The 112,934-nt window shown below is 72.2% G+C and carries 99 protein-coding genes, 2 tRNA genes and 2 pseudogenes; 62 read left to right on the top strand and 41 right to left on the bottom strand.

Translation table 11 applies throughout. From position 1 onward, the window contains the following. Nucleotides 1-77: 77 nt before the first annotated feature. The 3 genes from ABZ454_RS30700 to ABZ454_RS30710 all read right to left on the bottom strand — a co-directional run bounded on the left by ABZ454_RS30700 (nt 78) and on the right by ABZ454_RS30710 (nt 3,088). On the bottom strand, nt 78-1,019 hold the full coding sequence (locus tag ABZ454_RS30700) for a 3-oxoacyl-ACP reductase (protein ID WP_359542791.1): 942 nt from the start codon (nt 1,017-1,019) through the stop codon (nt 78-80). A 44-nt stretch (nt 1,020-1,063) separates the two neighbouring features. Next, complete coding sequence (locus tag ABZ454_RS30705) at nt 1,064-2,140, bottom strand: Zn-dependent alcohol dehydrogenase (RefSeq protein ID WP_359542792.1); 1,077 nt, start codon at nt 2,138-2,140, stop codon at nt 1,064-1,066. 75 nt (nt 2,141-2,215) lie between these two features. Continuing rightward, entirely contained in the window at nt 2,216-3,088 is an 873-nt protein-coding gene (locus ABZ454_RS30710) for a MaoC/PaaZ C-terminal domain-containing protein (protein ID WP_359542794.1), read from the bottom strand. Nucleotides 3,089-3,371: 283 nt separating this feature from the next. On the opposite strand from ABZ454_RS30710, the gene ABZ454_RS30715 reads away from it, so the two are divergent. From ABZ454_RS30715 to ABZ454_RS30730, 4 genes are read left to right on the top strand one after another with little or no spacing between them, the layout of a single operon-like run. Beyond that, on the top strand, nt 3,372-4,325 hold the full coding sequence (locus ABZ454_RS30715; RefSeq protein ID WP_359542797.1) for an ABC transporter ATP-binding protein: 954 nt from the start codon (nt 3,372-3,374) through the stop codon (nt 4,323-4,325). Continuing rightward, the gene (locus tag ABZ454_RS30720; RefSeq protein ID WP_359542799.1) at nt 4,325-5,047 is read left to right on the top strand and encodes an ABC transporter permease; all 723 of its coding nucleotides are present in this window, start codon (nt 4,325-4,327) and stop codon (nt 5,045-5,047) included. The genes ABZ454_RS30715 and ABZ454_RS30720 overlap by 1 nt, the downstream gene beginning before the upstream one ends. Nucleotides 5,048-5,058: 11 nt before the next feature. Continuing rightward, nucleotides 5,059-6,261 (top strand): sensor histidine kinase, encoded by a 1,203-nt coding sequence (locus ABZ454_RS30725; protein WP_359542802.1) that lies wholly within the window; start codon nt 5,059-5,061, stop codon nt 6,259-6,261. Between the two features lie 5 nt (nt 6,262-6,266). Next, a complete protein-coding gene (locus tag ABZ454_RS30730) occupies nt 6,267-6,899 on the top strand; it encodes a response regulator transcription factor (RefSeq protein ID WP_359542922.1) in 633 nt (210 codons plus the stop codon). Between the two features lie 27 nt (nt 6,900-6,926). Here the strand turns inward: ABZ454_RS30730 and ABZ454_RS30735 are convergent, their stop codons facing one another. From ABZ454_RS30735 to ABZ454_RS30745, 3 genes are all read right to left on the bottom strand, one after another. Continuing rightward, complete coding sequence (locus ABZ454_RS30735; protein WP_359542804.1) at nt 6,927-8,357, bottom strand: MFS transporter; 1,431 nt, start codon at nt 8,355-8,357, stop codon at nt 6,927-6,929. A gap of 83 nt (nt 8,358-8,440) precedes the next feature. Beyond that, a complete protein-coding gene (locus ABZ454_RS30740) occupies nt 8,441-9,637 on the bottom strand; it encodes a lipid-transfer protein (RefSeq protein WP_359542807.1) in 1,197 nt (398 codons plus the stop codon). 12 nt (nt 9,638-9,649) lie between these two features. Continuing rightward, on the bottom strand, nt 9,650-11,824 hold the full coding sequence (locus tag ABZ454_RS30745; RefSeq protein ID WP_359542809.1) for an acyl-CoA dehydrogenase: 2,175 nt from the start codon (nt 11,822-11,824) through the stop codon (nt 9,650-9,652). Between the two features lie 247 nt (nt 11,825-12,071). Here ABZ454_RS30745 and ABZ454_RS30750 point away from each other — a divergent pair, with 247 nt between their 5' ends. From ABZ454_RS30750 to ABZ454_RS30775, 6 genes are all read left to right on the top strand, one after another. Continuing rightward, nucleotides 12,072-13,889, top strand: a complete 1,818-nt coding sequence (locus tag ABZ454_RS30750) for an MFS transporter (protein ID WP_359542810.1) — start codon at nt 12,072-12,074, stop codon at nt 13,887-13,889. A gap of 152 nt (nt 13,890-14,041) precedes the next feature. After that, a complete protein-coding gene (locus ABZ454_RS30755; RefSeq protein WP_359542813.1) occupies nt 14,042-14,686 on the top strand; it encodes a class I SAM-dependent methyltransferase in 645 nt (214 codons plus the stop codon). A 41-nt stretch (nt 14,687-14,727) separates the two neighbouring features. Continuing rightward, nucleotides 14,728-15,654: an N-acetylmuramoyl-L-alanine amidase gene (locus ABZ454_RS30760; protein WP_356316224.1), complete on the top strand. Its 927-nt coding sequence runs from the start codon at nt 14,728-14,730 to the stop codon at nt 15,652-15,654. A gap of 219 nt (nt 15,655-15,873) precedes the next feature. Further along, entirely contained in the window at nt 15,874-16,650 is a 777-nt protein-coding gene (locus ABZ454_RS30765) for a hypothetical protein (RefSeq protein WP_356316222.1), read from the top strand. A gap of 122 nt (nt 16,651-16,772) precedes the next feature. Beyond that, on the top strand, nt 16,773-17,780 hold the full coding sequence (locus ABZ454_RS30770) for an LLM class F420-dependent oxidoreductase (protein WP_359542815.1): 1,008 nt from the start codon (nt 16,773-16,775) through the stop codon (nt 17,778-17,780). Nucleotides 17,781-18,025: 245 nt separating this feature from the next. After that, nucleotides 18,026-19,591, top strand: a complete 1,566-nt coding sequence (locus tag ABZ454_RS30775) for an MFS transporter (protein WP_359542817.1) — start codon at nt 18,026-18,028, stop codon at nt 19,589-19,591. A 67-nt stretch (nt 19,592-19,658) separates the two neighbouring features. Here the strand turns inward: ABZ454_RS30775 and ABZ454_RS30780 are convergent, their stop codons facing one another. Beyond that, nucleotides 19,659-20,591 carry a LysR family transcriptional regulator gene (locus ABZ454_RS30780; RefSeq protein ID WP_359542819.1) on the bottom strand — a complete coding sequence of 311 codons (933 nt, stop codon included), beginning with the start codon at nt 20,589-20,591 and terminating at the stop codon, nt 19,659-19,661. A 100-nt stretch (nt 20,592-20,691) separates the two neighbouring features. Here ABZ454_RS30780 and ABZ454_RS30785 point away from each other — a divergent pair, with 100 nt between their 5' ends. Continuing rightward, entirely contained in the window at nt 20,692-21,057 is a 366-nt protein-coding gene (locus ABZ454_RS30785) for a nuclear transport factor 2 family protein (protein WP_356316214.1), read from the top strand. Nucleotides 21,058-21,101: 44 nt separating this feature from the next. On the opposite strand, the gene ABZ454_RS30790 is transcribed toward ABZ454_RS30785, so the two are convergent. From ABZ454_RS30790 to ABZ454_RS30800, 3 genes are all read right to left on the bottom strand, one after another. Next, nucleotides 21,102-22,139, bottom strand: coding sequence for a PHP domain-containing protein (locus tag ABZ454_RS30790; RefSeq protein ID WP_359542822.1), 1,038 nt, complete (start codon nt 22,137-22,139; stop codon nt 21,102-21,104). 98 nt (nt 22,140-22,237) lie between these two features. Further along, complete coding sequence (locus ABZ454_RS30795; RefSeq protein ID WP_359542824.1) at nt 22,238-23,017, bottom strand: maleylpyruvate isomerase family mycothiol-dependent enzyme; 780 nt, start codon at nt 23,015-23,017, stop codon at nt 22,238-22,240. Between the two features lie 39 nt (nt 23,018-23,056). Further along, nucleotides 23,057-23,608: a hypothetical protein gene (locus ABZ454_RS30800; RefSeq protein ID WP_359542826.1), complete on the bottom strand. Its 552-nt coding sequence runs from the start codon at nt 23,606-23,608 to the stop codon at nt 23,057-23,059. A 140-nt stretch (nt 23,609-23,748) separates the two neighbouring features. On the opposite strand from ABZ454_RS30800, the gene ABZ454_RS30805 reads away from it, so the two are divergent. Further along, nucleotides 23,749-24,039 carry a hypothetical protein gene (locus ABZ454_RS30805; RefSeq protein ID WP_356316206.1) on the top strand — a complete coding sequence of 97 codons (291 nt, stop codon included), beginning with the start codon at nt 23,749-23,751 and terminating at the stop codon, nt 24,037-24,039. Between the two features lie 26 nt (nt 24,040-24,065). On the opposite strand, the gene ABZ454_RS30810 is transcribed toward ABZ454_RS30805, so the two are convergent. From ABZ454_RS30810 to ABZ454_RS30820, 3 genes are all read right to left on the bottom strand, one after another. After that, nucleotides 24,066-25,139 carry a prenyltransferase gene (locus tag ABZ454_RS30810; protein ID WP_359542829.1) on the bottom strand — a complete coding sequence of 358 codons (1,074 nt, stop codon included), beginning with the start codon at nt 25,137-25,139 and terminating at the stop codon, nt 24,066-24,068. Continuing rightward, nucleotides 25,136-25,912 (bottom strand): class I SAM-dependent methyltransferase, encoded by a 777-nt coding sequence (locus tag ABZ454_RS30815; protein ID WP_359542831.1) that lies wholly within the window; start codon nt 25,910-25,912, stop codon nt 25,136-25,138. Before ABZ454_RS30815 ends, ABZ454_RS30810 begins: the two co-directional genes overlap by 4 nt. A gap of 73 nt (nt 25,913-25,985) precedes the next feature. Beyond that, on the bottom strand, nt 25,986-27,329 hold the full coding sequence (locus ABZ454_RS30820; protein ID WP_356316199.1) for a glycosyltransferase family 4 protein: 1,344 nt from the start codon (nt 27,327-27,329) through the stop codon (nt 25,986-25,988). Nucleotides 27,330-27,557: 228 nt separating this feature from the next. Between ABZ454_RS30820 and ABZ454_RS30825 the strand changes: the two genes are divergently transcribed. The 7 genes from ABZ454_RS30825 to ABZ454_RS30855 all read left to right on the top strand — a co-directional run bounded on the left by ABZ454_RS30825 (nt 27,558) and on the right by ABZ454_RS30855 (nt 33,988). Continuing rightward, nucleotides 27,558-28,169 (top strand): TetR family transcriptional regulator, encoded by a 612-nt coding sequence (locus ABZ454_RS30825; RefSeq protein ID WP_359542834.1) that lies wholly within the window; start codon nt 27,558-27,560, stop codon nt 28,167-28,169. Between the two features lie 144 nt (nt 28,170-28,313). Further along, nucleotides 28,314-29,573, top strand: coding sequence for a substrate-binding domain-containing protein (locus tag ABZ454_RS30830; RefSeq protein ID WP_359542835.1), 1,260 nt, complete (start codon nt 28,314-28,316; stop codon nt 29,571-29,573). A gap of 3 nt (nt 29,574-29,576) precedes the next feature. After that, nucleotides 29,577-30,371: an ABC transporter ATP-binding protein gene (locus ABZ454_RS30835; RefSeq protein WP_359542837.1), complete on the top strand. Its 795-nt coding sequence runs from the start codon at nt 29,577-29,579 to the stop codon at nt 30,369-30,371. Next, nucleotides 30,368-31,114: an ABC transporter ATP-binding protein gene (locus ABZ454_RS30840; protein ID WP_359542838.1), complete on the top strand. Its 747-nt coding sequence runs from the start codon at nt 30,368-30,370 to the stop codon at nt 31,112-31,114. The genes ABZ454_RS30835 and ABZ454_RS30840 overlap by 4 nt, the downstream gene beginning before the upstream one ends. Further along, nucleotides 31,114-32,001 carry a branched-chain amino acid ABC transporter permease gene (locus ABZ454_RS30845; RefSeq protein WP_359542840.1) on the top strand — a complete coding sequence of 296 codons (888 nt, stop codon included), beginning with the start codon at nt 31,114-31,116 and terminating at the stop codon, nt 31,999-32,001. The genes ABZ454_RS30840 and ABZ454_RS30845 overlap by 1 nt, the downstream gene beginning before the upstream one ends. Beyond that, nucleotides 31,998-33,107 carry a branched-chain amino acid ABC transporter permease gene (locus ABZ454_RS30850; RefSeq protein ID WP_359542841.1) on the top strand — a complete coding sequence of 370 codons (1,110 nt, stop codon included), beginning with the start codon at nt 31,998-32,000 and terminating at the stop codon, nt 33,105-33,107. Before ABZ454_RS30845 ends, ABZ454_RS30850 begins: the two co-directional genes overlap by 4 nt. Then, on the top strand, nt 33,104-33,988 hold the full coding sequence (locus ABZ454_RS30855; protein ID WP_359542842.1) for an alpha/beta hydrolase: 885 nt from the start codon (nt 33,104-33,106) through the stop codon (nt 33,986-33,988). Before ABZ454_RS30850 ends, ABZ454_RS30855 begins: the two co-directional genes overlap by 4 nt. A 56-nt stretch (nt 33,989-34,044) precedes the next feature. Here ABZ454_RS30855 and ABZ454_RS30860 read toward each other — a convergent pair whose 3' ends face one another. Continuing rightward, on the bottom strand, nt 34,045-35,547 hold the full coding sequence (locus tag ABZ454_RS30860) for a PHB depolymerase family esterase (RefSeq protein ID WP_359542844.1): 1,503 nt from the start codon (nt 35,545-35,547) through the stop codon (nt 34,045-34,047). A 323-nt stretch (nt 35,548-35,870) separates the two neighbouring features. Between ABZ454_RS30860 and ABZ454_RS30865 the strand changes: the two genes are divergently transcribed. Both ABZ454_RS30865 and ABZ454_RS30870 read left to right on the top strand, forming a co-directional pair. Then, on the top strand, nt 35,871-36,686 hold the full coding sequence (locus tag ABZ454_RS30865; RefSeq protein WP_359542847.1) for a 3-hydroxybutyrate dehydrogenase: 816 nt from the start codon (nt 35,871-35,873) through the stop codon (nt 36,684-36,686). A 37-nt stretch (nt 36,687-36,723) separates the two neighbouring features. Further along, entirely contained in the window at nt 36,724-38,703 is a 1,980-nt protein-coding gene (locus ABZ454_RS30870) for a GAF domain-containing protein (RefSeq protein ID WP_359542848.1), read from the top strand. Between the two features lie 317 nt (nt 38,704-39,020). Here the strand turns inward: ABZ454_RS30870 and ABZ454_RS30875 are convergent, their stop codons facing one another. Both ABZ454_RS30875 and ABZ454_RS30880 read right to left on the bottom strand, forming a co-directional pair. Beyond that, complete coding sequence (locus ABZ454_RS30875; RefSeq protein ID WP_359542850.1) at nt 39,021-39,254, bottom strand: ferredoxin; 234 nt, start codon at nt 39,252-39,254, stop codon at nt 39,021-39,023. Continuing rightward, complete coding sequence (locus ABZ454_RS30880; RefSeq protein ID WP_359542852.1) at nt 39,254-40,717, bottom strand: aldehyde dehydrogenase; 1,464 nt, start codon at nt 40,715-40,717, stop codon at nt 39,254-39,256. The genes ABZ454_RS30875 and ABZ454_RS30880 overlap by 1 nt, the downstream gene beginning before the upstream one ends. A 355-nt stretch (nt 40,718-41,072) precedes the next feature. Between ABZ454_RS30880 and ABZ454_RS30885 the strand changes: the two genes are divergently transcribed. Further along, complete coding sequence (locus ABZ454_RS30885) at nt 41,073-42,113, top strand: MBL fold metallo-hydrolase (protein WP_356316172.1); 1,041 nt, start codon at nt 41,073-41,075, stop codon at nt 42,111-42,113. A gap of 76 nt (nt 42,114-42,189) precedes the next feature. Here ABZ454_RS30885 and ABZ454_RS30890 read toward each other — a convergent pair whose 3' ends face one another. Continuing rightward, a complete protein-coding gene (locus tag ABZ454_RS30890; protein ID WP_359542855.1) occupies nt 42,190-43,701 on the bottom strand; it encodes a hypothetical protein in 1,512 nt (503 codons plus the stop codon). A gap of 275 nt (nt 43,702-43,976) precedes the next feature. Between ABZ454_RS30890 and ABZ454_RS30895 the strand changes: the two genes are divergently transcribed. From ABZ454_RS30895 to ABZ454_RS30935, 9 genes are all read left to right on the top strand, one after another. Next, on the top strand, nt 43,977-46,199 hold the full coding sequence (locus tag ABZ454_RS30895) for a bifunctional glycosyltransferase family 2 protein/CDP-glycerol:glycerophosphate glycerophosphotransferase (RefSeq protein WP_359542857.1): 2,223 nt from the start codon (nt 43,977-43,979) through the stop codon (nt 46,197-46,199). Nucleotides 46,200-46,354: 155 nt separating this feature from the next. Continuing rightward, nucleotides 46,355-47,491: a winged helix DNA-binding domain-containing protein gene (locus ABZ454_RS30900; protein WP_359542860.1), complete on the top strand. Its 1,137-nt coding sequence runs from the start codon at nt 46,355-46,357 to the stop codon at nt 47,489-47,491. Between the two features lie 381 nt (nt 47,492-47,872). After that, entirely contained in the window at nt 47,873-49,132 is a 1,260-nt protein-coding gene (locus tag ABZ454_RS30905) for a prenyltransferase/squalene oxidase repeat-containing protein (RefSeq protein WP_359542862.1), read from the top strand. Next, nucleotides 49,129-49,818, top strand: coding sequence for an SCO2322 family protein (locus ABZ454_RS30910; RefSeq protein ID WP_359542863.1), 690 nt, complete (start codon nt 49,129-49,131; stop codon nt 49,816-49,818). The genes ABZ454_RS30905 and ABZ454_RS30910 overlap by 4 nt, the downstream gene beginning before the upstream one ends. Continuing rightward, nucleotides 49,815-50,975, top strand: coding sequence for an energy-coupling factor transporter transmembrane protein EcfT (locus tag ABZ454_RS30915; protein ID WP_359542864.1), 1,161 nt, complete (start codon nt 49,815-49,817; stop codon nt 50,973-50,975). The genes ABZ454_RS30910 and ABZ454_RS30915 overlap by 4 nt, the downstream gene beginning before the upstream one ends. After that, nucleotides 50,972-52,687: an ATP-binding cassette domain-containing protein gene (locus ABZ454_RS30920; protein ID WP_356316126.1), complete on the top strand. Its 1,716-nt coding sequence runs from the start codon at nt 50,972-50,974 to the stop codon at nt 52,685-52,687. Before ABZ454_RS30915 ends, ABZ454_RS30920 begins: the two co-directional genes overlap by 4 nt. Continuing rightward, the gene (locus ABZ454_RS30925; RefSeq protein ID WP_359542865.1) at nt 52,684-53,511 is read left to right on the top strand and encodes an ECF transporter S component; all 828 of its coding nucleotides are present in this window, start codon (nt 52,684-52,686) and stop codon (nt 53,509-53,511) included. The genes ABZ454_RS30920 and ABZ454_RS30925 overlap by 4 nt, the downstream gene beginning before the upstream one ends. Before the next feature lie 304 nt (nt 53,512-53,815). Then, on the top strand, nt 53,816-54,241 hold the full coding sequence (locus ABZ454_RS30930) for a transglycosylase SLT domain-containing protein (protein ID WP_356316122.1): 426 nt from the start codon (nt 53,816-53,818) through the stop codon (nt 54,239-54,241). Nucleotides 54,242-54,467: 226 nt separating this feature from the next. Beyond that, nucleotides 54,468-57,581, top strand: coding sequence for an alpha-N-acetylglucosaminidase (locus tag ABZ454_RS30935; protein ID WP_359542866.1), 3,114 nt, complete (start codon nt 54,468-54,470; stop codon nt 57,579-57,581). A gap of 46 nt (nt 57,582-57,627) precedes the next feature. Here the strand turns inward: ABZ454_RS30935 and ABZ454_RS30940 are convergent, their stop codons facing one another. Continuing rightward, on the bottom strand, nt 57,628-58,797 hold the full coding sequence (locus ABZ454_RS30940) for a steroid 3-ketoacyl-CoA thiolase (protein ID WP_356316118.1): 1,170 nt from the start codon (nt 58,795-58,797) through the stop codon (nt 57,628-57,630). Nucleotides 58,798-59,113: 316 nt separating this feature from the next. Between ABZ454_RS30940 and ABZ454_RS30945 the strand changes: the two genes are divergently transcribed. Together ABZ454_RS30945 and ABZ454_RS30950 are read left to right on the top strand one after the other, a co-directional pair. Beyond that, nucleotides 59,114-60,364 (top strand): cytochrome P450, encoded by a 1,251-nt coding sequence (locus tag ABZ454_RS30945; protein WP_359542868.1) that lies wholly within the window; start codon nt 59,114-59,116, stop codon nt 60,362-60,364. Between the two features lie 107 nt (nt 60,365-60,471). Further along, entirely contained in the window at nt 60,472-61,578 is a 1,107-nt protein-coding gene (locus tag ABZ454_RS30950) for an AEC family transporter (protein ID WP_359542924.1), read from the top strand. Between the two features lie 13 nt (nt 61,579-61,591). On the opposite strand, the gene ABZ454_RS30955 is transcribed toward ABZ454_RS30950, so the two are convergent. Next, the gene (locus ABZ454_RS30955) at nt 61,592-62,584 is read right to left on the bottom strand and encodes an aldo/keto reductase (RefSeq protein WP_359542870.1); all 993 of its coding nucleotides are present in this window, start codon (nt 62,582-62,584) and stop codon (nt 61,592-61,594) included. A 124-nt stretch (nt 62,585-62,708) separates the two neighbouring features. On the opposite strand from ABZ454_RS30955, the gene ABZ454_RS30960 reads away from it, so the two are divergent. Continuing rightward, nucleotides 62,709-63,332, top strand: coding sequence for a TetR family transcriptional regulator (locus ABZ454_RS30960; protein WP_356316111.1), 624 nt, complete (start codon nt 62,709-62,711; stop codon nt 63,330-63,332). A 187-nt stretch (nt 63,333-63,519) separates the two neighbouring features. Here ABZ454_RS30960 and ABZ454_RS30965 read toward each other — a convergent pair whose 3' ends face one another. Next, nucleotides 63,520-64,491, bottom strand: coding sequence for an AraC family transcriptional regulator (locus ABZ454_RS30965; protein ID WP_359542872.1), 972 nt, complete (start codon nt 64,489-64,491; stop codon nt 63,520-63,522). A 132-nt stretch (nt 64,492-64,623) separates the two neighbouring features. On the opposite strand from ABZ454_RS30965, the gene ABZ454_RS30970 reads away from it, so the two are divergent. From ABZ454_RS30970 to ABZ454_RS30990, 5 genes and pseudogenes are all read left to right on the top strand, one after another. Continuing rightward, nucleotides 64,624-64,794, top strand: a complete 171-nt coding sequence (locus tag ABZ454_RS30970; RefSeq protein WP_359542874.1) for a hypothetical protein — start codon at nt 64,624-64,626, stop codon at nt 64,792-64,794. Between the two features lie 46 nt (nt 64,795-64,840). Then, a pseudogene (locus ABZ454_RS30975) lies at nt 64,841-65,209 on the top strand (MmcQ/YjbR family DNA-binding protein); the annotation flags it as partial. Nucleotides 65,210-65,248: 39 nt separating this feature from the next. Then, nucleotides 65,249-65,533: an MmcQ/YjbR family DNA-binding protein gene (locus ABZ454_RS30980; RefSeq protein ID WP_359542925.1), complete on the top strand. Its 285-nt coding sequence runs from the start codon at nt 65,249-65,251 to the stop codon at nt 65,531-65,533. A 113-nt stretch (nt 65,534-65,646) separates the two neighbouring features. After that, nucleotides 65,647-67,029 carry a replication-associated recombination protein A gene (locus ABZ454_RS30985; protein ID WP_359542875.1) on the top strand — a complete coding sequence of 461 codons (1,383 nt, stop codon included), beginning with the start codon at nt 65,647-65,649 and terminating at the stop codon, nt 67,027-67,029. 56 nt (nt 67,030-67,085) lie between these two features. Continuing rightward, a complete protein-coding gene (locus ABZ454_RS30990; protein WP_359542876.1) occupies nt 67,086-68,078 on the top strand; it encodes a zinc-binding dehydrogenase in 993 nt (330 codons plus the stop codon). 97 nt (nt 68,079-68,175) lie between these two features. Here the strand turns inward: ABZ454_RS30990 and ABZ454_RS30995 are convergent, their stop codons facing one another. Beyond that, nucleotides 68,176-70,158 (bottom strand): bifunctional glycosyltransferase 87/phosphatase PAP2 family protein, encoded by a 1,983-nt coding sequence (locus ABZ454_RS30995; RefSeq protein WP_359542927.1) that lies wholly within the window; start codon nt 70,156-70,158, stop codon nt 68,176-68,178. Nucleotides 70,159-70,536: 378 nt separating this feature from the next. Between ABZ454_RS30995 and ABZ454_RS31000 the strand changes: the two genes are divergently transcribed. Together ABZ454_RS31000 and ABZ454_RS31005 are read left to right on the top strand one after the other, a co-directional pair. Continuing rightward, on the top strand, nt 70,537-71,631 hold the full coding sequence (locus ABZ454_RS31000) for a DUF2330 domain-containing protein (RefSeq protein ID WP_359542928.1): 1,095 nt from the start codon (nt 70,537-70,539) through the stop codon (nt 71,629-71,631). Nucleotides 71,632-71,825: 194 nt separating this feature from the next. Then, nucleotides 71,826-72,302, top strand: coding sequence for a GNAT family N-acetyltransferase (locus ABZ454_RS31005; protein WP_359542878.1), 477 nt, complete (start codon nt 71,826-71,828; stop codon nt 72,300-72,302). A 27-nt stretch (nt 72,303-72,329) separates the two neighbouring features. On the opposite strand, the gene ABZ454_RS31010 is transcribed toward ABZ454_RS31005, so the two are convergent. Then, the gene (locus tag ABZ454_RS31010) at nt 72,330-74,396 is read right to left on the bottom strand and encodes an MDR family MFS transporter (protein WP_359542880.1); all 2,067 of its coding nucleotides are present in this window, start codon (nt 74,394-74,396) and stop codon (nt 72,330-72,332) included. 135 nt (nt 74,397-74,531) lie between these two features. On the opposite strand from ABZ454_RS31010, the gene ABZ454_RS31015 reads away from it, so the two are divergent. After that, nucleotides 74,532-75,728, top strand: a complete 1,197-nt coding sequence (locus ABZ454_RS31015; RefSeq protein WP_359542882.1) for a peptidoglycan-binding domain-containing protein — start codon at nt 74,532-74,534, stop codon at nt 75,726-75,728. Nucleotides 75,729-75,908: 180 nt separating this feature from the next. Next, a complete protein-coding gene (locus ABZ454_RS31020; protein WP_359542884.1) occupies nt 75,909-76,571 on the top strand; it encodes an HAD-IA family hydrolase in 663 nt (220 codons plus the stop codon). 189 nt (nt 76,572-76,760) lie between these two features. Here the strand turns inward: ABZ454_RS31020 and ABZ454_RS31025 are convergent, their stop codons facing one another. After that, the gene (locus ABZ454_RS31025) at nt 76,761-77,522 is read right to left on the bottom strand and encodes an ABC transporter permease (protein WP_359542886.1); all 762 of its coding nucleotides are present in this window, start codon (nt 77,520-77,522) and stop codon (nt 76,761-76,763) included. Nucleotides 77,523-77,824: 302 nt separating this feature from the next. Here ABZ454_RS31025 and ABZ454_RS31030 point away from each other — a divergent pair, with 302 nt between their 5' ends. From ABZ454_RS31030 to ABZ454_RS31045, 4 genes are all read left to right on the top strand, one after another. After that, nucleotides 77,825-78,469 carry an HNH endonuclease family protein gene (locus ABZ454_RS31030; protein WP_359542887.1) on the top strand — a complete coding sequence of 215 codons (645 nt, stop codon included), beginning with the start codon at nt 77,825-77,827 and terminating at the stop codon, nt 78,467-78,469. A 196-nt stretch (nt 78,470-78,665) separates the two neighbouring features. Continuing rightward, entirely contained in the window at nt 78,666-80,414 is a 1,749-nt protein-coding gene (locus tag ABZ454_RS31035; protein ID WP_359542888.1) for an alkaline phosphatase D family protein, read from the top strand. 83 nt (nt 80,415-80,497) lie between these two features. Then, nucleotides 80,498-80,956, top strand: a complete 459-nt coding sequence (locus ABZ454_RS31040; protein ID WP_359542890.1) for a DoxX family protein — start codon at nt 80,498-80,500, stop codon at nt 80,954-80,956. A gap of 444 nt (nt 80,957-81,400) precedes the next feature. Beyond that, on the top strand, nt 81,401-82,072 hold the full coding sequence (locus ABZ454_RS31045) for a VTT domain-containing protein (RefSeq protein ID WP_359542891.1): 672 nt from the start codon (nt 81,401-81,403) through the stop codon (nt 82,070-82,072). Here the strand turns inward: ABZ454_RS31045 and ABZ454_RS31050 are convergent. Continuing rightward, nucleotides 82,059-82,283, bottom strand: a complete 225-nt coding sequence (locus ABZ454_RS31050) for a DUF2277 domain-containing protein (RefSeq protein ID WP_356316078.1) — start codon at nt 82,281-82,283, stop codon at nt 82,059-82,061. The two genes, ABZ454_RS31045 and ABZ454_RS31050, sit on opposite strands and share 14 nt — an antisense overlap. Before the next feature lie 89 nt (nt 82,284-82,372). Then, on the bottom strand, nt 82,373-82,813 hold the full coding sequence (locus ABZ454_RS31055; RefSeq protein WP_359542892.1) for a hypothetical protein: 441 nt from the start codon (nt 82,811-82,813) through the stop codon (nt 82,373-82,375). Between the two features lie 335 nt (nt 82,814-83,148). Here ABZ454_RS31055 and ABZ454_RS31060 point away from each other — a divergent pair, with 335 nt between their 5' ends. The 4 genes from ABZ454_RS31060 (at nt 83,149) to ABZ454_RS31075 (ending at nt 86,854) form a co-directional block, all read left to right on the top strand. Beyond that, nucleotides 83,149-83,445 (top strand): hypothetical protein, encoded by a 297-nt coding sequence (locus tag ABZ454_RS31060; RefSeq protein WP_359542893.1) that lies wholly within the window; start codon nt 83,149-83,151, stop codon nt 83,443-83,445. 392 nt (nt 83,446-83,837) lie between these two features. Beyond that, nucleotides 83,838-85,277 carry an MFS transporter gene (locus tag ABZ454_RS31065; RefSeq protein WP_359542894.1) on the top strand — a complete coding sequence of 480 codons (1,440 nt, stop codon included), beginning with the start codon at nt 83,838-83,840 and terminating at the stop codon, nt 85,275-85,277. Between the two features lie 466 nt (nt 85,278-85,743). Next, nucleotides 85,744-85,818: transfer RNA gene (locus ABZ454_RS31070), tRNA-Trp, on the top strand. A gap of 268 nt (nt 85,819-86,086) precedes the next feature. Further along, nucleotides 86,087-86,854, top strand: a complete 768-nt coding sequence (locus ABZ454_RS31075) for a hypothetical protein (RefSeq protein ID WP_359542895.1) — start codon at nt 86,087-86,089, stop codon at nt 86,852-86,854. Nucleotides 86,855-87,116: 262 nt separating this feature from the next. On the opposite strand, the gene lepB is transcribed toward ABZ454_RS31075, so the two are convergent. Continuing rightward, complete coding sequence (lepB, locus tag ABZ454_RS31080) at nt 87,117-87,782, bottom strand: signal peptidase I (RefSeq protein WP_359542897.1); 666 nt, start codon at nt 87,780-87,782, stop codon at nt 87,117-87,119. 461 nt (nt 87,783-88,243) lie between these two features. On the opposite strand from lepB, the gene ABZ454_RS31085 reads away from it, so the two are divergent. Further along, nucleotides 88,244-88,888: a hypothetical protein gene (locus tag ABZ454_RS31085; protein ID WP_359542898.1), complete on the top strand. Its 645-nt coding sequence runs from the start codon at nt 88,244-88,246 to the stop codon at nt 88,886-88,888. 27 nt (nt 88,889-88,915) lie between these two features. Here ABZ454_RS31085 and ABZ454_RS31090 read toward each other — a convergent pair. Then, nucleotides 88,916-89,284 (bottom strand): annotated as a pseudogene (locus ABZ454_RS31090) (transposase family protein); the annotation flags it as partial. Between the two features lie 38 nt (nt 89,285-89,322). Between ABZ454_RS31090 and ABZ454_RS31095 the strand changes: the two are divergent. The 3 genes from ABZ454_RS31095 to ABZ454_RS31105 all read left to right on the top strand — a co-directional run bounded on the left by ABZ454_RS31095 (nt 89,323) and on the right by ABZ454_RS31105 (nt 90,796). Beyond that, on the top strand, nt 89,323-89,451 hold the full coding sequence (locus ABZ454_RS31095) for a hypothetical protein (RefSeq protein ID WP_359542899.1): 129 nt from the start codon (nt 89,323-89,325) through the stop codon (nt 89,449-89,451). Nucleotides 89,452-89,531: 80 nt separating this feature from the next. After that, nucleotides 89,532-90,146 (top strand): hypothetical protein, encoded by a 615-nt coding sequence (locus tag ABZ454_RS31100; protein ID WP_359542930.1) that lies wholly within the window; start codon nt 89,532-89,534, stop codon nt 90,144-90,146. Further along, nucleotides 90,143-90,796, top strand: a complete 654-nt coding sequence (locus ABZ454_RS31105; protein WP_359542901.1) for a hypothetical protein — start codon at nt 90,143-90,145, stop codon at nt 90,794-90,796. Before ABZ454_RS31100 ends, ABZ454_RS31105 begins: the two co-directional genes overlap by 4 nt. 184 nt (nt 90,797-90,980) lie before the next feature. Here the strand turns inward: ABZ454_RS31105 and ABZ454_RS31110 are convergent, their stop codons facing one another. Further along, the gene (locus ABZ454_RS31110) at nt 90,981-91,202 is read right to left on the bottom strand and encodes a hypothetical protein (RefSeq protein ID WP_359542902.1); all 222 of its coding nucleotides are present in this window, start codon (nt 91,200-91,202) and stop codon (nt 90,981-90,983) included. Between the two features lie 71 nt (nt 91,203-91,273). Further along, nucleotides 91,274-91,348, bottom strand: a tRNA-Val gene (locus ABZ454_RS31115). Between the two features lie 346 nt (nt 91,349-91,694). On the opposite strand from ABZ454_RS31115, the gene ABZ454_RS31120 reads away from it, so the two are divergent. The 4 genes from ABZ454_RS31120 to ABZ454_RS31135 all read left to right on the top strand — a co-directional run bounded on the left by ABZ454_RS31120 (nt 91,695) and on the right by ABZ454_RS31135 (nt 95,146). Continuing rightward, nucleotides 91,695-92,471, top strand: a complete 777-nt coding sequence (locus tag ABZ454_RS31120) for a DUF4097 family beta strand repeat-containing protein (RefSeq protein WP_359542903.1) — start codon at nt 91,695-91,697, stop codon at nt 92,469-92,471. Nucleotides 92,472-92,659: 188 nt separating this feature from the next. Next, entirely contained in the window at nt 92,660-94,018 is a 1,359-nt protein-coding gene (locus ABZ454_RS31125) for a hypothetical protein (RefSeq protein WP_359542905.1), read from the top strand. A gap of 119 nt (nt 94,019-94,137) precedes the next feature. Beyond that, on the top strand, nt 94,138-94,728 hold the full coding sequence (locus ABZ454_RS31130; protein WP_359542906.1) for a DUF4383 domain-containing protein: 591 nt from the start codon (nt 94,138-94,140) through the stop codon (nt 94,726-94,728). Between the two features lie 193 nt (nt 94,729-94,921). Further along, the gene (locus ABZ454_RS31135) at nt 94,922-95,146 is read left to right on the top strand and encodes a zinc ribbon domain-containing protein (RefSeq protein ID WP_356315948.1); all 225 of its coding nucleotides are present in this window, start codon (nt 94,922-94,924) and stop codon (nt 95,144-95,146) included. Nucleotides 95,147-95,210: 64 nt separating this feature from the next. Here ABZ454_RS31135 and ABZ454_RS31140 read toward each other — a convergent pair whose 3' ends face one another. The 4 genes from ABZ454_RS31140 to ABZ454_RS31155 form a co-directional block, all read right to left on the bottom strand. Further along, on the bottom strand, nt 95,211-95,870 hold the full coding sequence (locus ABZ454_RS31140) for an O-methyltransferase (RefSeq protein ID WP_359542908.1): 660 nt from the start codon (nt 95,868-95,870) through the stop codon (nt 95,211-95,213). 121 nt (nt 95,871-95,991) lie between these two features. Further along, nucleotides 95,992-96,825: an HAD family hydrolase gene (locus ABZ454_RS31145; protein ID WP_359542910.1), complete on the bottom strand. Its 834-nt coding sequence runs from the start codon at nt 96,823-96,825 to the stop codon at nt 95,992-95,994. Then, nucleotides 96,822-99,485: a phosphoribosyltransferase gene (locus ABZ454_RS31150; protein WP_359542912.1), complete on the bottom strand. Its 2,664-nt coding sequence runs from the start codon at nt 99,483-99,485 to the stop codon at nt 96,822-96,824. The genes ABZ454_RS31145 and ABZ454_RS31150 overlap by 4 nt, the downstream gene beginning before the upstream one ends. Nucleotides 99,486-99,716: 231 nt before the next feature. Next, nucleotides 99,717-100,880, bottom strand: coding sequence for an HpcH/HpaI aldolase/citrate lyase family protein (locus ABZ454_RS31155; protein WP_359542914.1), 1,164 nt, complete (start codon nt 100,878-100,880; stop codon nt 99,717-99,719). A gap of 220 nt (nt 100,881-101,100) precedes the next feature. Here ABZ454_RS31155 and ABZ454_RS31160 point away from each other — a divergent pair, with 220 nt between their 5' ends. Next, the gene (locus ABZ454_RS31160) at nt 101,101-101,934 is read left to right on the top strand and encodes a TerD family protein (RefSeq protein WP_356315938.1); all 834 of its coding nucleotides are present in this window, start codon (nt 101,101-101,103) and stop codon (nt 101,932-101,934) included. Nucleotides 101,935-101,950: 16 nt separating this feature from the next. Here the strand turns inward: ABZ454_RS31160 and ABZ454_RS31165 are convergent, their stop codons facing one another. From ABZ454_RS31165 to ABZ454_RS31190, 6 genes are all read right to left on the bottom strand, one after another. Then, nucleotides 101,951-102,685, bottom strand: coding sequence for a Tellurium resistance (locus tag ABZ454_RS31165; RefSeq protein WP_356315936.1), 735 nt, complete (start codon nt 102,683-102,685; stop codon nt 101,951-101,953). Nucleotides 102,686-102,838: 153 nt separating this feature from the next. Continuing rightward, nucleotides 102,839-103,972, bottom strand: a complete 1,134-nt coding sequence (locus ABZ454_RS31170; RefSeq protein ID WP_356315934.1) for a DUF475 domain-containing protein — start codon at nt 103,970-103,972, stop codon at nt 102,839-102,841. A 70-nt stretch (nt 103,973-104,042) separates the two neighbouring features. Beyond that, entirely contained in the window at nt 104,043-104,618 is a 576-nt protein-coding gene (locus ABZ454_RS31175) for a TerD family protein (RefSeq protein WP_311312621.1), read from the bottom strand. 150 nt (nt 104,619-104,768) lie between these two features. Then, entirely contained in the window at nt 104,769-105,344 is a 576-nt protein-coding gene (locus ABZ454_RS31180; protein WP_024491201.1) for a TerD family protein, read from the bottom strand. Between the two features lie 151 nt (nt 105,345-105,495). Beyond that, entirely contained in the window at nt 105,496-105,954 is a 459-nt protein-coding gene (locus ABZ454_RS31185) for a peroxiredoxin (RefSeq protein ID WP_350998881.1), read from the bottom strand. Nucleotides 105,955-106,128: 174 nt separating this feature from the next. Beyond that, entirely contained in the window at nt 106,129-106,566 is a 438-nt protein-coding gene (locus ABZ454_RS31190; protein WP_148017457.1) for a DUF3052 domain-containing protein, read from the bottom strand. A gap of 515 nt (nt 106,567-107,081) precedes the next feature. On the opposite strand from ABZ454_RS31190, the gene aceE reads away from it, so the two are divergent. Further along, the gene (gene aceE / locus ABZ454_RS31195; RefSeq protein ID WP_356319651.1) at nt 107,082-109,823 is read left to right on the top strand and encodes a pyruvate dehydrogenase (acetyl-transferring), homodimeric type; all 2,742 of its coding nucleotides are present in this window, start codon (nt 107,082-107,084) and stop codon (nt 109,821-109,823) included. A 70-nt stretch (nt 109,824-109,893) separates the two neighbouring features. Here the strand turns inward: aceE and ABZ454_RS31200 are convergent, their stop codons facing one another. Further along, nucleotides 109,894-110,256: a peptidase inhibitor family I36 protein gene (locus ABZ454_RS31200; RefSeq protein ID WP_359542919.1), complete on the bottom strand. Its 363-nt coding sequence runs from the start codon at nt 110,254-110,256 to the stop codon at nt 109,894-109,896. Nucleotides 110,257-110,433: 177 nt separating this feature from the next. Continuing rightward, nucleotides 110,434-112,044: an MFS transporter gene (locus ABZ454_RS31205; protein ID WP_359542920.1), complete on the bottom strand. Its 1,611-nt coding sequence runs from the start codon at nt 112,042-112,044 to the stop codon at nt 110,434-110,436. 117 nt (nt 112,045-112,161) lie between these two features. On the opposite strand from ABZ454_RS31205, the gene ABZ454_RS31210 reads away from it, so the two are divergent. Further along, a complete protein-coding gene (locus ABZ454_RS31210; protein ID WP_359542921.1) occupies nt 112,162-112,842 on the top strand; it encodes a TetR family transcriptional regulator in 681 nt (226 codons plus the stop codon). The last annotated feature ends 92 nt before the right edge of the window (nt 112,843-112,934 follow it).

The following is a 112,934-nucleotide window of genomic DNA, read 5'->3' on the forward strand; positions in this document are numbered from 1 at the left end:
CCCGCCCACGCCCCCGCCCCCCCCCCCCGCCCCCCGCCGCGCGCCCCCCCCCTCCTCCGTGTCCGCGAGCGGCCGGGTCAGCCGCGCCTGAGACCGAGCACCTCCGCCGCCGCGAACGTCTCGTCCGGCGGCCGGTCCGCGTAGTACGGGGAGATCAGCTCGTCCAGCTCGTCGAAGGAGAACGTCTCCTTCGACGAGTCGAACTTCGCCGCCACCTTGGGGCGTTCGACGATCGCGACCATCCCGCCGTGCACCACGAGCAGCTGCCCGTTGACCTTGGCGGCGGCCGGGGAGGCCAGATAGCCGACGAGCGGCGACACGTGCTCGGGGGCGAGCGCGTCGAGCCGCCCGTCCTGCGGTTCCTGGAAGCCCGCGAAGACGTCCTCGGTCATCCGGGTCCGGGCGCGCGGGCAGATGGCGTTGGCGGTGACGCCGTACTTGGCCAGCGCCAGCGCGGTGGAGGTGGTCAGCCCGACGATGCCGCCCTTGGCCGCCGCGTAGTTGGGCTGGCCCGCAGAGCCGGCCAGGAAGGCCTCCGACGAGGTGTTGACGATCCGGCCGTAGACCGGGCCGCCGGATTCCTTGGACCTCGACCGCCAGTGGGCGGCGGCGAAGTGCGTGGTGTTGAAGTGCCCCTTGAGGTGCACCCGCACGACCGAGTCCCATTCGTCCTCGGACATCGAGAAGATCATCCGGTCCCGCAGGATGCCCGCGTTGTTGACCAGGATGTCGAGCCGGCCGTACGTCCCGACGGCCAGCGCCACCAGGGAACGGGCCTGCTCGTGGTCGGAGACGTCGCCGAGATGGGCGACCGCGCGGCCGCCGGCGGCGCGTATCTCCTCGGCGACCTCCTCGGCGGGGGCGGCGGAGGCCTCTCCCGAACCGTCGCGGCCGGGCTGCCCGTAGTCGTTGACGACGACGGCCGCGCCGAGCCGCGCCAGTTCCAGCGCTTCGGCCCGTCCGAGGCCGCGGCCCGCACCGGTGACGATCGCGGACAGTCCGTCCAGGGGAAGTGACATCGGTTCTCGGGATCCTCTCGGGAGGGGGCGGGGCGGTGAGGCCGTCAGAGTTCGATGCAGGTACGCAGCGACTCGCCGGTCCGCATCTGGTCGAGGGCGTCGTTGACGCCGTCGAGGCGCACCCGGTGGGTGATCATCGACTCCAGGTCGATGCGGCCCGCCCGCCAGAGCGCGATGGCCCGCTCGTACGACCGGAGCACGTCCCCGCCTCCGTACATGGAGGGCAGGATCCGCTTCTCGTCGAAGAACAGCTCGAACATGTTGACCTGGAAGTTGTCGTCCATGGCGCCCGCGCCGACGATGCAGAGGGTGCCGCCGCGCCGGGTCTGCTCGTACGCCGTGCGGGCCGTGGCGGACTTTCCGACGACCTCGAAGACGTAGTCGAAGCCCTCGCCCGCGGTGATCCGCTGCTTGGCGTCGGCGAACTCGTCGGGCGAGACCGCCTCGGTCGCGCCGAACCGCAGCGCCGCCTCACGCCGGGAGGCCACCGGGTCCACGGCGACGATCTGGGCGGCGCCCTGAACCCGGGCCCCCTGGACGGCGGAGATGCCGACGCCGCCGCAGCCGATCACGGCGACCGACGAACCCGCCTCCACCTGAGCGGTGTTGATGGCGGCGCCGAGACCGGTGGTGACCCCGCAGCCGATCAGCGCGGCGATCTCGAACGGCACGTCGTCGGGGATCGGCACCGCGCAGCCGGCGTCGACGACGACCTCCTCGGTGAAGGTCCCGGTGCCGGCGAAACCGAAGACGTCGCCGCCGGGGCGCTTGAAGTTGGGGGTGCCCGCGTTCATGAAACCGGCGAGGCACAGGTGGGTCTGGCCACGCTTGCAGGCCGCGCAGGTCCCGCAGGCCGGCAGCCAGCAGACCAGCACCCTGTCCCCCACGCTCAGCCCGGTCACGCCGTCACCGATGTCGACGACCTCGCCGGCGCCCTCGTGGCCGGGGATGAAGGGCGCGGGCTGCGGCAGCACCCCGCTCATCGCGGAGACATCGGAATGGCACAGCCCGGTGGCCCGGATGCGGAGCTTCACCTTGCCGGGGCCGAAGCCCACCGCCTCGACGTCGTCGAGTACTTCGAGTTTGTCCTGGCCTATCTCGTGCAGTACGGCTGCGCGCATGGTGCGGCTCCCCTCACGGGCCTGCGGTGCGGTTCGAATCGGTTCGGATACGGGGACCGGGTTCAGGTCCCGGGTTCAGGAGTGCTCGACGAAGGTGTCGCCGAGGACCAGGGCGTTGTCCCTCTCCCTGACCCGCACCTCGACGCGCACCTGGTGATCGGCGGTCCACATCTCGATGCCGAGGGTCTCGCCGGGATGGACGACCCCCGTGAAACGGGTGCGGTAGGAGCGGATACGGGTGACATCGCCGCCGAGGACCGTGTCGGTGACGGCCTTGAGCGTCATGCCGTAGGTGCACAGCCCGTGCAGGATCGGCCGGTCGAAACCGGCCCGCGCGGCGAAGTCGGGGTCGGCGTGGAGCGGGTTCCAGTCCCCGGAGAGGCGGTAGAGCAACGCCTGGTCGGGGCGGACCGGCCGCTCCGCGATGTGGTCGGGGGCGACGGCGGGCCAGGCCACGCGCTCGGACGGCCCCCGCTCGCCGCCGAACCCGCCCTCGCCGCGCACGAAGATCTGGGAGTCGCTGGTCCACAACGGGCCGTCGTCGTCCACCGCTTCGGTACGGAGCACCAGCACGGCCGCCTTGACCTTGTCGTACACCGCGGCGACCTTCGAGGTCGTCACGGCGCTGCCCCTCACCGGGACCGGCCGGTGCACCCGTACGCTCTGCCCGCCGTGCAGGACGGCCGCGAGGTCGACGTCGACACCGGGCGCGGAGAGGCCGCCGGCCATGGCCGTGCCCGCGCCCGCGACCGTGGCGAAGGAGGGCAGCACCTGGAGCCGGGACTCCAGCGTGTAGCGCAGCTCGCCGGGGTCGACGGCGGGGGTGGCCAGGTCGGGGCGGGCGCCCGCGCCGATCCCGAGGTGGTAGAGCTGGACGTCCTTGTGGTCCCAGCTGATCCGGCTGGTCCGGGGTTCGGCAGCGAGAGCTTTTTCGGCATCAATGGGCATGGGGAAGCTGCTCCTCGACGGTGGAAGACCTCGGTGCGGCCGTCCGCACCGTCGGCCGCACCGAGGTCGTGCGGGGACCGGAGACCACGCCGTTCTAGAACGCGTTCTAGCCGGTTGGCCCTATGTATAACGCAGCACCCAGCACTTGGGAAGACTGCTGACAGCCCATCAGATTCCTTTCGGGCAGCCGCTTTCCCGCCGCCGCGAGCGATGACATTTGTCATCGCCGAGTGCGTACATGCGCCTCTGCCGGGGCGCCTCCGGGCTCCGTAGCGTCGTAGACATGACGCAGACGACGGGGAGCGAAGCCGCGGTGGTCTTCACCGGGGCGGTGAAGACCTTCGGCCGATCCGGGCAGCGGGTGCGGGCCGTGGACGGGATCGACCTGACCGTCGAACGGGGCGAGACGGTCGCCCTGCTCGGCCGCAACGGGGCGGGAAAGTCCACCGCGATCAGCCTGCTGCTCGGGCTGAACGAACCGGACGCGGGGAGCGTGCGGGTGCTGGGCCGCTCCCCCGGACAGGCGGTCCGGGCCGGCCTGGTGGGCGCCATGCTCCAGGACGGCCGTCCCATCCAGCGGGTCACCGTCCGCGAGCTGATCAGCTTCGTCGCCTCCACCTACCCGCAGCCGATGCCGGTCGCCGAGGCGCTGGCCCTGGCGGGCGTGGCGGAGTACGCGAACCGGCGGATCGACAAGCTCTCCGGCGGCCAGGTCCAACGGGTGCGGTTCGCCGTCGCCCTGGCCGGGAATCCGGAGCTGATCGTGCTGGACGAGCCGACCGCCGCCCTGGACGTGGAGGGGCGGCGCGCGTTCTGGGAGTCCATGCGGGCCTATGCCCGGCGCGGCAACACGGTGCTCTTCTCCACCCACTACCTGGAAGAAGCCGACGAGAACGCCGACCGGATCGTCGTCATCGACCGCGGCCGGACCGTCGCGGACGGCAGCGGCGAGGCCATCAAGGCCGCGGCCGGCCACAGCCAGGTCTCCTTCGACCTGGCGGGCCGGTCCACCGAGGGCCTGGAACTGCTGCCCGGCGTCGTGACCGTCGAGGTGACCGGCGACCGGGCGCTGCTGCACACCGCCGACTCGGACGCCACGGTCATGGAACTCGCCCGGCTGGGCGCGGTCCGGGGTCTCCAGGTGTCCCTGGCGACGCTGGAGGCCGCCTTCCTCTCCCTGACCGCGCCGGCCGCCGGCGCCTCCCAGCCCTCCCGGCCCGCGAAGGAGTCCGTCTGATGTACCGCTACCTCGTGCTCGAAGTCCGCCGCACCCTGCGCGACAGCACCTTCCTGATCTTCGGCACCGGAATGCCGGTGATGATGTACCTGATCTTCACGAACATCGGCGGCGGTGGTGACGTCGACGGCTGGAAGACCGCCTCGATGGTCGGCATGGCCGCGTACGGAGCACTCGGCTCCGCCATGTCGACCGGGACGGGCGTCGCCTCCGACAAGTCCCTCGGCTGGCTGCAGCAGTTGCGGATCACGCCGCTCTCCCCGACGCGCGCGGTCGTGGGCCGGGCGATCAGCGGTTCGGTGACCGTGCTGCCGACGATCCTGACGGTGCTGCTGGCCGGCGCCCTGGTCAACGGCGTACGGATGGCCGCCTGGCAGTGGGCCGTGCTGGTGCTGCTGCTGTGGGCCGGCGCCCTGCCCTTCACCCTGCTCGGCCTCGGCAACGGATACCGGCTCACGCCGCAGGGCACCGGGGTCGTGAACGTCGCCTGCCTGATGGGCTTCGGCGTCGTCGGCGGGCTGTGGTTCCCGCTGGACCTCCTGCCCGGGTGGCTGCGTTCCCTCGGCCGGTTCACCCCGGCCAACCGGTTCGCCGACCTGGGATGGGCGACCACCGAAGGCCACGCGCCCGGCGCCACGACCCTCGCCGTACTCTCCGCGTGGCTCCTGCTGTTCGGCGCCTACGCCGTGATCTCGTACCGTCGGTCCGCGAGGACCCTGTGACGGGAGTGAACATGCCGGACAGCGCAAGAGCAGCACGGAAGGAACGACGCCGGCTGCGCAAGGAGGGACGCCGCCCCGGCCCGCCCGGGCCGTACGCCCTGCTGCCCTGGCTGCTGATGGGTCTGGGCTCCTTCTCCAACCTCTTCCAGGGCGAGACCCCCAACCCCTGGATCGGCGGCCTGGGGCTGCTCGCCTTCAACTCCCTGTACATCTCCGTGGTGTTCCGGGGCTTCGTCAAGGAGAAGCGCGAGAGCCCGGTGTCGTACGTCCTGCTCGGCGCGATGGCCGTCATCACCTTCGGTCTGGCGATCGGGTACGGCGGCAGCTGGCTGCTCTACTTCCCGCTGCTCTCGCTGGCGTGCGGCACCATCCTCCGCCACCGCATGCTCGCCGCCGGACTGCTCGGCCTGGCCGTGGCGGCCTGCCTGATCGCCGTGTGGCGCGAGGACAGCGGGTCCACGCCCTGGACGCTGGGCTACGGGACGTTCATCTCCGGTGCCGTGACGGCCGCGATCCTCACCCTGTCGGAGACCGTGATGGAACTGCGCGCCACCCGGCAGGAGCTGGCCCGCACCGCCGTTGAGAAGGAGCGGCTGCGCTTCTCCCGCGACCTGCACGACCTGCTGGGCCACACGCTCTCGGTGATCGTCGTCAAGTCGGAGGCCGCGCGCAGGCTCGCGCCGCGCGACATGGACGCGGCGCTGTCCCAGGTCGCCGACATCGAGTCCGTCGGCCGGCAGGCGCTCACCGAGATCCGCGAGGCGGTCACCGGCTACCGCGAGGGCAGCCTGGCCACCGAACTGGACCGGGCGAGGTCCGCGCTGACCGCCGCCGGGATCGAACCGTCCGTCCGCCGCTCCGGTCCGCCGCTCGCCCCGCAGACGGAGGCGTTGCTGGGGTGGGTGGTGCGGGAGGCCGTCACCAATGTCGTCCGCCACTCCACCGCCACCAGCTGCGCGTTCGTCGTCGACGGCACGCCCGGCCGGGTCCGCCTCACGGTCACCGACGACGGCCGGACCCCGGCCGCCCCGCCCACCCCCGGCATCGGCGGCACCGGCCTGAAGGGCCTCACCGAACGCCTCGCCACCGCCGGCGGTTCCCTGGAGGCGGGCCCGGGACCCGCGGGCGGCTTCGTGGTCACGGCGGAACTCCCGGCGGACGCGCCCGGAGGACCGGGCGGCGGCGCCGGTTCGGCCCCTACCCTGGGCCCGTGAACGAGATGCCGCAGGATCACCGGCCGACCAAGTCCGTACGGGTGCTGCTCGCCGAGGACCAGGGGATGATGCGCGGTGCGCTCGCCCTGCTGCTCGGTCTGGAGCCGGACATCGAGGTGGTCGCCCAGGTGGGCGCCGGCGACGAGATCGTGGCTGCCGCCCTGCTGAACCGGCCCGACGTGGCGCTCCTCGACATCGAACTCCCGGGCCGCAGCGGTCTGGACGCGGCCGCCGACCTGCGCGAGGAGGTGCCGGACTGCCGCGTGCTGATCCTCACCACCTTCGGCCGGCCCGGCTATCTGCGGCGCGCGATGGAGGCCGGCGCGGCGGGCTTCCTCGTGAAGGACGGCCCGGTCGAGGAGCTCGCGGCGGCGATCCGCCGGGTGCTGGCCGGGGAGACCGTCATCGACCCGGCCCTGGCCGCCGCCGCGCTGAGCGCGGGCCCCAGCCCGCTGACCGCCCGGGAGCGCGACGCGCTGGTCGCCTCGGTGGACGGGGCGACGGTCGCGGACATCGCGTCGAAGCTGCACCTGTCGGAGTCGACCGTCCGCAACTACCTCTCCGCGGCGATCGGGAAGACGGGCACCCGCAACCGGATGGAGGCGGTCCGGGCGGCGCGGCAGCAGGGGTGGCTCTGAGGTGTGCCCGGCGTCCGGTGCCGGCCCTCAGTGCTTCACCGGCCGGTGGCGCGGCAGCCAGAGCGCCATCAGCAGCAGTCCGCCGAGCAGTACCCAGCCCGCCGTCCGGAAGGCCAGTGCGTAGCCGGCCGTGAGTTCCACCGCGCCGGTGGAGGCCCCGGTGCGGGCCGCGGCGACCGTGGAGAGTATGGCGAGGCCGAGGGCGCCGCCCATCGTGCGGGAGGTGTTGACGAGGCCGGAGACCAGGCCGGATTCGCCGGGGGCCGCGCCCGCCGTGGCCAGGGAGGCGAGCGGGGTGGCCGCGAGGCCGCTGCCGGCCATCATCAGGACACCGGGCAGGCAGACCGCCGTGAGGTACGACCCGCCGGCCGTCATCGTGGACTGCCAGCCGAAGCCGACGGCGGTCATCGCCGTGCCGGTCAGCGCCAGGTTCTTCGCGCCGGTGCGGGCCATCAGGTGCGGGGCGCACTTGGAGCCGGCCACGATGGCCACCGAGGTGGGCATCAGGGCGAGTCCGGCCTCCAGCGCGGAGTAGTGCAGCACGTTCTGTGCGTACAGGGTCATGAAGTACCACATGGAGAACGTGGCCGAGCCGATCACGAACATCGCCACGTTGGCCGACGCCACCGGCCGCGCCCCGAGCACCCGCAGGGGCATCAGCGGCTTCGCCGTCCGGGCTTCCACGAGGACGAACAGGGCGAGCAGCGCCAGTCCGCCCAGCAGGGGCGCCAGGGTCGCGGTGGCGGTCCAGCCCGATTCCTCGGTCTGCACGATGCCGTACGCCGTCGTCGCCAGGCCCGCCGTGACGAGGACCGCGCCCAGGAGGTCGATCCGGCTGCGCTCGCCGGCCCGGCCCTCGGCGAGCCACAGCGCGGCGCCGATCGCCACGAGCACCCCGATGGGCACGTTGATGAGCAGGACCCACCGCCAGGACAGGGTGTCGGTGAGCACCCCGCCGATCAGTCCGCCGGCCGCGCCGCCGCCCGCGCCGACGGCCATCCAGGTGCCGATGGCCCGGGTCCTGGCGGGCCCCTCGGGAACGGCCGCGGTGAGCAGGGTGAGGGTCGCGGGGGCCAGCACGGCGGCGCCGAGTCCCTGGGCGGCCCGGGCTGCGAGCAACTGCCAGCCCTCCTGGGCGAGCCCGCCGGCGAGGGAGGCGGCGGTGAACAGGCCGAGGCCGACGAGGAACATCCGCTTGCGGCCGTAGAGGTCGGCGGCCCGCCCGCCGAGCAGCATGAACCCGGCGAAGGCGATCGAGTACGCGTTGAGCACCCACTGCAGTCCCGCGGCGCTGAGCCCCAGGTCGGTGCGCATGGACGGGAGGGCCACGTTGACGACGGACACGTCGAGCACGACGAGGAACTGACCGACGCAGGCGGCGAGCACCACCGCCCAGGTGCGGGGACGGAGCCGGTCGGTACGGCGTGCGGGCGTCGAGACGTCAACCATGAGCGTCATACTCGCAGCCGCCCCGCACCCCGTACTCCGCTTTTCCGGTCCCCGGGCCTGTCCCGGGGCGTGGGTCGGGCTCCGCCGGGGCCTCAGCGGCGCAGGAGTGTCACCACCGCCGCCCCGCCGAGCCCGATGTTGTGGGCGAGCCCGGTGCGGGCGCCCGGGACCTGGCGGGTTCCGGCCTCGCCCCTGAGCTGCCAGGTGAGCTCGGCGGCCTGGGCGATCCCGGTGGCGCCGAGCGGGTGCCCCTTGGAGATCAGTCCGCCGGACGGGTTGACGACCCAGCGGCCGCCGTGGGTGGTGGCACCGGACTCGACGAGCGCCCCGGACTCGCCCTCGCCGCACAGTCCGAGCGCCTCGTAGGTGAGGAGTTCGTTGATGGAGAAGCAGTCGTGGAGCTCGATGACGTCGAGGTCGGCGGGGCCGACGCCCGCCGTCTCGTACACCTGGCGGGCCGCTTCCCGCGACATGGGCAGTCCGACGGCGTCGATGCAGGTCCCGGAGGCGAAGGAGGCCTCGGTGTCGGTCGTCATGGCCTGGGCGGCGATCTCGACGGCCCGCTCACCGAGCCCGTGCCGCTCGACGAAGCGTTCCGAGACGACGACGGCCGCCGCCGCCCCGTCGGAGGTCGGTGAGCACTGGAGCCGGGTGAGGGGGTGGTGGACGGTCTTGGCGGCGAGGACCTCGTCGACCGTGTACGGGTCCTGGAACTGCGCGTACGGGTTGCCGGCCGAGTGGCGGTGGTTCTTGGCACCCACGGCTGCGAGCTGCGCCTCTGTGGTGCCGTACCGCTCCATGTGCTCCCGGGCGGCGTTGCCGAAGATCTGCGCGGTGGGCGGGGTCATCTCGAAGCCGTGGGCGGCGGCCATGATCCCGTAGTGCCGGGCGACCGGGGATGTCCTGAAGTCGCCCGCGCCGCCGTCGGATCCGCCACCGCCGAGCGATCCGCGCGCCATCTTCTCGAAGCCGAGCGCGAGGACGCAGTCGCTGCCGCCGCCCTCGACGAACTGGCGGGCCATCATCAGGGCGGTGGAGCCCGTGGCGCAGTTGTTGTTGACGTTGTAGACGGGCACGCCGGTCAGCCCGAGTCCGTAGACGGCGCGCTGCCCGGCGGTGGAGGCCTGGAAGCAGTAGCCGACGGCGGCCTGCTGGACGTCCTCGTACGTGACCGAGGCATCGGCGAGCGCCGCGGTCCCGGCCTCCGTGGCCATGTCCCAGTACTGCCAGTCGCGGGTCTCGGGCTTCTCGAACTTCGTCATCCCGACGCCGACGATGTACGACCTCATCATGGATCTCCTTCAGTCCCGCGGCAGGCCGAGGATGCGCTCGGCGACGACATTGAGCTGAACCTGGGTGGTGCCGCCCGCGATGGTGAGGCAGCGGGACATCAGGAAGCCGTGCACCGCCCGCTCCCCCGCCCCTTCGCACACCGCCCCGTCCGGCCCGAGGAGTTCGAGGGCGAGTTCGGCGACCTTCTGCTGGTGGGTGGTCTGGACGAGTTTGCGTACGGAGGCTCCCGCGCCCGGCTCCAGTCCGGAGACCTGCTGGAGCGTGGTGCGCTGTCCGATGCAGGCCAGCGCGTGGGCCTCGGCGGCGAGTGCTCCGATCCGGGCCCGGCAGGCGCCGTCGAGTCCGGCGGCGCGGTCGATGAGCGCTTCCAGGCCGGTGGTGAAGGTCACCTGGTCGGCCATGTGGACGCGTTCGTTGCCCAGGGTGTTGCGGGCGACCTGCCAGCCGCCGCCGGCCTCGCCGACGAGGGCGTCCTCGGGCAGCAGGACGTCGTCGAAGTACACCTCGTTGAAGAGGGAGTCGCCGGTGATCTCCTTCAGCGGGCGGATGTCGATGCCCTCGGTGTTCTTCATGTCCACGAGGAAGTAGCCGAGCCCCTGGTGCTTGGGGGCGTCCGGGTCGGTCCGGGCGAGCAGGATTCCGTGGTCGGCCCACTGGGCGGCGCTCGTCCACACCTTCTGGCCGTTGATCCGCCAGCCCCCGGGGGTCCGTTCGGCCCGGGTGCGCAGCGAGGCGAGGTCGGAGCCGGCTTCGGGTTCGGAGAACAGCTGGCACCACAGGAGGTCGCCGCGCAGGGTGGGCAGGAGGTAGCGGTCCTGTTGTGCGGCGCTCCCGTGCGCGATGAGGGAGGGCACCACCCAGGTGGCGATCCCCAGATCGCTCAGCTTCACGCCCTGCTCGCGCGACTCCTGCTGGACGGCCAGTTGCCGCACGGGGCCGGCGCCCAGTCCGTAGGGCGGGGGCAGGTGCGGGGCGGCGTAGCCGGTGGAGGCGAGTGCGCGACGGGCGGCCTTCGGGTCGAGGCCGCGGGCTGCGGCGAGGGCCTCGCGGGCCTGTGAGCGGTACGCGGTGGCCCGCGCGGGGAGTTCCAGGGTGAGTTCGCGGCGCGTGCCGCCTTCGGCCAGGCGGACGGCCCGCTGCCGGTGCGCGTCCCCGGCGCCCAGCAGCTGCCGCGCCACCAGGGCGCGGCGCAGGTACAGATGGGCGTCGTGCTCCCAGGTGAAGCCGATGCCGCCGAGGATCTGGATGGCGTCCTTGGCGCAGCTGTACGCGGCGTCGAGTGCGGTCGCCGCGGCGAGCGCGGCGACCAGGCCCCGTACCTCCTCGGGCTCCCTGGCCGCTCGGGCGGCGTCCCAGACGAGGGCCCGGGCCTGTTCGACGCGCACGAGCATGTCGGCGCACAGGTGTTTGACGCCCTGGAACCGGCCGATGGGGCGGCCGAACTGTTCGCGGGTCTTGGCGTGTTCGGTGGCGGTGTCCAGCGAGCGGGCGGCGGTGCCGCAGGCGTCGGCGGCGAGGAGGACGGCGGCGAGGTCCTGGACGAGGCCGGAGTCGGTGCGCAGGGCGCGGGCGGCGGGGACGAGGACCCCGTCGGCGCGGACCGCGGCCGTGGGGCGGGTGGGGTCGGCGCTGTGGTGCGGGCGCACGGTGAGGCCCTGCGCGGCGGCGTCGACGGCGAACCAGCGGGTACCGGCCGCCGAGGCGGCCGGCAGCAGGAGCAGGTCGGCCTCGGCGCCGGAGAGGACGGGCGGGGCCTCGCCGTCGAGCAGATGGCCGTCCTCGTGCGCGACGGCGGTGAGTGTGCCGGGGCCGAGTGCGACGGCCCCGACGCGCGTGCCGGCCGCCAGGGCGCGCACCAGTTCCCCGGCGCCCACGGCGTGCAGGACGGCCGAGGCGAGGGCGCTCGCCAGACAGGGGCCGGGCAGTGCGGCGCGGCCCGCCTCTTCGAGGACGACGGCCAGATCGAGGAGGTCGCCGCCGCCGCCTCCGTACGCCTCGGGCAGATGGACGCCGAGCAGGCCCTGCTCCGCGAGTCCGTCCCAGTACGCGGGGCGTGCGCCGGGCACGACGGGGGCGTCCGCGTCGAGCAGGCCGCGGATCTCCGCGGGCGGTACGGCGCGCGCCAGCCATCCGCGCACGGCCTGCGCGAGCTCCCGGTGTTCTTCGGTGATTCCGATGCCCATGCGGATCCTCGCCGGTCGCAGCCACTGGAACGGCGCAAGAGTAGAACACGTTCCAATCTGACGGAAGGTCAGATGACCGACTGCTTGCGGCCGGTCCGGCCGCCGTGTCCTGTTCGTGCCCCGTTCACCGGAATACCGCGGAGGTGCGGAAGGTTCACCCTGCACACACTTGGCGGTCAGCGCTGTCCGTCACGGGGACCGCACACCCGCCCCGCCCTTCCTCTTCCGCCGCCCGGAGGCCGCACGCATGCCACAGACGACGCACGAACAGTCCGCCGCGGAACCTTCCGGTCCGCGGACATCGAAGGCGGGTCGCGGGATCGTTCCCGTACTCGCCTTCGCGGGCATCACCGTCGCGGTGATGCAGACCCTGCTCGTCCCCGTCATCAAGGACCTGCCCGCCCTTCTCGACACCGATCCGTCCAACGCCACCTGGGTGATGACGGCGACGCTGCTCGCGGGGGCCGTGTCCACCCCGATCATGGGGCGGCTCGGAGACCTCAACGGCAAGCGGAAGATGCTGCTGGTCAGCCTCGCCGTCATGGTGGTCGGCTCGCTGATCTGCGCGTTCACCGACGACCTCGTGATCATGATCGTGGGCCGTGCGCTCCAGGGCTTCGCCATGGGCGCCATCCCCCTCGGCATCGGCATCATGCGTGACGAGCTGCCGCGCGAGAAGCTCGGCTCGGCGATGGCCCTGATGAGCTCCTCGATCGGGGTGGGCGGCGGACTCGCGCTGCCCGCCGCCGCCCTCGTCGCCCAGCACACCGACTGGCACACCCTCTTCTTCGGTTCGGCCGGGCTCGGGGTGCTGGCCATGGTGCTGACCGTGCTGGCCGTGCCGGAGACCTCGCTGCGCGCTCCCGGACGGTTCGACGTCACGGGCGCGCTCGGCCTCTCGCTCGGCCTGGTCCTCCTGCTGCTGCCGGTCACCAAGGGCAGCGACTGGGGCTGGACCTCGGGCACCACGCTCGGCCTGATCGCCGCCGCCCTGGTGGTCCTCGTGCTCTGGGGCGTGTTCGAGCTCCGCAGCGACGCGCCGCTGGTCGATCTGCGGACCACGGCCCGGCGCGAGGTGCTGCTCACCAACCTCGCCTCGATCATGGTCGGGGTCGCCTTCTACGCCGTCTCGCTGGTGCTTCCGCAGCTGCTCCAGCTGCCGGTGTCCACCGGTTACGGGCTCGGCCGGTCGATGGTGGTCGCCGGACTGTGCGTGGCCCCGCTCGGCCTGACGATGATGCTCGTCGCCCCGCTGTACGCCCGGATCTCCGCCCGGTACGGCCCCAAGGTGTCGCTGATGCTCGGCATGCTGATCATCGCGATCGGCTACGGGGCCGGGCTCGGCCTGATGAGTGCCGCCTGGCAGACGATCGTGATCGCGGTGCTGCTCGGAGCCGGCATCGGACTCGCGTACTCCTCGCTGCCCGCGCTGATCATCGGCGCCGTCGACGCCTCGGAGACGGGCGCCGCCAACGGGCTGAACACCCTGATGCGCTCGATCGGCACGTCGGTGTCGAGCGCGGTGATCGGCATGGTGCTGGCGAACACCTCGGTGCCGATGGGGCCGGTCGCGGTGCCCAGCATGGAGGGGTTCCGGACCTCGTTCATGATCGCGACGGGTGCGGTGCTGATCGGTCTCGTCCTGGCGGCGTTCCTGCCGTCGCAGCGGAAGGCCGCCGCGCCGGTACTGCTGGCGAGCAGCGCGGCCGACGCGGCCGCGCGCGCCGCCGGCGAACCGCTCCCCGCCGTCCCGCACCCCTTCGCCGGCTCCGACGGCTTCCGCGGCCGGGTGCTGGAGGCGGACGGGACGCCGGTGGCCGGCGCCAACGTGACCCTGATCGACCGGCACGGCCGGCAGGCCGGGCTGACCACGACGGACGCCCAGGGCCGTTACGCGCTCGCCGCCCCCGGCAGCGGCAGTTTCGTCCTGGCCGGATCGGCGAGCGGTTACGCGCCGCGGGCCTGCCCGGCCTCGTACCCGGCGCACGGCCACGGGCCCGAGACCGAGACCGATCTGGTGCTGACACTCAGCGCACCGGAGCGGCGAACCGCGGCACGGTCGTGAGGAGATGAGAGACGCGCGTGCGGGTGCTGTCCGGGCCCGGGCCGCGTAAGGCGGACCGATCCGCGACCGCACACCCCCGCCGACCGCGTCGGCGGGGGTGTGCGGCACGATGGGGCGCCGTCGAAACGACCCGTCCCACCAGGAGGAACACCGTGGCCGCCGAGCCCAAGCCGGAGATTCTCGCCGCGTTCCAGGCCGCCAAGGGCTTCATGCCGGTGGTCGAGGGGCTCGCGCTGTACGCCGCCGCCACCGAGGCGGCCGCGCTCGGTCTGCCGCTGCTGGAGGTGGGCACGTACTGCGGGCGCTCCACGATCCTGCTCGCCGACGCGGCGCGTGCGGCGGGCGTGACGGCCCTCACCGTCGACCACCACCGGGGCAGCGAGGAGCAGCAGCCCGGGTGGGAGTACCACGACCCGACGGTGGTGGACCCCGAGGTGGGCCGGATGGACACGCTGCCCACGTTCCGCCGGACGCTGCACGCGGCCGGCCTGGAGGAGCACGTGGTGGCACTCGTGGGGCGGTCCCCGCAGGTCGCGGCCGTCTGGGGCGGCCGGCTCGGCCTCGTCTTCATCGACGGCGGTCACACCGACGAGCACGCCAACGGCGACTACGAGGGCTGGGCCCCGCATGTCGCGGAGGGCGGTCTGCTGGTGATCCACGACGTGTTCCCGGACCCGGCGCACGGCGGCCAGGCCCCGTACCGGGTGTATCTGCGGGCGCTGGAGTCGGGGGCGTTCACCGAGATCTCCGTCACGGACTCGCTGCGCGTGCTGCGGCGGACCGGGGCCGGGATCTGATCGGCCCGGACACCGCGCGGGCTCCCCGATAGCATCGCCGGGTGCGTCACGACGAGAGTGTTCCGACCGCCCCCCGCCGGCCGTTCCTGCCCGCCGCCGCGACCCTGACCGTGCTGTGTCTGGGCCTGGCCGGCTGCGGCGGTACGGGCGGAGCCGCGCAGGCACGGCCCGGCAGCGGCGGCGCGGCCCCGTCGGCCGCGGCCTCCCCCGCCTCGCCGTCACCGGTGCGCACGAGCCCGTCCCCGTCGAGGAAGCCCGCCTCTCCCCCGCCGTCCACGCCGGACGCCCCCTCCGGGCCGCTGGCCGGGAAGACGGTCGTGATCGACCCGGGGCACAACCCCGACAACCACCTGCACACGGCCGAGATCAACCGCCAGGTGGACATCGGCACCACGCACAAGGAGTGCGACACCACCGGCACCTCCACCAACTCCGGTTACGCCGAAGCCCGGTTCACACTCGACGTGTCGCACCGGCTGCGCACCCTGCTGCGGGCACAGGGCGCGAAGGTGATCCTGACGTACGACGGCGACCGGGCGTTCGGGCCCTGTGTCGACGAGCGGGCCCGGATCGGCAACAAGGCCGGGGCGGATGCCGTCGTCTCGGTGCACGCGGACGGCTCGGCGGCCGGGAACCGCGGCTTCCACGTGATCCTTCCCGCAGCGGTGCGCGGCGGCGCCGCGGACACCTCGACGATCGTGGGCCCCTCGCGCGATCTGGGCACCCGGATCGCCGGACTCTTCGTGCGCGCTACCGGAAGTGCGCCTTCCAATTACATCGGCGGCAATACCGGCTTGGACACCCGCAAGGATCTCGGCGGACTGAATTTGTCGACCGTCCCCAAAGTCTTCATCGAATGCGGCAATATGCGTGATCCGAAGGATGCCGCCCTGCTCACCAGCGCGGGCTGGCGCCAGAAGGCGGCCCAGGGCATCGCGGACGGCATCAGCAGCTACCTCAAGGGGTAGTAAGAGGTGGTTCTGCGATGAATTCGGGAGGATGCCCGCCCAGGGGCCGGGCAGGGACACAACCCGCCCGGGCAGACGATAGATTCATCCGTACGATGGGGGGCCGCTCCCGAGCTTCGCGCCGTACCCGCCGTACCGGTGGCAGCGACGACCGCCCCGACGAGACGACCGACTAAGGACCTTCACGTGAATATCCGCTCCCTCACTCGAGGCGATGGCGTGGTGATCGGAGCAGCGGTCGTGCTGTTCATCGCCTCTTTCCTCGACTACTTCTCCTACGGAAGCTCCGACATCGACGCGCCCAACTCCTGGGAGTCCCTGGGCAACGCGATCGGTGTCTACATGGTCGGAGTGATCGGCGCCGCACTCATCGTGCTGTCCCGTTCGCAGCCCCAGCCGCGCAAGGTCGCCGGCCTCGACCTGGCCCAGTTCGGTGTCGCCGCCACGGTGTTCACCGCGTGGAGCCTCTTCTGGACCATCATCGACCTCGGCCAGATCGACGCCGGCGCCGGCCTGATCCTCGGCCTGATCGCCTCCCTGGCGCTGGCCGCGGCCGCGGTCGCCTCCCCGCTGCTCCCGGCCCTCAAGGCCCCGCTGGCGGGCCCGCCGAGGCCGCAGGCCGTACAGCCGCCGTACGGTGGCCAGCCGGGCCAGGGCTACGGCTACCCGGGTGCGCAGCAGCCGCCGTACGGTGGTCAGCCGCAGGGCCAGGCGCCTTCGTTCGGCGGTCAGCCGCAGCCCGGTCAGCCCGACCCGCAGCAGGGCCAGGCGCCCGCCCAGCAGGCCGCGCCCGCCGGTGACTTCACCCCGTTCTGGTTCGCCGTGCCGGTGGCCCGTCCGCTGTACGGCGAGGACGGTTCGCCGTCCCCGATCGCCGAACTGGCCCCGGGTACCTGGTACCTCGCGGTCGAGCAGCGCGGTCCGGGCCTCATCGCCCAGACGCAGGACGGCCGTCGTGGTGTGCTCCAGGACACCACGGGCATCCAGCGCGGCTGAGCGGCCGACGCCACGGCGCACGCACCACCGACAGCGGCCCCCTGCCCCTTCCGGGCGGGGGGCCGCTGCCGTACCCTCCGGCTACACCTGATGCACCGTCAGAAACACGGGGAGGCAGCGGAATGCGGCTCGGACTCGCTCTCGGCTACTGGGGCCGCGGCCCGAACCCGGCCCATCTGGACCTCGCCCGCCAGGCGGAGGATCTGGGCTACGCGTCGGTGTGGACGGCGGAGGCCTGGGGTTCGGACGCCTTCACCCCGCTGACCTGGATCGCCGCCCACACCTCCCGCATCCGACTGGGCACCGCCATCGCGCAGATGGCCGCCCGCACCCCGACCGCGACCGCGATGCACGCCCTGACCCTGGACCACCTCTCCGGCGGCCGGATGATGCTCGGCCTCGGGCTGTCCGGCCCCCAGGTCGTGGAGGGCTGGTACGGGCGCCCGTTTCCGAGGAGCCCGCTCACCGCGACCCGCGAGTACGTCGACGTGGTGCGTCAGGTGCTCCGCCGCGAGGCGCCCGTCGCCCTGGACGGCCGGTTCCACTCCCATCCGTACAACGGTCCGGACGCCACCGGCCTCGGCAAGCCGCTGAAGCCGATCACACATCCGCTGCGCGCCGGCCTCCCGGTGCTGCTGGGTGCGGAGGGGCCGAAGAACATCGCCCAGACCACCCGGATCGCGGACGGCTGGCTGCCGCTGTACTGGTCGCCGATGCGCACGGACGTGTACGAGGCCTCGCTGAGCGGCCTGCCCGAAGGGTTCATGATCGCGCCGATGGCCCGGGCGCACGTCTGTGACGATGTCGCACAGGGCCTGCTGCCGGTGAAGGCGATGCTCGGCTTCTACATCGGCGGCATGGGCGCCGCGGCCCGCAACTTCCATGCGGACCTGATGGCGCGGATGGGGTTCGAGGAGGACGCGCGGCGGATCCAGCGGCTGTTCCTGGAGGGGCGCAAGGAGGAGGCGGTCCTGGCCGTGCCGGATGCGTTCGCCGACGAGATCTCGCTCGTGGGGCCGAGGCAACGGATAGCGGAGCGGCTGGAGTTGTGGCGGAAGGGCCCGGTGACCGACCTCCTGGTGACCGCTCCGGACCCGCACACCCTGCGGGTGCTGGCGGAGCTCACCTGACGGGCGGGCGGCCGGCGGCTCCCGGGACATCGGGGCGAGCCCCGAGCCCTGATGTCCGAGCCCATAAGCGGAAGTTAGGAACTCCCAAGAAACTAGGTTCTTGGACTTCTGGTTCGGCCCTGCCGAGCATGAACAGCGGACGACGGCGGCCCCGAGAACGGCGCCTCCGCATCCGTCCGCCGGCCGACGGCCCGAGGCGGCGCCCCGGCACCGGCCGCGCCGCTCGACAACCAGAAGGAACGAAGATGCCGAAGAAATGGTGGACGCTGCTGGCGGTGTGCGGCGGGACGTTCATGCTCCTGCTGGACACCACCATCGTCTACGTCGTGCTCCCCGACGTGCAGGCCGATCTGCACGCCGGCTTCGCCGATCTCCAGTGGGTGGTCGACGGATACGCGCTGGCGCTGGCGGCCCTGCTGCTGACCGGCGGGACCCTCGCGGACCGGTTCGGCCGCAAGCGCCTCTACGCGATCGGCGTCGTCCTGTTCACGCTCGCCTCGCTCCTGTGCGGTCTGGCGCAGTCCCCGCTGACGCTGGTAATGGCCCGGATCCTTCAGGGAGTCGGCGGCTCGGTCATGTTCGCGACCGGCCTCGCGCTGCTCGCCGGAAGCTTCCAGGGCAAGGAACGCGGCACGGCGTTCGGTGTCTGGGGCATGGTCACCGGTCTCGCCTCCGCGATCGGCCCGGTGGCCGGGGGGCTGATCTCCAGCGGCATCAGCTGGCGGGGCATCTTCCTGGTCAACGTACCGCTCGGCGTCCTGGTCGCGCTGATCGTCGTCCTGCGGGTGGACGAGGCCAGGTCGCCGTTCGCCCGCCGGCTGGACCGGCCCGGCTTCGTCCTGCTGACCGCGGGGCTGGTCACCCTCGTCTACGGGCTGATCCGCGCCGGCGAGGACGGCTGGGGCGATGCCGGCGCGGTGACGTGCCTCGTCGTCGGCGGTGTCCTGCTGTCGGCCTTCCTCGTCGTCGAAGCACGGGTGGAGCAGCCGATGTTCGAGCTGGGGCTCTTCCGCATCCCGACCTTCGTCGGCGGGTCCGTCGCGGCGTTCGCGATGAACGGTTCGCTGTTCGCGATGTTCCTCTTCCTGGCCATCTACTTCCAGGAAGTGCTCCAGTACTCGTCCCTGGAGACCGGCGTCCGGCTGCTGGCCGCCTCGCTGTCGATGCTGGTGGCCTCGCTCGTCGCGGGCCGTGTGAGCACCAGGATCCCGGCGCGCTTGCTGATCGGCGTCGGGCTGCTCCTCGTCGGCGCCGGCCTGCTGCTCATGGGCGGGGTCGACACGGACACCGGCTGGGAGCACTTCCTGCCCGGTCTGGTGCTCGGCGGCATCGGCGCCGGCCTGGTGAACCCGCCGCTCGCCTCGACGGCCGTGGGCGTCGTGGACTTCTCCCGCTCCGGCATGGCCTCGGGTGTGAACGGCACCTTCCGCCAGCTCGGCGTGAGCACCGGTGTCGCCGTCCTCGGCTCCACCTTCGCGGTGATCATCGGCAACCGTCTCCGTGACGGCCTGGCGGGGGTCCCCGGCGTGGGCGACCGCGGCGACCGGCTCGCCGCCCTCGTGCGGGGAGGCGAGATCGACCAGGCGGTGGCGCTGGTGCCCGAGGCGCAGCGGGAGACCGTGCGGCGGCTCGCCGTGGAGGGGTACGTCGACGGCCTGAACACCCTGCTGACCCTCTCGGCAGGTCTCGCCCTCATGGGCGGTCTGCTGTCGCTGTGGCTGATCCGGGCGGCGGACTTCGAGGCCGCGCGGCAACCGCAGGCACCCGCCCCCGAGGCCCCCGGCCCTTCGGCGGTGGCCGTGGAGAGCTGACTCCGACGGCCCGGACGGCGGACCGCCGGCCCCTGGCGGCGCCGGCGGACCGCGCGGGCCCCGGAGGCTACGGCCCGTCCTGGCCCGCGGCGCCCCGGCCGGCCGGGACCAGCGCCTGGCCGGCCGGCGGCCCGAAGGAATCCCGGCAGTGCACGAGCAGTTCGCGCAGGGCCGGACTCTTGGTGGGCGAGGAGACCAGGCTGAGTACCGCGGCGATGTCGGCATCGGTGACGGGCACGGTCCGCAACCGCGGGTGCTGCGCGAGCATGGACGCGGACAGGACCGCCACGCCCAGTCCGCGCTCCGCCAGCTGGACCACCGCGCCCGGCGCGGCGGCCTGCAGGGCCACGGTGGGCGTGAGGCCGCGGGCGGCCGAGGCCTGGTCCAGTACGGCACGGATGCCGGTGCCCCGGGGCAGGCAGATGACGGGATGGGCGCTCAGCTCGGCGAGCGTGACACCGTCCGCCTCGGCCAGGGGGTGTCCGGGCGGTACCGCCGCGACGATCGCCTCGCTGATCACCTGCTGTCCGTCCAGATCCTCCGGTGCCGGGCCGGCCGTGCCGACCAGCGCCAGGTCGACGGTTCCCTCGCGGACGTCTTCCACCAGCGCGGCGGAATCGCCCTCGACGAGACTGATCTCCACGCCGGGGTGGGCGCGGTGGAAGGCCGACAGCGCTTCGAACAGCGGGGTGATCGTGCACGCCGTCACCATGCCGACCACCAGCCGGCCCCGTACCAGACCGTTCATCTCGTCCAGCGCGTGCCGGAGCGCTTCGGCGGCGGCGAGGACAGCACGCGCGTGGTCGAGAGCCACCTCCCCCACCGCGGTCAGTCCGGCGCTGCGGCCGGACCGGTCGATGAGGGTCGCGCCGAGGTCGTTCTCCAGTTGGCGGATCTGCGCGCTGATCCCCGGCTGGCTGATGTGCACGCGCTCGGCGGCCCGGGTGAAGTTGGCTTCCTCCGCCACGGCCAGAAAGTACTTCAGCTGCCTGAGTTCCATAACCTCTGATTATAGAGGAGATCGGATTGATTGATTGGACTTCTTGTCACGGGACGCTGGACGATGGTGGTGACGCATTCGCCCGCACGGAAGGAACGTTGTGCCCGAGTACGAGAAGGCCCTGGCTCCCGAGGACCTCACCCGCCTCTTCGTGGAGCGCGCCAACGCCGGGGACGCCGCCGGTCTGGCCGCGCTGTACGAGGAGGATGCGGTGATGGCCTACCCGCCCGGCAGTACCACGGTGGGGCGCGAAGCCATTCGTGAACTCTGGGAGAAGGTGCTCGCCCATGCTCCCCACTTCGAGGCGGAGGAACCGCTCCCGACTCTCGTCCGCGGTGACATCGCCCTGACCTCCACCCCGCCGAAGGACGGCTCGGGCGCCCGCGCCCAGGTGGTCCGGCGACAGGCCGACGGGAGCTGGCTACGCGTGATCGACCAGCCCGAGTTCCGCCCGCCGGGCAGCTGACCGCTCCGGTTGCCGGCCGTGCGCGGCCACGGATCGCCCGGGCCTCAGCCCGTGCGGTCCGGGACCGTGCCCTCGCGGGTCCAGCCGAGCAGCTCGTCCGCCGTCCACGTCGTCACGACTCGCTCCGCCGGCACGCCGCACTCCTCGGCGCGGGCGCAGCCGTAGATCTGCCAGTCGAGCTGTCCGGGGGCGTGCGCGTCGGTGTCGACGGCGAACAGGGTGCCCGCGTCCACCGCCTGCCGCAGCAGCCGCCGGGGCGGGTCGAGCCGCTCGGGCCTGCTGTTGATCTCCACCGCCGTGCCCGCCTCGGCGCAGGCGGCGAAGACCTCGTCCGCGTCGAACCGCGACTCGGGGCGGCCCCGGCCGGTGACCAGGCGCCCGGTGCAGTGCCCGAGGATGTCCGCCTGCGGGTGGCTGACGGCGGCGACCAGCCGCCGGGTCATGGGGCCGGGGTCCATCCGCAGCTTGGAGTGGACGGACACCACCACGACGTCCAGCCGTTCCAGCAGCTCCTCCTCCTGGTCGAGGGAGCCGTCGAGGTGGATGTCGCACTCGATGCCGGTCAGCAGCCGGAACGGCGCCCAGCGCTCGTTGAGTTCGGCGACCAGATCGAGCTGTTGCCGCAACCGCTCGGGCGAGAGCCCGTTGGCGACCGTCAGCCGGGGCGAGTGGTCGGTGAGCACCGCCCAGTCGTGGCCGAGCTCCGCCGCCGTACGGCCCATCTCCTCGATGGGGCTGCCGCCGTCCGACCAGTCGGAGTGCAGATGGCAGTCACCGCGCAGCAGCCCGAGCAGCTGTTCACCGCCCTCGGCGAGCGGGCCCTCGCGCACGGCCTCCGTCTCCAGCCGCTCCAGATAGGCCGGGGTCTGCCCGGCGACCGCCTCGCGGACGACCTGGGCGGTGCGGGGGCCGATGCCCTTGACCCGTTCCAGGGAGCCGTTCGCCACCCGCTCCGCGACGTCGCCGTCGGCCATCGCCGCGACCGTGCGGGCGGCGTTGCGGAAGGCCTGGACGCGGTACGTCTCGGCCCGGCCGCGCTCCAGCAGGAAGGCGATCCGCTCCAGGGCCGGGACCGGGTCCATCGAACCTCCTGCCAGGACGGGACGGGCTGCCCGTCCAGCTTGGCCCAGCCCCGCCCGGCCCGCATGCCCGGCAGACCCGCGAGGGCCCGCCCGCCCCGTCAGCCGAAGGAGGACCGGGCCAGCCAGAAGTCCAGCAGTTCCGCGTCGCCCAGCAGCTCGACCCGGTCGCTGTCCGGGGCGAGGCGGCGGTTGAAGACCAGCATCAGGTCGGTCAGCGGCCCCCGCAGCGCCACGGTCGCCCTGGCGTGCGCGTGGCGCCAGGTGAAGCCGTCCTCGCCGAGTTCGATGAGCCACTCGGCGTCCGGCACGTCGGTGGCGTGCAGGTGGAGGGAGCGCCCGGCCCCGCGCAGCTCCGCGGCCTCCGGGTCGCCGTCGGCCTGGGCGCAGGCGACGATCTCCAGCCACTCGTCGATCGTGTCCGCCGCCAGGTCGGGAGAGGCCGCGTACGCCACCTTCGCGGCCAGGGAGGCGTCCGCCCGGTGGACGACCGTCTCGATCGCCATGCGCCGCGCCCAGAAGCCCGCACTCCGGTCCGGGCCGTACCAGGACCAGACTTCCAGACCGGGGCCCGCCTCCCGCAGCGTCTCGGCGGTCCGCGCCGCCCCGTCCGCCAGCCAGGCGTCGAGCACGGCGGGGTCGTCGCCCTCGGGCGTGAAGGCCGGCACCCGTTCGTCCGGGAGCGCCTCACGCGCCCGGGTGCGGACGATCTCCCCGGCCCAGCGGTGGCCGCCGCCGACGTGGACGGCGAGTTCGCGCAGCGTCCAGTCCGGGCAGGTCGGGACGGTCGCATCGAGGTCCGCGCCCCTGACCGCGGCCCTCAACGCGTCGGTGCCCGATACGATTTCGTCGCAGTAGCGCTCGTGCGCGAGAAGACCCATGCGCGCACCTTAGTGCCCTCGCGCCTTGCTCACCCGGGGTTATCCGCCGAGCTGGCCGCTGGACGGCACCTTGTCCTTCACCTCGGCGCCCGCGCTCTTCCCGGCGTCCTTGATGTCGTTGATGACGCTCTCGAACGCGCCGACGTCCCCGTCGCCCGCCTCGCCCTTGCGGAGCTTGGTGGCCATGCCCTTGAGCGACTCGATGCCCGCCGTCAGCGGGGCGACGGCCTTCGACAGCAGCGGGTCGGCCTTGGCGTTGTCCGAGGCGGCCTTGAGCCGGTTGTAGGCGAAGCCGCCCGCGACCCCGGCCTTGACGAGCGCGAAGGTCCGTCCGTCCGCGCCCTTCTTGAACTTCCCCGCCCGGTACGGCTTGACGATCCACTGGTACGTCGCGCCCGCCGCCAGGCCCGCGTTGGCGACGAACCGCGTCTTGGCGAACTTCTGCGCCTGGGCCGACGACGTACCGGTGGGTGATGCCGAACTGCTCGCGCCGCTCGTGTCGTCGCCCCCGCACGCGGTGGTGCCCACCAGCACGGAGCACGACAGCAGCAGCGCCACGAACAGCCGGCGCAGCGGTACGGATCGGGGCACGGCGGGCCTCCCTGAGCGGGGACATCACGAGGGGCGCCGGGTCCGGCTCTCCCCCGTCAGGCTGGCTCCGGCGGGGCGGCCCCGCCATCCCGGGGCCGCCGTCCGTGTTTCACGGGGCCGATAGCGGCAATCCGGATTCCATGTCCTACAGCAGAGGCAAGGGAAGCAGCAGCGCGGCACGGGTCATCGCCCTGGTGGCCGACGTCATGGCCTTCGTCATCGGCCTGTGGATTCTGATGTACCTGCTCGACGCCAACCGGGGCAACGACCTGGTGGAGTTCGTCCGGCACACCGCCCGGTGGCTCGCCGGCTGGTCGTACGACCTGTTCACGTTCGACGAGGCGTGGGCGCGGGTCGTGTGCGGATACGGCCTGGCCGCCGTCGTGTACCTGTTCGTCGGTCACGCGGTGGCAGGCCGCATCCGGCATTGAGCACACCGAAGGAACAGCGCAGCCGTTCAGCCGCAGCAGTCCGGCTCCAGCCCCCTGGGCAGCCGTTCTCCGCTGAACACGGCGGTGGTCGCCTCGTCCCCCCCGAGCGCGGCCACCGCCAGCAGGAGTGAGCCGGCGGTCCACGCCGTGTGCTCCTCGGGCCAGAACGCCCGGTTGCCCTCGAAGACGTACCCCGTCCAGTACATCCCGCCCTCGGCGCGCAGGTGCTGGATCGACTGGAGGATCTCCAGGGCGCGGTCCGACTGGCCCATCACCCAGAGGGCGAGGGCGAGTTCGCAGCTCTCGCCGCCGGTCACCCACGGGTTGGGCAGGACGCAGCGCACGCCCAGGCCCGGGACGACGAAGCGGTCCCAGCCCTCCTGGATCCGCCGCTCGGCCGCCGGTCCGCTGAGCGCGCCGCCGAGGACCGGGTAGTACCAGTCCATCGAGTAGTGGCTCTTGTCGAGGAAGCGCTCCGGGTGGCTGCGGATCGCGTGACCCAGCGCCCCGGTCGCCAACTCCCAGTCGGGCTGCGGCTCTTCGCGGCGCTCGGCGATGGCGAGCGCGCAGCGCAGGGCCTGGTGGATGGAGGAGGAGCCGGTCAGCAGCGCGTCCGTCACCGGGGTGCCGTCGGCCTCCTGCTTCCAGCCGATCTGCCCGCCGGGCTGCTGGAGCCGCAGGACGAACTCGACGGCGGCGAAGACCGTCGGCCACATCCGGTCGACGAACGCGTCGTCGCCGGTGGCCAGGTAGTGGTGCCAGACGCCGACGGCCACGTAGGCGCAGAAGTTGGTCTCCAGGCCGCGGTCGGTCGGCTGCCGCGGGTCGCCGTCGTGGTAGGCCGCGTACCAGGAGCCGTCCTCGTTCTGGTTGCGGGCCAGCCACTCGTACGCGCGTTCCGCGGCGGCGTGCTCGCCGGCGGCGTCCAGGGCCATGGCGGCCTCGGTGTGGTCCCACGGGTCGAGGTGGTGGCCGCGGAACCACGGGATCGCGCCGTCCTCGCACTGCACGGCGAGTACCGCGGCGACGGTCTCGGCGGCCTCCCCGGCGGTGAGCACTCCGGGCAGGACGAGGTGTTCGGTCCGCTCGGGAAGACTCACGCCTCGGCCTTCGCGGAGTCGTCGGCCCCGGCGGGGTTCCCGGCGGTGAGGGTGGCGGGCAGGTGCGGCTTGGTCGCGTACGCCACGAAGCTCTTGCCGACGACCGGGTTGAGGAGCTGCTCGGCGACGCGGGTCGCCATCGGCTTCTTCATGATGTCCCAGACGAGCAGTTTGTGGTACGCCCGCACCGGCAGCGCCTTGTCGTTGTCGACGCCGAAGGCGCACTTGAGCCACCAGTAGGGCGCGTGCAGGGCGTGCGCGTGGTGGGTGCCGTACGGCTTGAGGCCGGCGCCGCGGATCTTGCCGAGCAGTTCGTCGGCCTTGTAGATGCGGATGTGGCCGCCCTCGACCTCGTGGTACGCGTCGGAGAGCGTCCAGCAGACCTTCTCGGGGCCGTACCGCGGCACGGTGATCGCGATGCGGCCGCCGGGCTTCAGGACCCGGACCATCTCGGCGAGCACGCCCTTGTCGTCCGGGATGTGCTCCATGACCTCGGAGATGATCACGACGTCGAAGGAGGCGTCGGGGAACGGCAGGTTGAGGGCGTCGCCCTCCATGGCGGTGGCCGTGGCGCCCTCGGGCGCCTCCCCGGCCTCCTTCATCGCGGCGAACCACTTCGCGACCTCGCGGATCTCCTCGCCGTTCTGGTCGAGGGCCACGACCTGGGCGCCGCGCCGGTAGCACTCGAAGGCGTGGCGTCCGGCGCCGCAGCCCAGGTCGAGCACTCGGTCGCCTGCGGCGAGCGGGAAGCGGGTGAAGTCCACGGTCAGCACGAATGCCTGCTTTCGCGGTCGAGGGAGTCGGGAGGGGAGGACGGAGGTCAGGGGGCGGGGAGTGGGGGCGGTGTCACCGCCGGCCGCCCGGGCCGGTGGCGGCGCGGGCCGCGATCGCCTCCCGGTAGAGCGCGGCGGTGCCGATCGCCGCCTGCTTCCAGGTGAACCGGGCGAGGACCCGTTCGCGGCCCGCGGCCCCGAGCCGCGCGCGCAGGGCGGGGTCGCCGAGCAGCCGGCCGAGCGCGTCGGCCAGGGCCCCGGGGTCGGCGGGCGGGACGGCCAGACAGGTCTCCCCGTCCGGGCCGGCGACCTCGGGGATCGCACCGCCCGTGGTGGCGACGAGCGGGGTGCCGGTGGCCATGGCCTCGGCGGCGGGCAGCGAGAAGCCCTCGTACAGCGAGGGGACGCAGGCGATCTGGGCGCCGCGCACCAGGTCGACGAGTTCGGTGTCGCTGATGCCCTTCACGAACTCGACGGCGTCCCCGAGCCCGTGCCGTTCGATGGCCTGGGCGACCGGCCCGTCCTCGGCGCGGCGGCCGACGACCACGAGGTGGGCGGCGGGGTTCCCGGCGCGGAGCTTGGCGAGCGCCTCGACGAGGTGGACGAGGCCCTTGAGCGGGACGTCGGCGCTGGACGTGGTGACGATCCGGCCGGGCACCTCGGCGACGGCGGGGTCGGGCGACCACAGATCGGTGTCGGCGCCGATGTGCACGACGTGGACGCGGCCGGGGCGGACGCCGAGGTGGTCGACGATCTCCTGCTTGGAGGAGCCGGAGACGGTGAGTACGGACGGCAGCTTGCGCGCGACCCGCTTCTGCATGCGCGTGAAGGCGTACCAGCGGCGTACGGAGGCGCGGCGGCGACGGGTCGGGGCGGCGGCAAGGTCGAGCTGCCGGTCGACGGTGATGGGGTGGTGGATCGTGGTGACGAGCGGGGCGCCGAGGTCGGCGAGGAGCCCGTAGCCGAGTGTCTGGTTGTCGTGGATGACGTCGAACTCGCCGCGCCGGGCCGCGAGATGGCGCCGGGCGCGCAGGCTGAAGGTGAGCGGTTCGGGGAAGCCGCCGGTCCACATGGTGGCGACCTCGGCGGCGTCGATCCAGTCCCGGAACTCGCCCCGCTTCGGGGTGCGGAACGGGTCGGGCTGCCGGTAGAGGTCCAGGCTCGGCAGTTCGGTGAGCGGGACGCCCTCGTCGAGCACGGGGTAGGGCTGGGCGCCGATCACCTCGACGCTGTGGCCGAGCCGGGCGAGCTCCCGGGCGAGGTGGCGTACGTAGACGCCCTGGCCGCCGCAGAAGGGGTTGCCCTTGTAGGTCAGGAGCGCGATGCGCAGGGGCCGGTCACCGGCGGAGCCGCCGGCGCCCGTGTCCGGCGTGGTGGTGCCCGCACGGGGGCCCGACTCTATGGCCTCAGCGGTCACACTCGGCCCCCTTCTCACTGCGTGTCCGCCGGAGCGTAACCGCTCGCGCTAATCTAGAACAAGTTACAGACCGACCGTTCGATGAGCTACGAATCTACCGGCAGGTAGCAACGGCGCAACGGCCGGATCAGGTGATTCGCGCCACGGCACACACCCTGGCATGCTGTGCGCCGCCGGACCGGCCGCCGCAGCCTCGCGGTCGCGGAGAGAAGCCTCGGGATGGGACACATGACAGCGGAAGCCAGACCGGCATCGCCGCCCCTGACGGAACGCCAGGAGGCCCGCCGCCGCCGCATCCTGCACGCCAGCGCCCAGCTCGCCAGCAGGGGCGGCTTCGAGGCCGTCCAGATGCGGGAGGTGGCGGAGGCCGCGGGGGTGGCCCTGGGCACCCTCTACCGCTACTTCCCGTCCAAGGTCCACCTGCTGGTCGCCACCATGCAGGACCAGCTCCAGCACATGCACGGGACGCTCCGCAAACGGCCCCCGGCAGGGAACGACGCGGCGGAACGGGTCGCCGACACCCTGATGCGGGCCTTCCGCGCGATGCAGCGGGAACCGCATCTGGCGGACGCGATGGTGCGCGCGCTGACCTTCGCGGACCGCAGCGTGAGCCCCGAGGTGGACACGGTCTCGCGGCTCACGACGGCGATCATCCTGGACGCGATGGAGCTCGACCACCCGACGGCCGAGCAGCTCTCGGCCGTCCGGGTGATCGAGCACACCTGGCACTCGGCACTGATCACCTGGCTCTCGGGCCGGGCGTCGATCGCACAGGTGAAGATAGACATCGAGACGGTCTGCCGGCTGATCGGCCTGACCGCGGAGGATCCGGCCCGCTGAGCCCCGCCGGCTCCCGGCCCCCGGCCCATGTAGGGCGCCCACATGCCACCCGGGTCAGGTGGGGCGCCCTGCACCATATCGACGACGGCACGCTCTTCATACGGTTCGGCGACATCACAGGAACACGCCGAGGAGCCGGTCACCATGCGTCGCAGAGCCAGCAGATCCCGTACAGGCATCCGCAGCACCGTCCTGCCCAGGCCGCCGGCCGCCGTGGCCGTACTGGCCGCCGCCGGTCTGCTGCTGACCGGCTGCACCGCCGCCGGAACGGCGGGCGGCGACGGGTCCGGGAAGTCCGCCGCCGACGCGCCCGTGAAGGTCGGCCTGGTCTACTCCCGGACCGGCCTCCTCGCGGACTACGGCAAGCAGTACCGCGACGGCTTCATGGCCGGACTGGACTACGCGACGAAGGGCACCGGCAAGGTCGCGGGCCGGCGCGTCGAGGTCACCGAGCAGGACGACGCGGGCGACCCCGGCAAGGCGGTCTCCGCCGCGAAGAACCTCATCGGCAAGGGCTTCAAGGTGCTGGCCGGCACCACCGACTCCGGCGTCGCCCTCCAGATGGCGCCGCTCGCCGCTCAGAACAAGGTGCTGTACGTCAGCGGCCCGGCGGCCACCGACGCGGTGACCGGCGTCAACGACTACACCTTCCGCTCGGGCCGCCAGTCCTACCAGGACATCCTCACGGCGGGCGCGATGCTCGGCGACGCCAAGGGGAAGAAGGTCACGGTCCTCGCCCAGGACTCCACCTTCGGCCAGGCCAACGTCGCCGCCGTCAAGGCGGTGCTCGGCGCGAAGGGCGCGACGGTGGGCTCCGTAATGGCGCCGCCCAGCGCGACGGACCTGACGCCGTTCGCCCGGCAGGTCAAGGCGGGCGGGCCCGACCTGGTCTTCGTCGCCTGGGCCGGTTCCACCGCGCCCGCGCTGTGGACCGCGCTGGACCAGCAGGGCGTGCTGGGCGCGGGCAAGGTCGTCACCGGTCTCGCCGGGACCGCCTCGTACCCGGTCTTCGGGGCGGCCGGGTCCAAGGTGTCGTTCCTGGCGCACTACTTCCCGGGCGCGGGCGGCGGCAACGCCGTGGAGAAGGCGATGCTCGACTCGGTGACGAAGGCGGGCGGCACACCCGACCTGTTCACCCCGGACGGCTTCACCGCGGCCCAGATGATCGTGCACGCCCTTGCCGAGGGCAGCGCCACCGACCCGGCCGCCATGGTGAAGGCCCTGGAGGGCTGGACGTTCGACGGGGCCAAGGGCAAGCAGCGGGTCCGGACCGAGGACCACGCGCTGGTGCAGCCGATGTTCGTGGCCAGGCTGACCGGCAAGGGCGCGGCCGTGAAGCCGGAGCTGCTGGACACCGAGGCGGGGGACGCCGTGGCACCGCCCGTGAAGCCCTCGGCGGGCTGAACCGTGAGCGCACCCCACACCCTCGGGCAGCGGGACGGCGGCCCGCCGGACGCCGCGGCCCCCGTCCTCCGGCTCGACACGATCGGCTGGAGCGTCGGCGGCGCGACCATCGTCCAGGACATCAGCCTGAGCGTCCGCGAGGGCGAGTTCCTCGCCTTCATCGGCCCCAACGGGGCGGGCAAGACCTCCCTGTTCAACCTGATCAGCGGGCTCACGGCGCCCACCGCGGGCACGATCGCGCTGGACGGCGCGGACATGACGGACCGGCCCGCGCACGTCCGGGCCCGGCGCGGCATCGGCCGGACGTTCCAGACGTCCAGCCTCTGGCCCGCGATGACCGTCGCCGACCACGTCCGGCTGGCCGCGCAGGCCGCCCGGGGCGGCTCGTACCGTCTCTGGCGCCGCGCGGACCCGTACACCGCCGAGGTGGCCGGCGTCCTGGAGCGCACCGGCCTCGGTCACCGGGCCGGGGCCACGGCCGCCGAACTCTCGCACGGCGAGAAGCGGAAGCTGGAGCTCGCCGTGCTGCTGGTGGGCGAGCCCCGGCTGATGCTCCTCGACGAGCCGATGGCCGGGGTGAGCGCCGAGGAGGTCCCGGCGCTGACCGAACTGATCCGCGCCCTGCACCGGGAGGAGGGGCGCACGGTCCTGATGGTCGAGCACCACATGGACGTGCTGCTGGGTCTCGCTGACCGGCTGGCCGTGATGCACCACGGCCGGCTGCTCGCCCTGGACACGCCCGAGGCCGTGACCGCCGATCCGACCGTGCAGCAGGCCTACCTCGGGGAGGGACTGTGACCGGGCACCCCCTGCTCGACGTACGGGACCTGCGGGTCCTGATCGGCGGCCGGCACATCCTGCACGGCGTCGGCCTGGAGGTCGCCGGCCACGGCGTGACCGCGCTGCTCGGCCGCAACGGGGCCGGGAAGACCACGACCGTACGGGGCATCCTCGGCCTCGTCCCGCGCGAGGGCAGCGTCCGCCTCGACGGCGAAGAGACCGTGGCGCTGCCCACGCACGCGCTGGTCCGGCGCGGGATCGGCTACGCCCCCGAGGACCGCGGCGTCTTCGCCGGCCTGACCGTCGCGGAGAACCTGCGGCTGGCCGAGCGGCGCGGCGCGGGCGAGCCCGCGTATGCCCTGGTCCATGAGCTGTTCCCCGAACTGAAGCAGCGGGCCCGGCAGTTGGCCGGCACCCTGTCCGGCGGACAGCAGCAGATGGTCGCCATCGGCCGCACCCTGCTCAACGCCAACCGGCTGATCATCGCGGACGAACCCACCAAGGGCCTGGCGCCGAAGGTGGTCACCGAGGTCGCCCAGGTGCTGGAGCGGGCCGCCGAGGCGGTGCCGGTGCTGCTCGTGGAGCAGAACCTCGCCGTCGTCCGGCGGCTGGCCGCGCACTGCGTGGTGCTGGCCGACGGCCGGACCGCCCACCGGGGCCCGGCGGCGGACCTGCTCGGCGACGCGGAGGCGGCCCGCCGGCTGCTCGGGGTGGGACACGGCCCGGTCACCGAAGAACCCGACCTGAAGGCGGATTCCTGATGTCCACCCTCGTCCTGCTCACCCTGACCGGACTCGGTCTGGGTGCCCTCTACTTCCTCATCGCGTCCGGACTCTCGCTGATCTTCGGCCTGATGGACGTCCTCAACTTCGCGCACGGGGCGCTGCTGTCCATCGGCGCGTACGGCACCTGGTGGGCGGCGTCCGGGAACCTGCCCGGCGCGGGGCCCGGCGGCGCCGGCTTCGTCCTCGCGGTCCTGTTCGGTACGGCGGTGGGCGCCGCGGCCGCCGTACTCCTGGAACTCGCCGTCGTCCGCCCGCTCTACACCCGGCCGCGCGAGCAGGTGCTGGCCACCGTCGGGGTGGGGCTCGCCGTCCCGGCGCTGCTGTCGGGCATCTGGGGCTCCGACGCCCGGACCTTCCCGGGGCCCGAGGCGCTGTCCGGCACCTTCGGGCTGCTGGGCGCCGAGGTCCCCGCCAACCGGCTGGTGCTGATCGCGGCGGCCGTCGTCGTCCTGGTGGCGCTGCGGCTGTTCCTCGGCCGGACCCGGCACGGCCTCGTCGTACGGGCGGGCGTCGAGGACCGTGCGATGGTCACCGCGCTCGGCATCGACGTCCGCAGGGCGTTCACGCTCGTCTTCGCGATCGGGGGCTGCGCCGCGGCCCTCGGCGGGGCGCTCGGCGGGCTGTACTTCGGCTCGGTCGACCCCCGGCAGGGCACCTCGCTGCTGATCTTCGCGTTCGTCGTCGTGGTCACCGGCGGCATGGGTTCGGTGACCGGCGCCGCCGTGGCGTCCGTCGTCATCGGCCTGGTCCAGCAGTTCGCCAACTACTACACCGCGGCGGGGCTCGGTGATCTGGCGGTCGTCGTCCTGCTCGCCGCCCTGCTGCTGATCCGCCCGCGCGGACTGACGGGGAGGCTCGCGTGAGCACCGCGACCGAGACACACGACCGCACCGGCGGCCCCGCGGCCGCGCCGTCGCCCGTCGGCCGGGCCCGGCCGCTGCGCTGGTGGCCCGCCGCCGTCCTGCTGGTCCTGGTGTTCGCACCGTTCAGCGCCGTACCGGTGCCGGGCCTGCTGGACGGGCCGCTCGGCAGCGCGGGCAGCCTCCAACTCCTGGCCACCTGCCTGCTGTTCGGCGCCCTGGCCACCGGCTACGACCTGCTGCTCGGGCGCACCGGACTGCTCTCGTTCGGGCACGCCCTGTACTTCGCGGCGGGCAGCTACGCCACCAACGTGTTCCTGCTGGAGGCGGGCCTCCCCTTCGGTCTCGCCGCGCTCCTCGGCCTGCTGTCCGGGATCGCGCTGGCGCTGGTCCTGGGGTCGGTAAGCCTGCGCGTCACCGGGATCGGCTTCTCCATGGTGACCCTCGCCTTCGCCCAGGCGGGCTCGATCCTGGTGTCCCGCGACCCCGGCGGCGTCACCGGCGGCGAGGAGGGCCGGGCGGCTCCGGCCGACCTGCTGCCCTCCTGGCTCGTCGGCATCGACCACACCGCGAACCTCTACTGGATCGCCCTCGCCTACCTCGTCCTCACCCTGGCCGTCGTGACCTGGGCGGTCCGCTCCCCCACGGGGCGCGTCTGGGAGGGCATCAAGGAGAACGAGCGCAGGGTGGAGGTGCTGGGCCTGAAACCGTACGGATTCAAGCTGACCGCCTTCGTCCTCGCGGGCGCGCTCGCCGCGCTCGGCGGCATCGTGCACCTGCTGCTGACCGGTGGTTCCACGCCGCAGACCACCACGTCCGACTTCACGCTGTCGCTGCTGGTGATGGTGGTGCTGGGCGGATCGGGCACCCGTTGGGGGCCGATGGTCGGCGGCATCCTCTACACCTGGGCGGACCACCGGCTCGGTGACCTGGCCGGTTCGGGCGCGGTCGCCGATCTGCCCGCGGTGCTCCGCGTCCCGCTCTCCCAGCCGCTGTTCCTGCTGGGCGTGCTGTTCGTGGCCGTGGTACATCTGCTGCCGGGCGGCCTGGCCCGGCTGCCCTCCCGGCTCAGGGCCGTCCCCCACCGGAAGGAGACCGGACACCAGTGACCGTGTACGAGGAGATCGAAGTCCCCGTGGCAGGCGGCGCGTTGGCCGCGCTGCGCTGGCCGGCCACCGATCCGGGCGCGCCCACGGTGGTGGCGCTGCACGGCATCACGGCCAACGCGCTGTCCTGGGGCCCGGTGGCCCGGCTGCTGGCCGGCCGCGTCACCCTGGTCGCGCCGGATCTGCGGGGCAGGGCGGGGAGTTCCGGCCTCCCCGGCCCGTACGGCATCGCGACGCACACCGACGACATCGCCGCCCTGACCGAGGCCCTTTCCCTGGACCGGGTGGTGCTGGCGGGCCACTCGATGGGCGCGTTCGTGGCGGCGCTGGCCGCGGTGCGGCACCCGGGCCGCTTCGGCCCGCTGCTGCTCGTCGACGGCGGCATCGGCTTCCCGGCGCCCACGCACCTGACGCCCGACGAGCTGATGACGGCGGTGATCGGCCCGGCGATGGACCGCCTGTCCATGACCTTCCCCGACCGCGCCGCCTACCGCGCCTTCTGGCAGGCGCACCCGGCGTTCGCGGGCGCCTGGTCCGACGAGGTGGACGCGTACATCCAGCGCGACCTGACCGGCGAGGAGCCGGCCCTGCGCTCGACGTGCCGGATCGAGGCGATCCGCACGGACGGCGTGGGCCTGTTCGACGCGGAGGTCCTGACGGCGGTGCGGAAGCTGCCCGTCGAGGCGACGCTGCTGTGGGCGGCGCGGGGTCTGATGGACGAGGAGCAGGGGCTGTACGACGAGAGCCGGCTGGCGGCCGCGGACCTGGGCGGGACGCGGGTCGAGCCGGTAGCGGTGAAGGACGTGAACCACTACACGGTGCTCACGGGTGAGCGGGGCGGGCGGGAGATAGCCGACCGTCTGGTGGCGTACGCGCGGGGGTGACGGAGGCGCCGGTACGGGCCCGGCGGTGCGCCGCCGGGCCCGTACCGTCCTGCGCGTCAGGCGGTGCAGCCGCTGTCCGCGAGGACGAAGTAGCCCGCCGGTGACTCCTTCAGGGTGTGGCTGACGAAGACGTTGTACAGGCCCATGTTCTGGTTCGAGCCGTTCGCGTAGACGTATCCGCCGGACGTGTGCGCCCGGCCCGCCGTCACATGGGCGTAGTTGGTGGCGGTGTAGCACGTCGCGGGGGCGCTGCCGCCGGTCGTGGTCGCGGTCACCTGGGCGGAGGCGCTGCCCGCCGTGCCCGATGCGTCGAGGGCGGCCACCGTGTAGCGGTAGGCGGTCCCGGCCGTGAGCCCCGTGTCGGTGTACGTCGTGGCGGTGGGCGAGGCGATCTTCGTGCCGTTGCGGTGGACGGCGTACGAGGTGGCGCCCGCGACCGCGCTCCAGGACAGGGAGACAGTGGTGTCGGTGGTGCCGGTGACGGTCACGCCGGCGGGGGCGGGGAGCCCGTCGTCGCCTCCGCCGCCGGGGCTGCCGCCCCCGTCCAGGCCCCAGAAGACGCCCGTGTAGTACGTCGAGCAGATCGTGTTCAGGAAGTAGGCGGCCGCCGTCCCGCACTGCTGGTCGCCCGACCCGGGGCTGACGGGGAGACCGTGGCCCATACCGGAGACGGAGTACGTCTCCACGGCCGGCCGGCCGGAGGCGTCGGCGTAGACGCTGCGGGTGGTGTTGCCCGGGAGGGTGTCGGTGGATGACGGGGTCTGCCCGATGCCCCAGACGTCCGTCCACTGGTCGCGCAGGGCCGTGGCGTTCGCGGGGTAGACCGTGTAGTCCGAGGTGCCCTGCCAGATCGCCACCCGGGGCCGGGGGCCGCTGTAGCCGGGGTAGGCCGCGCGCACCTTGTCGCCCCACTGCGCGGGCGTCAGCTTCTGCGGGCCCGTCTGGCAGCCCGACGCGGCCGCCTGGCTCGTCGCGCACTGGGCGGGCAGCCCCGAGGCCACCGAGCCGCCCGCGAACACGTCCGGGTAGGCCGCGAGCAGGTCGGCGGTCATGCCGCCGCCGGCCGAGAGGCCGGTGACGTACACCCGGCGGCCGTCCGAACCGTAGTGCTCCTTCGCGTAGTCGACCATCTGCACGACGGACGCCGCCTCGCCCTTGCCCCGGGTGTCCTCGGCCGGGTCGAACCAGCCGAAGCAGGAGAGCGAGTTGTTCGCGGACGTGGTCTGCGGGAAGACGACGGCGAAGCCCCACTTGTCGGCAAACTTCGGCCAGCCGGAGTTGGTGTAGTACGCGTTGGCCGTCTGGGTGCAGCCGTGCAGGGCGACGACGAGCGGCGCGTTCGCGGGGAGATTCGCGGGCGTGTACGCGTACATCTGGAGGTTGCCGGGGTTGGAGCCGAAGCCGGTGACCTGCTGGAGGCCGGCGGCGGCCTGAGCGGCGGCGCCAGGCTGAGCGGCGGCGGCGGTGGCGGCGGTGGTGCTCAGCGTCGCCGCGAGCAGGCCGAGGACGGCCGTGGACGCGACGCGGCGCAGCAGACGTCTCAGGATCGGTGGGCGCACGGGGCTGCCTCCCTGGTCGGTGAGTGGGGGGTGCGGGTTGCTGCCGGAACCTACGAGCGGGGGCCGTCCGCGCCCATGGGACCGGTGGCCACTCCCCGGCCCCGGCTGTGTGCGCCGCCGCCCTTGCGCGGCGGCGGGCGCTCCGGACGGCGGGCCCCGGCGGCCGGCCGGACCCGCCCGGGGAGCGGCGGGCGGTGCCGGGCGCCGCGCGCTGACGGCCCGGGCGGGGACACGCACCATGTACGCCGCCACCACGCCGGGGCGGGAGGGTGTGTGCACCGACGCCGTGTGACACGGGCCGCCGCGTACCTACGGTGACGGCCATGGAGACTTCCCGCAGACCGGATCACGAACCCGCCGCCCCCTCCCCCGGGCCGTCGCAGGTGCCCGCCGCACCCCTGCTGGCCGGGCGCACCGCGCTGGTGACCGGTGCGGCGAGCGGGATCGGGCGGGCCTGCGCCGTCGCGCTGGCCGCGGCGGGCGCCCATGTGCACGTCGTGGACAGGTCGGGCGAGGCCGCGAGGAAACTGGCGCGGGAGATCGGCGGGACGCCGTGGGTGGTGGACCTGTCCGACCCCGCGGTCGTCGACACGCTGCCGGCCGATGTGGACGTCGTGGTCAACAACGCGGGGCTCCAGCATGTCGCCCCCGTCCACGAATTCCCGCCGGACCGCTTCGCGCTGATCCAGCGCGTCATGGTGGAGACCCCGTTCCGCGTCTTGCGCCGGACCCTGCCGGGGATGTACGAACGCGGCTGGGGACGCGTGGTCAACATCTCGTCGGTGCACGGGCTGCGCGCGAGCCCGTACAAATCGGCCTATGTGACGGCCAAGCACGCACTGGAGGGGCTGAGCAAGGTGGTCGCGCTCGAAGCGGCGGAGCACGGGGTGACGAGCAACTGCGTCAGCCCCGGATACGTACGCACGCCCCTGGTCGAGAACCAGATCGCCGACCAGGCGCGGACGCACGGCATCTCGGAGGCGGACGTGGTGGGGCGGGTGATGCTGGAGCGCAGTGCCGTCAAGCGGCTGATCGAGCCGGCGGACGTCGCCGAGGCCGTCCTGTGGCTGTGCGGGCCGCGCACCGGGCACATCACGGGCACCTCGCTCTCCATGGACGGCGGCTGGACCGCCAACTGACCGCTCGGCCGGGCCGACCCTACGAACGCTGGACGCCATGTCTGAACCACGCCCCTCCGCCGCACCCCACCTCCGGCGCCTGTTCGACCTGCTGGCCGACGACGCGCCCGCCGAGGCGCTGGGGGCGGTCTCCTCGCAGGCCCGGGGGGACGGCGTGCCCGCCGAGGAGCTCGCCGAGGTGGAGCGGGCCACGGCCACCGCGCTGCGGATCAGGGGCGCGCTGCGTCAGCACCGGCGCCGCGAGCTCCAGCTCACGGCGCTGTTCGACACGGCGGGCGATCTGGCGGCGTCCCGCGACCTGGACGACGTGCTGAAGGCGATCGTGCGGCGGGCCAGGATGCTGCTCGGCACGGACACGGCGTATCTGACCCTCCCGGACGAGGAGGCCGGCGACACCTACATGCGGGTGACCGACGGGTCGGTGTCCGTGCTGTTCCAGCGCCTGCGGCTGGAACTCGGCGAAGGGCTCGGCGGTCTGGTGGCGCAGACCGCGAGCCCGTACGCGACGCCCAACTACCCCGCCGACGAACGCTTCCACCACACCCGCAACATCAACGCGGGGGTCCTCGACGAGGGCCTGGTCGCCATCCTGGGCGTGCCCCTGCTCCTCGGCTCCAGCCGCGGCGGCACGGGCAAGGTGATCGGGGTCCTGTTCGCGGCCGACCGGGCGCCCCGGGTCTTCAGCCCGGACGAGGTGGCCCTGCTCTGCTCACTCGCCGCGCACGCCGCGATCGCCATCGACACGGCCCGCGCGCTCGCCGACACCACCGCGGCGCTCGCCGGACTCGCGGAGGCGAACGCGGAACTGGCCGAGGCCAACGCCTCCGTACGGGCGCACTCGGCGGCCATGCGGCGGGCCGAGGAGTCGCACGACCGGCTGACGGACCTGGTCCTGCGCGGCCGCGACGTCAAGGACGTCGCGGCGGCGGTCGCCGGGCTGCTCGGCTCCCCGCTGACCATTCACGACCCGGGCGGCCGCCCGCTGGCCGCGGTGCGCCCGGACGGCACGGGTTTCGCCGCCGACAGCATGGACGCCGGGTGGCTGGCGGAGGCGGCCGAGGAGTCCCGTACGGGGGCGCGCGCGGTGCACCGCGAGGGGAGGGTGGTCTGCGCGGTGCTCGCCGGGCAGGAGCTGCTGGCCGGACTGGTGCTGCACCGCGGCCGGCCGCTGGACGACTCCGACCGCCGGCTGTTCGAACGGTCGGCGGTGGTCACCGGGCTGCTCCTGCTGCTGCGGCGCACGGTGGCCGAGACGGAGAACCGGATACGCGGCGAGCTGATCGCCGACCTGCTGACGGACACCGGCCGCGACCCGGCGGGGCTGGCCGAGCGCGGGCGCCGGCTGGGCATCGACCTGGACCGCCCGCACCTACTGCTGGTGGCGGAGTCGGGGGCGCGGGAGCGGCTGGCCCCGGCCGCCATGCGTTATCTGTTCGGCGGGGACATCCACGGCGTGAGCGCCGAACACGCGGGCACGGTCGTGCTGTTGATCGAGGACGACGGCACGGCGGCAGGACGCGCGGCCCGCTCGGCGGCGGCCCAGCTGGGCCAGCTGGCGCAGTCCCCCGTCACCGTCGCCGCCGCCGGCCCCGCCCGGGGCCCCCGGGAGCTGGCCTCGGCCTACGGCGAGGCGGCGCGCTGTCTGCGGGCGATGCGGGTGCTGGGGCGTACGGGCGAGGGCGCGTGCGTGGAGGAACTGGGCTTCCTGGGCGTGGTCCTCGGCAACGCCCAGGACGTCGACGGCTTCGTGACGGCGGCGCTGGGGCCGCTGCTGGAGTACGACGCGCAGCGCGGCACGCATCTGGTGCGGACGCTCAGCGCGTACTTCGGTGCGGGCGGCAGCCTGATCCGGGCCAAGGACGAGCTGCACGTGCACGTGAACACGGTGGTGCAGCGGCTGGACCGGATCCAGGTGCTGCTGGGCCGGGACTGGAACGAGCCGGACCGGGCACTGGAGCTGCAACTGGCTCTGCGGCTGCACCTGTTGTCGGGCGCACGGCCCACAGGCGGCCGCTGACGCAGTCCGTTCGCGGTCGTTGTCCTCCGGGAGGTCGCGGCCGGTATCCGTCAGCCGCTGACCGCGTACGTCGCCGAGCACCCGGGCGACGTACGGCTGATCGAGGACCGGGTCATGGAGATCCGGCAGGCGGTGGGGACGGCCCGGGGCCGGGCCCCCGGGACGGTGCGGTCCCCGCGGGACCTGGCCGGGGAGCTGAAGGCCGACGGATTCATGGCCGGCACGCCGCTCCGCTCGCACCGGCCCGAGATACCGGTCGCCCTGCCCGCCGGACGCACCGGGGCCGCGGCGGGCCGGGAGCCGACCGCCGCGCCCGTTCACTCCTCCGGCGGGAACACCACCTCTCCCGAGTGGGCCAGCGCGATCGTGATGGCCTCGACCGGGCAACCCTCGGCTGCGGCGAGGACGCGTTCGTTGGCGTCGGTCTCCGGGTCGAGCGGGTGGGACTGCCGGGCGGCGTCCAGCCGGAACCCGTCCGGCGCGTGGTTCACGCACATCCCCGACCCGATGCAGACGCCCCGGTCGACCTCGACGCTCCAGCGGTCCCCCATCAGGCCTCGCCCCCGTACCCGGCGGGCAGGTGGATCATCTTGTGCTCGAAGTACTCCCCGTACCCCTCGGGCCCGAACTCGCGGCCCAGGCCGGAGTTCTTGTAGCCGCCGAACGGGCCGAGCATGTCGAGGCTGAAGGTGTTCACGCTGTACGTGCCCGTCCTCACCCGGCGGGCGATGTCGATGCCGCGCTCGGTGTCGGCGGTCCAGACACTGCCGCTGAGGCCGTACTCGGAGTCGTTGGCGATCCGCACGGCCTCGTCCTCGTCGCCGTACGGCAGCAGGCAGATGACCGGGCCGAAGATCTCCTCGCGGGCGATGCGCATGGAGTTGGCGACGTCGCCGAAGAGCGTCGGCTCGACGTACCAGCCGCGCTCCTGCGACGCCGGACGGCCGCCCCCGGTCAGGACCTTCGCCCCCTCCTCCTGCCCGATCCTGATGTAGTCGAGGGAGCGCTGCTGCTGGCGCTGTGCGACGAGCGGGCCGAGTTCGGTGGCGGGGTCGAGGGGGTCGCCGACCTTCAGCGCGCCGGCGGCCGCGGCGAAGGCCTCGGCGGTCTCCGCGTACCGGGACCGCGGCACGAGGATCCGGGTCTGGGCCACGCAGGCCTGGCCGTTGATCATCCAGGCGAAGGGGACGATGCCGGCGACGGCGGCGTCCAGGTCGGCGTCGGGAAGGATCACCGCGGCGGACTTCCCGCCGAGCTCCAGGGTGACGCGGGTGAGACCCCGCGAGGCGACCTCCATGACCCGCCGGCCGGCGGCGACGGACCCGGTGAAGGAGACCTTGTCGACGCCCGGATGCCCGACGAGGTACTCGCTCACCTCACGGTCGGCGGGCAGGATGGAGAGCACGCCCTCGGGCAGCCCGGCCTCGGCGACGATCTCGGCCAGGATGTAGGCGTCCAGCGGCGACTCGGGCGACACCTTGAGGACGGCCGAGCAGCCGGCGAGCAGTGCGGGCGCGAGCTTCGCCGCGGCGGTGAACTGGGGCACGTTCCACGGCACGACGGCCGCGACGACCCCGACCGGCTCCCGCCGCACGAGCAGCGGCCCGAGCGCCCCGTCCCGGCGTTCCTCGTACGGGAAGGTGCGGGCCACGGTGATCGCCGCGTCCCACACCATCATCGCGGCGAGGGCCTGCACCATGACGCTGGAGGTGTACGGGGTGCCGTTCTCCGAGCTGATGACCCGGGCGATCTCCTCGTACCGGACGGCGAAGGCGTCCTTGATCCGCGTGACGACGGCGATGCGCTCGTCCAGCGGCATCCGCGGCCAGGGCCCGTGGTCGAACGCCTGCCGGGCAGCGGCCACGGCCCGGTCCACGTCCCCTTCGGCGGCGTGCGGCACCCGGCCGATGACCTGCTCGGTGTGCGGGGAGATGACGTCGATGACATCCCGTCCGAGCGGATCGACCAACTCCCCGCCGATGAACAGTTTTCCGTGTTCGACAAGCTCGCTCATGGCTGCTGCCTCCCGCGACGCGGCACGTGACCGACCGACTCGATGACTGACCTGCGGGGGACCGCTCCCCGTCCGGCCGCCCCCGCGTCCGGAGCGGAGCCGATCGGCACAGCGCACCTGACTTAGTGTCAGAACTGATACCAGTTCCAGTTCAAGGAGTCCACGGCTGGGACAGCACCGGCTGCGCGCCCCACGCGTACCGGCCGGGACCGCGCACCAGGCAGCCGCGGTGACCGAACAGCCGACACGGAGGGTCGACCGGGGCTACCACTGGAACAAGTTCTCGTTACAGTGGACGCGGCGCGTCGTGGCCGTACCGCGCACGCCGCCGAGGCCGCGGAGAGATGGGGAGTCCATGACGCAGGTGATCAACCACGGTGGAGGCGTCCACAGCATCAAGGTCCCCATCCCGGACAACCCGTTGGGACACACCCTGGTCCATCTCCTCGACACGGACCGCGGCCCGGTCCTGATCGACACCGGCTGGGACGACCCGGAGGCCTGGGACACCCTCACGGCGGGGCTCACCACCGTGGGCGTGGACATCTCCGGAATCCACGGTGTGGTCATCACCCACCACCACCCCGACCACCACGGCCTGTCCGGCCAGGTCCGCGAGGCGTCCGGGGCCTGGATCGCGATGCACGCGGCCGACACGGCGATCGTCCGCCGCACCCGCGCGTCGGAGCCCGGCACCTGGCTGGCCTACCTGGCGACGAAGCTGGCGACGGTCGGCGCCCCCGAGGACCACATCGCCCCGCTGCGGGCCGCCCGCGAGCAGGGCGGCCGCATGCGCACCCTGCCCGGGCTGCGGGCCGCGGTCCCGGACCGCGAGATCGTGCCGGGCGAACTCCTCGACCTGGCGGGCCGCACCCTGCGCGCCATCTGGACACCGGGCCACACCCCGGGCCACGTGTGCCTGCACCTGGAGGAGGACCACCCGGCCAACCTCCCGGGGCGCGGCCGCCTCTTCTCCGGCGACCACCTGCTCCCCGGCATCAGCCCGCACGTCGGCCTCTACGAGGACCCGGACGACGCCACGGCCACCGACCCGCTGGGCGACTACCTGGACTCCCTGGAGCGCATCGGCCGCCTCGGCGTCGCGGAGGTGCTCCCGGCCCACCAGCACGCCTTCGCGGACGCGGCGGGCCGCGTACAGGAACTCCTGGACCACCACGAGGAACGCCTGACGGGCCTCCTCGCCCTGCTCGCCGCACCGCTCACGCCGTGGCAGGTGGCCGAACGGATGGAGTGGAACCGGCCCTGGGAGCAGATCCCTTACGGCTCGCGGAACATCGCCGTCTCGGAGGCCGAGTCGCACCTGCGCCGCCTGGTGAAGCTGGGGCGCGCCGAGGCGGTGGCGGGGAGCGAGCCGGTGACGTACGTGGCGGTCTGAGGCGAAGCGCACGCACGGGCCGGTCCCGGCCGAAGCCCACGTACGGGGCGGTCCGAGGCGGAACAGGGGGCCGGAGTCACACGGCGGCGCCGGCGTCCTCGCGCGGGCCCGCCGGGGTGGCTCCGGGGGTCCGGCCGGCCGGCGGCACGGCGGGGCGGGCCGCGGCCTCACTCGGGCCCGCCGCGCGGCGGCGCGCCGCGTAGGCGGTCGCGACGAGGGTGAGGGCGACGGTCCCGGCGAGTGCGGGCCAGTACACGTACCGGTAGTTGGACTCGGGCGCGGTGGGCAGGTAGGCGAGGATGTAGAGGAGGGAGCTCGCCCCCAGGAGCCGCAGCTCCCGGCTGTGGGGGCCGGGCCACCGGCGGCGCAGCACGAGCACCAGCGAGACGGCCAGCCAGAACCAGCCCTGGAAGAGCATCGGCAGGTCGCGGGCGGACCCGGTCACGTAGTTCTGCAGGGCGAACCTCAGCGTGTCGTTCAGCGGCTGCTTCCGCGCCTCGGGGTGCAGCCGGGCGCCGGCGTTGACGTGGGTGCCGTTCCAGAAGACCTGGTTGCTCCGGAAGAGCAGCTTGCTGAAGACCCGGGCCCGGTATTCGGCGTAGCCCTTCCAGTGCTTCGGCATCTGCTGGGTCCACATCCGGACGATGACGTCGGCGCGCCGGTCCAGGTACGTCACGTCGAACGGCCGGCGCTGCGGGAAGCACTGCAGGTAGCCGTCCGAGGTGATGTTCCGCTTCCGGCAGGTGACGGCGGCGGTGACCAGGCGGTCGCGCAGGTCCGCGTCCGCCCCCGCCCGTTCGGCGGCCGTGCGCACCTGCTCGGGGGTGAGTACGTGGACGAGGTCGTCCACCGGGATCACCGCGTACACCCGGGTGGCCAGCGGGTCGGTCGCCGCGGACACCCCGGCGCCGCCGGCCAGCACGGCCGCGGCGAAGACACCGGTGGCGGCCGCCCAGCGGCGCCGGCCGGGGGCGGGCCAGGCCGCGAGGACCAGCAGGGCGAAGACCGGGATCACGGCCGGAACGCCGTTCTTGCGCACGAGGGCGGCGTACACGAGGAACAGCAGGGCCGTCACCAGCAGGGCCCAGCGGGCCTTGACCCGGCTCGGCGGCAGGTCGCGCACGGTGAGCGCGATCGCGAAGACCGCGAGGAGCGCGTACGCCAGGTGCACGTCCTTCCACACCACCCCCGTGAGGTTCACGATGTGCGGCGCGAAGCCGACGGCCAGCACCGCGAGGGAGAGCCCGCGGCTGCCGGTCCTCTTCCACACCAGCCGCGCGAGAACCCACAACGTCCCCCACAGCAGGCCGGCTTGCACGGCGGCCATGGCGGAGAAGTTCCCCGTGATCCCGATGAGGACCCGCCACGCGAGCGCCATCACCGGCGGATGCCAGTCGTTCACCGGCTCGTCCCCCAGCGCCTGCCACAACTGGGTGTTGCTGTCGGCGCTGAGGTAGCCGGGGTGGAAGACGGTCGCCACGCCGTAGCCGCAGGCCGCCGCGACGGCCGCCAGGCACCACGGCCACAGCGTGCCGTCGCGCCAGTTCTCACGCAGCGAGGTGGTCCACCGCTCGACGGTTGCGGACATGTGGGCAGGACCCTCCCAGCCGATGAGGACGCGTCGCACTGCTGTTCAACTGCGGTCAGCATGACGACAGTTAACGGATGCCGTGGTAGGAATCTATAGGTGTCGGACTCCGGGGGACAAACCGGAATGATTAGACACCTGCACGGTGTTCGCCCGCCCGCTCGACGTCGGCAGCCCTCGCCTCCGGCCGCGTGGAGGAGCGCACGCACCCCCGCGGCAGGTCCGGGAGCCCCCGCTCGAGTCAGTGAACCCGTACGTCACCTGGAGTTGCCCGAATGCCCCGTTTCAGTGTCGTCGTCCCCGTGTTCAAGGTGCAGGCCTACCTCCACGAGTGCCTGGACTCGGTCCTGCGGCAGTCCTTCCAGGACGTCGAGGTCATCGCCGTCGACGACTGCTCACCCGACTCCTGCGGATCGATCATCGACGAGTACGCCGCCCGCGACGCACGCGTCCAGGCCGTGCACCTGCCCAGGAACGTGGGGCTGGGCCGGGCGCGCAACGCCGGACTGGAGCGCGCGCGGGGCGACTACGTCCTCTTCCTAGACAGTGACGACCGCTACACCCCCGGTCTGCTGCAGGCGCTGGCCGCCCGGCTCGACGCGGTCGGTGACCTGGACATCCTCGCCTTCGACCATGTGCGGACCTACTGGCACGGCAAGGGCGGCCGCAGCCAGTCCGCGGAGTTGTTCGAACGGGCGGGCACCGACGTCTTCCGCCTCAGGGACCGGCCCGAGTACATCCATCTGTTCCTGGTGGCCTGGAACAAGGCGTTCCGCCGCGCGTTCTTCGTGGAGCAGGGCTTCCGGTACGCACCCGGCCTGTACGAGGACGCGCCGGTCACCCAGATGGCGATGGTCACGGCCGAGCGCATCGGCTGTCTGAACAGGGTCGGCGTCGAGTACCGCCAGCGCCGCCACGGCGCGATCACCAAGACGCCGGGCCGCAAGCACTTCGACATCTTCGAGCAGTACGAGGGGCTGTTCACCTTCCTCGACGGACGGCCCGAACTGGCCTGGTCGAGGGACCTGTTGTTCGAGCGCGCCGTGTACCACATGCTGTTCACGCTGAAGCGTCCCGAGCGGGTCAAGGCCTGCGACCGCAGGGCGTTCTTCGGCCGCACCGCGGACTTCTACGCCGGGCATCTCCCGCCCGGATTCACACGCCCCGGCGGATCGCTCGGCGTCCACATGCGCGCCCTGGCCAAGCGGTCCTTCCGCGCCTACCAGGCGGCCGAATGCGCCGCCCGGGTCAAGAGGGCGGGCCCGAGGAAGGTCCTCGAAGCCGCGGACAGGGCCGGCAAGCACGCGTACGCGGGGCTGTACTCCCTGCACCGCCGGCGTTCCCTGGATCCGCACCTCGCCGTCTACACCTCGTACGGGGACCTGCTGCCGTCCTGCAACCCGGCCGCCCTCTTCGACAAGGCCAAGGAGCTGGCTCCCCATGTGCGCGGCGTCTGGGTGGTGCGTGAGGAACTGGCCGGCCAGGTGCCCGCCGGCATCGACCACGTCGTCCGCGGCTCGCGCCGCTACTGGGAGGTGACGGCCCGCGCCACGTACTTCGTGAGCAACGCCGACTTCCCGGACGGCATCGTCAAGCGCCCGGGGCAGATCCACCTGCAGACGCACCACGGCACCCCGCTCAAGCGCATGGGCATGGACCAGCTGGCCTACCCCGCCGCCGCGCGGAACACGGACTTCGGCCGTCTCCTGAAGCACGTGTACCGCTGGGACCTCAGCGTCTCCTCCAACCAGCACTCCACCGAACAGTGGGAGCGCGTCTACCCCGGCACGTTCGAGTCCCTCGACACGGGCTACCCGCGCAATGACCGCTTCTACGCCGCCCGCGCCGAGGACGTCGCCGCCGTCCGCGACCGGCTCGGCATCGCCCCGGGCAGGACCGCCCTGCTGTACGCGCCGACCCACCGCGACTACCGGAAGGACTGGACCCCCACCTTCGACCTGGCCCGGGTGGCCGAGGCGCTGGGCGACGCCTTCGTCCTGCTGGTGCGCACCCACCACCTCGACCGCGGGCACCCTCACCTGGACGACCTCGCCGAACAGGGCAGCGTCATCGACGTGTCCCACCACCCCCGCGTCGAAGACCTCTGCCTGGCGGCGGACGCGCTCATCTCGGACTACTCGTCCCTCACCTTCGACTACGCCAACCTCGACCGCCCCATCGTCATCGACGCCGCCGACTGGGACATCTACACCCAGGTCCGCGGCGTCACCTTCGACCTCCTGTCCGGCCGGCCGGGCGACACCCCCGGAACCGTCGTCACCACCGAGGACGAACTCATCGACGCCTTCCGCAGCGGCCGTTGGCACGGACCCGAGGCCACCGCGCTGCGCCGCGCCTTCCGCGCGCGCTTCTGCCAGTACGACGACGGCCACGCCGCCGAACGCGTCGTCCGCCGGGTCTTCCTCGGCCAGGACCCGCACCCGGCGATCGTGCCGCTCGACCGGCGCACCCCGGCGCCGAAGCCGTCCCCGCGGTGACGCACCGGCCGCCGCGGAAGAGGCCCTGCCCGTGAGCACAGGACCCCGCGAGGGGTGCCTACCGGCCGCACCCCCGTGCCGGATCTCCGACGGGTGACCACAGGAAAGGAGGACCCGGCCCCCACCGGGCGCCGTCCAGGGCACAATGCCGAGCTGTGACGATCACCGCGGGCGAACTCAACCGGGCCACCCTCAGCCGCCAACTGCTCCTGGAACGCGTGCCACTGAGCGTTCCCGAGGCGGTGCGGCAGGTGGTGGCGCTCCAGGCGCAGCACCCGGCCTCGCCGTACGTCGCCCTGTGGAACCGGCTCACCGATTTCGCTCCGGCCGAACTCGACGCCGCGTTCACCGAGCGGGCGGTCGTGAAGGCCTCCCTGATGCGGATCACGTTGCACGCCGTGCACGCCGAGGACTATCCGGCCTTCCGCACGGCGATGCAGCCGACGCTGTACGCCTCCCGGCTCGGCGCCCGGTTCGCCGTCGGGGGGCTGACTCCGGCGGACGCGGAGGAGCTGGTGCCGGAGCTGCTGGACTTCGCCCGCAGTCCCAGGACCTCGGCGCAGATGCAGGCGTGGGCCGAGGAGCGGCTGGGCGCCGAGCGCAAGGAGGGCGGGTGGTGGGGGCTGAAGGCCTACGCGCCGCTGCACCACGCCCCGACGGGCCCGCCGTGGTCGTTCGGCCACCGGCCGTCCTTCGTCGCGGCCGGCGCCGGCCCCGCACCCCGGGGCCGGGTGCTGGACGTCCAGGCGCTGCGGACCCTGATCCTGCGTTACCTGGCGGGGTTCGGGCCCGCATCGGTCGCGGACGTGGCGCAGTTCGCGATGGTGCGGCGGACGCACGTCCGCACGGTGCTCGGGTCCATGGGCGACGCTGTCGAGCAGCTCCAGGGGCCGGACGGCAGCACGCTCTTCGACCTCCCGGACGCGCCGCGGCCGCCCGCCGGCACGCCTGCCCCTCCCCGCCTCATGGCCATGTGGGACAGCGTCCTGCTGGCCTACGCCGACCGCGGCCGGGTCCTGCCGCCGGACTACCGCCCCCTGGTGATCCGGCGCAACGGCGATGTCCTGCCCACCCTCCTGGTGGACGGCCACGTCGCGGGTGTGTGGCGTCCCACGGCCGACGGCATCGAGGCCACGGCCTTCCACCCGCTGTCCCCGGCCACCTGGGACCGGCTGACTGAGGAGGCCCGGTCGCTGAAGGCCCTGCTCGACGACCGCGAGACGCAGGCCTACAGCCGCTACCACCACTGGTGGGCGAAGCTCCCCGAGGGCGGCGAGGTGCGCATGCTCTGACCCCGGACCTCCGGCCCCCCGGGGCGAGCCCGCGAGCAGTCGCGCTCCCGTGACGGCCCGGCCTCCCGGCCCCGGGGCCGACCATGCCGAGGCGCCCCGGCACCCGCCCGGTAGAGTGTGCGAGTCGTCATCATGCCCGTTCAGGGGGAAGCCGGTGTGAATCCGGCGCCGGCCCTTCCCCTCTCTCTCGACTTCGCTCGAGCCGGGGAAACCCGTTCCGTGACCGCCCGTCCGGGCGGGAGCCGGAATGCCCTGTCCGTGTCGTGACCGGCTCGTGCCGTCGGGATCCCCCGGTGGCCGGCACCGTCGAGGTATACGGAGCCGGAGCCTGGTGCCTGTGTGTGCCTGTGCCCGGTTCCCCCAGGAGAGGCCCCGCCCGCCATGACCGTACGCCGCAGCGCAGCTGCGCTCGCCGCCACCGCCGCCGCGCTCTGTGCGGCCGCAGCCCCGGCCGCGGTCGCCGCGCCGTCGCCCTCGCCGTCGCCGTCCGCGGCTCTGCCCTCGGGGCTGTACGGCACGAAGGACCCGACGTACGACGGGGTGTGGCGGCAGTCGCTGGCCTTCGTCTCGCAGCGGGCCGTGGGCGTCACGCCCGCGGACAAGGCCGTCGACTGGCTGATCGGCCAGCAGTGCGACAGCGGGGCGTTCCCCGCGTACCGGCCCGACCCCTCCGTGCCCTGCGACGCCAAGACCATGATCGACACCAATGCGACGGCGGCCGCCGTGCAGGCGCTGCACGAGGTCCGCGGGCACGAGGAGCTCGTGCACCACGGGGTCGCCTGGCTGAAGACCGTGCAGAACGAGGACGGCGGCTGGGGGTACACGGCCGGCAGCCCCAGTGACGCGAACTCCACCTCGATCGTGATCGGCGCCCTCGCCCGGGCCGGGGAGAAGCTCGGCGATGTGACGACGGACGGCGGCAAGACCCCGTACGACGCCCTGCTCACCTTCGCCATCCCCTGCGGCGGCAAGGACGGCGGCGCGTTCGCGTACCAGCCCGACAAGGCCGGCAAGCTCGTCGCCAACGGCGACGCCACCGCGGCCGCCGTGCTCGGCTCGCTCGGCAAGGGGCTCGTCGTCGGCGACAACGCCGCCGTCAAGGACCCCTCCTGCACCGAGGGGGCCGTCCGCAAGCCCGAGCAGGCCGCCCAGAACGGCGCCCACTACCTCGCCGGGGCCCTCGCGAAGACCGGCCACCTGGACGCGCCGCCGATGCCCGGCGCCGAGGACAGCACCCCGCAGCCCGATTTCGGCAACACCGCCGACGCCGTGGTCGCCCTGTCCGCGTCCGGTCACAAGGACAAGGCCGCCGCGTCCGTGAAGTGGCTGGCGGAGAACTCCGCCGACTGGGCGAAGGAGAACGGTCCCGCCGCCTACGCGCAGCTCGTCATGGCCGCCCACTCCACCGGCGCCGACGTCCATGACTTCGGCGGCGCCGACCTCGTGGCCCAGCTGAACGCGACCGGGCCCGCACCCGCCGCCGCCGAGAAGCCGAAGGCGAGCGCCACCGAGGAAGAGAAGAAGGACAGCGGCGACGGGGACGGGATCGGCGGGGTCTGGTGGTTCGTCGGGATCGGCCTCGCCGTCGGCGCCGGCGCCGGGTTCCTGATCAGCGGCCGCCGCAAGAACCAGCAGCTGTGAGGCGCGCCATACGGTCCACCGCGCTGCTGGTGGTTCTGGGCGCCGTCCTGGCGGTGCTCGGTTCGGGCACCGCCCAGGCGGCCGGTTACCGCTACTGGTCGTTCTGGGAGGGCTCCGGCAGCGGGTGGGCGTACGCCACCCAGGGGCCGTCCCTGGTCCGCCCGGCCGACGGTGCGGTGCAGGGCTTCCGGTTCGCCGTGAGCGCGGACTCCGAGGACGCGGCCAAGCCGCGCCACTCCCCCGACTTCGCGAAGATCTGCGCGAACACCCCCGCCGAGGGCGGCGCCAAGCGGGTCGCGCTCGTCATCGATCCCGGTACGGCCGCCGACGCCGCGGACGGGGCGACACCGCCCGCGCTGCGGACCGCGTGCGCACGGGTACCCGAGGACGCGAGCAGCGCGGAGGCGCTCGCCTCGGTGGCCAAGCCGCTGCGGTACGGCAGCGACGCGCTGCTCTGCGCGATCTCCGGCTATCCGGCCTCCGGCTGCGGTGAGCAGGTGGCGGGGAACGGGGACAGCGGCCAGGAGACCCCGGCCGACGCCTCCGCGCCCGCCTCGGCGGGGGTCGCCGTCGGTGACGACGGTACGGACGGCGGCGGACCGTCCGCCGGGGTCCTCGTCGGGGTCGCCGCGGTCCTGCTCCTCGGCATCGCCGCAGTCGCGCAGGCCCGCCGCCGCCGCGGATGACCGGCACCGCCCCCGGCCGCACGGACGCCCCGGCGGCCCCGGTCCGCGCCTGGCGCGCCCCCGCCGCCACCCGGAGCAACGCGCTGCCCGCCGGCGCCTGGTGGCTGTGGGCGCTCGGGCTGGCCACCGCCGCGTCCCGGACCACCAACCCGCTGGTGCTCGGCCTGCTGGTCGGGGTGGCGGGCTACGTCGTGGCCGCGCGCCGCACGGACGCCCCGTGGGCCCGGTCGTACGGAGCGTTCATCAAGATCGGGCTGTTCGTCATCGGCGTGCGGCTCCTCTTCTCCGTCTTCCTCGGCTCCCCCGTCCCCGGTACGCATGTCGTCCTCACGCTGCCCGAGGCGCCCCTGCCCAGCTGGGCGAAGGGGGTGCGGATCGGGGGTCGGGTCACCGCCGAGCAGATGCTGTTCGCGCTGTACGACGGGGCGAAGCTGGCCGCTCTGCTGATCTGTGTCGGCGCGGCGAACTCCCTCGCGAACCCGGCCCGGCTGCTGAAGTCGCTGCCCGGCGCCCTGTACGAGGCCGGGGTGGCGGTCGTCGTCGCCATGACGTTCGCGCCGAACATGGTCGCCGACGTGATGCGGCTGCGCACCGCCCGGCGGCTGCGCGGCCGGCCGACCGGCGGGGTGCGGGCTGTGCTCCAGATCGGGCTGCCGGTGCTGGAGGGCGCGCTGGAGCGGTCGGTCGCGGTGGCGGCCTCGATGGACGCGCGCGGCTACGGCCGTACCGCTCGGGTGCCGGCCGCCGTCCGCCACACGACGAACGTCCTCACGCTCGGCGGACTGCTGGGCGTCTGCGCCGGTACGTACGGGCTGCTCGCCGCGCAGGGCGCGGTCTACGGGCTGCCGCTGCTGATCGCCGGTCTCGTCGCCGCGATGGCCGGGCTGCGGCTCGGCGGGGCGCGTTCGGTACGGACCCGCTACCGGCCCGACCGGTGGGGGGTCCGGGCCTGGCTGGTCGCGGGGTCCGGCGCGGCGGTCGCGGGGGCGATGATCTGGGCGGCCGGCGCGGATCCGGCGGCGCTGCACCCCGGTGTCGTACCGCTGACCGCGCCCGTGCTGCCGCTGTGGCCGGCCGCCGCGGTGCTGATCGGTCTGGTGCCGGCGGTGGTCGCGCCCGTCCCGCCTTCCCCCACGGGCTTCGAGGAGCAGGTGTGATCCGGTTCGACGATGTTTCGGTGCGGTACGAGGGGGTGGACCACCCCACCCTGTCGGGCGTCGACCTGACCGTTCCCGAGGGTGAGCTGGTGCTGCTCGTCGGGCCGTCCGGGGTCGGCAAGTCGACCCTGCTGGGTACCGTGTCCGGTCTCGTGCCGCACTTCACCGGCGGCCGGCTGACCGGCCGGGTCACCGTCGGCGGACGGGACACCCGTACCCACAAGCCCCGTGAGCTCGCCGATCTCGTCGGCACCGTGGGGCAGGACCCGCTCTCCCACTTCGTGACGGACACGGTCGAGGACGAGCTGGCGTACGGGATGGAGTCGCTGGGCCTCGCCCCGGACGTGATGCGGCGGCGGGTCGAGGAGACCCTGGATCTGCTGGGCCTCGCCGGGCTGCGCGACCGGCCGATCGCCACGCTGTCCGGCGGCCAGCAGCAGCGGGTCGCGATCGGTTCGGTGCTGACCCCCCACCCCCGGGTCCTGGTGCTGGACGAGCCGACGTCCGCGCTCGACCCGGCGGCGGCCGAGGAGGTCCTCGCGGTGCTGCAGCGGCTCGTCCACGACCTGGGGACGACGGTCCTGATGGCGGAGCACCGGCTGGAGCGCGTGGTGCAGTACGCGGACCAGGTGCTTCTGCTGCCGTCGCCGGGCGCCGCCCCGGTGATGGGTCCGCCCGCCGAGGTGATGGCCCTCTCGCCGGTGCATCCGCCGGTGGTGGCGCTGGGGCGTACGGCGGGCTGGGAGCCGCTGCCGCTGTCGGTCCGCGACGCCCGGCGGCGGGCGTCGGGGATGCGGGAGCGGCTGGCGGGCGTGGAGCCCGGGCCGGTCGGCGGTGGCGGGAACCAGAAGCTGCTTCCGCCGCCCCCGCAGCCCACGCCGAGGCGGGGCGCGCTGGCCCGGCTGTTCGGCCGCGGCCCGCAGGAGACCCCCGCCCCCGTGGCCGCCCCCGACGCCACCACCCGCGTCGAGCGCCTCGCGGTGCGGCGCGGGCGCGTCGAGGCGCTGCGCCGGGTGACGCTCACCGTCGCCCCCGGGGAGACCGTCGCCCTGATGGGACGCAACGGCGCGGGCAAGTCCACGCTGCTCTCCGCCCTCGTCGGCCTGGTCGAACCGGCCTCCGGCACCGTGCTCGTCGGCGGCCGCGTCCCGCACCGCACCCCGCCGCGCGAGATGGTGCGCCACGTCGGTCTCGTACCGCAGGAACCGCGCGATCTGCTGTACGCGGACACCGTCGCCGCCGAGTGCGCGGCGGCCGACGCCGACGCGGGCGCCGCGCCGGGCAGCTGCCGGGCCCTGGTCTCGGAGCTGCTGCCCGGTGTCGCGGACGCCACCCATCCCCGTGATCTGTCGGAGGGGCAGCGGCTCGCCCTGGCGCTCGCGCTCGTCCTCACCGCCCGGCCCCCGCTGCTGCTCCTGGACGAACCGACCCGTGGTCTGGACTACGCGGCGAAGGCCCGGCTGGTCGGGGTGCTGCGCACCCTGGCGGCCGAGGGTCACGCGATCGTGCTGGCCACGCATGACGTGGAGCTGGCCGCCGAGCTGGCCCACCGGGTGGTCATCCTCGCCGACGGCGAGGTGGTCGCGGACGGGCCGACCCCGCGGGTCGTGGTGTCCTCGCCGGCGTTCGCCCCGCAGATCGCCAAGATCCTCGCCCCGCAGGAGTGGCTCACGGTGTCGCAAGTGCGCGAGGCCCTGGAGGGCGGGGCATGAGCGGAACGACCGGACGGCGTGCGCGGCCGGTGCGGCTCGGGCCGCGGGCCGTCGCCGCGCTGGTGCTGATCAGCGCGATCGGGGTGGTCGCCTTCGGCTGGCCGCTGCTGGCCGGGCCGGACTCCGGGCTCGCGCACGCGAAGGACGCGCCGTGGCTGTTCGCCGCGCTGCTGCCGCTGCTGGTCGGGGTGGTGGTCGCGATGATCGCGGACGCCGGGCTCGACGCCAAGGCCGTCGCGATGCTGGGGGTGCTGGCCGCGGTCGGGGCCGCGCTGCGTCCCCTGGGGGCCGGCACGGCCGGTCTGGAGCCGATGTTCTTCCTCATGGTGCTGAGCGGGCGGGTGCTCGGGCCGGGCTTCGGCTTCGTGCTGGGCTCGGTGACGATGTTCGCCTCCGCGCTGCTGACCGGAGGGGTGGGCCCGTGGATGCCGTTCCAGATGCTGTCGATGGGCTGGTTCACGATGGGCGCCGGGCTGCTCCCGGGCCCCGACCGGCTGCGCGGGCGCGCCGAGCTCTTGATGCTCGCCGTGTACGGGGCGGTGGCCTCGTTCGCGTACGGGACCGTCATGAATCTCTACGGGTGGACGATCGTGCCGGGGCTCGGCTCGGGCATCTCCTTCCGGCCCGGTGACCCGCTGGGCGACAACCTGGTGCGCTTCCTCGCGTACTGCACGGCCACCTCGCTCGGCTGGGACCTGGGCCGTGCCGTCCTCACCGTCGTACTGACTCTGACCGTCGGGGCCGCGCTGCTGAAGGCCCTGCGCCGGGCCACCCGGCGTGCCGCCTTCGAGGCCCAGGTCACATTCGAGGCTGCGGAACAGTGAGGGCACCCACAGGACCTTGGTCCCGTACGAAGCGCGGTAGGAGGTACGGGGCACGGTCGCCGGACCCGGTCCCAGCCGCCGCGACCTGCCGGTAAGCGGTTCGGGGTGGTTCGGGACCTTCGGCCCCGGGTCCGAGGCGGGGCCGTACCGGGGGTCGTTGCGGTGGTTGAACGGCGCGGCTAACACTGGAGACGTCGCCGAGCACCGCAGCGTCCACCGGGACTCACAGCGGTCAACGCGCAACGGTCCACGCAGGATTCGGACCGGAGCACGCGACTCCCCCGTACCCGACGTTAGGTTCCCTGTGTCGTTCGCCCGTAACATCCTCGCCCGTCGCAAGTCCGCCGTCGCCGGTGCAGCCGTGCTGCTGGGCGCCTCCGGTGTGGCGCTGGGCGTCTCCCCGGCCATGGCCGCCCCTTCCGCCGCCCCGACGTCCGCTGCCGCGAGTGCGCAGGACACGGCGAAGCAGATGATCGGTGACGACGCGCAGTTCCAGTGCTTCAGCAACATCGTCAGCCACGAGAGCGGCTGGAACCCGAGCGCGACCAACGCCTCCTCCGGCGCCTACGGCCTGGTCCAGGCGCTGCCCGGTTCGAAGATGGCGTCCGCCGGCTCCGACTGGCAGACCAACCCCACCACGCAGATCAAGTGGGGCATGGACTACATGAACTCCCGCTACGGCAGCCCGTGCGGCGCCTGGTCGTTCTGGCAGGCCCACAACTGGTACTGAGTCCACCCGGACCGGAGCCGGCAGCACCGAAGAGCCCCCGTACGCCGCACAGCGCGGCGCACGGGGGCTCTTCGGCGTGCTCACGACCTGTCTCTGCGCCGTCCGGTGGCCTGTCCGAAAGATGTTGGGGGCCCGTTGTCGCGCCTGCGGCACCCCATTAACGTGCGCACCGCAGAATCCGGTTCACCTCTGACGCACCATCCGTGGCTACGACCAAGGAGTGCTCGTGACGCAGCTGTCGAGACGTACGCTACTGACCTCGGCCGGAGCGGTGGGCGTGTCCGCCGCCCTCGGCGCTCAGCTCCCGGCGGTGGCCGGTCCGCCGCCGCGGGTGACGGGAACCGGCGCCGCGCAGGCGGTGCTGGGACGGCTGCTGGGCAAGCACGCCGAGCAGTTCCACCTCACCCTGCTCGATCCGGCGGACGGGGGCGAGCGCTTCCGGGTCGGTGGTGCGCGCGGACGCGTCGAGGTCGCCGGGACCAGCCCGGCGGTGATCCTGACCGGGGTGCACTGGTACCTGAAGTACGTGTGCGACGCGGTGATCTCCTGGGCCGGCAGCCAACTCGGGCTGCCGGCCGTGCTGCCCGCGCCCGGCAGTCCGCTGGAGCGCCGGGCGACGGTCCGGCACCGGTTCGCCTTCAACGACACGTACGACGGGTACACCGCCCCGTACGCCGACTGGGCGCGCTGGGAGCGGACGCTCGACGTGCTGGCCCTGCACGGCTGCAACGAGGTCTTCCTGACGGTGGGCCAGGAGGCCGTGTACCACCGCGTGATGCAGGAGTTCGGCTACGGCGACGCGGAGGTCAGGGCCTGGATCCCGGCGCCGACCCACCAGCCGTGGTGGCTGCTGCAGAACATGAGCGGGTACGGGGGCCCGGTCACCCCGGAGCTCGTCGCCCGGCGGGCCGCGATGGGCCGGCGGGCCGCGGACCGCCTCCGGGAGCTCGGCATGGCCCCGGTCCTGCCCGGCTACTTCGGCACGGTCCCGGGCGGCTTCGCCGACCGCAATCCCGGCGCCGCCGTCGTCCCGCAGGGCACCTGGTGCGGCTTCCCGCGTCCGGACTGGCTGGATCCGCGCACCGACACCTTCGCCCAGGTCGCCGCGTCCTTCTACCGGCACCAGCGGGTGCTGTTCGACGACGCGCCCTCGTACAAGATGGACATCCTGCACGAGGGCGGCAACGCGGGCGGGGTGGACGTCCCCGAGGCCGCGCGCGGCATCGAGCGCGCGCTGCAGGCCGCCCGGCCCGGCGCCACCTGGGTGATCCTGGGCTGGACCGGCAATCCGCGTCCCGAACTGCTGGCCGCGCTCGACAAGACGCACGTCCTGATCGTGGACGGCCGCTCCGAACTGGACGAGTCCACGGACCGTGAGAAGGAGTGGGGGAACACCCCGTACGCCTTCGGCGCGATCCCGAACTTCGGCGGCCGGACCACGCTGGGCGCGATGGCTCCGTCCTGGACGCAGAAGTTCCCGGCCTGGCGCGACAAGGCGGGGAGCGCGCTCACCGGCACCGCCTACCTGCCGGAGTCCACCGACCGGGACCCGGCCGCCTTCGAGCTGTTCACCGAACTGGCCTGGCGCGAGGAGCCCGTCGACCGGGCCGCCTGGTTCACCCGCTACGCGCGGTTCCGCTACGGCGGCCCGGACCAGCAGGCCACCGCGGCCTTCGCCGCGCTGCGTGACACCGCGTACGACGTGCAGAGCAGTGACGGCCGCCCGCACGACTCCCTGTTCGCGGCCCGCCCCGATCTCGCGGCGGTCAACGCCACGTACTACGGCACCACCCAGCTGTCGTTCGACTCGGCGGGCTTCGACCTCGCCTTCGCCGGCCTGCTGGCGGTGAGCGCACCGCTGCGCCGCTCCGAGGCGTACCGCTTCGACCTGACCGACTTCGCCCGCCAGGCGCTCGCCAACCGCTCCCGGCAACTGCTGCCGCAGTTACGCGCCGCGTACCTCCGCAAGGACCGGGAGGCGTTCGCCGCCCTGTCCGGGCTGTGGCTGAAGCTGATGCGGCTCAGCGACGAAGTGACCGGTGGGCACCGGGCGTTCATGCTCGGTCCGTGGCTGGACGAGGCGCGGCGGTACGCCTCGTCGCCCGCCGAGACCGCCCAGCTGGAGCACAGCGCCCGCGCGCTGATCACCACGTGGGGCGACCGCGCGGCCGCGGACACCGGGCTGCTCGACAACTACGCCAACCGCGACTGGCAGGGGCTGATCGGCGACTTCCATCTGCCGCAGTGGCAGAGCTACTTGGACGAGATGGCGGACGCGCTCGCCCAGGACCGGGCACCCCGGGTCTTCGACTGGTACGCCGTCGAGGAGCCGTGGACGCGCGAGCGCAAGAGCTACCCGCTGCGGGAGCTGTCCGCGAGCGGCGTGCACCGGGTCGCACGCCGGGTGTACGAGACGCTCGCCGCCGCCCCGTATCAGGGCACGGTCACGGTCGCGGCCGACCGGGCCGCCGTCGCGCCGGGCGGTGCGGCGGTCGTCGAGGCCGACTTCCGCAATGTCAACGGCCTGCGCGCGACCGGGCCCGTCCGCTTCTCCCTGGGTGCGCCCGGACTCGACGCCGTGGCGCAGGGGCCTGTCGAGCTGCCCGGGGTGGAGGCGGGCGGCAGCGCCCGGGCGAGCTGGCGGGTCACCGCCCCGGCGGCCGCGCCGAAGGAGCCGCTGGAGCCGCACCCCTTCGAGCTGCGGACGGAGTACGGGCCCCTCGGGGAGCGGCCGGTCACCGCGGTGACGCAGGGGCGGATCTACGTGGCGGGTCCGCTCGACGCGCAGTGGCTGACGCACAACGCGAACGACGCCTCGTTCGGCCAGGCCGCCGACCGCTTCGCCATCGACGGGGCGGGGCGCGACCTCTGGGGGTCGACCGCCCAGTTCGGCGCGGTGTACCGCACTGCGGCGTACGGGGACGGCGCGTGCGTGACCGTGCGCGTGGACTCCCAGGAGTACACCGGCAACTGGGCGCGGGCCGGCATCGTCGTCCGCAACGCGATGGCGACGACCGGGTCCCGGGGGTTTTTGAACCTGGCCCTGACCCCGGTCAACGGGGTCGTGCTCTCGTACGACGGCAACGGTGACGGCGCCCTGGAGAAGCGGGCCTCGGTGCTCGGGGTCACCGGGCCGGTGCTGCTGCGGCTGACCCGGGCCGGCGCCGCGTACACGGGCTCCTGCTCGACGGACGGCGGGGCCACCTGGCAGACCCTGGCGGCGGTGACGGTGCCGGGGGCGGTGGCCGTCCAGGACGTGGGGTTCTTCATGACGGCGGCGAACGGCGGGTCCGGCCGGCGCGGCCGGGCGGAGTTCAGCGGGTGGTCGCTGACCGGCTGAGGGGGCGTGTGCCCCGGGCGGGCGCTCCGGGGCACACCTCCCGGATCTACAGCCGCTGGATGATCGTGCCGGTCGCGAGGGCGCCGCCCGCGCACATGGTGATCAGGGCGAACTCCTTGTCGGCGCGTTCCAGTTCGTGCAGGGCCGTGGTGATCAGCCGGGCTCCGGTGGCGCCGACCGGGTGCCCGAGGGCGATCGCCCCGCCGTTGACGTTCACCTTCGAGAGGTCCTGGTCGAAGACCTGCGCCCAGCTCAGGACCACGGAGGCGAAGGCCTCGTTGATCTCCACGATGTCGATGTCCTTGAGTGACATCCCGGCCTTGCCGAGCACCGCGCGGGTCGCGTCGACGGGGCCGTCGAGGTGGAAGTGCGGGTCGGAGCCGACCAGCGCCTGGGCGACGATCCGGGCGCGCGGCTTGAGCTTGAGGGCCCGCGCCATCCGCTTGGACGCCCACATGATCGCGCAGGCGCCGTCGGAGATCTGCGAGGAGTTGCCCGCGGTGTGGACGGCGGTGGGCATCACGGGTTTGAGCCGGGCGAGCCCCTCCATCGTGGTGTCGCGCAGCCCCTCGTCGTGGTCGACGAGCCGCCACATGCCCTGGCCGGCGGCCTGTTCGGCCTCGGTGGTGGGCACCTGGACCGCGTACGTCTCCCGTTTGTAGCGCTCCTCGGCCCAGGCGACGGCCGCCCGCTCCTGCGAGAGGAGGCCGAGCGCGTCGACGTTCTCCCGGGTGAGGCCGCGCTTGCGGGCGATGCGCTCGGCGGCCTCGAACTGGTTGGGCAGGTCGACGTTCCACTCGTCGGGCCACGGCTTGCCGGGCCCGTGCTTGGAGCCGCTGCCCAGTGGTACGCGCGACATCGCCTCGACACCGCAGCTGATGCCGACGTCGATCACCCCGGCCGCGATCATGTTGGCGACCATGTGGGAGGCCTGTTGCGAGGAGCCGCACTGGCAGTCCACGGTCGTCGCGGCGGTCTCGTACGGAAGTCCCACGGTGAGCCAGGCGGTGCGGGCGGGGTTCATGGACTGTTCGCCGGCGTGGGTGACGGTGCCGCCGACGATCTGTTCCACGCAGTCGGCGGGGATGCCGGTCCGGCCGAGAAGTTCGCGGTAGGTCTCACCCAGCAGATAGGCGGGGTGCAGATTGGCGAGCGCGCCTTGGCGCTTGCCGATGGGGGTGCGTACGGCTTCGACGATGACGGGTTCCGCGGCCATGAGCTCGTCCTCTCCTCGCTTCCGCAGAGGCGTCCCGGCGCCCACGGAAGGAACTAGTACGCGTTCTAGTTCTTCAAGCAGTCTTATGAGGCTTACCCCCGGTACGCAAGGGTCTTGCACGCACTGTGCCCCACCCTTGCGCGCAGCACCTAGCACGGAACACCCCGGTTCACCCGCCCTCCACGCAACAGATCCGGCCATGCCCCTTGTCAGTTGTAGAACTCGTTACTACCTTGCGGGCAACTTCTGATGGGTCGTCAGACAACGTTCCGGCGGCTCTCGGACCGACCTGGAGTTCTCGTCCCTGGAGCTGCCGATGTCCTGCCCCCATCTGCCCGAAGGGTTCGACTTCACCGATCCCGACCTGCTCCACGCCCGCGTCCCGCACCCGGAGTTCGCCCTCATGCGGGAGACGGCGCCGGTCTGGTGGTGCACCCAGCCCGCCGGGATCTCCGGCTTCGACGACTCGGGCTACTGGGTCGTCACCCGGCACGCGGACGTCAAGTACGTCTCGACCCATCCCGAGCTGTTCTCGTCGAACACCAACACCGCCGTCATCCGCTTCAACGAGTCCATCAGCCGGGACCAGATCGACGTCCAGAAGCTGATCATGCTGAACATGGACCCGCCCGAGCACACCCGGGTCCGCCAGATCGTCCAGCGCGGCTTCACGCCCCGCGCCATCCGCTCCCTGGAGGAGGCGCTGCGCAACAGGGCGCGGTCGATCGTCGAGACGGCGCTCGCCTCGGCCGACGGGGACGGCTCGTTCGACTTCGTCACCCACATCGCCGTGGAGCTTCCGCTCCAGGCCATCGCCGAGCTCATCGGCATACCGCAGGAGGACCGGGCCCGGATCTTCGACTGGTCGAACAAGATGGCCTCGTACGACGACCCGGAGTACGCGATCACCGAGGAGATCGGCGCCGAGGCGGCCATGGAGCTCGTCTCCTACTCGATGAACCTGGCGGCGGCGCGCAAGGAGTGCCCGGCCAAGGACATCGTCTCGCAGCTGGTCGCCGCCGAGGGCGAGGGCAACCTCTCCTCCGACGAATTCGGCTTCTTCGTGATCCTGCTCGCCGTGGCCGGCAACGAGACCACGCGCAACGCCATCAGCCACGGCATGCACGCCTTCCTGACCCACCCCGAGCAGTGGGAGCTCTACAAGCGCGAGCGGCCGGAGACGACCGCCGAGGAGATCGTCCGCTGGGCGACGCCCGTGGTCTCCTTCCAGCGGACCGCGACCCAGGACGTCGAACTGGGCGGACAGCAGATCAAGAAGGGCGACCGGGTCGGGCTGTTCTACTCCTCGGCCAACAACGACCCCGAGGTGTTCGAAGACCCGGAGCGCTTCGACATCTCCCGCGACCCGAACCCGCACCTCGGCTTCGGGGGCGGCGGTCCGCACTTCTGCCTGGGCAAGTCGCTGGCCGTGATGGAGATCAACTTGATCTTCAACGCCGTCGCGGACGTCCTGCCCGACCTGCGGCTGGTCAGCGACCCGCGACGGCTGCGGTCGGCCTGGCTCAACGGCATCAAGCAGCTCCAGGTCAGCACCAGGGACGCCTGAGTCCGGCCCGCGCCCGGCCCCGGGCCGGGCGCGAGCGCCCGCACCGCACCACGCCTTCCCCGGGCCCCCGTACCCCCGTCCGCATGACGGACAGGCGTACGTGGATCATGGCGGCCATGCATGCGCTGCTCTCCGGCTTCGCCCCCATCTGGCTCCTGACCGGCATCGGTTACGCGGCGGGCCGCGGCGGACTCCTCGGAGAGCAGGCGGAGTCGGTGCTCGGCCGGTTCGTCTTCCACGTGGCCATGCCCGCCGCGCTGTTCACCATGGTGTCCGGATCCCGGCTGGACGCCTTCGCCCATCCGTCGATGGTGGCGTTCGCCGCCGGCACGGCACTGGTGTCCGGCCTCGGGTACGCGGCGGGCCGGCGGTTCTTCGGCCGCGAGAGGGCCGAAGCGGCGGTCAGCGGCATGGCGTCCGGCTACGTCAACTCCGCCAACCTGGGCATCCCGGTGGCGGTGCACGTGCTCGGCGACGCCTCGTTCGTCGCCCAGGTCATCCTGTTCCAGGTGCTGCTGGTCTCGCCCGTGGTCCTGACCCTGCTGGACTCGGGCACGCAGGCGGCCGGGCCCGGGGGCGAACGTCCCGGCGGGGGGCTGCGGCGCATGCTCACCATGCCGGTGCGCAATCCCGTCATCATGGCCTCGCTGCTCGGGGTGGCCGTCTCCGCGACCGGGCTGCGACTGCCGGCGGCCGTCTCCCACTCCTGCGACGTGCTCGGAGCCGCGGCCGTGCCGACGGCGCTGATCACCCTGGGCCTGTCCCTGCACGGCGGCCCGGCGGAGAGGGCCGGCGGGGCGGCGCACAGCGGGGGCGCCGGCGGCGGGCCAGGCCGGTCCGCGGGCCGGGCGGAGGCCGAGCGGGGCACGGTGGGGCTCAAGACCCTCGTCACGAGGCGTGCGGGAGCCGGGGGCGCGGCGGGGCTCACAACCCTGGCCGCCAGGCATGCGGAGGCCGGTGTCGCGGTCGCGCTCAAGACGCTGGTCCAGCCGCTGGCCGCCTTCGCCGTCGCCGGTCCGCTCCTGCACCTGCCGGACCACCAGGTGCTGGCCGTGGTGCTGTGCTCGGCGCTGCCGACGGCCCAGAACGCCTACATCTACGCCCACCAGTACGGCCTGGACACCGGCCTCGCCCGCACCTGCGTGGTGGCCTCCACGGTGGTGTCGATGTCCACGCTGTCCTTCGCCGCCTGGGCGCTGGGGCCGTCGCGCTGAGCTGCCGGCACGGTCAGTCTGTGGTGAAGCTGGACAGGACCGCGGCCGGGAGGCGGCTGCCTGCCGAGCCGTGGGGAAGGATCTCCGTGATGCGGGCCAGATCGGCGGCGGAGAGCTGGACGTCGGTGGCGCCGGCGTTCTCCTCGATGCGCTTGGTGCTGCGGGTGCCAGGAATGGGCGCGAGGTCCCCGCCCTGGGCGAGCAGCCAGGCCAGAGCGAGTTGAGCGGTAGTGATGCCCTTGGTGCCGGCCAGATTCTTGAGCTGTTCGGTGGCGTGCAGGTTGTACGTGTAGTTCTCGCCCTGCCAACGCTCGTCCCAGCTGCGCATGTCATCCGCGGGGTACTCGCTCGCGGGCTTGACCTGGCCGGTGAGGAAACCGCGGCCGAGCGGGGAGTAGGGCACCAGGCCGATGCCGAGTTCCCGCAGAACGGGAAGGATCTCCTCCTCGACCTCCCGCTCGAAGAGCGAGTACTCGTACTGGAGCACGGAGACCGGGGTGACGGCGTGGGCGCGGCGGATGTACTGGGGGCCGACGTTGCTCAGGCCGAAGTACTTCACCTTGCCTTCGGTGATCAGTTCCCCGACCACACCGGCGACCTCCTCGACCGGAATGTCGGGGTCGGAGATGTGCTGGTAGAAGAGGTCGATGTGGTCGCTCTGCAGGTAGCGCAGGCTGTTCTCGGCGACCTTGCGGATGTTTTCCGGGCGGCTGTCGAAGGCGGGACTGATCGCCGGGGCGGTCATGTCGAAGCCGAACTTGGTGGCAAGGACCACCTCGTCGCGAAAGTCTCTGACTGCCGCGCCCAGGAGGATCTCGTTGCTGCCGGTACCGGCGCCGTACAGCTCCGCGGTGTCGAAGAAGTCGATCCCGAGTTCGTGGGCGCGGCGGATGGTCGCGATGCCCTCGTCGTCGTTCGAGGCGCCGTAGGCCATGGACATCCCCATGATCCCCAGGCCGAGCGCCGAGACGCGCAGACCCTGAGAGCCCAGATTGCGGTGCTGCATGAGTTCACTCCCTCAGTGTTTCGCCGGTTTCCCCCGCAGGGCCAAACCGAACTGTTCCGTTTGACTCTACGGGCCGACCGACCACGCTGCCAAACCAAACGGTTCGGTGCTATATCCTGGCGCTATGCCCCAGTCCCGCGACTCCGGCCAGACCGCAGCGCCCGCAGCCGCCGCCGGAGACACCACGCGCGAGCGCATTCTTACCGCTGCCATGGAGGAGTTCGCCCGCCACGGCATCGCCGGCGCCCGTGTGGATCGCATCGCCAAACTCGCCAAGACCAGCAAGGAACGCGTCTACGCCTACTTCCGCGGCAAAGATGCGCTCTATGCCGACGTAGCTGCACGGGAGTACGTCGTCATCGCCGAGGCCACCCAGATAGACCCGTCCGACCTCCCTGGCTACGCGGGCCGCATGTTCGACTACTTCGTCGCCCGTCCGGACCACCACCGCCTGATTACCTGGGGCCGCCTCGAACTGCCGGGCGCCGCGGCCGTTGCCGACGATCCCGCCCAGGCAGTGATCGCCCGCAAAATCGACCAGCTCCGACAGGTGCAGCAGGCCGGACAACTCGACCCCGCCTGGGACCCGGCCGACGTCCTCGCCCTGGTGAACCAGATCGCCATGACCTGGGCGTCTCAACCCGAACTCAGCGAGGCAGCCGCCGCGCACGCCGTGGACCCCACCACCGCCGCCCGCCGCGCCGCGGTGGTGACCGCTGTCGAGCGGCTTTTCCCTCGAGCGCGCTGAGGTCCCCCGACCTGCGGCGGCCCTGCCCGAACATCCACCGAACGGCGCCGGCCACCCTTGCCGCTCGCCAATGGGCACATCCTGCTGACGAATCAGCGCTCCTGGGGGCCCCGGTAGTACTCGCCGAGAAAACATCGGAGTAGGGCCTGACCTGGCCCGTAGAGGGCGGCCGGCCCGTGCCGACTTCTCAAGGCCCCGGGTTGGCGCACGGGCTGGAGCCGCTTTCCTGCTGGTCTGCCCGTGCCGTGTGGGCGGCGGGGGTGAGGCCGGTGCGGTTGCGGAAGAAGCGGCCGAAGTCGGCGGCGTCGGGAAAGTGCAGGTGGGCGGCGACGGCGCGGGCTGTCCAGCCGGCGGGGCCGAGGAGGCGGCGGGCTTCGAGGAGACGGCGTTCGTCGATCACCTGCCGCGCTCCGGTGCCGGCGGCGTCCTGTGCGGCGCGGGTGAGGGTGCGGACCGAGCAGCCGAGCAGGCGGGCGTAGTCGTCCACGTGGTGCTGCTCGCGGAAGTGCAGTTCCAGTGCGTCGAGGAAGCGCCGGTAGAGCGTGGCACGACGACCGGGGGCGGCGGGCGGCGCGGTGGTGACGCCGGGGCTGTGGGCGAGGCGGAGCAGCAGGGACTCCAGCAGGCTGCGACGCAGGGCGTGGTGGAGGTCGAGGGGGCGCCGGCCCAGGGCACGGTGTTCGTCGAGGAGTTGGAGGGCCGTGTGCTCGGTCCAGGGTGCGTCGTCGGGGTGCGGGGTCAGGACGGCGGGCGCGTCGTGAGCGGTGACGGGGGCGAGCAGGCGTGCCGTCTCGGCCCGCAGGACAGCCGGCTCGAACAGGATGAAGGGGCCCCTGGCGGTGCCCGGCGGGTGCCAGCACAGGGTGTGGCCGGGGCGTACCCACAGCCACTGGCCGGGGGCGACGGTGCGGGTGACGTGGTCGACGTCGTGCTTCAGGACGCCGGACGTCACCTGGATGAGGTAATGGAAGGTGGCCCGGCCGGGGCGGGGCGGGTCCCAGGGCCAGGCGTCGTGGTCGGCGAAGAAGTCCTCGACGGTGGTGACCTCCAGGCTGTACGGGGTGCCGACCGGGGGCTGGAAGTCGTACAGGGGGGTGGGTGCTCCTGCGGGAGGGTCGGATACTTCGGCTCCGCCAGTCTGTCCGTTGCTGACCATCATGTGTCCGTAGCCTACCGCCCGATATGCCCGATCGCAGGGAATCATTGCTGGTGAGGCCCGGTCAGCCGGGGCCGTCGCGTCACACGGCGCGGGGCCGATGAGCCCGGCCACGGCACCCCGAAGGGACACGGAATGAGCGTCAGGCCGCACATCGTGCCCAGCGAGTACCTCAACCCGCAGGGTCACGTCAGCGACGGCGGCGACCTCGCCTTCCTGGCGTACGACCTGAACACCTCGTCCTCGACGAGAACGGCAAGGAGGAGCAGCTCCGCGCCCGGAACCCCACGCACGGCTACCGCCTGATAGACGGCCAGTGGCGCATCGTGCACGGAACAAGGAGCTGAACATCATGAACGGCAAGAAGCTGCAGCAGATGGCCGCCGAGTGCGCCGAGGGCCTGCCCGGCACCGCATTGGAGCATCCCTTCGGTGAGGAGTGGGACGTGCACAAGGTACGCGGCAAGGTCTTCATGCTGATCACCGACGTCACCGGGGAGCCGCTGGTGATCCTCAAGTCAGCCCCCGACGAGGCGGCAGCGCTGCGTGAGCAGCACGCCGAGATCACCCCCGGCTACCACATGAACAAGCGGCACTGGATCACCCTGCACGGCGGCGACTCCCTCGACTGCGCCCTGGTCGAGGAGCTGGTGACCGACTCCTACCGGCTGGTGGTCGCGGGGCTCCCGAAAGCGCAGCAGCCGGTCGCCCCGGCCTCCTATGCCCGGGGAGACCCGGGCCCCGCGGTGACCCTGACCGGGGTGCGGCTGCAGCAGGCGGCACGCCGCGCGGCCGAGGCGCTGCCCGGCTCCGGCAGCAGCCGCCCTTTCACCGAGAAGTTGGACGTCTACAAGGTCGCCGGGAAGGCCTTCCTGATCGTCACGGACGATCCCGGTGAGCGGATCATCACGGTCAAGGCGGAGCCGGAACACGGGCGGCAGCTACGGGACGCCTACCCCCTCGATCGCTATCGGGCGCTATCTCGACAAGACGCACTGGATCTCCGTGGGCGCCGGCCGGGGTATCACCGCGGCCCTGATCGCTGACCTGGTCACCGACTCCTTCGACCTCGCGCTCAACGCCGTGCCCCGCAGCCGACGGCCCGCACGGGCCTGAACGCCCGCCCCGACCACCCTCGCCTCGCCGAAAGCCCTGTTTCATGGACGCCTCCGAACCCACGCTCGCCCTGTTCGACGTCGCCGGTGCCGACCTCGGCAGCACCGGCGCGAGCGACACCACCGGGCCGGCTGTCGAAGACCTCTCCCGTCCTCTCGCCGACCGGCTGCGCCCCCGTGCTCTGGCCCAGGTGGTCGGCCAGGAGCACCTGCTGGCCGATGAGGCGCCGATCGGGCGGATGGTGCAGCGGCAACATCTGGTGTCGATGGTCCTGTGGGGGCCGCCGGGCTCCGGAAAGACCACCATCGCCCGTCTCCTCGCCGATGCCGCCGGTCTGGTCTTCGCACCGCTCTCGGCGACCTTCTCCGGGGTCGCGGACCTGCGCCGGGTGTTCCGCGACGCCGAGCAGCGCCGGGCCCGGGGTCAGAGGACGCTCTTGTTCGTCGACGAGATCCATCGCTTCAACCGCGCCCAGCAGGACAGCTTCCTGCCCTACGTAGAGGACGGCACGGTCGTTCTGGTCGGCGCGACCACCGAGAACCCGAGCTTCGAACTGAACGGAGCACTGCTCTCCCGCTGCCAGGTCTTCGTCCTCAAACGCCTCGACGAGCAGGCCCTGCAGACGCTCACGGCCCGCGCCGAGGAACTGACCGGCCGGGTCCTCCCGCTGACCGACGAGGCCAGCCAGGCCCTGCTCGCCATGGCCGACGGAGACGGCCGCTACCTGCTGAACATGGCCGAACAGCTCCAGGCCCTCCCCAGGGACACCGGCCCGCTGGACGTCGCCGGGCTGGCCCGGCAGGTACAGCAGCGGGCCCCGCTGTACGACAAGGCCCAGGAGGGCCATTACAACCTGATCTCCGCACTGCACAAGGCGATGCGCGGCTCCGACCCGGACGCCGCCCTGTACTGGCTGGCCCGGATGCTGGAAGGCGGCGAGGACCCGCTGTTCATCGCCCGCCGACTGGTCCGCTTCGCGAATGAGGACATCGGCATGGCCGACCCGCAGGCCATCCACCAGACGCTCGCCGCGTGGGACGTGTACGAGCGGCTCGGCTCACCCGAGGGCGAACTCGCCCTCGCCCAGGCCGTCGTCTACCTGGCCACCACCCCGAAGTCCATTGCCGTCTATCGCGGTTTCGCAGCCGCGGGCAAGAGCGCACGCCGCACCGGCTCCCTCATGCCTCCGCCGCACATCCTCAACGCACCCACCCGGCTGATGAAGGACCTCGGCTACGGCCAGGACTATCAGTACGACCCCGATGCCCCCGACGGCTTCTCCGGCGCCGACTACTTCCCCCGGAACATGGACCGCGAGACCTACTACCAGCCCACCGAGCACGGCCACGAGGCCGAGGTCGGCCGCCGGCTGGAGCACTGGGCCCGGCTACGTGCCCAGCGGCGCCACCCGGACACCGGCGGCTGAACCAGGACCAGCCGCCCCCGACCCCGTACCCCCGACCGCTGGAAGAAGACACCGCGATGACTCCGACCATGAACGCCATCCGCCTCACCGGTCCCGTCACCCCCGACCGGCTCACCGTCACGGACGTGCCCGTCCCCGACGTGCGCCCGGGCTGGGTCCGCATCCGGATCAAAGCCTTCGGCGTCAACGAATCGGAGGTCACCAGCACGAAGGGCCAGTCCGGCCCGGACTTCTCCTTCCCTCGCATCCTAGGGATCGAGGGCGTCGGCATCATCGACGCCGTCCCGGACGGCAACGACCTCAAGCCCGGCCAGAAGGTGGCCACCATGATGGGCGGCATGGGCCGCGCCTTCGACGGCAGTTACGCCGAATACACCCTGGTCCCCGAAGAACAGGTCATCCCCTTCGACACGGACCTGCCCTGGGAGACCGTCGGCGCACTGCCGGAGATGTTCCAGACCGCCTACGGCTCCCTCACCACCGGGCTCAACCTCCAGCCGGGCCAGAGCCTGCTGATCCGTGGCGGAACCTCCACCGTCGGCCTGTCCGCCGCCGCGCTGGCCAAGGACCTGGGCGCCACCGTGCTGTCCACCACCCGCCGCGCCGAGCGCGCCCAGGTGTTGCGCGACCACGGCGTGGACCACCCGATCGTCGACGACGGGAAGATCGCCGACCGCGTACGGGAGCTGTATCCCGGTGGGGTGGATGCCGCACTGGAACTGGTCGGCGGGCCGGCCCTGCCCGACACCCTGCGCGCGGTCCGCCCCGGCGGCACCGGCTGCTTCACCGGCTCGCTCTCCGACCAGTGGATCATCCCCGACTTCAACGCGTTCGCCGTCATCCCCATCGGCGTACGCCTCACCGTCTACGGCGGCGGTGCCAAGGACCTGCCGCCCGCCGCCTTCGACCACCAACTGCGGTCCATCACCGAAGGCCGTCTCAAGCCCGCCATCGCGAAGGTCTATCACGGCCTCGGCCAGATCCCCCAGGCCCACACCGACCTGGCGACCGGCGGCACCCCGGGCAAACACGTCGTCGTCCTCGACTGACACGCGCCTATGGCCGGCTCCAACGCCGGAGTGGCGTCGACGATCCACCTGCCGAAGGGGTGCCGGGCGCTCGACACGGCCCGGCGCCCCTTCGGCGTCAGGCGCGCTCGGTCACGCGCCCGGACGGGTCCGGCAGTGCCGTCGTCCCCGCGCCTTCCCGTGGCGCTTCCCCGTCGCCCGCGTCCGGATCCTCCCCCGGTTCCCGCAGCCGGCGCGGACCGCAGAGCGCGTACGTGAGGCCGAAGCCGAGGGCCACCACCGCCGCCCCGCCCACCGCGTCGAGCACCCAGTGGTTGCCGGTCGCGATGATCGCCGAGACCGTGAACAGCGGGTGCAGCAGCCCCAGCGCCTTCATCCAGGCCTTCGGGGCGAGCATCACGATCACCACCCCGCACCACAGGGACCAGCCGAAGTGCAGCGAGGGCATCGCCGCGTACTGGTTGGTCACCCCGGTCAGCGTGCCGTAGTCGGGCTTGGCGAAGTCCTGGACGCCGTGCACCGTGTCGATGAAGCCCAGTCCCGGCATCAGCCGCGGCGGGGCCAGCGGGTAGAGCCAGAAGCCGACCAGGGCGAGCAGCGTGGCGAAGCCGATGGAGCTGCGGACCCAGCGGTAGTCCGCGGGGCGGCGTACGTACAGCACACCGAGGATGGCGAGCGGGACGATGAAGTGGAAGGTCGAGTAGTAGTAGTCGAAGAAGTCCCGCAGCCAGCCGATCTCGACGACCGCGTGGTTGGCCCAGTGCTCGATGTCGATGTGCAGCCACTGTTCGGCCGAGTGGATCTGCCGGCCGTGGTGTTCCGCCGTGGCGCGCCCGGCGGTCGCGGCCAGCCTGACCTGTTGGTACGCGGAGTAGACGACCCTGATCAGCAGGAGTTCCAGCAGCAGGTTGGGCCGGCTGAGCACCCGCCGCCAGAACGGCAGCAGCGGCACCCTGCTCCAGCGCGCGGCGACCGGGGCAGCGTGGTCGGTGGGGACCGGCCGCTGCCAGTACGGCGAGGTGCGCGGCAGGAACGGGGCGGCGCACGCGGCCCCGAGCGCGGCGATCAGCAGCACGTTGTCGCGGACCGGGAACATCGCCTCGATGTTCGGCAGCAGCATTTTGCCCGGCAGCGTGACGACGAGGATCACGACGGCCGGCCACACCAGCCGGTCGGAGGCCCGCTTGCCGACCCGGCCGACCACCGCGAGCAGCACCCACAGCAGCTGGTGCTGCCAGGCGGTGGGCGCCACGGCGACGCAGACGCAGCCGGTCACGGCGACGGCGAGCAGCAACTGGCCGTCGCGCGCGTAGCGTGCCGCGCGGCGCAGCCCCAGGAAGCAGACGGCCGCGGCCAGCACCACGAAGAGGGCGATCTCCAGCGGCCCCTCCAGGCCCAGGCGCAGCAGCGCCCCGTGCAGCGACTGGTTGGCGAGGCTGTCGGCCTGGTCGCCGAGCCCGGCGCCCGCCACATGGTGCACCCAGTACGTCCACGAGTCGTGCGGCATCGCGGCCCAGGCCAGCGCCGTGCAGGCGGCGAAGGCCGCGCCACCGGTCAGCGCGGCTGTGCGTCTGCCGGTCAGCCGGAGCAGGACGGCGAAGAGCAGCACGGTCGGCTGGAGCGCGGCCGCGATCCCGACGAGGATGCCCGAGGCCCGTTCGCCGCGGACCGCGAAGCAGCCGATGAGGACCAGGAGGACCGGCAGGATGCTGGTCTGCCCCAGGTGGAGGGCGTTGCGCACCGGCAGCGAGAGCATCAGCAGGCTGATGGCGACGGGGGCGGCGAGCAGGGCCGTGCGGCGGCTCACGGGGGCGGGCAGGGCGCGCGCCGCGATGACGCCGAGCGCGGCGACGAGCAGCAGCGAGCCGAAGGTCCAGGCGACGCCGAGGCTCTGTTCGGCCGTACGGGTCAGTGGCTTGAGCACCAGACCGGCGAAGGGCGTGCCGGTGAACCGGTCGGTGTCGTACAGCGACCCCGTCACATGAAGCACACCGTTCTCACCGATCCAGGTCTCCAGATCGGTGAGCCGTTCGCCGGGCGGCTGCCGCAGCACCACCGCCATCTGCCGCACGGCCAGAGCGGCCACAACCAGCCAGAGCACGGCACGGGCTGCCCCGGTCCTCGCTCCTGTCACCGCGTCTGTGCGCACACTGTGCTCCGCGTTCGCCACGTTGCGCCGACCCTCCCAGCGTCTGTGGCCGATTCTCCGCCCGGCCTGTTGTGAAACCTTCGCATTGCGCTATGAGGTAGACACAATCACCCCCTCTTCACCTGACTGTCACCCCGCTTTTGTCCGAAAGACTGCCGGCCGAGCGGGGTGGACAGGCCGTGACGGCCGGAACCGGTGGGGCCGCCGCCGCGTCTGAGCCCCTGATCGGTGACCACGGGGAGGAACACGGACATGCGGTGCGCGGGGAGCTTTCGAGAGGTGCGGCACCGGCCGCGGGGATGGGTGCTCCGCGCGTTGTCCCTGGTCATGATGGTGTGCTCGCTGCAACTGGGCTCGTTGATCGCGCCGGCGTACGCGTGCGGTTGCGGAGCGATGGTCGTGGACCGCGACAGCCGGGTGTCGGTCGACCGGGAGATGTCCGTCGTCAGCTGGGACGGCGGCACCGAGCAGATCGTGATGCGGCTCACCGTCCGGGGGAACGCCCCCGCGGCCGCCTGGATCATGCCCGTGCCGCACCGTGCCACGGTCGAGCTCGGGGACGCCTCGCTCTTCTCCGAGCTCGAAACCCTCACCGCGCCGGTGAGCAAGACGGATCACTATTTCTGGCCACGTGCGAAGGACTGGCCGTTCGGCGGTTCGAGCGGCAGGACCGGGGACGGCGCCGCCGCCCCCGCGGCCGCCGCACCGGTCGAGGTGGTGGGCCGGGAACGGCTCGGGCCGTTCGACGTGGCGCGGCTCGCCGCGACCGACCCCGCCGCCCTGGAGGGCTGGCTGAAGGAGAACGGCTTCGAGCTGCCGGACCGCCTCGCGACGGCCCTGCGCCCCTACGTCGAGCAGAAGTGGGAGTACGTGGCCGTGCGGCTGGCTCCCCGGGATGCCGGGGGTCCGCTGAGCGGCACGCTCGACCCGCTGCGGCTGCGGTTCGCCAGCGACCGTCCCGTCTACCCGATGCGTCTGTCCCGGCTCGCCGCGACGCCGCAGTCCCTGGGTCTGTACGTGCTCGCGGCGCACCGCATGGAGCCGCGCGGGGCGATCGGCGGCCGGCCGCCCGAGGTCACCTACGCGGGGCGGGTCGACGCCCGGCGGGAGCAGCACGCGTATCCGGCGCTGGTGGCGCTGACGGGCGGCGAGCCGGTCTTCGTCACGGCGATCGACCAGTCGTTCCCCCGGCCGGAACTGATCGACGGCGACCATGAGCTGCGGGCGGCCGCCGCGGACACCCCGTACCGGACCACCTACCACCGGGACGAACTGCTGACGGTGGGCGGCGTGCCGGCCTGGGTGCTGGCGTCGCTCGGCGGAGCGGCCGTGGTGGTCGCGGCCCTGCTGCTGGTCCTGCGGGCCCGGGGGCGGCGTCCGGTGACCCCGCCCCCGCCGGTCTTCGCGCCGCCGCCGCTGAGGTGAGGGCGGGTCTCCACGCGCCTCCACGCGCCGGTCTTCGCGCCGCCACTGAGGTGAGGGCCGGATCTCCCCGCGCCGGTCGGCCGCACATGCGTACGCCGGGTGACACGCGGTACGGCGCTCCTGATGACGTCCGGGTCCGCCGTAAGGCGGCACCCTTGCCGCTCCCCCGTTCGGGCGCACGCCAGAATGACCCGATGACATGGACGATGGCCCCCGAACGCTTCGACTCCGCTGATGCCGCGCTGCTGCGCCGGGACTACTACGACGAGGTCGCCAGCCGGTACTGGAAGCGGCCCGCGACGGCGGAGGAGATCGACGAGGGGCTCACCGACGACGGCGCCGAGCGGCTCGCCCCGCCGACCGGCGCGTTCGTCGTCGGCCGCTTCGAGGGCGTGGCGGCGGCCTGCGCGGGTTTCCTCGTGGTGGAGGCGGGCGTGGCGGAGCTGACCCGGGTCTTCGTCCGCCCCCGGGCGCGCGGTACCGGCGGCGGCGGGCTGCTGCTCGCGACCGTCGAGAGCCTGGCACGGGCCCTCGGCGTGCGGCAGATCCGGCTCGACACCCGCAACGACCTCGTCGAGGCGCGCGGTCTCTACGCCAAGCACGGCTACCGCGAGGTCCCGGCCTTCCACCACGGCCCGTACGCGGAGCACTGGTTCGCCAAGGAGCTGTGACGGCCTCTCCCGGCACCCGGCGCGACCTCAGACGGGCGGGTGGTGCGGGTGGCCGGCCGCGTGGTCCCGCCTGGGCCCCGGGCTGTGGGGGCGCTCCTTGCTCGACCCGCTCGTCTCCGCCGTCAGCTGCGACACCAGCGCGACCAGGTCGGTCGGCCGCTCCGGGCCCCACCAGTCGCCCAGCAGCTCGGCCAGGGACTCCTCCCGGGCGTGGGCGAGCTTCACCACGGCCTCGGCGCCCGGTTCGGTGAGCACCAGCTGCACGCCCAGCCGGCGGGCCAGGCCGCGCTCCTCCAGCTGCCGGGCGGCGTCGCTGACGACCCGCAGCGGCACGGGGGCGACCTCGGCGAGCCGGGCGGGTTCGACGGTGCCGTGCCGTTTGATGCGCAGCAGCATCCAGCTGGCGGCCGGCAACAGGTCGTAGCCGGCCCGCTCGGTGATCCGCACGTAGACCTCGCGGCGGCCCTCCCTGGTGGCGAGGATCGACAGGGCGCGCGCGCACTCGTCGTACGAGGACCGCTCGACCGGGTTCGACGCGAGGGTCTCGGTGGGATCGGGGGCGGTCACCGAACCGCGCAGCGTGTCCTCCTTGAGCAGCCAGGCGAAGAGGAAGGCGACCAGGACGACGGGGGCGGCGTAGAGGAACACGTCGGTGATCGACGTCGAGTACGCGTTGAGCACGGGCTGCCGGAGCGCCGGCGGCAGCTGACCGATCGCGCGCGGGTCGGCGGCCAGCCCCTTGGCACTGACGCCGGGCGGCAGCGGCCGGTCGGCGAGCGCGGCACCGAGCTTGTCGGTGAGCCGGTTGGTGAAGATGGTGCCGAAGATCGCGACGCCGAACGAGGCTCCGATGGAGCGGAAGAAGGTCGCGCCGGAGGTGGCGACGCCGAGGTCCTGGTACGAGACGGCGTTCTGCACCACCAGGACCAGGACCTGCATCACGAGGCCGAGTCCCGCGCCGAAGACGAAGAAGTAGACGCTCATCTCCCAGGTGCCGCTGGACTCCGTCAGCCGGTGCAGGAGCAGCAGGCCGATCGCGGTGATGCCGGTGCCCAGGATGGGGAAGACCTTCCAGCGGCCCGTACGGCTGACGATCTGGCCGGACACGGTCGAGGTGATGAGCAGACCGAACACCATGGGGAGCATGTGGACGCCGGACATCGTCGGCGTGATGCCGTGCACCACCTGGAGGAACGTCGGCAGGTAGGTCATCGCGCCGAACATCGCGAAGCCGACGACGAAGCTGATCACCGCGACGAGGCTGAAGGTCCTGATCCGGAACAGTTTCAGCGGCAGGACGGGTTCGGCGGCGCGCCGCTCCACGTACACGAAGGCGATCAGCAGCACGACGCTCAGCACGGCGAGACCGATGATCTTCGCCGATCCCCAGGCCCAGGTGGTGCCGCCGAGCGAGGCGACGAGGACGAGGCAGGTGGCGACCGAGGCGATGAGGAAGGTGCCGAGGTAGTCGATGGTGTGCTTCGTGCGGCGGACCGGGATGTGCAGCACGGCGGCGATGACGACGAGGGCGACGACCCCGATGGGAAGGTTGATGTAGAACACCCAGCGCCAGCTGAGGTGCTGGGTGAAGAAGCCGCCGAGGAGCGGTCCGAGGACGCTCGTCGCACCGAACACCGCGCCGAACAGGCCCTGGTACTTGCCGCGTTCGCGCGGGGGGACGATGTCGCCCACGATCGCCATCGACAGCACCATCAGTCCGCCACCGCCGAGCCCCTGGAGGGCGCGGAAGCCGATCAGCTGCGGCATGTTCTGGGCGACGCCGCACAGGGCCGAGCCGATCAGGAAGATGACGATGGCCGTCTGGAAGAGTTTTTTGCGCCCGTACTGGTCACCGAGCTTGCCCCAGAGCGGGGTCGCGGCGGTCGACGCCAGCAGATAGGCCGTGACCACCCACGACAGGTGTTCCAGCCCGCCGAGGTCGCTGACGATCGTCGGCAGCGCGGTGGAGACGATGGTCTGGTCGAGTGCGGCGAGGAGCATGCCGAGGAGCAGTGCGCCGATCGCCACCAGGACCGACCGCGTGGAACGGTCGGCGCCGGGGGCCGGGGCCGGGGGGCTCATCTGCTGGGCCATAAACCATCTCCTCGGATCCGCTACCCCCCTATCCTGTCCGTTCCGCCCCGTTATGGCCTGCCGAGGAACTCCGTGATTGGGCTTCCCGGCGGCGGGCTGCATAATCGCAGGCAGTTCAAGGGGAGGGGACCCACAATGACCGGACATATATGCCCGGAGTGCGGTACGGACACCAGACCGGGCACCGGCCCGGGCTGCGCCTGCGCGGCCCGCGCGGCGCACGACGGCGCGGGAGCGCCGCAGGACACCGGGCAGGACGGCTACGGCGCGACCGGACAGCAGCGGGCCGCCGACGGGTCCGCCCACGCGCAGCAGGCCGTCGACGACACCGCCCGCGCACAGCAGGCCCTCGCCGGGCAGCACCCGCTCAGCGACGAGGAGAGGGCCGCCGAGCAGCAGCGCGTCGCGGAGCAGCACCACGCCGGCCGGTCGGCGGAGATGGCGGCGGCGGAGGACTTCGACCCGCTGCGCATCCGGCCGTACGTGACGCTGGGCGGCGAGGACGCGGGGACGCCCGCCTCCGGCCCGTCGCAGGGGCACCTGCCGGGCGGACAGGCGGGGGACGCCGCCACGACGATGCCGCTGTTCCTGGATCCGGCCGGGCCGGCCCCCCTGCCGGACGCGACGCACCCGGGCCACGCGGCGGACCCCTCGGGCGCCGCGCTCCTCACGACCGGCCCGGACCCCGTGCAGCCCCGACGCCGACGGCCCTTCGCGGCGCTCGTCGCGGGGGCGGCCGTGGTCACGGTGGTCGGCACGGCGGCCTTCGTCGGCGGGCTGTTCAACGGGGACAGGAGCCAGGAGGCCGACCTGGACCAGGCGCTGCCCTCCACGGTGGCCAGCCTCCCCGACGAGGAGAGCGCCGAGCCGTCGGCCTCCGCCTCGGCGTCCGTCTCCCCGTCACCCTCCCGCTCGGCCTCCGGCTCGCCGTCCGCCTCGGCCTCGGCGTCCGCGTCCGCCTCCGCTTCGGCGTCCTCGTCCTCCTCGGCGTCCGGTTCCGCGTCGGCTTCCCCGTCGGGGTCGGCCGCCGCGTCGTCCCCGGCGGCCCCGGAGAGCAGCGACCCCGCCGAGGTGGCGCCGCCCGCCGAGTCGCCGAGCGCTCCGACGCTGCGGCGCGGCGACCACGGACCGGAGGTGGCGGAACTGCAGCGGCGACTCCAGGAGGCCTGGGTGCTGAACGGCCCCGTCGACGACGACTACACGGCCCGGATCGAGAACGCCGTGCACACCTTCCAGATCTGGAGGAACGTCCAGGGCGACCCGGATGGCGTCTACGGGCCGAACACCCGGCGCGCACTGGAGGCGTCCACCACAGGGCAGGGGCGCCGCTGACCGCACCGCGACCCCGCCCCGGGGCCGGGATTCGCTTTCCCGGCCTCGTTTTTGTATCGTGGAGAAACAAAGTGGCCTCCGCGCGCACACCCTGACCGGCGAGCGGGGGCCACTTGTTCTCTTTCCCGCGCCGCTCATCTCCTCGGCGGCGTTCGCTTCCCCCCGCTCTGGAGCCCGCCCATGCCGGCCACCGTCCTCACCGCCCGCGCCCTCCTCCTCGACATGGACGGCACCCTGGTGAACTCCGACGCCGTCGTGGAGCGCTGCTGGCGGCGCTGGGCGCTGCGGCAGGGCCTGGACCCGGAAGCGGCGCTCAAGGTGGTCCACGGACGGCAGGGGTACGCCACCATGGCGGTGCTCCTCCCGGACCGCCCGATGGAGCAGAACTACGCGGACAACCGGGTGATGCTCGCCGAGGAGACCGCCGACACCGACGGCGTCGTCCCGATCGGCGGCGCCCCCGCCTTCATGGACGCGATCGCGCCGCTCCCGCACGCCCTGGTCACCTCGGCCGACCTGGCGCTGGCCCGGGCCCGGATGACCGCGGCCGGGCTGCGGATGCCGGAGCTCCGCGTCACCGCCGAGAGCGTCGGAGCCAGCAAGCCAGACCCGGAGGGCTTCCTCAAGGGCGCGGCCGGACTCGGCTTCGCGCCGGCGGACTGCGTCGTCTTCGAGGACTCCGAGGCGGGCATCGCGGCCGGCCGGGCGGCGGGCATGCGCGTCGTGGGCGTCGGCCCGCGCGCGGCGGCGCTCTCCCCCGACGCCCACGTCGACGACCTCACGCAGATCCGGGTGGAGGCGGCGGCGGACGGCACGGTCGTCCTGCACATCAGCGGGCGCTGACAGCCCGCCCCCACAGACCGCCCCGACAGACCGCTCCGGCAGACCGCCCGCACGGGCGGCCTCGCGCGACGCGGCAGGCCGCCCCGCACGGCCCCTCCCTCAGTGCCCGGTCTCCCCTGCCGCCCCCGCCCCGTCCGTCCGCACGCTGTCGGCGCACGGGGGTCCGCCCCGCACGGCCCGCACGGCCTCTCAGCGACCGGTCTTCGTCCCCTCCGCCCCGTCGCGGTGCAGCCGCCCCCGCGCCACCAGCTCCAGCACGGTCGCGACGGCCGCGGCCTGTACGGCCATCAGGGCCACCAGCACGAACAGCTGTACGGCGCCCGCCTGCACCGGTGAGGCGCCGCCCAGCAGCATGCCCACGAACGCCCCGGGCAGCGTGACGAGCCCCACCGTGCGCGTCTGGTCGAGCCCCGGCAGCAGCGCGTCCGACGCCGCGGGCCGGGCGATCTCCAGTCGGGCGTCCCGGTCCAGGAACCCGAGGGCCATCGCCGCCTCGACCTCCCCGCGCCGCGCGGTCAGTTCGTCGAGCGCCCGCCGGCCCCCGAGCACGGTCGCGGTCAGCGCGCCCCCGATGAGGATGCCCGTCACCGGGATCAGCGCGATGCCCCGGACCGGCACGAGGCCGGTGAGCAGCAGCACGACGACCACCGGCGCGACCCCCGCCCCGATCGGCACGGCCACCCACCGCCACGTGCGGTTTCCCGTGACCCGGCGGCCCGCGGTCCACACGGCCACGGCGTACATCAGCACGATGAACGCGAACGTCGGCGCCAGGGCGTGGACCACCCAGCCGATGAGCGAGGAGACCACGGCGAGCTGAGCCGCGGCCCGCAGCCCGGCCACGACGATCTCGCGCGACCGGCCGAGGGACGCGAACGAGGCGACGGCCGCGGCCGCCGCGAGCAGCAGCGCCAGCACGACGCCGAGCGTGAGGGTGACCGGAAGCAGCACGCCGCCACCATAGGACCGCCCGCACCCGGCGCCCCGTCACGAACCGGAATCCTGGCGCCGGGGCGGAGCCCGTCCCGGCCCACGCCCACCCCCCGGAACTGCCGCCCCCTCAGTTCCGTACGCCCGCGCACGCACTCCGGCACGCCCCCGTGATCCGAACCCCTTCGTCAGAACCCTTGATGTGACGTGCGCATGTCGCCACGCTGTTACCTGGCGCCCACCCCACGGAAACCCGGCGCCGCCACGATGGCCGAGCCGTCCGAACGGCCCGCCCAACAGCCCCCCACACGCAGGGAGTTCGCATGTCAGGTATCTACGCGCGTCGCATAGCCGTCCTCGCCGCGTCCGCCACCCTCGCCGCCACCACCGGACTGCTCACGGCTCCCAGCGCCCAGGCGGCCATGCCCACCCCGGTCTCGGCGTCCACCGCCCGTACGTATCTGAACGAGCTGACCGTGAAGGCGGAAGGCTCGTCCACCGGCTACAGCAGGGACAAGTTCCCGCACTGGATCACCCAGTCGGGCGCCTGCAACACCCGGGAGGTCGTCCTCGAGCGCGACGGCACGAACGTCGCGCAGGACTCCAGCTGTGCGGCCACCAGCGGCAGTTGGTACTCGCAGTACGACGGGGCGACCTGGACCGCCGCATCCGATCTGGACATCGACCACATGGTCCCGCTCGCCGAGGCCTGGCGTTCGGGCGCCTCCAGCTGGACCACGGCCCAACGCCAGTCCTACGCCAACGACCTGACGCGACCCCAGCTCATCGCGGTCACGGACAACGTCAACCAGGCCAAGGGCGACCAGGACCCCGCCACCTGGCTCCCCTCGCGCACCGCCTACAAGTGCACGTACGTCCGTGCCTGGGTGCACGTGAAGCACTACTACGGCCTGAGCGTCGACTCCGCGGAGAAGAGCGCCCTGCAGTCCGTGCTCAACGGCTGCTGAACACCCGGCGAGGCGCCGGGGGCCGGCTGACCGGCCCGGCCCCCGGCGGACGACACCTCGCCGCGCCCGTCCGCCCCCGGAAACGCCCCGCACTCCCCCGTCGTTCCGTACGGTACGAAGCCGCCGTACGGTACGAAGCCGCCGTACGCATCGCCGTACGGCACCGTCCCGTACGGAACGACGCGAGGAGCACCACATGGCCGGGCTGCGCCTGGGACCACTGCTGCGGTACGTCGACTGGGAGACCGCCTCCACGGCGACCGTCTGGATCGAGGCGGACCGGCCGTGCACGGCCGAAGTCCGGTGCGCGGACGGGGCGTCCGGCTCGTCCCGCACCTTCGCGGTCGCCGGTCACCACTACGCCCTGGTGGTGGTGACCGGCCTGACGCCCGGCTCCACCACCCCCTACGAGGTACTGCTCGACGACCGCACGGTGTGGCCACCCGAGCAGTACCCGTTCCCCCCGAGCACGATCTCCACCCCGCCGATACCCGACGCCGCGGACAGCGGCGAGGGGACCGGGCCGGGGACGGTCCGGGTCGCGTTCGGCTCCTGCCGCTGGGCGGCTCCGCCCGCCGACGGCCACCTCCCGGGCCGGAGCGATCCCGTCGGCCCGGACGCCCTGGACACCCTCGCCGCCCGCCTCGCCGCCGACCCCGACGCCGTACGCCCCGACGTGCTGCTGCTCCTGGGCGACCAGATCTACGCGGACGAGACCTCGGAGGCGACCCGCCGCAGGCTGGCGGCCCGGCGCGACCTGGACGAGCCGCCGGGGGCGGAGGTGGCGGACTACGACGAATACACCTGCCTCTACGACGAGTCCTGGCGCGACCCCGAGGTGCGCTGGCTCCTCTCGACGGTCCCCAGCTGCATGATCTTCGATGACCACGACGTCATCGACGACTGGAACACCAGCGCCGCCTGGCTGGCCGGCATCCGTGCCACGTCCTGGTGGAACGAGCGGATCGTCAGCGGCCTGATGTCGTACTGGGTGTACCAGCACCTCGGCAACCTCTCCCCCGCCGAACTCGCCGCGGACCCGCTTCACACCGCTGTCCACGCCACCCCGGACGCCACGGAGGCGGTGCGCCACTTCGCCGCGGGGGCCGCCGCCGACCCCACCCGCACCAGCTGGAGCTACCGACGCATTTTCGGCCGAGTGCGGGTGCTCATGGTGGACAGCCGTGCGGCCCGGGTGCTCGACGAACAGCAGCGGTCGATGCTCCATCCGCGGGAGGAGGAATGGCTGCGCGACGCCGCGCTGGACGCCCCCGGTTCCTGCGACCACCTCCTGATCGGCACCTCGCTGCCCTGGCTGCTGCCGCCCCTGGTCCATGACGCGGAGCAGTGGAGCGCCGCACTGTGCCGGGGCGAGCGGGGCGGGCCGGACGGCCGCTGGGCGCGGGTCGGCGAAGCCCTGCGACAGCGCTCCGACCTGGAGCATTGGGCGGCTTTCCCCAAGTCATTCGAGCGGCTGACGGAGCTGATCCGGGAGGTGGCCGAGGGGCCCGAGGCTCCGGCGACGGTATGCGTGCTGTCGGGCGATGTGCACCATGCGTACATCGCGGAGCCTCTCGCGTCCGCCTCCGCCCCCGGCGGCACACCGGCCGCCCGCGTCCTGCAGCTGACCTGCTCTCCCGTGCACAACTCCATTCCCGCGCCGCTCAGGGCCGGGTTCCGTTTCGCCTGGAGCCGGGCGGGACGCCTGCTGGGCCGGCTGCTGGCGCGGCACGGGCGCATCGGACCCCCGTCGACGCGGTGGGAGCGGACGGACGGGCCGTGGTTCGGCAATCAGCTGATGACACTCACCTTGAGTGGCCGGAAAGCCGCACTGTCATTGGTTCAGGCCAGAGCGAGGAAGAGCGGGACCGTGTTGGAGCTGGCTTTCGACCGACAGCTGACCGATGACACCCCGCCGAGTTTCAGCCAGTCGACAAAACGTTGAACTTGCAAGTATTGGTGAGGTCTACCTAATCTTTGGCGCTCAGTCGGTTCACGTCCCCACCAGACCGAAGGAGCTCTCCCCACATGTCCACACGCCTGAATCAGGCACAGCCCTATGCCCTCGCGCTCTTCCGCATCGTCGTAGGCCTGCTCTTCGCGTGCCACGGCGCCGCCTCGCTCTTCGGCGTCCTCGGCGGCGCCATGGGCGGCGGCTCCATACCCGCCGGCACCTGGCCCGGCTGGTACGCGGCGGTCATCCAGCTCATCGGCGGCTCCCTCGTGGTGCTGGGCCTCGGCACCCGCTTCGCCGCTCTCGTCGCGTCCGGCTCCATGGCGTACGCGTACTTCAAGGTTCACCAGCCCGAGGCCCTCTTCCCGCTGGAGAACGGCGGCGAACCCTCGGCCGTGTACTGCTGGGCCTTCCTGCTGCTCGTCTTCACCGGCCCAGGCGCCCTGGCCCTGGACCGGCTGTTCACCACCCGCACCACCGCCAAGGGCGACCAGGACCGCGCACCGGAGCCCAGCTCCCCGGTCGCTGCCTGACCCGCTCCCCACCCCGCCGCAACGGCCCGCACCGACCGGGCCCGCCGCGAGACCTCGTGCCCGCCGGGAACCGCTCCCCGGCGGGCACGAGGTGCGGACGCCGCCGCAGACACGGTCACGGCAGGACGGGCACGCGGGCTCCCGGCCCGACCCAGGCCGGGCGGGCACGCGGGTCGCCGCCCGAGCAGGACGGGTACGGGTCGCCGACCCAGGCCGTACGGGCACGCGGGCTGCCGACCCAGTCCGTCGTACGCGTACGGGCACGCGGTCGCCGCCCGGGCGGGACGGGGCGCACGGTGCGCCTGTGACGCACGTGAGATGCCCAACATCGCGCGCATATTCGGATCACCGGGTGAACGGCAGGCGTACGCTGTACAGCTGGCCCTGCCGCTCCTGCCGCTCCCCTGCGACGTCGCGGCGTTGTTACGGATCGGGGAGTAGAAGGTGCTCGAGAGTGTGGCTGCGCTGACCGGCAGCCCATGGATCTACGCCGTGGTCGCCCTCTCCGTGCTGCTGGACGTCTTCCTCCCCGTGCTGCCGAGCGGGGTCCTCGTGATCACGGCCGCCACGGCCGCCGCCGCGGGCACCACTTCCGTGGCCGCTGACGCCGCGGGCGCTGCCCGACACGTGACCGAGGTCCCCTCGGTCCTGGCCCTGATCCTCTGCGCGGCCACCGCCTCGGTCCTCGGCGACCTCGTCGCGTACCGGCTGGCCTGGCGCGGCGGCGAGCGTCTGGACCGCGCCATCGCCCGCTCGCGCCGCCTCACCTCGGCGCAGGAACGTCTCGGCGCCGCGCTGAGCCGCGGGGGCGGGGTCCTCGTCGTCATCGCACGCTTCGCCCCGGCCGGCCGCTCGGTCGTCTCGCTGGGCGCGGGCGCCTCGCACCGCAAGGTGAAGGAGTTCCTGCCGTGGTCCGCTGTGGCGGGCGTGGCCTGGGCGGGCTACAGCGTGGGCCTCGGCTACTTCGGCGCCCACTGGCTGGGCGCGAGCTGGCTGGGTACGGCCCTGTCGGTCCTGGCCCTGTTCGTCGCGGGGGCGTTCGCCGCTCTCCTGATGAAGCGCCCGGCGGCGGCCGCCGCGGCCGCGGCTCCGGTCCCGGTCCCTACGGCGTCCTGACACCACCCCGCACTTCCAGGCCGTCCAGCAGCCGGGTCGTCGCTTCGGCGATCTCGTCGACGGCCCGGTCGAAGACTTCTCTGTTGTGCGCGGCCGGGGCACGGAAGCCGGATACCTTGCGGACGAACTGCAGGGCGGCAGCGCGGACGTCCTCCTCGGTGGCCTCTTCGGGGAGGGCCGGCGGGCGAAGGGTCTTGATGCTTCGGCACATGCCTCCAGTGTGGACCGCGCCACTGACAACGTCCCGCTTCCGGCCGCGCCACCCCTGGCCGGTCCCTCCGACCCGCCGGACGGCGCCCGTCAGATGACCGCCTTGGAGCGGTCCGTGCACAGGGCCCAGATGACGAAGGTGTCGATGGCGAGGGAGACGACGGCCCAGACCGGCTGGTAGGGCAGCCACATGAAGTTGGCGATCATGTTGAGCGCCGCGAGCCCGACACCGACCCCGCGCGCCCAGACTGCGCCCTTGAGGATGCCCCAGCCGACGACGGCGAGGATGATGCCGAGGACGAGGTGGATCCATCCCCACGCGGTCACGTTGAACTTGAAGGCATAGTCGTCGATCCGCGCGTAGACGTCGTTCGACGCGATTCCGGCGATGCCCTTGATCGCCCCCAGCACCCCGTCGACCATCAGCAGGACGCCGGCGAACATGATCCCGCCGGCCGCCCAGGGGTTGATGCCCCCGGGGTGCGACGGAGGCGGGGAAGAGCTGCCCGGTGTGGGCGCGGTCTGTGCCATCAGTACCTCCTGGGCCGGTGGAACTGCACGTCAGACCGACCTTGCTCGGCGCGTCCGGGCGCGGCTACCCGACGCGGCCGAACGGGTGAGGGGTCGAGCCTGGGGGGCGGGCGAAGGGCGCGAGCAAGGGGACGGTGCGCGAGAGGGCGCACGCGCATACGCATACGCGTACGCGTCCCGGGCCCCGCACCGTTCCGCCAGGCCGTAGCACCGCATATCGTTCCGGCGGGGTGACACGGTCGCACGGGCCCGTGGCCGGTGGGGTGGGGAGCGGAATGACGCGGGGCGGGGTACGCGGACGCGCGTGGCGGCGTACGCGCACGGTGGGTCGTGGCGTGCGCACATGCGTCGTCGAGTTCGTCGTCGAGACGGTGGGGGAACTCGTCCTGACGGCGGCGGCATGCCTGCTCCTGGCGGGCCTGCTCGTGCTGTCCGTCTGGGGGTGGCAGCGGAGCCCGCTGATCACCGGTGGCCTGGCCGGGCTCCTCGCCGTCTTCCTCTGCTACGGCGCTCGGGAACTGCGCCGCCCGGCCGGGACCCCGCGCAAGAGCCGCCTGGCAGCAGCGGCCGCCTGTACGACGGCTGCCGCGGTGGTGTTCGCGCTCTACGCGTCGTCGTGCTCCTGCGGATGAGGCGGGGACGAGGGGGACCAGGCCGTCGGGGCAGAAACCGTACGGGCCCGGCCGGGGCGAAAACCCCCTCGTCCTTCGATGGCCCCGGCGCTACCCTTCGACCACCACCACGTGATCCCTGAGGCAGGAGTGGAGATGCCCGGTCGCCCGAGCGCGCGCTGACGTCGTAGGTCGTGATCGACCCGTCATCGCGTGCTGCCTCCGTTCTGCGGCACAGCGAGCCTTACTCGCCCGAACCGCCGGTGCGCTTTCCCGCGCCCCGGCCGGCGAGCGTTGTCCTCCGCAGCCCAAGGGGCCTCCGTGCAACCGATGCCACCCTCCCGAACCTCCCCCACGCCCGCCGCAAACCCTCTCGCCTCCTGTCCTGAAGACCGGCACGTACGGGGTTCGCGATGACGGCGGCCGACAGCAACCGGTCGGAGCACACGATCACGGCGGCCGACAGCAACGGGTCGGAGCGCGCGATCACGGCGGCCGACAGCAACCGGTCGGGGCGCGCGGGGAAGGCGTCCGACAGCAACCGGTCCGGGGCGCCGCCGAGTCTGTGGCGGGACGCCGACTTCCGCAGACTGTGGGCGGGCCAGACCGCGTCCCAGTTCGGGGCGCAGGCCACGCAGGTGGTCCTGCCACTCGTCGCCGTGATGTCGCTCGACGCCGGTTCCGGTCAGCTCGGCACCCTGCGCGCGGTGGAGCAGGCACCGATCCTGCTGCTCTCGCTCTTCGCCGGCGCGTGGGTGGATCGTCGGCGTGCCCGTACGGTGATGGTGCTGGCGGACTGCGGACGCGCACTCGCCCTGGCGGTGCTCCCCGCCGCCTTCCTGCTCGGCGCCCTCGGGCTGCCCGTGCTGCTCGTGGTCGCGCTGCTCGTCGGGGTGCTGAGCGTGTTCTTCGACGTGGCGTACCAGGCGTCGCTCGTACGACTGGTGGACCGCGACCGGCTGCCGCAGGGCAACAGTGCGCTGGAGGGCAGCAGATCAGCGGCGCAGTTCGGAGGCCCGGCCCTCGGTGGCGCGCTGGTGTCGCTGTTCTCCGGCCCGGTCGCCGTCGTCACCGGCGCGTTCTTCTTCGCGCTGTCGTCCGTGTCGATCTGGCGGATCCGCAGGCGGGAGCCGGTCCTTGCGCCCGCCGACGGCCCGGTTCGCGTCCTGCGGCAGATCCACGAGGGACTGCGGTTCGTGGCGGGCAACGCGGCCTTGCGGGCGGTGGGGGTGGCCTCGGCCCTCTTCCAGTTCTCGCTCGCCGCGCTGATGACCGTCTACCTGCTCTACCTCCCGCGCGAACTGCACCTGTCGGGTACGGGCGTCGGCCTGGCGCTCGCCGCGACCGGGCCGGGCGCGGTCGTGGGGTCCCTGCTGGCGGCCGGACTGCCGAGGAGGTTCGGGTACGGCAGGGTCCTGGTGTTCTCGGCGGTCGTCGCGGACGGCGTGATGCTCTGCGTACCGGCGCTGCACGGCCCGGCCGCGTCCACGCTCCCCGTACTCATCGGCGTCAACTTCCTCTTCGGCGCCTTCGGCCAGCTGGTCAACGTCACGATGATGGCCGTGCGGCAGGCCATCACGCCCGTGGCGATACAGGGCCGGGTCGTGGCGACGATCACCTTCGCCGGTCTGGGACTGACCCCGATCGGTTCCCTGCTGGGCGGCTTCCTGGCGGCCCACTGGGGACTGCGCACGACTCTGCTGGCGACCGCCGTCGCCCTCTCGCTGTCCCCGCTCTTCATGGCACTCTCCCCGCTGGCCCGCCTGGGCAGACACCTCCCGTACGACCAGCGACCGGCCCCACGCCCGTCGGCCGCGCCCGATGGGCGGTTGCAGACGTATGCCGACGAGTGACGTGTCGAGCGGGCACGGGCCATCGCGCGATCCAGGGTCCGTACAGCGAGCCGGTCCGCCTCGTGAGCCGTCCGCCCGAGATCCTCTCGATCTCGCGCGCGAGGGTCGGACTCGTGGCGGCCGCCTCCCCTGAACACGGGAGCGCCACTGCCGCGTCTGTTGACGGGGAGGGAAACGACGCGGCAACCGCCCCACCACACCCTCCAACGCACCGGGCGAGGGGGCCCGACGACATGCTGAGCGACATCGACACGAGCGAACACGCCGCGGCGCGGCCCGACTTCGTCAAGGAGGCGCTCGCCGCATGGCGCAGATGCCAGGCATCTCCCACCAGACTCCGCACGCGCGGCTGCGCGCTGATTGAGGCCGTCGTTCGGCTGCCCCGCAGGGCGCGGCAGGGCGGCTAAAGCGCCAACTGCCTTACGGATCCGGGGGCAGCGGAAGTCCGTAGGATGGCGGACAGGGCGGAGCCGTAGCGCAGAGGTCGTCGCGCGCGGTCTCCAAAACCGCGAGGACGCCGGTTCGAATCCGGCCGGCTCTGTCCCCCGCCCCACCACCTGCCGCCGACCCCCAATACTCAGCGCCGCTCAAGGGCGGCGGCCACCACGCACCATCCGGGCGCGACGAGAGGCCTACAACACTTCCTCCCGCACCAGGACCAGGCTGACCGACGCCTGCACGAGATTGCTGCCGCGCGCAGGATGCTCGTCGCTCGTCCCCGGCGGCCGGCCGCAGGCCTGCGCCACCCGGTAAGGTGGCGACCTTCGGCCGGCGGAAGCCGTACGGAGTCCTCGAAGGCCGGGCACCTCATGCATCTCGCCGACCATCCCGCACGCCGGCGCCTCAGCGCCGCCCTGGACGATCTCGCCGTCACCTTCCGCGGCATGACCGCGCAGCCCGACGAGAACAACTGCGAGTGCCATTGGGGCAGCGCGCAGGAGCTCTCCCTCCTGAAGACGCCCGACGTGGAGCTGGAGCCGGATCTCCTGCGCCGGACCTGGACGGCCATCGACTGGACGGATCACGGGGCCGTACTGCGCCGCATCCTGCCGCAGTTCGCCCCCGTCCTGGTCGCCGGTGGCGCGGACCCCCTGTTCGGTCTGGAAGAGGCCGGGTATTCGTTCGCCCGAGGCCGCTGGCAGCAGTGGCCCGACGACCAGGCCGCTTCGGTACGTGAGTTTCTGCATGCCTGGTGGGAGCACAGCCTCACCGATCCGGATGCGGTCGTCCCGGCGCACCAGGTCTTCGCGATGTGTGCCGAGGCGTCCGGATCGGTCGGCCCCTGGCTCGCCGCATGGGAGAAGCAGACAGGGCGTCTCAGCGACCGCCGCCTCGCCGAGGCGGCGGCGGAGTGGGAGTACGAGCTCCTGGGAGACAGCCTGCCGTGGAGCGTCGGCTGGTACGAGCACGACGAGGAGGCGATGCGCACCGACCTGGTCGCCTGGCTCCTCGGCCACGCCGCGGTGCGGCTCCACGAGTCGGGCGCACCGGCGGATCTGCAGCACCGGATACGGCTGCTCGGCCTCACCGGCGAGGCCCGCTGGACGGACCCGCACTGGCCCGGCCACCGCTACTGACGACCAGCGGACGCGGCAGCTCAAACGCTCGTAGGCGCACGAGCACAATGCGGCACGGTCGGTGGAGCGGCAGAGCACCGGGTTGCAACACGCCCACGGCGGCGGTGTCACCGCGGCCCCACATGCCACACCCATCGCAGTGATCGAGAGCCTCTGACCAGCACCACAGGTCGGGGGCTCTCTTGTTCTGGCCCGCCTGAGAACTATTGCTGTCTCCCACGATCCCCCGGGCGAACGGGTACGCGAGGGACACTGGAGTCGGTCAGCCGGAAAGAGCGCTGGACCAGGCCTGGTGGGGCGGAGGAAGCAACCTCCGGGCACGTCGTCGGGCCGCGTAACCTCCGATGCCGCCCAGGATCAACGCAACGCCGGCGCCCCCGCTGACGAGCAACACTGCCGGTATGCCGGAGTTCTCCCGTGTCCTTCCCCGCACCCCAGTGACCGCGAAGCTGCCCGACTGCTCACCGAGGTGATAACGCGAGTCGTTGGCATTCGCACGGTGGTCGCCCAACACGAACAACCGCCCGTCCGGGACCATCACGTCGTACGCTCTGGCCGTCACGTTCTCGTCGGCGTCCTTCACGTACGGCTCGTCGAGTGGCTTCCCGTTCACCGTGACCCGATTCCCCACGCCCACCACATGATCGCCGCCTATTCCAATGACCCGCCGTACTACCGGGGCGGCCATATAGCGCTCGGGGGGCGCGATGAGGACCACGTCACCTCGGCGTATCTCATTCGCGTCGACCTGCTCGATCAGCAGTCGCCCCCCAGGACGATATGTGGGCCTCATCGAGTCGCCCGAAACGGTGACCACCTGGTAATGCGTGACCGCATACACGGCAGCCCCGGCCAGGATGGCCAACCCGAGTGGCGCCAACAGCCAGGCCACATCGCGCAACCTGGCGGCCGTTCCTCGCTGCGGCATGTACAAACCCTCCCCTTGAACAGCCCGACGGCTGTACGGGCCGGCAAAGGCTATGCGGCCTCAGCACGTGCCCATCCTCAGCAGCCGTCGACGCTGACTACCCGCCAGGTCCCGCTCGTGCTGCCTGCATTACGCAGTTAGACACTCAACGGGAAGCAGCCTGACTCTCCGACCGTCCGCTTCATCCGAATCAGTGAGCGGCGACCCCTCCGCGAGGAGCGGACGGCGGGGGCTGATGGCCAAGACGTGGCAATTTTACCGGTCAGCGCTGGACGCCGACGTGGTCCAGACGGAGATCGCCAAGTGCCAGCCGAAGCAGCATGAACGCCTCCATCTAGGGATGATCATGGAGCGCACGTCCAGCGACACGCTGCTACCCAAAGATCGAAAGTTCCTAACGTCCCCGCAACGTTGAGGCGGGCGGTTGAGTGACCGAGAGGTTCGCCGCATATCCTCCTGTGGTGCAGTTGCCCCGGGACCCGTCGAACGTCGCCCATGCGCTGACGGCAGCGTTTCCGACCCGTCTTGCCGGCGACGCGCGCAGCGTCCTAGCGGTCATGCCGGAGGCCAGGCTCGCGCCGACGATGCCCTTCGAGGTCGAGGCGCAGGGCGAGACCGTCGCCATCCCGTCGCGCATCTACAACGAGGAGCCGGGCGTCGGCTCAGGTGGGCAACTGTCCGGGACACAGCAGGTGATTCTGCACTGCCTGTACTCCCGGCACCACGATGGCCGGGTTCGCCAGCGGCACCTTGAGCGGATCGTGGCGTCGGGCGAGCCGTGGGTGGTCCCGTTCGTAATGCAGTTGGCCGGCGAGTACGTGGTGGAGATCATCGAGGCGATCGGCCGGGGCCTTCCCGGGCTCGCGGACCCGGGCTCGGCCCAGCGCCGTGCCTACGGTGAGTTCATCGCTCGGAATCCGGCCTTCTTCGCGCGCACGGAGCGGCGCGTGGTGAGCTACTGGTCGTGCTACTACCGCTGGAAGTGCCGAGCGTTTGGGACGTACCCCGGCGGCGTCCTTTTGGAAGCCTTCCGAGCCGCTGTGGTGGAACAGGTGGGCGCGCAGTGGCCGCGACACACTCCGCGCCCCGCCGACGGACGCGGCTGAGAAACCTGCAGGAGTTCGGCTGTGGCCCTATCCAGCAAGGATGAGGTTGTGCAGGCGGGCGATGCCGCGCATGGCGTGGTGGAGGCCGTCGCCTTTGAGCCGGCAGTAGCGGAGGATCTTCCAGGGCCTCATTCGAGCAAAGACGTGCTCCACTCGTGCGCGGACCTCCTTGTGTGAGCGGTTGTGCTCCCGCTTCCAGTCGGGGCTTTCCTCGCTCTTGGTGCGGCGGTACGGCATGATCAATCCAGTCCCTGGGTAGCCGCCGTCAGCTATTACGGTCGTCCGTCGGACCGCTGACTTGGCCCCTGATTCCTCCCACGCCTTGCAGTCGTTCCGGTAGCCGGGCAGCGGCCGTCCGACCACGACGACCAGGCGGGTGTCGGCATCGATGACGACCCAAGGACGTCACGCTCGTCGGCCTGCGGCAGGACCGCATGTTCAACGAGGCGTTGGCCACCGGTGATCCCCTCAAGCTGATGCGGCTTCTCGGGATCACCGCGCAGACCGCCATGCGCTATGTCGGCGCCGCCTGCCCGGAGCGCACCGCGAAACTGCCCAGGTAGCGGCCCGCTCCGAGCCCCATGCCAGCTGAAAGCCCGTGGCGGGGTAGCAGTGGGTCCGGCATCATCCCCATGTGATTGTGATGCAACCCGTTCTGGAGATCTCCGCAGCCGACGACTTCGCGCTCTGGCCTGTTGGCGAGCACGAGTCGTATGGCTACCTCGTGCTGAGCGGGGAGCTCACTCCGGCGGAGGTCGGCACGGCGGTTATGCAGATCGCCGACTGCAACGACTTCGAGCCGGAGGAGGAGCACGGGCCGTGCCCGACCGATCCGCTCGGCACCTTCTTGCACGGGCTGCTCACCATGGCTGATCTGTTCGCCGTCGGCGGCTTCCGGGTGACCGACAACGCCACCGACACCGTCTTCGTAGAGCCGGGCTGCTGCAACGGCCTGGAGACCTGGCGGGACTGGCTGGAGGTGCTTAACGGTACCGGCTGCTCCTACTTCGGCCACGATCCGTCCTCGGTGGCCGAACGTCTTGGCGACATCGTCCGGCTGACGCTCGACGCTCACGGGACGGACCCAGTGATCGAGCTGTCAGTAGACCAGATACGGACGCTCGTGACCGGCGCCCAGCAGGATTTGCAGGACTTCCTCAGCGTTGCCGGAATCTGGGCTGAACAACACCTGCCGGCACACGCTGCCGCCGTCACTGCCGCCCTGGCACGGGCACTGGACCTGGTGCCTACACCATGACCAGCTTCCTGACCCACCGAGCGCACGTGCACGACGCCCGGCTCCCCCTCCACCGGCGGCACAGCGCGTTGCGCACTTGCCTCACCGTTTTTGCTCCTTACGGCTTGCGGGCGACATACCACCACCTCACGCTCAGCGCCGCGATCCCCCGTCGGTTGGAGGCGGACCCGGACGCGCTGGCGCGTGCGGTGGAGGAACTGCACGAGGCGCGGGTGCTGTGGCTCGTGCGGGCAGACGAGTACGCCGCGCAACGCCGGGCAGAGAAGCAGGCTGGGCGGCGGGCTGTACCGAACCCTCGGCCGTGGTGGCTGCAGAGCTGGTGGGAAAGCCCCGACCGTGCCTGGTTCGAAGACCCGTTTCGCCACCCGTCGCTGCGCCTGTCCGAGTACGTTCGGCGGCAGAACGCGATTTTGGACGGTGCCGAGCCGCCCGGCTGCCCGGCTTGCGGGGATGAGGGACCACGAGTGCTGAGCTCGACCGGGCACGGTTGGGTCGAGCTTTGCCGTGGGTGCGCGCGGGCGCTGGCGCCATGTCCGTGCGGGCAGCGGCACCGGTTCGTGCCGGAGACCCCGTTCAACTGGAACGAAATCTGGCAACGGGCGCACATGAGCAATGACGGCACGCTGAACCCACATTGGCCTGTGGGCTAGCCGGTTGGATGCGGCACGGGGGGCTTAAGTGTGGCTGATCAGCTGGGTGGCACGCGCTCTTCAGATCGTTGCCCGCTGCGCAGGGAATCGTTGCCCGGCGCTTTTCGTGGCGAAGAGATATCACGGACGCTGCTGGGAGGTCGCCAGCTGGTCACCACACGTCGACGGACCAGACGTCGCCCCTCTAATGTCCGTCTGGATCTGGGTCGCCTGACGCGTACGGGTCAGGGTCGGCGACGACGTAGATGCGGGCGGCGGACGCGGATACGCGGTAGCAGTCCGTGTCGCTCGACGTGTTGTGCTTGTCGAGTTCGATCGTGTGGCCCAGGGCCAGGCCAACGACCTGCCGGTCCGCAGCCTCCTCCGACGCGCTCGCCACCGCCGACTGCGCCATGTACGCGGCCAAGGGCCGCCCCGGTTGATGTCAGAAGTAGATGTCAAAGGCCCCCAACCATGATCGGTTGGGGGCCTTTGCACTGGTGGGCGCGGACGGTTTCGAACCGCCGACATCTGCTTTGTAAGAGCAGCGCTCTACCCCTGAGCTACGCACCCGTGGATGAGGCAACAGGTTACATGGCCCACGGCACCTGTCGACAATCGGTTACCCGGCCGACGTCGGGCCGGCGGGCCCCGCCCGCACCGCACGCCCCCGCCCGGCCGAGCGTCCCCCGCCCGCCCCGCACCCGGCCGAGCGCCCCCGCCGGACAGCAGCGCCCGCGTCCCCGCACCCGCGCCCACCCCCGCCGCCCCGCCGCCGTCCCCGCCCCCGCCCCCTCCCGCCCCCGCGTACGGGGGATATCCCCACCCCGGAGACGGTAGCCGCCCGGATCGTCTGCCGGGCGGGCGCTGCATACGGTGGGAGCGCATCTACCGGGCCAGCCAGGGGGACTCGACCGTCATGACCATCCTTACCCGTACGCGTAGCAACGCCCTCGCGGCCGCCGGGGGGACCGTTCTGCTCGTGGGTGTGCTCAGTGGGTGTGGCGGCACCGACGTGGAGGGTGCGCCCGCCGAGCACAAGTCGTTCGCGTACAGCGGGAAGGCGCTGACCATTGATGCGGAGAACTCCACCGTGGAGGTCGTTCCCGCCGATGTCGAGCAGATCGAGGTGACCCGCAGGGTCGACGGGTGGGTCATGCTCGGGACCGGGCCGGATCCCGTGTGGGAGCTGGAGGGCGGCACGCTGACGCTTCGGGTGAAGTGCGACGCCCTGATCAGCGACTGCGGCGCGCAGCACCAGGTGAAGGTGCCTCGCGGGGTCGCTCTGACCGTGGATGCGGACAACGGGAAGATCACCGCGTCGGGGTTCGGTACGCCGCTCACGCTCTCCTCCGACAACGGCGGGGTCGTCGTCCGGGATGTCACCGGGCCGCTGGAGCTGAAGAGTGACAACGGCTCCGTGCGCGGCGAGCGGATCGCGGGGGCGTCCGTGGTGGCCCGCTCGGACAACGGCGGGGTGAAGCTCGACTTCAGCCGGGTCCCCGATCTGGTGGACACCGTCAGCGACAACGGGAGCATCACCATCGACCTGCCTGCGGGCAGCAGCCGGTACGCCGTGTCCGCGTCGGCCGACAACGGGCACGTCTCCGTGGCCGTGCCGCGCAGTGACGACAGCCCGCATGCGGTGAAGGCGCACAGCGACAGCGGTGAAGTCACGGTGCGAACCGCGAACTAACAGGCCCGTGTGTTCGTCCTTACCTGGTGGGAGAATGTACCGGGCAAGGCGAAACAGCACGGGAGAGGGATGTGACGGCGACACACGCGAAGCCGCAGGCGAGAGCGGGTGGGGGTTCCGCCGTCAGTTCCGTTGTCAGCCCTGCCGGCGGTGCGGGCCACGTCGGCGGTGCGCGCCTTTCCAGCGGTGTGAGCGGCGCTCCTGTCCGCTTGTACGGGCGCGGTCGCGGTGTGCGTGACGTTCTTTTGCTGATACTCCTTCCCGTGCCGGTGCTCGCCGCGGCTCTGCCCGCCGCCTTCGCCGGGGGCGGGACGCGGCGTTGGTTCGGCGGGCGTGGGGAGGGGCAGCGGGCCGAGGCGCAGGCCGCGAAGGATGCCGCCGCCGAGGCCTTCTACGAGCTCGACACCGCCCAGCGCGATCTGCAGATCTCCATAGAGACCATCACCGCGGTGGACAGCTCGCCGGCCGCCCGGAAGGCCGTCGACGGCTTCGCCGCGCTCGGGCGGCGTATCGACGAGGCCAGCCGCGCCTACATCACCGCCGTCGACGCGCACGATCTCGACCGGCACGATCTTGAACCTGCGGTCGCCTCCCGCGCCCGGGCCGAGCTGTCCGCCGCGAAGGACGAGCTCGTACGGGTCAAGGGCGAGCTGGACCGGTTCGCCGCCGGGCTCGGGCCGCTGCTGGGGACTGCCGAGACGCAGCTCGCCCGGCTCGCCCCCGCGGTGGAGCGGGCGCGACAGGCGCTCCTCTCCGCGAGCAATGCTCTCGACGCGGTGCGGGCGTCCGGCCTGCGGGCGGACGAGCTCGCCGCACGGCTGGCCGCCCTCGCCCCCGAGCTGACCAAGCTCAACCAGGGCGCCGGCCGGCACGGCGTGCCCGAGACCCTCCAGCGCGCCGATCAGGTGCTGCGCGACGCCGAAGCCGTACGCGCCGAGGCGGCGCAGTTGCCCGAGCGGGCCGCCGAGATCGACAAGCGGCTGGTGACGCTGCGCACGCGGGCCCAGGCGCTGACGACCCGGTCGGCCTCCGTCGAGCCGGTCCTCAGCGAGTTGCGGCGACGCTTCTCGGCGGCCTGCTGGCAGGACCTCCAGCCGGTTCCCGAGCAGGCCGCCATCAACGTGCGCCAGGCCGAGGAGAAGCTGAAGGAGGCCGCGAAGGCGCGTGACGAGCAGCGCTGGGCGGATGCCACGTCCCGGCTCAGTACGGTACGGGCCCTGCTCAACGCCACGGACGACGCGGTGTCCGCGGCCGGTGACCGGTTGCGGCGGCTGGACGCCGTCGCCAAGGACCCGCAGCAGGAGATCCAGCGCACCCGGTTCGCCGTCCGCGACGCCCAGCGCCTCGCCATGGCCGGGCGCCACACGCCCGAACCGCGCCACGCCCAGCCGCTCGACGACGCGGTGGCCCGGCTCGACCAGGCCGTCACCGCACTCGAGGGGCGACACCCCGACTACTGGCACTTCCTGACCGTGACGGAAGGCGTACGACAGACCGCCGCACGCGTCGTCTCCGAGATCCGCGAGGAGCGCGGCGCCGGCGCCTGAGGGACCGAGGGCTGGGGGACGGCTTCCCGGGGGTGGGGGCACCTCCCGTCCCCGGGGCCGCTCCGACGTGCGGCGGGCTCGTCCCGGCGAGACCCTGGGAGTACGTGAAGGAGGCCCCCATGGCCACCCATGCACTGCGTCCCACCCGGCGGCCGACCGCCGCTCGCCGAGTCGCCCGGCTCGATGAGCAGTTGCCGGTGGACCACCGGCTCAGCCGCGTCTACCGGATCGGCGCCGGGCTGATGGGGCTGGTACTGCTCGCCTTCGGCATCCTCGGGCTGACCCACCACATCGGTTTCTTCGACACCGGGGGTGACACGGTCGCGGGCCTCAGCACCAACGGCACGCTCAGCGTGCTGTCGATCTGCGTCGGGCTGCTGCTGTTCGTCGGGATGGTCATCGGCGGCAACTTCGCCTCGACGCTCAACATGGTGCTGGGCATCGCCTTCATCCTGAGCGGCTTCGTCAATCTCGCCCTGCTCGACAGCGGGCTCAACTTCCTCGCGTTCGAGATCCAGAACGTGCTCTTCAGCTTCGTGGTCGGGGTGCTCCTGATGATGTTCGGGATGTACGGCCGCGTCAGCGGCGGGCTCCCCCACGACAACCCGTACTGGCGGGCCCGCCATCCCGACCTCGTCTCACGTGAGCAGCGACTCGCGCGGCGCCGGGCGACCGGTGAGATGCCTGTCGCCCGGCCGGAAGGTCCGTGAGGCAGCGAGCGGGGGTCCGACCGGCTGCGTAGGGGGATGCGTACGGGCGAAGCCCCTCCCGACGCGACGGCCTTCTCCCCCGCACGCCAGGCGAAGCCCGCTTCCGACGCGACGGCCTTCGCACACGCCGGGCAAAGCCTCGCCTCCTCCCGAGCGTACGGACAGAGCGCACAGCGGCCGATAGCCTGGGGGCATGCCTCGTTACGAGTACCGCTGCCGCTCCTGCGGAGACACCTTCGAGCTCAGCCGTCCGATGGCCGAGTCCTCGGCTCCCGCCTCCTGCCCCGCCGGGCACGAGGACACCGTGAAGCTTCTGTCGACCGTCGCCGTGGGCGGCTCGGCCGGTTCCGCGCCCGCGCCCGCTCCCTCGGCCGGTGGGGGTGGCGGGGGCTGCTGCGGCGGGGGCTGCTGCGGCTGAGCCGTCGCGGTAGCCGCCCCACGCCTCGCGGCTACCGGGCACCGGCCAGGGCCGCCGGATACGGCTACCGCTTGCGCGACAGCGTCAGTCCGTCCGACACCGTGAGCAGGACGCTGTCCATCCGCGGGTCGGCGGACACGTGGTTGTTGAACTCCTTGATGGCCGCCGCCCCTCCGGTCGCCCGCGGGTCCGTCACGCCGCCGTGGAAGAGCACGTTGTCCGTGGTGATGACGCCGCCCTGGCGCATCCGGGGCACCAGTTCCTCCCAGTACGCGATGTAGTTGCCCTTGTCCGCGTCCAGGTAGGCGAAGTCGATGTGCGGTTCCGCGGGCATGGCCCGCAGCGTGTCGAGGGCCGGGGCGATCCGCAGCTCGATCCGGTCGGCGACGCCTGCCTTCGCCCAGGCCTTCCGGGCGTAGGCGGTCCACTCCTCCGAGATGTCGCACGCGATCAGCCGTCCGCCGGCGGGCAGGGCCTGGGCCATCGCCAGGGCGGAGAACCCGGTGAAGGTGCCGACCTCCACGATGTGCCGGGCCCCGGTCAGCCGGACGAGGAAGGCGAGCAGCGGGCCCTGTTCCTCCGCCGACTGCATGCCCGCGTGGTCGGGGAACGTGGCGTACGTGGTCTCGACCAGCTCGCGCTGGACCGCGTCCAGCGGCGGGTTGTGGGCCAGCATGTACGCGTACAGCTCGTCCGTGATCTTCGTTTCGTTGCCCTTGGTCACCGCGCGACTCCCTGCTCCGCCGAGTGTTCCGCCTAGGGGCGGAACCGCGGTGACTGTAGTCGGCGGGCGGAGCCGGTACGAGTGATTTCGGCGGCGCGTCGGGGCCTGTCGGAGACCCGTCTCAGGCTGTACGGCGCCGGCCCGTCGCCTGGAGGAGGCGCCGCAGGATCTCCTCGCCGGCCGCCACCCCGCTCTCGGCGGTCGCCTCCACGTGGGGGGCGCTCCAGCCGGCGTCGGCCAGTTCGCCGTGGCCGGGGCGCCAGCCCTGGTCGGCGGCGAGGAGCAGGTCGGCGTCGAGGAGGGAGTCACCCGCGGCCAGCGTGAACGTGGCCCCGGTGCGGCGGGCGACCTCGCGCACGGCCGCGCTCTTGGTGAGCGGACGCGGTACGGCGTAGATCTTGCGGCCCTGGAGCGAGACGGTCCAGCCGCGCGGCTCCGCCCACGCGGCGAGCTCCTTCGTCCAGTCGGCCGGCAGCAGGGCCCGGTCGACGACGAGGTAGGCGAAGAGGTCCTCCGCGACCCGTTCCTTGAGCAGCCAGGCGGGGTCGGCGGCGGCGACGAGATGGGCGCGGACCTCGTCGAGCGAGGCGCACTCCTCGGCCAGCCTGCCGGCCACCGCGCGCTGCCAGTCCCGGTCGGACGCGCCGTCCACCAGGATGTGGCCGCCGTTCGCGCAGATCGCGAACTCGGCCGCGGGGCCCGGGAGATGGATGCGGTGGTACTGCTCGCGGGTGCGGGTCGTGGTCGGGACGAAGACCGTGGACGGGGAGCGGGTCAGTTCGTCGAGCAGCCCCGCCGCCGTCTCCGTGACGTACGAGAGGGGCTTCTTGTCGTACACCTCGACGCAGAGCAGGCGGGGGGCCTCGGCGTCCGGCATCGGGAGCTGGAGGGCGGCCGCCGAGTAGATGAGGGTGCGGTCGAGGTCGCTGGCGACCAGCGTGACGGGGGAGGTCATGCGGACTCCACCGCCCGGCCGTCCGCGCCGGTCGCCCCGCGCGTGTACTTCGGGTGGATCAGCCCGACGCAGGTGTACGGGAGTTCGTCGACCTCTTCGACCGGCACACCGCGCTGCTGCGCCAGCAGCCTGATGTGTTCCAGGTCGGCGCCGGCGCCGCGCTTGGCGAGGATCTTCCACGGGACGCGGCGCAGCAGCACGCGGGTCGTCTCGCCGACCCCCGGCTTGACGAGGTTCACGTCGCGGATGCCGTACTCCTCGCTGATGCGCTCCACCGCGGCCCAGCCCTCCCAGGTCGGCGCGCGGTCGGCGGCGAGCAGTTCCTTGACCTCGGCGTCCACGGCGGTGGCGACGTCGCCGAACCGGTCGGTGACGGTGTCGAGGAAGTGGCCGGAGACGTCGGACGCGGCGAGCTCCCGGTAGAACTTCGCGCCGTGGAAGTCATCGGGTCCGACCAGGTCGGAGCGCAGGACCGTACGGGAGATCAGTCCGGACACCGTGGAGTTGAGGCAGGCCGACGGGATCAGGAAGTCCTCGCGGGTGCCGTACGTGCGGACGCAGCCGCCCGGGTCGGCCAGGACGGCGATCTCCGGGTTGAAGCCCGCGATCCCGTCGGACTCCTCGAACTCGGCGATCGCCGCGGCGAGTTCGCGGGTGATGGCGCCCTTGCCGGTCCAGCCGTCGACGAAGACGACATCGGCCGGGTCGTGGTGGGCGGCCAGCCAGCGCAGGGCGTTGGCGTCGATGCCGCGGCCGCGCACGATCGAGACGGCGTAGTGCGGCAGTTCGACGCCGCGCCGGAGCTGTACCCAGCGGCGCATGAGGACGCCCACGGGGGTGCCGGCCCGGGCCAGCGAGACGAACACGGGACGGGGGCCGCGCTCGGCGAGGACCGTCTCGGTGACCGTGCCGACGGCGCGGGCGATGCGGGCGGCCGACAGGTCCAGGGCCGCCTTGAACAGATCCTGGTACTCCTCGGACGGCTGGTACTCGACGGGCAGCGACTCGGCGTAGTGCGCGCCACCGCTCTGTATCGCCTCCTCGCGCTCCTCGGTCGGCGCCTCCAGCTGGGTGTCCGACAGGTCCTGGAGCAGCCAGCCGACCTCGTCCGGCGCGTAGGAGGAGAAGGCGGGGCCGCGAAGGGGCTCGGGCAGCATGGAGGGTTCTTCCTGCCGTTGAGGGGTGTGCGACGGTGACGGCTCGGCGAAGGTGGTGCCGGCCGATGCGTACGAAGCCGTCGGTGACGGCTCGGCGACGGTGGCCCCCGGCAGTACGTACGAGCCCGTCGGTGACGGCTCGGAGACGGTGGCCCCCGGCGGTACGTACGAGGGGACGACCGCCAGCAGGACGTGGGCGGTGTGCGGGGCGAGCTGCCGGACCAGGCCGTGGTGGTCGTGCAGCGCGGGGGTGTCGGCCGTGGAGTCGACGACGAGGACCACCGCGTCGAAGCCCCCGCCCGCGACGTTGTACGCGTAGCGCTCACCCGGGCCGTCGGCCGGGGCGTCGTGGGCCGGGAAGACCAGCCGGGTGCGTATCGCGTAGCCCGGGTCGTCCACGGCGAGGACCGGGGAGCGGGTGGTGGTGGAGTAGCGGACCTCGGCGCCGATGCGCTCCTCCAGGGCGGCGCCCAGGCGCAGCGGGGCGTACATCAGCTCCTCGAAGCCGAGGACCAGGACCCGGCGGGTGTGCTCGCCCAGCGCCTGCGCGATGCGGTCCGCCATGGCGGGGAGGGCGGGTTCCAGGAGCGCCCGGTGCGCGGGGGTGAAGCCGTGCCGGCCGCCGTCGGGCACTCCGGCGGGCCACTGGAGGTCGATCCGGGTGTGGTGGCCGGGCAGGGCGCGCTGCGGGTCGGCCGCTCCCCCGGTCCGCCCGGGCTCCGCGGCCGCCTGCGCCGCCTCCTGCTCGGCGACCAGGGCCTGCCCCTTCTCCAGGACGCCCTCCGGGAGGTGGACCGTGCCGGTGTTCCGCGCGACGAGGTCGACCTGCGCGCCGATCTCCTCGGCGAACTCGGCGAGCCGTCCCCGGTCGGCGGGTGAGCGCATGTCGACCAGGGCCACGATGACGTACCGCTTGCGCGGGTAGCGCTCGTGCAGGGCGCGGATGGTGTTCAGAACGGTGTTTCCGGTGGAGAACTCGTCGTCCACGAGCACGAGGGTCGCGCCCGGGGAGCCGTCCACGCCGTCCACGTCCCCCGCGTCCCCCGCCAGCAGGCCCGGGTCCTCCGGGAGCAGCAGGTGCGAGGTGGCGTGCGAGTGCGACTCCTCGAAGCCGCCCGCCCGCGCCACGCCTTCGACGGGGCGTCGCGTCGAGTGGAGGTAAGGCGCCGTTCCGAGCCCGTCGGCGACCGCGTGGCCGAGGCCGGTGGCCGTCTCCGCGTAGCCGAGCACGACCGCGCGCCGCGCGCCGGCCTCGCCGAGGAGCTCGCGCACCCGGCGGCCGAGCTCGAAACCGGCGCCGTAGACCACCGAGGGCCGCTGCGGCACGTGCTTGCCCAGCACGTTGGACACGAGCAGGTGTGCCCGCTTGGGGTTGCGCCGCAGGGCGAGGCCCAGCAGTCCGCGGAGCTCCCCGTCGCCCACCAGCTCGACGCCCAGCCGCTCCGCGACCCAGCTACCCGACCACACCACCACGTTCGCCGTTTCCTTCCGTCGGTCTGTCACGCGCCCGCTCCCGCGAACCCGTCATCGGTCACACGCTCGCTCACGCGAGCCCGTCGTACCCGTTCGCTCTCACACGCCCGCTCACGCGAGCCCGTCCTAGCCCGTCACACGCCCGCTCACGCGAGCCCGTCGTACCCGTTCGCTCCCATGCGTCCGCTCGCCCGGACGCGTCATCCTGGGCACGCCGCCCCGCCGGCGCCCCTCCTGACAGAACCGGCGCACCGGTGCCCCTCATTCCGCGAGGCTCGCCGCCAGCAGGTCCACGAAGCCGACGTCCTCCCGTGCCACGCCGAATACCTCGGCCCTGCGCAGGGTGCGTTCGGCCCAGGCGCGGTGCGGTTTCACTTCGTTCATCTTGTTCGTGTACGACGAGCGCAGCACCCCGCCACCGCCGCGCTCCGGGCGCAGGATGTCCTGCGCGTCGCTGTACTCTTCGTGACTGACCACGGACAGTGCGTGCACGGGTGCGACGTGCGAGGGGTGGATGCAGGTCTTGCCGAGAAGGCCGTTGGCCCGGTCGAGCTCGATCTCCCGCAGCAGTCCGTCCAGGTCGTGCTCGATCAGTGTCGTGCGCAGTTCCTCCGCCCGGCCCTCCAGGAAGGGGCTTCGGCGCAGTTGTGGCTTGAACATGCGTTCCTGGAGCCTGAAGTACTCCCAGACCGGGCCGGTGATGGTGAAGCCCGTCCCGTCCGCCCGGCCCAGCACGTTGACCACGTCGGAGATCACGTTGCTGACGATCCGCACGTCGTACGCCGTCATGTCGGGCGCGCGGCGCAGCCCGTAGGCCGAGCAGAAGTCGGTGACGCCGAGGCGCAGCGCGAGCACGCGGTCACGGTAGGTGTCGACGGTGCGCGCGATCTTCTGGAGGGACTCCTGGCGGGTCTCCAGGTGCAGCAGTTCGGGGGATTCCAGCACGGGCATGGCGAAGAGCCGCCGACCGCCGGTGGACTCGGCCTTGGCGAGCGCCTCCATGAAGGGGATGCCGCGCTCCTGCGTGAATTTGGGAAGTACGAATCCGGACAACAATCGGGCGGATTCGCCGAGCCGGCGTACGAGGTCCGTGATCTGGTGCGGTTCGCGGACGCGGATGAACAGCAGGGGAAGTTCACCGCCGCGTCCCGCGAGGTCGGCGAACTGCCTGACCAGGTTCTCCTCGGCACCGGGCACCTCGGAGTCGTCGATCGAATCCTCCAGGCACAGCACCATGGAGACGACTCCGCGGCCGGCCTGCTTGATGACGTCGTCGGCGAGCCTCGGCCGGGTGGCGGGGCTGTAGAGCGTGGCGCCCAGGGCCGCCGCGAGGACGGGGGCCGGCGACCCGGCGTCGAAGGCGCAGGGCTCCCGGAAGAACAGTTCGCCCCTCGCAGCAGGCGCGATATGCCCGAAATGACGCATGTGATTCCCCCCGTACTCCCTGACTGGCCGGACAACGTGTGGCCGGTAATAGTACGTACGGACCAGTGTCGGCAGTTCCCTGGCCACATGAATTCCGGGTAACTCGTCCATTTAGCGATGGTTCCCCGGGGTGCGGAGGGGCTCGTTCCGGCATTCCCGCGAGACACGGCCGACGCCCCCGCGTTGTCCGGAAGGGCAGCCAGCAGGCAGGATGACCGGCATGACGCACGCGATGGTGAAAGGCTCGAACGTCCCTCTCGACGCCATGGCCGTACGGGCCGTGCTGCGCTGGACCCCGGGCGCCGGCGTCCCCGATGTGGACGCTTCGGCCCTGCTGCTCGGCTCCGGCGGCCGCGTGCGCTCCGACGAGGACTTCGTCTTCTACAACCAGCCCCGCCACCCCTCCGGCCTGGTACGACGGCTGCCGAAGCGGAGCCTGCCCGAGGGTCTGACGGACACCATCGAGGCCGATCTGACCGCGCTCGACCCGTCGGTCGACCAGGTCGTCATCGCCGCGTCCTCCGACGGCGCCGCCTTCGAGCACGTGCGCGATCTGCGCATCCTGCTCTACGACGCCGCGGCGGCGGGCGGGGAAGCGCTCGCCGTCTTCGACGTGCGGCCGGAGACCGGCGAGGAGACCGCGATCATCTGCGGCGAGCTGTACCGGCGCGGCGATGGCTGGAAATTCCGCGCCGTGGGGCAGGGGTACCCGACCGGTCTCGTCGGACTCGCGACCGCCTTCGGCATCTCGGTGGACGAGGCGGAGGCCGCCGCCGAGCCTGGCCCGACACCGCCGCCCGCTCCCGCGTTCCCGCCCGCACCGGCGCCCGGACCCGACGCACAGGCCACCGTCCAGCACCAGCAGCCCTCGTACGGCTATCCGCAGCCCGCTGCGGCCCCCGCGGCGCCCGCCCCGCAGCCCGCGTACGGCTACCCCCAGCCGGCGTCCGCACAGCCCGCCTACGGCTATCCGCAGCCCGCGGCGGCGGCAGCCCACGCGCCCGACCCCCACTTCGTCCTGCCACCGCAGGGGCCGCAGTTCATACGGCACTGATCCGGCCCGCGCGCGTTCAGGCCCGGGACTTGTAGCCGCGGCCCCACTGCATGCCGTACCCGTAGAGCCGGTCCAGCTCCGACTGGAAGCCGTACACGAACTTCACCTCGCGCCGCACGATCAGCTCGCCCTTGGCGTTCTCCACGGTGAACACGGCGCACGAGCGGGCTTGCGGGGCCCGTTCGTCCAGCTCGATCTCGATGCGCGGCCCGTTGCCCGGGTAGAGCGTCACCTTGGCGTGCGTACGGTCGAAGGCCGGGGTCTGGTCGTAGATGTAGACGAAGAACAGCATCCGCTTGATCTGGTCGCGCTGGTCGAGGTTGACGTAGACGGTCTCCCCGGACGGCGCCCCGAAGCGGTCGTCGCCGCTGAGCCGGATGTACGGCGGCCCGTTCAGATCACCGATCAGATTGCCGAGCGGCTGGACCACGCCCTTGGTGCCGTCCGCCAGCTCGTACATGCAGCCCAGGTCCAGGTCGACGTTGACGACGCCCTGGGTGTGCGCCTGGACCACGTCGGGCTGGAAGAGCTTCAAGGGCCGCAGCAGCCTGCCGCTCTGGCGTGACCGGCCCTCGATGTCGGACGTCCGCATCCGCCAGGAGAGGTTGACCCGGAGGTTGCCGGTCAGCGCGCCCTGTTTCGTCAGTGAGACCGTCGCGTGCCGCCTGGAGAGCACGATGGAGTTGGTGGCCGCGCTGCCCGACTCGAACTGTGCCTCCCGCCCCGGCCACAGGCTGTTCCAGAACGCCATCCCCAACCCCCACACATGTCGGCCCCACCCGTCGCACGCGGCACGTGCGACGCACGCACCGCTGCGGGGCGGCTCCGGGCCGGCTCCGGGTGTTCCCCTGAGCCGTCGCCGTACGAGCCGCCCCGCAGAGAGCGTTCCTCATTCCCTGCCGGGTCACACCCCGGCGGAGACTTCCGTACTGCCTTCGCCCCCAGCGGCCTCGATCGCCTTGTTGCGCCGGACCGAGGACCAGAAGGACCAGCCGATCAGGATGACGCCGACGGAACCGGTGATGAGCTCGTGGATCTCGTACTGGATCGTGACGAGCAGGATGACGGCCAGCGCGCCGATCGCGTAGTGCGCGCCGTGCTCCAGGTAGACGTAGTCGTCCAGGGTGCCCTGGCGGACCAGGTAGACCGTGAGCGAACGGACGTACATGGCGCCGATACCGAGGCCCAGGGCCATCAGCACGATCTCGTTGGTGATCGCGAAGGCGCCGATGACGCCGTCGAACGAGAAGGACGCGTCGAGCACTTCCAGGTAGAGGAACATGAAGAACGCGGCCTTGCCGGAGAGAGCCACCGCGGAGATCTTCTTGCCTGTCCGCCTGGCCTCTTCCTCCTGTTCCTGTTCGCGTTCCTCCTCCTCTTCGAGCTTGTTCTCGAAGTAGCCGGAGAGACCCCCGACGATGAGGTACGTGATCAGGCCCGCGATGCCGGCGAGCAGGACCGTCTCGGCCTTGTCCGCGTGTCCGCCGCCGTGCTGGTGGGCCGAGCCGGCGAACGTCAGGGCCGAGATCAGCAGGACGATCAGCGCGATGCAGACCGACAGCATGTCGACCTTGCCGAGCTTGGAGAGCGGGCGCTCGATCCAGCGCAGCCACTGGATGTCACGCTCCTCGAAGATGAAGTCGAGGAAGATCATCAGCAGGAACATGCCACCGAAGGCGGCGATGGCCGGGTGGGCGTCGGTGACCAGTTCCTTGTAGCGGTCCGGGTCGTTGAAGGAAAGATCGATCGCCTCGATCGGTCCCAGCTTGGCGGTGATGGCCACGATCACGACGGGGAACACCAGCCGCATACCGAAGACCGCGATGAGCACACCGACCGTGAGGAAGATCTTCTGCCAGAAGGCACTCATCTTCTTCAGGATTCCGGCGTTGATCACCGCATTGTCGAAGGACAGCGAGATCTCCAGGATGGAAAGGATCGCCACCACTCCGAAGGCTTCCCACCCCCCGTAGAACCACGCTGCGACCAGGCCGATCGCGGTAATCGCGAGCGACCAGCCGAAGGTTTTCAGAAGCACTGGCTACCCCATCATGTATGTAACGGGTCTCCCCCGAAGAGCACGGGGCTCCCCCGCGCCGTGCGCGGCTTTACGAAACGTTGACCCCGAAGTCTAGAGCGATGCCCCGCAGCCCGGACGCGTACCCCTGTCCTACTGCACGGAACTTCCACTCGCCGTTGTAGCGGTAGAGCTCACCGAAGATCATCGCGGTCTCCGTCGAGGCGTCCTCGCTCAGGTCGTACCGCGCGAGTTCCTGGCCGTCGGCCTGGTTGACCACGCGGATGAACGCATTGCTGACCTGACCGAACGTCTGCCCGCGATTGTCGGCCTCATGGATGGAGACCGGAAAGACGATCTTGTCGCAATGCGCCGGGACCTGCGTGAGGTTCACGATGACCGACTCGTCGTCGCCCTCGCCCTCACCCGTGAGGTTGTCACCGGTGTGCTCCACGGAACCGTCGGGGCTCGTGAGGTTGTTGTAGAACACGAACCATTCGTCGCCGAGCACCCGGCCCGACTGGCACAGCAGCGCGCTGGCGTCGAGGTCGAAGTCCGCCCCCGTCGTGGATCGTGCGTCCCAGCCGAGCCCGATGAGCACCTGGGTGAGATTGGGTGCGGCCTTGGAGAGGGAGACATTGCCTCCCTTGGCGAGCGTGACGCCCATGGTGTGTCCTCCCCGAGTCGATGAACCGTTGATGAACCGGTGGGTCCTTCTGCCGAGCGCGTCCGGCGCCGCACGGGGTGCGGCGCCGGACGGGACGTGCTGGTGCGGACCGGGGGCGCGCCCGCGCGGACGCGCCCCCGGAACTGCTGTCTAGACGTTGACGCCGAAGTCCTGCGCGATGCCGCGCAGCCCCGAGGCGTAGCCCTGACCGATGGCGCGGAACTTCCACTCCGCACCGTTGCGGTACAGCTCGCCGAAGACCATGGCGGTCTCCGTCGAGGCGTCCTCACTCAGGTCGTAGCGCGCGAGTTCGCTGTTGTCGGCCTGGTTGACCACGCGGATGTACGCGTTGCGCACCTGGCCGAAGCTCTGCTGGCGGGACTCGGCCTCGTAGATCGAGACCGGGAAGACGATCTTGTCGACGTCCGCCGGGACACCGGCCAGGTTCACCTTGATGACCTCGTCGTCGCCCTCGCCCTCACCGGTGAGGTTGTCACCGGTGTGCTCGACGGAGCCGTCGGGGCTCTTGAGGTTGTTGAAGAAGACGAAGTTGCCGTCGTTGCCGACCTTGCCCTCGGCGTTCGTCAGCAGGGCGCTGGCGTCGAGGTCGAAGTCTCCGCCGGTGGTGGTACGGGCGTCCCAGCCCAGACCCACGATGACCGCGGTCAGGTTGGGCGCGGCCTTGGTCAGCGAGACGTTGCCGCCCTTGCTGAGGCTGACTCCCACGAGTCCTCCCATTGGTTTCATTGGGGGCCGGCCGGTGCCGGCGCCTCCACGTCGTGTTGGCAATCCGATCAACGAGTGGATCCTAGTGACCGGTTCCCGGCCAAAACAGGCTTTTGGCCGGGGGTCGCCGCGAGATCCACCGGATCCGCGCTCAGAGAGCGCCGAGCGCCTTGACGTACTCGTTGAGGTCGCGCGCGTCAGGCAGGCCGTTGACGACCGTCCAGCGCACCACGCCCTCCTTGTCGATGATGAAGGTCCCGCGCACCGCGCAGCCCTTGTCCTCGTCGAAGACGCCGTAGGCACGCGAGGTCTCGCCGTGCGGCCAGAAGTCCGAGACGAGCGGGTACTCGAGACCCTCCTGCTCGGCGAAGACGCGCAGCGTGTGGATGGAGTCGTTGGAGACGGCGATCAGCTGCGTGTCGTCGTTCTCGAACGTGGGCAGCTCGTCGCGGAGCGCGCAGAGCTCACCCGTGCAGACGCCGGTGAAGGCGAACGGGTAGAACAGCAGCACCACGTTCTTCTCACCGCGGAAGTCGGAGAGCTTCACGGTCCGGCCGTGGTTGTCCTTCAGCTCGAAATCCGGGGCCTGGGTGCCGACCTCGATCGCCATGAAACGCGTCCCTTCGCTACGTCGCCGGGCTGGGCTGTCCGGGTGACTCCCACCCTACGCAGAGGCGCCGGGCGGGCGCGCGGCACCCGTGGAAGCTTCCTTCGGACGTGCGGGGGATGTACGAAGGCCCCGGACAGCGCGATGCCGTGCGGGGCCTTCAGGGGCGAGTGCGGTTCAGCGCTTGGCCTTGGCCGCCTTCGGCGTGACCAGACGGCTGCCCGTCCAGTCCTTGCCCGCACTGATGCTCTTGGTCTGGGCGAGACCGGCTGTCTGGGCAGCCTCGTTGATATCGCTCGGCTCGACGTATCCGTCACGGCCGGTCTTCGGCGTCATCAGCCAGACCGTACCGCCGTCCTCGAGCAGACCAATGGCATCCACCAGCGCGTCCGTAAGGTCGCCGTCCTCGTCGCGGAACCAGAGCAGGACGACGTCTGCGACGTCGTCGTACTCCTCATCGACGAGATCCTGGCCGGTAGTGGCCTCAATGCCCTCACGGAGCTCCAGCTCGACGTCGTCGTCGTAGCCGATCTCCTGGACCACCTGTCCGGGCTCGAACCCCAGGCGTGCTGCCGGGTTGGTTCGCTCCTCCGCGTGGTCCGCGGTCGCGCTCACGGGTTGCCTCCTGATCATGTTTCGGAAAGTGCATCAGCCACGCGCGTGCGCGGGGCGTTGGCCGTAGTCCACACGGGAGTGGCGGATCGCGCAAGTACCCAGCGTACGAGACCGCCTAAACGGTGACGATCCCTGCCACGTCGCCGCACTGTCGGCGGACCCCCGCGGGAGCCTGCGCTGCCGTCACACCCTTTACGTCCTTGACCAGCTTATGCGGTTTCGGTCCGGCAATCGGAGTCGAACAGCTTTTGGGAACGCTTGGACCCCTTGGGCGTAAGGTTGCGGTTTGGCCCGACCCATCCTGCACGATGCCTCCTGCCCGCCCGCACAGGCGCCCATGCGCGGCCCGCGCGCCGTCCGGGAGACGACGTCGTGCACGCAGGCGGTTACCTCTCGGTAAAGATGACGTTTGCGTCCTGGCGGGTACACGATGGGATGGCGTACGCGCAGATACACCCTGGGGGGACGACTCCCGTGCCAGGCCCCGTAGCAGCACCGACCAGCGAAGGAACAGCGTGGCTTCCGGATCCGATCGCAACCCGATCATCATTGGCGGCCTTCCGAGTCAGGTCCCGGATTTCGATCCCGAAGAGACCCAGGAATGGCTCGACTCCCTCGACGCCGCCGTCGACGAGCGAGGCCGTGAGCGGGCCCGCTACCTCATGCTCCGGCTCATCGAGCGCGCCCGCGAGAAGCGTGTCGCCGTGCCGGAGATGCGCAGCACGGACTACGTGAACACGATCGCCACGAAGGACGAGCCGTTCTTCCCCGGCGACGAGGAGATCGAGCGCAAGGTCCTCAACGCGACCCGCTGGAACGCGGCCGTGATGGTCTCGCGCGCCCAGCGTCCGGGCATCGGCGTAGGCGGTCACATCGCCACGTTCGCCTCGTCCGCGTCGCTGTACGACGTCGGCTTCAACCACTTCTTCCGCGGCAAGGACGACGGCCGGGGCGGCGACCAGATCTTCTTCCAGGGGCACGCCTCCCCCGGGATCTACGCCCGCGCCTTCCTGCTGGACCGGCTGAGCGAGGCGCAGCTCGACGCCTTCCGCCAGGAGAAGTCGAAGGCGCCGAACGGCCTGTCCAGCTATCCGCACCCGCGGCTGATGCCGGACTTCTGGGAGTTCCCGACCGTGTCGATGGGCCTCGGTCCGCTCGGCGCGATCTACCAGGCGCGGATGAACCGCTACATGGAGGCGCGCGGCATCGCCGACACCTCCGATTCGCACGTCTGGGCTTATCTCGGTGACGGCGAGATGGACGAGCCGGAGTCGCTCGGCCAGCTGTCCATCGCCGCCCGTGAGGGCCTGGACAACCTGACCTTCGTCGTCAACTGCAACCTCCAGCGCCTCGACGGCCCGGTGCGCGGCAACGGCAAGGTCATCCAGGAGCTGGAGTCGCAGTTCCGCGGCGCCGGCTGGAACGTCATCAAGCTGGTCTGGGACCGCTCCTGGGACCCGCTGCTCGCGCAGGACCGCACGGGCATCCTGGTCAACAAGCTGAACACCACGCCGGACGGCCAGTTCCAGACGTACGCCACCGAAACGGGTGCGTACATCCGTGAGCACTTCTTCGGTGACGACCCGCGGCTGCGCGACATGGTCAAGGACATGTCCGACCAGCAGATCCTGCACCTCGGGCGCGGCGGGCACGACCACAAGAAGGTCTACGCGGCGTACGCGGCGGCCAAGGCCCACAAGGGCCAGCCGACGGTGATCCTGGCGCAGACGGTCAAGGGCTGGACGCTGGGGCCGAACTTCGAGGGCCGCAACGCGACCCACCAGATGAAGAAGCTCACCGCCGAGGACCTCAAGCGCTTCCGGGACCGGCTGCACATCCCGATCGCGGACAAGGAGCTGGAGGACGGCAACCCGCCGTACTACCACCCGGGCCGCGACTCGGAGGAGATCCAGTACATGCACGACCGCCGCAAGGGTCTGGGCGGTTACGTACCGACCCGGGTCGTGCGGGCGAAGCCGCTGGCCCTGCCCGAGGACAAGGTGTACGCGACCGCGAAGAAGGGTTCGGGCCAGCAGTCGATCGCCACCACCATGGCGTTCGTCCGCATCCTGAAGGAGCTCATGCGGGACAAGGAGATCGGCAAGCGTTTCGTGCTGATCGCGCCCGACGAGTACCGCACCTTCGGCATGGACGCGTTCTTCCCGAGCGCGAAGATCTACAATCCGCTCGGCCAGCAGTACGAGTCGGTGGACCGTGATCTGCTCCTCGCGTACAAGGAGTCGCCGACCGGGCAGATGCTGCACGACGGCATCTCCGAGGCGGGCTGCACGGCCTCGCTGATCGCCGCGGGTTCGGCGTACGCCACGCACGGCGAGCCGCTGATCCCGGTGTACGTCTTCTACTCGATGTTCGGGTTCCAGCGCACGGGTGACCAGTTCTGGCAGATGGCCGACCAGCTCGCGCGCGGCTTCGTGCTCGGCGCGACCGCCGGCCGTACGACGCTGACGGGCGAGGGCCTCCAGCACGCGGACGGCCACTCGCAGCTGCTCGCCTCGACCAACCCGGGCTGTGTGGCGTACGACCCGGCGTTCGGGTACGAGATCGCGCACATCGTCAAGGACGGTCTGCGCAGGATGTACGGGGGGACGCCCGAGGAGAACGAGGACGTCTTCTACTACCTCACCGTGTACAACGAGCCGATCCAGCACCCGGCCGAGCCCGCCGACGTGGACGTCGAGGGCATCCTGAAGGGCGTCTACCGCTACAGCGGCGGCGAGAAGGGCGAGATCCCGGCCCAGATCATGGCGTCCGGTGTGGCGGTCCCCTGGGCCGTCGAGGCGCAGCGCATCCTCGCCGACGAGTGGAACGTGAAGGCGGACGTCTGGTCGGCGACCTCCTGGAACGAGCTGCGGCGCGAGGCGGTCGACGTGGAGCGGTACAACCTGCTGCACCCGGAGGAGGAGCAGCGCGTGCCGTACGTGACGCGCAAGCTGTCCGGTGCGCAGGGGCCGTTCGTGGCGGTCTCGGACTGGATGCGGGCCGTGCCGGACCAGATCGCGCGCTGGGTGCCCGGCGCGTACCAGTCGCTGGGCGCGGACGGTTTCGGCTTCGCGGACACGCGCGGGGCGGCCCGACGGTTCTTCCACATCGACGCGCAGTCGATCGTCCTGGCGGTGCTCACCGAGCTCGCGAAGGACGGGAAGATCGACCGTTCGGTGCTGAAGACGGCGGTCGACCGTTACGACCTGCTGGACGTGGCCGCGGCGGACCCGGGTCCGGCCGGCGGCGACGCGTAGGGACGCACGCACGGAGCGGGGCGGCGGGGCCCGAACGGGTCCCGCCGCCCCGCGGTGCGTCCGGGGGAGGTCAGTTCTCCCAGATCTTGAAGGCCCGCACCTGGTACGGCGAGCGCGGGGCCCAGGTGCCGCCGCCCGGGTAGGTGTCGAACTCACCGGTCTCGGCGCATTCCGCCGACTGGTAGGTGGTGACGGGCCGGCCGGTGAGGTTGGCCAGGGCCTGGGCGGTGGCGCCCGCCTTCAGTGGCACACAGCTCTCGATGTCGATGGTGGCCAGCTCGTGGACCTGCCGGGCGCCGGTGAAGTCGGGCTGGGCCCAGAGGCAGAGCTGGCCGGTCCGGCAGTCCCCGAGCCGGCCGGGAGCGGCCTGGACCGGGGCCTGCGGGATCAGGGCGGTGGCGGCCAGGGCCGCGGCGACAACGGTCGTACGCATGTGAATCAACCCCCGTGGTGATGTGGATCTTCCTCGCCCACCCTGAGCCGCGGGGCGGCGGCGCGGGAAGGGGCCGGGGGCGGGACCACCCTGATAGGCGACAGCCCCGCCGGAACGTTCCGGCGGGGCTGTCGTACGCACTGTGTTGACGCCTTCGAGGGCGCTGGGGCGGACGGGTCAGATGTGACCGACGCCCCCGCCGGCCTCGGCGTTCTCGCCGCGCTTGGTCAGGGTGGCGACCAGGGCGGCGATCACGGCGACGATGCCGGCGACCATGAACGCCGTGCTCATGCCGGAGACGAACGTGTCGTGGGCGACACCCGCGATCTTGCCGGCGACGTCCGGCGGGGTGCCCTCGGCGATCGGCGGCATGCCGACCTTGACCGCGGAGGACGCCTGGTCGAGCTGTTCGGGCGACAGCGGCGGAAGCTTGGCTTCCGTCCAGTTGCCGGCCAGTTCGGAGTCGACCCGGGAAGCCATGATGGCACCCAGGACCGCCGTACCGAGGCTGCCGCCGACCTGCATGGCGGCCTGCTGGAGACCACCGGCGACACCGGAGAGCTCCATCGGGGCGTTGCCCACGATGACCTCGGTGGCGCCGACCATGACCGGCGCGAGGCCGAGGCCGAGCAGGGCGAACCAGACCGACATGGCGAGGGTGCCGGTGCCGACGGTCAGCTGGGACATGCCGAACATCGCGACCGCGGTGCACACCATGCCGCCGACGAGCGGAACGCGCGGACCGAACTTGGTGATCAGGAAGCCCGCCAGCGGCGAGGCGACGATCATCATCGCGGTCAGCGGCAGCAGGTGCAGGCCCGCGTCGACGGCCTTCATCCCGTGCACGTTCTGGAGGTAGAAGGTGACGAAGAACAGGCCCCCCATGAAGGCGAAGGCCATCAGCACCATCAGGACCGTGCCCGCGGACAGCGGGACGGAACGGAACATCGCGAGCGGGATCAGCGGTTCCTTGACGCGCTGCTGGACGAGGGCGAAGGCGGCGAACAGGACGACCGCGCCCGCCAGGAAGGCGATCGTCTGGACGTCGCCCCAGCCCCACTCGGCACCCTTGATGAGCGCCCAGATCAGGCAGAACATCGCGGTCGACAGGAGCACGATGCCGGCGATGTCGAAGGAGCGCGGCGCGTTCTCGGCGCGGTGGTCCTTGAGGATCAGCACGCCCAGGACGAGGGCGATCACGCCGACCGGCACGTTGATGAAGAAGACGGACTGCCAGCTGACGTGCTCGACGAGCACGCCACCGAGGATCGGACCGCCCGCGGTCGAGGCGCCGATCACCATGCCCCAGATGCCGATGGCCATGTTCAGCTTCTCGGCGGGGAAGGTCGCGCGCAGCAGGCCGAGCGCGGCCGGCATCAGCAGGGCGCCGAAGAGGCCCTGGAGCACTCGGAAGACGATCACCAGGGCGACGCTGCTGGAGAGCCCGATGGCTCCCGATGCCGCGGCGAAGCCGACGACACCGATGAGGAAGGTCTGGCGGTGGCCGAACCGGTCACCGAGTTTGCCCGCCGTGATCAGGGAGACCGCGAGGGCGAGCATGTAGCCGTTGGTGATCCACTGGACGTCGGCGAGCGAGGCGCCGAGGTCCTGCTGGATCGCGGGGTTGGCGATCGCGACGATCGTGCCGTCGAGCGCGACCATCATCACGCCGATGGCCACGGAGAAGAGCGTCAGCCAGGGGTGGCCGCGCATTCCCTTGGCCGGAGCGGCCCCGAGGGGGTCCTGCGGTTCCCGCGACGCCTTTTCGACGGTGGTCTGACTAGTCATACGCGGGAGATTAGTGTCAGCCGCTGACAGTTGACAAACCATTTCACAAGTCGGTAACTGTCACGTAGCTCACAGGTAAGCTGAGCTGGACAAAGCGGGGAAAAGAGGGCCAGTTCAGTGACCGACGGGCAGCTAGCCGAGGGCCGGCCGACCGGGCTGCGCGAGCGCAAGAAGCGACGCACCCGGGACGCCCTGCTCCGCGCCGCCCTCGATCTCTTCACCACCCAGGGGTACGACGAGACCACCGTCGACGAGATCGTCGACGCCGTCGAGGTCTCCCAGCGCACCTTCTTCCGCTACTTCGCGGGCAAGGAGTCGGTCGTCTTCGCCGTCCAGGACATGGTGGAGTCGCGCTTCCTCCTCGAACTGCGTCAACGTCCCGCCCCCGAGGCCCCTTTCGAGGCCATGCGCCGCGCGGTGCTGTGCGCCTGGAACAGTATCGGAGAGGCGATCGAGGCCATCGTGCCGGTCGAACTCCACATGCGCGCCCTCCGGATGATCGAATCGACGCCCTCCCTGCTCGCCGCCCACATGCGGCGCGGCCTCGCCCTGGAGGAGCAGATCGCCGGTCTCATCGCCGAGCGCGAGGGCCTGGACATGACACGGGACCCGCGGCCGCGCGTCGCCGTCGCCGCGTTCTCCGGCGTGATGCGGGTGACCGGGCAGCTGTGGGGGCGCGACTGCGACGGCGGCATGGACTCCCTCCGGGCCCTGACCGAGACCTACCTGGACCAGCTGGGCCCGGCCCTCGCCGGGAACTGGCGCGCGCACCCGACCGGGACGGCCCACCTCAACTAGTGCCGCGTCAGTCAAGGTTTGCCCGGGCGAACCTGAACCGATGAGGGCGCCGACGCTCCACATCCCGTGCAGCCCGGACATGATCGACTTGT

Origin of the sequence: Streptomyces sp. NPDC005803 (assembly GCF_040630435.1) — a bacterium.
GTDB lineage: Bacteria > Actinomycetota > Actinomycetes > Streptomycetales > Streptomycetaceae > Streptomyces.

Excerpts from the sequence above, each read along its gene's own strand:
- ABZ454_RS30700 (WP_359542791.1), bottom strand. The coding sequence starts at position 1,019 with ATGTCACTTCCCCTGGACGGACTGTCCGCGATCGTCACCGGTGCGGGC.
- ABZ454_RS30705 (WP_359542792.1), bottom strand. The coding sequence starts at position 2,140 with ATGCGCGCAGCCGTACTGCACGAGATAGGCCAGGACAAACTCGAAGTA.
- ABZ454_RS30710 (WP_359542794.1), bottom strand. The coding sequence starts at position 3,088 with ATGCCCATTGATGCCGAAAAAGCTCTCGCTGCCGAACCCCGGACCAGC.
- ABZ454_RS30715 (WP_359542797.1), top strand. The coding sequence starts at position 3,372 with ATGACGCAGACGACGGGGAGCGAAGCCGCGGTGGTCTTCACCGGGGCG.
- ABZ454_RS30720 (WP_359542799.1), top strand. The coding sequence starts at position 4,325 with ATGTACCGCTACCTCGTGCTCGAAGTCCGCCGCACCCTGCGCGACAGC.
- ABZ454_RS30725 (WP_359542802.1), top strand. The coding sequence starts at position 5,059 with ATGCCGGACAGCGCAAGAGCAGCACGGAAGGAACGACGCCGGCTGCGC.
- ABZ454_RS30730 (WP_359542922.1), top strand. The coding sequence starts at position 6,267 with ATGCCGCAGGATCACCGGCCGACCAAGTCCGTACGGGTGCTGCTCGCC.
- ABZ454_RS30735 (WP_359542804.1), bottom strand. The coding sequence starts at position 8,357 with ATGACGCTCATGGTTGACGTCTCGACGCCCGCACGCCGTACCGACCGG.
- ABZ454_RS30740 (WP_359542807.1), bottom strand. The coding sequence starts at position 9,637 with ATGAGGTCGTACATCGTCGGCGTCGGGATGACGAAGTTCGAGAAGCCC.
- ABZ454_RS30745 (WP_359542809.1), bottom strand. The coding sequence starts at position 11,824 with ATGGGCATCGGAATCACCGAAGAACACCGGGAGCTCGCGCAGGCCGTG.
- ABZ454_RS30750 (WP_359542810.1), top strand. The coding sequence starts at position 12,072 with ATGCCACAGACGACGCACGAACAGTCCGCCGCGGAACCTTCCGGTCCG.
- ABZ454_RS30770 (WP_359542815.1), top strand. The coding sequence starts at position 16,773 with ATGCGGCTCGGACTCGCTCTCGGCTACTGGGGCCGCGGCCCGAACCCG.
- ABZ454_RS30775 (WP_359542817.1), top strand. The coding sequence starts at position 18,026 with ATGCCGAAGAAATGGTGGACGCTGCTGGCGGTGTGCGGCGGGACGTTC.
- ABZ454_RS30780 (WP_359542819.1), bottom strand. The coding sequence starts at position 20,591 with ATGGAACTCAGGCAGCTGAAGTACTTTCTGGCCGTGGCGGAGGAAGCC.
- ABZ454_RS30790 (WP_359542822.1), bottom strand. The coding sequence starts at position 22,139 with ATGGACCCGGTCCCGGCCCTGGAGCGGATCGCCTTCCTGCTGGAGCGC.
- ABZ454_RS30795 (WP_359542824.1), bottom strand. The coding sequence starts at position 23,017 with ATGGGTCTTCTCGCGCACGAGCGCTACTGCGACGAAATCGTATCGGGC.
- ABZ454_RS30805 (WP_356316206.1), top strand. The coding sequence starts at position 23,749 with ATGTCCTACAGCAGAGGCAAGGGAAGCAGCAGCGCGGCACGGGTCATC.
- ABZ454_RS30825 (WP_359542834.1), top strand. The coding sequence starts at position 27,558 with ATGACAGCGGAAGCCAGACCGGCATCGCCGCCCCTGACGGAACGCCAG.
- ABZ454_RS30830 (WP_359542835.1), top strand. The coding sequence starts at position 28,314 with ATGCGTCGCAGAGCCAGCAGATCCCGTACAGGCATCCGCAGCACCGTC.
- ABZ454_RS30845 (WP_359542840.1), top strand. The coding sequence starts at position 31,114 with ATGTCCACCCTCGTCCTGCTCACCCTGACCGGACTCGGTCTGGGTGCC.
- ABZ454_RS30865 (WP_359542847.1), top strand. The coding sequence starts at position 35,871 with ATGGAGACTTCCCGCAGACCGGATCACGAACCCGCCGCCCCCTCCCCC.
- ABZ454_RS30870 (WP_359542848.1), top strand. The coding sequence starts at position 36,724 with ATGTCTGAACCACGCCCCTCCGCCGCACCCCACCTCCGGCGCCTGTTC.
- ABZ454_RS30875 (WP_359542850.1), bottom strand. The coding sequence starts at position 39,254 with ATGGGGGACCGCTGGAGCGTCGAGGTCGACCGGGGCGTCTGCATCGGG.
- ABZ454_RS30880 (WP_359542852.1), bottom strand. The coding sequence starts at position 40,717 with ATGAGCGAGCTTGTCGAACACGGAAAACTGTTCATCGGCGGGGAGTTG.
- ABZ454_RS30885 (WP_356316172.1), top strand. The coding sequence starts at position 41,073 with ATGACGCAGGTGATCAACCACGGTGGAGGCGTCCACAGCATCAAGGTC.
- ABZ454_RS30890 (WP_359542855.1), bottom strand. The coding sequence starts at position 43,701 with ATGTCCGCAACCGTCGAGCGGTGGACCACCTCGCTGCGTGAGAACTGG.
- ABZ454_RS30895 (WP_359542857.1), top strand. The coding sequence starts at position 43,977 with ATGCCCCGTTTCAGTGTCGTCGTCCCCGTGTTCAAGGTGCAGGCCTAC.
- ABZ454_RS30905 (WP_359542862.1), top strand. The coding sequence starts at position 47,873 with ATGACCGTACGCCGCAGCGCAGCTGCGCTCGCCGCCACCGCCGCCGCG.
- ABZ454_RS30915 (WP_359542864.1), top strand. The coding sequence starts at position 49,815 with ATGACCGGCACCGCCCCCGGCCGCACGGACGCCCCGGCGGCCCCGGTC.
- ABZ454_RS30925 (WP_359542865.1), top strand. The coding sequence starts at position 52,684 with ATGAGCGGAACGACCGGACGGCGTGCGCGGCCGGTGCGGCTCGGGCCG.
- ABZ454_RS30940 (WP_356316118.1), bottom strand. The coding sequence starts at position 58,797 with ATGGCCGCGGAACCCGTCATCGTCGAAGCCGTACGCACCCCCATCGGC.
- ABZ454_RS30945 (WP_359542868.1), top strand. The coding sequence starts at position 59,114 with ATGTCCTGCCCCCATCTGCCCGAAGGGTTCGACTTCACCGATCCCGAC.
- ABZ454_RS30950 (WP_359542924.1), top strand. The coding sequence starts at position 60,472 with ATGGCGGCCATGCATGCGCTGCTCTCCGGCTTCGCCCCCATCTGGCTC.
- ABZ454_RS30955 (WP_359542870.1), bottom strand. The coding sequence starts at position 62,584 with ATGCAGCACCGCAATCTGGGCTCTCAGGGTCTGCGCGTCTCGGCGCTC.
- ABZ454_RS30960 (WP_356316111.1), top strand. The coding sequence starts at position 62,709 with ATGCCCCAGTCCCGCGACTCCGGCCAGACCGCAGCGCCCGCAGCCGCC.
- ABZ454_RS30965 (WP_359542872.1), bottom strand. The coding sequence starts at position 64,491 with ATGATGGTCAGCAACGGACAGACTGGCGGAGCCGAAGTATCCGACCCT.
- ABZ454_RS30970 (WP_359542874.1), top strand. The coding sequence starts at position 64,624 with ATGAGCGTCAGGCCGCACATCGTGCCCAGCGAGTACCTCAACCCGCAG.
- ABZ454_RS30985 (WP_359542875.1), top strand. The coding sequence starts at position 65,647 with ATGGACGCCTCCGAACCCACGCTCGCCCTGTTCGACGTCGCCGGTGCC.
- ABZ454_RS30990 (WP_359542876.1), top strand. The coding sequence starts at position 67,086 with ATGACTCCGACCATGAACGCCATCCGCCTCACCGGTCCCGTCACCCCC.
- ABZ454_RS31000 (WP_359542928.1), top strand. The coding sequence starts at position 70,537 with ATGGTGTGCTCGCTGCAACTGGGCTCGTTGATCGCGCCGGCGTACGCG.
- ABZ454_RS31005 (WP_359542878.1), top strand. The coding sequence starts at position 71,826 with ATGACATGGACGATGGCCCCCGAACGCTTCGACTCCGCTGATGCCGCG.
- ABZ454_RS31010 (WP_359542880.1), bottom strand. The coding sequence starts at position 74,396 with ATGGCCCAGCAGATGAGCCCCCCGGCCCCGGCCCCCGGCGCCGACCGT.
- ABZ454_RS31015 (WP_359542882.1), top strand. The coding sequence starts at position 74,532 with ATGACCGGACATATATGCCCGGAGTGCGGTACGGACACCAGACCGGGC.
- ABZ454_RS31020 (WP_359542884.1), top strand. The coding sequence starts at position 75,909 with ATGCCGGCCACCGTCCTCACCGCCCGCGCCCTCCTCCTCGACATGGAC.
- ABZ454_RS31030 (WP_359542887.1), top strand. The coding sequence starts at position 77,825 with ATGTCAGGTATCTACGCGCGTCGCATAGCCGTCCTCGCCGCGTCCGCC.
- ABZ454_RS31035 (WP_359542888.1), top strand. The coding sequence starts at position 78,666 with ATGGCCGGGCTGCGCCTGGGACCACTGCTGCGGTACGTCGACTGGGAG.
- ABZ454_RS31040 (WP_359542890.1), top strand. The coding sequence starts at position 80,498 with ATGTCCACACGCCTGAATCAGGCACAGCCCTATGCCCTCGCGCTCTTC.
- ABZ454_RS31050 (WP_356316078.1), bottom strand. The coding sequence starts at position 82,283 with ATGTGCCGAAGCATCAAGACCCTTCGCCCGCCGGCCCTCCCCGAAGAG.
- ABZ454_RS31055 (WP_359542892.1), bottom strand. The coding sequence starts at position 82,813 with ATGGCACAGACCGCGCCCACACCGGGCAGCTCTTCCCCGCCTCCGTCG.
- ABZ454_RS31065 (WP_359542894.1), top strand. The coding sequence starts at position 83,838 with ATGACGGCGGCCGACAGCAACCGGTCGGAGCACACGATCACGGCGGCC.
- ABZ454_RS31075 (WP_359542895.1), top strand. The coding sequence starts at position 86,087 with ATGCATCTCGCCGACCATCCCGCACGCCGGCGCCTCAGCGCCGCCCTG.
- lepB (WP_359542897.1), bottom strand. The coding sequence starts at position 87,782 with ATGCCGCAGCGAGGAACGGCCGCCAGGTTGCGCGATGTGGCCTGGCTG.
- ABZ454_RS31095 (WP_359542899.1), top strand. The coding sequence starts at position 89,323 with ATGTTCAACGAGGCGTTGGCCACCGGTGATCCCCTCAAGCTGATGCGG.
- ABZ454_RS31100 (WP_359542930.1), top strand. The coding sequence starts at position 89,532 with ATGCAACCCGTTCTGGAGATCTCCGCAGCCGACGACTTCGCGCTCTGG.
- ABZ454_RS31105 (WP_359542901.1), top strand. The coding sequence starts at position 90,143 with ATGACCAGCTTCCTGACCCACCGAGCGCACGTGCACGACGCCCGGCTC.
- ABZ454_RS31120 (WP_359542903.1), top strand. The coding sequence starts at position 91,695 with ATGACCATCCTTACCCGTACGCGTAGCAACGCCCTCGCGGCCGCCGGG.
- ABZ454_RS31130 (WP_359542906.1), top strand. The coding sequence starts at position 94,138 with ATGGCCACCCATGCACTGCGTCCCACCCGGCGGCCGACCGCCGCTCGC.
- ABZ454_RS31135 (WP_356315948.1), top strand. The coding sequence starts at position 94,922 with ATGCCTCGTTACGAGTACCGCTGCCGCTCCTGCGGAGACACCTTCGAG.
- ABZ454_RS31145 (WP_359542910.1), bottom strand. The coding sequence starts at position 96,825 with ATGACCTCCCCCGTCACGCTGGTCGCCAGCGACCTCGACCGCACCCTC.
- ABZ454_RS31155 (WP_359542914.1), bottom strand. The coding sequence starts at position 100,880 with ATGCGTCATTTCGGGCATATCGCGCCTGCTGCGAGGGGCGAACTGTTC.
- ABZ454_RS31160 (WP_356315938.1), top strand. The coding sequence starts at position 101,101 with ATGACGCACGCGATGGTGAAAGGCTCGAACGTCCCTCTCGACGCCATG.
- ABZ454_RS31165 (WP_356315936.1), bottom strand. The coding sequence starts at position 102,685 with ATGGCGTTCTGGAACAGCCTGTGGCCGGGGCGGGAGGCACAGTTCGAG.
- ABZ454_RS31175 (WP_311312621.1), bottom strand. The coding sequence starts at position 104,618 with ATGGGCGTCACGCTCGCCAAGGGAGGCAATGTCTCCCTCTCCAAGGCC.
- ABZ454_RS31185 (WP_350998881.1), bottom strand. The coding sequence starts at position 105,954 with ATGGCGATCGAGGTCGGCACCCAGGCCCCGGATTTCGAGCTGAAGGAC.
- ABZ454_RS31200 (WP_359542919.1), bottom strand. The coding sequence starts at position 110,256 with ATGCGTACGACCGTTGTCGCCGCGGCCCTGGCCGCCACCGCCCTGATC.
- ABZ454_RS31205 (WP_359542920.1), bottom strand. The coding sequence starts at position 112,044 with ATGACTAGTCAGACCACCGTCGAAAAGGCGTCGCGGGAACCGCAGGAC.